At 44.2% G+C, this 115,343-nt stretch carries 82 protein-coding genes; 66 read left to right on the top strand and 16 right to left on the bottom strand.

What is annotated here, in order from left to right; translation table 11 throughout:
- The first annotated feature begins 35 nt into the window (after positions 1-35).
- Genes CXK86_RS21220 through CXK86_RS32245 form a run of 3 tightly spaced genes read left to right on the top strand, consistent with a single transcriptional unit; the run spans position 36 to position 1,910 of the window.
- Positions 36-980 (top strand): GNAT family N-acetyltransferase, encoded by a 945-nt coding sequence (locus CXK86_RS21220; protein ID WP_076252883.1) that lies wholly within the window; start codon positions 36-38, stop codon positions 978-980.
- Positions 977-1,726 carry a metallophosphoesterase family protein gene (locus CXK86_RS21215; protein WP_076252882.1) on the top strand — a complete coding sequence of 250 codons (750 nt, stop codon included), beginning with the start codon at positions 977-979 and terminating at the stop codon, positions 1,724-1,726. The genes CXK86_RS21220 and CXK86_RS21215 overlap by 4 nt, the downstream gene beginning before the upstream one ends.
- 34 nt (positions 1,727-1,760) lie before the next feature.
- Entirely contained in the window at positions 1,761-1,910 is a 150-nt protein-coding gene (locus CXK86_RS32245; protein ID WP_167544423.1) for a hypothetical protein, read from the top strand.
- A gap of 110 nt (positions 1,911-2,020) precedes the next feature.
- Here CXK86_RS32245 and CXK86_RS21210 read toward each other — a convergent pair whose 3' ends face one another.
- Positions 2,021-2,923, bottom strand: a complete 903-nt coding sequence (locus CXK86_RS21210) for an ArsR/SmtB family transcription factor (protein ID WP_076252881.1) — start codon at positions 2,921-2,923, stop codon at positions 2,021-2,023.
- A gap of 180 nt (positions 2,924-3,103) precedes the next feature.
- Between CXK86_RS21210 and CXK86_RS21205 the strand changes: the two genes are divergently transcribed.
- From CXK86_RS21205 to CXK86_RS21140, 14 genes are all read left to right on the top strand, one after another.
- Positions 3,104-4,594, top strand: a complete 1,491-nt coding sequence (locus CXK86_RS21205; protein WP_101314537.1) for a glycoside hydrolase family 43 protein — start codon at positions 3,104-3,106, stop codon at positions 4,592-4,594.
- A 98-nt stretch (positions 4,595-4,692) separates the two neighbouring features.
- Complete coding sequence (locus CXK86_RS21200; RefSeq protein WP_180361843.1) at positions 4,693-5,265, top strand: hypothetical protein; 573 nt, start codon at positions 4,693-4,695, stop codon at positions 5,263-5,265.
- Positions 5,266-5,365: 100 nt separating this feature from the next.
- On the top strand, positions 5,366-5,911 hold the full coding sequence (locus CXK86_RS21195; RefSeq protein WP_101314535.1) for a GrpB family protein: 546 nt from the start codon (positions 5,366-5,368) through the stop codon (positions 5,909-5,911).
- 47 nt (positions 5,912-5,958) lie between these two features.
- Positions 5,959-6,381, top strand: a complete 423-nt coding sequence (locus tag CXK86_RS21190) for a hypothetical protein (RefSeq protein ID WP_180361842.1) — start codon at positions 5,959-5,961, stop codon at positions 6,379-6,381.
- A gap of 25 nt (positions 6,382-6,406) precedes the next feature.
- The gene (locus CXK86_RS21185; protein ID WP_101314533.1) at positions 6,407-6,928 is read left to right on the top strand and encodes a cysteine hydrolase family protein; all 522 of its coding nucleotides are present in this window, start codon (positions 6,407-6,409) and stop codon (positions 6,926-6,928) included.
- Positions 6,929-7,065: 137 nt separating this feature from the next.
- A complete protein-coding gene (locus CXK86_RS21180; RefSeq protein ID WP_144029825.1) occupies positions 7,066-7,410 on the top strand; it encodes a hypothetical protein in 345 nt (114 codons plus the stop codon).
- A gap of 537 nt (positions 7,411-7,947) precedes the next feature.
- Positions 7,948-8,484: a GNAT family N-acetyltransferase gene (locus CXK86_RS21170; RefSeq protein WP_101314530.1), complete on the top strand. Its 537-nt coding sequence runs from the start codon at positions 7,948-7,950 to the stop codon at positions 8,482-8,484.
- A 30-nt stretch (positions 8,485-8,514) separates the two neighbouring features.
- Positions 8,515-8,994 carry a DinB family protein gene (locus tag CXK86_RS21165; protein WP_101314529.1) on the top strand — a complete coding sequence of 160 codons (480 nt, stop codon included), beginning with the start codon at positions 8,515-8,517 and terminating at the stop codon, positions 8,992-8,994.
- A gap of 42 nt (positions 8,995-9,036) precedes the next feature.
- On the top strand, positions 9,037-9,465 hold the full coding sequence (locus tag CXK86_RS21160; protein WP_180361841.1) for a GNAT family N-acetyltransferase: 429 nt from the start codon (positions 9,037-9,039) through the stop codon (positions 9,463-9,465).
- 33 nt (positions 9,466-9,498) lie between these two features.
- Complete coding sequence (locus CXK86_RS21155; protein ID WP_101314527.1) at positions 9,499-10,371, top strand: aminoglycoside phosphotransferase family protein; 873 nt, start codon at positions 9,499-9,501, stop codon at positions 10,369-10,371.
- A gap of 135 nt (positions 10,372-10,506) precedes the next feature.
- Positions 10,507-10,854 (top strand): hypothetical protein, encoded by a 348-nt coding sequence (locus CXK86_RS21150; protein ID WP_081746078.1) that lies wholly within the window; start codon positions 10,507-10,509, stop codon positions 10,852-10,854.
- Positions 10,855-11,093: 239 nt separating this feature from the next.
- Positions 11,094-12,095, top strand: coding sequence for an endo-1,4-beta-xylanase (locus tag CXK86_RS21145; RefSeq protein ID WP_101314526.1), 1,002 nt, complete (start codon positions 11,094-11,096; stop codon positions 12,093-12,095).
- 198 nt (positions 12,096-12,293) lie between these two features.
- Positions 12,294-12,464: a hypothetical protein gene (locus CXK86_RS32240; protein ID WP_180361840.1), complete on the top strand. Its 171-nt coding sequence runs from the start codon at positions 12,294-12,296 to the stop codon at positions 12,462-12,464.
- A gap of 165 nt (positions 12,465-12,629) precedes the next feature.
- Complete coding sequence (locus tag CXK86_RS21140; RefSeq protein ID WP_101314525.1) at positions 12,630-13,448, top strand: purine-nucleoside phosphorylase; 819 nt, start codon at positions 12,630-12,632, stop codon at positions 13,446-13,448.
- A gap of 117 nt (positions 13,449-13,565) precedes the next feature.
- Here the strand turns inward: CXK86_RS21140 and CXK86_RS21135 are convergent, their stop codons facing one another.
- Positions 13,566-14,642 carry a LacI family DNA-binding transcriptional regulator gene (locus CXK86_RS21135; RefSeq protein WP_101314524.1) on the bottom strand — a complete coding sequence of 359 codons (1,077 nt, stop codon included), beginning with the start codon at positions 14,640-14,642 and terminating at the stop codon, positions 13,566-13,568.
- Positions 14,643-15,182: 540 nt separating this feature from the next.
- Between CXK86_RS21135 and CXK86_RS21130 the strand changes: the two genes are divergently transcribed.
- From CXK86_RS21130 to CXK86_RS21000, 27 genes are all read left to right on the top strand, one after another.
- A complete protein-coding gene (locus tag CXK86_RS21130) occupies positions 15,183-16,043 on the top strand; it encodes an ABC transporter permease (RefSeq protein ID WP_223200008.1) in 861 nt (286 codons plus the stop codon).
- 16 nt (positions 16,044-16,059) lie between these two features.
- A complete protein-coding gene (locus tag CXK86_RS21125) occupies positions 16,060-16,941 on the top strand; it encodes a carbohydrate ABC transporter permease (protein ID WP_036617174.1) in 882 nt (293 codons plus the stop codon).
- Between the two features lie 55 nt (positions 16,942-16,996).
- Entirely contained in the window at positions 16,997-18,604 is a 1,608-nt protein-coding gene (locus CXK86_RS21120; RefSeq protein ID WP_101314522.1) for an ABC transporter substrate-binding protein, read from the top strand.
- A gap of 25 nt (positions 18,605-18,629) precedes the next feature.
- Positions 18,630-20,102 (top strand): glycoside hydrolase family 32 protein, encoded by a 1,473-nt coding sequence (locus CXK86_RS21115; RefSeq protein WP_101314521.1) that lies wholly within the window; start codon positions 18,630-18,632, stop codon positions 20,100-20,102.
- 28 nt (positions 20,103-20,130) lie between these two features.
- The gene (locus CXK86_RS21110) at positions 20,131-21,030 is read left to right on the top strand and encodes an ROK family protein (RefSeq protein ID WP_101314520.1); all 900 of its coding nucleotides are present in this window, start codon (positions 20,131-20,133) and stop codon (positions 21,028-21,030) included.
- Positions 21,031-21,274: 244 nt separating this feature from the next.
- Positions 21,275-21,712 (top strand): GNAT family N-acetyltransferase, encoded by a 438-nt coding sequence (locus CXK86_RS21105; RefSeq protein ID WP_101314519.1) that lies wholly within the window; start codon positions 21,275-21,277, stop codon positions 21,710-21,712.
- A gap of 274 nt (positions 21,713-21,986) precedes the next feature.
- On the top strand, positions 21,987-22,268 hold the full coding sequence (locus CXK86_RS21100; protein WP_076252870.1) for an acyl carrier protein: 282 nt from the start codon (positions 21,987-21,989) through the stop codon (positions 22,266-22,268).
- A gap of 92 nt (positions 22,269-22,360) precedes the next feature.
- Positions 22,361-23,557 (top strand): acyl-CoA dehydrogenase family protein, encoded by a 1,197-nt coding sequence (locus CXK86_RS21095; RefSeq protein ID WP_101314518.1) that lies wholly within the window; start codon positions 22,361-22,363, stop codon positions 23,555-23,557.
- 143 nt (positions 23,558-23,700) lie between these two features.
- Positions 23,701-24,507 (top strand): phosphotransferase family protein, encoded by an 807-nt coding sequence (locus CXK86_RS21090; RefSeq protein WP_047843976.1) that lies wholly within the window; start codon positions 23,701-23,703, stop codon positions 24,505-24,507.
- Between the two features lie 74 nt (positions 24,508-24,581).
- On the top strand, positions 24,582-25,388 hold the full coding sequence (locus CXK86_RS21085; protein ID WP_180361839.1) for a helix-turn-helix domain-containing protein: 807 nt from the start codon (positions 24,582-24,584) through the stop codon (positions 25,386-25,388).
- 76 nt (positions 25,389-25,464) lie between these two features.
- Positions 25,465-26,184 (top strand): thioesterase II family protein, encoded by a 720-nt coding sequence (locus CXK86_RS21080; RefSeq protein ID WP_101314516.1) that lies wholly within the window; start codon positions 25,465-25,467, stop codon positions 26,182-26,184.
- A gap of 23 nt (positions 26,185-26,207) precedes the next feature.
- Positions 26,208-28,772, top strand: coding sequence for a non-ribosomal peptide synthetase (locus CXK86_RS21075; protein ID WP_101314515.1), 2,565 nt, complete (start codon positions 26,208-26,210; stop codon positions 28,770-28,772).
- A gap of 20 nt (positions 28,773-28,792) precedes the next feature.
- A complete protein-coding gene (locus CXK86_RS21070) occupies positions 28,793-32,647 on the top strand; it encodes a type I polyketide synthase (RefSeq protein ID WP_180361837.1) in 3,855 nt (1,284 codons plus the stop codon).
- A gap of 13 nt (positions 32,648-32,660) precedes the next feature.
- The gene (locus CXK86_RS21065) at positions 32,661-44,603 is read left to right on the top strand and encodes a non-ribosomal peptide synthetase (RefSeq protein WP_101314513.1); all 11,943 of its coding nucleotides are present in this window, start codon (positions 32,661-32,663) and stop codon (positions 44,601-44,603) included.
- A gap of 28 nt (positions 44,604-44,631) precedes the next feature.
- Positions 44,632-52,377: an SDR family NAD(P)-dependent oxidoreductase gene (locus tag CXK86_RS21060; RefSeq protein ID WP_101314512.1), complete on the top strand. Its 7,746-nt coding sequence runs from the start codon at positions 44,632-44,634 to the stop codon at positions 52,375-52,377.
- Entirely contained in the window at positions 52,355-61,348 is an 8,994-nt protein-coding gene (locus CXK86_RS21055; protein ID WP_101314511.1) for an SDR family NAD(P)-dependent oxidoreductase, read from the top strand. The genes CXK86_RS21060 and CXK86_RS21055 overlap by 23 nt, the downstream gene beginning before the upstream one ends.
- A gap of 27 nt (positions 61,349-61,375) precedes the next feature.
- Positions 61,376-62,227: a 3-hydroxyacyl-CoA dehydrogenase family protein gene (locus tag CXK86_RS21050; RefSeq protein ID WP_047843972.1), complete on the top strand. Its 852-nt coding sequence runs from the start codon at positions 61,376-61,378 to the stop codon at positions 62,225-62,227.
- Positions 62,228-62,262: 35 nt separating this feature from the next.
- Positions 62,263-62,496, top strand: coding sequence for an acyl carrier protein (locus CXK86_RS21045; protein ID WP_017686948.1), 234 nt, complete (start codon positions 62,263-62,265; stop codon positions 62,494-62,496).
- Between the two features lie 58 nt (positions 62,497-62,554).
- On the top strand, positions 62,555-63,625 hold the full coding sequence (locus CXK86_RS21040; protein ID WP_047843971.1) for an HAD-IIIC family phosphatase: 1,071 nt from the start codon (positions 62,555-62,557) through the stop codon (positions 63,623-63,625).
- A gap of 30 nt (positions 63,626-63,655) precedes the next feature.
- Complete coding sequence (gene fabD, locus CXK86_RS21035) at positions 63,656-64,930, top strand: ACP S-malonyltransferase (protein WP_101314510.1); 1,275 nt, start codon at positions 63,656-63,658, stop codon at positions 64,928-64,930.
- A gap of 87 nt (positions 64,931-65,017) precedes the next feature.
- Positions 65,018-65,998, top strand: coding sequence for an ABC transporter ATP-binding protein (locus CXK86_RS21030; protein WP_017686951.1), 981 nt, complete (start codon positions 65,018-65,020; stop codon positions 65,996-65,998).
- Entirely contained in the window at positions 65,995-66,867 is an 873-nt protein-coding gene (locus CXK86_RS21025) for an ABC transporter permease (RefSeq protein ID WP_047843969.1), read from the top strand. Before CXK86_RS21030 ends, CXK86_RS21025 begins: the two co-directional genes overlap by 4 nt.
- Before the next feature lie 37 nt (positions 66,868-66,904).
- A complete protein-coding gene (locus CXK86_RS21020) occupies positions 66,905-70,588 on the top strand; it encodes a non-ribosomal peptide synthetase (protein WP_101314509.1) in 3,684 nt (1,227 codons plus the stop codon).
- Between the two features lie 274 nt (positions 70,589-70,862).
- On the top strand, positions 70,863-71,606 hold the full coding sequence (locus tag CXK86_RS21015) for a hypothetical protein (protein ID WP_180361836.1): 744 nt from the start codon (positions 70,863-70,865) through the stop codon (positions 71,604-71,606).
- A 154-nt stretch (positions 71,607-71,760) separates the two neighbouring features.
- Positions 71,761-72,957: an MFS transporter gene (locus CXK86_RS21010; protein WP_180361835.1), complete on the top strand. Its 1,197-nt coding sequence runs from the start codon at positions 71,761-71,763 to the stop codon at positions 72,955-72,957.
- Positions 72,939-74,261 carry an LLM class flavin-dependent oxidoreductase gene (locus CXK86_RS21005; RefSeq protein ID WP_101314506.1) on the top strand — a complete coding sequence of 441 codons (1,323 nt, stop codon included), beginning with the start codon at positions 72,939-72,941 and terminating at the stop codon, positions 74,259-74,261. The genes CXK86_RS21010 and CXK86_RS21005 overlap by 19 nt, the downstream gene beginning before the upstream one ends.
- Before the next feature lie 134 nt (positions 74,262-74,395).
- Positions 74,396-75,223: a sugar phosphate isomerase/epimerase family protein gene (locus CXK86_RS21000; RefSeq protein WP_101314505.1), complete on the top strand. Its 828-nt coding sequence runs from the start codon at positions 74,396-74,398 to the stop codon at positions 75,221-75,223.
- 70 nt (positions 75,224-75,293) lie between these two features.
- Here the strand turns inward: CXK86_RS21000 and CXK86_RS20995 are convergent, their stop codons facing one another.
- Entirely contained in the window at positions 75,294-76,172 is an 879-nt protein-coding gene (locus tag CXK86_RS20995) for an SDR family NAD(P)-dependent oxidoreductase (RefSeq protein WP_101314504.1), read from the bottom strand.
- Between the two features lie 135 nt (positions 76,173-76,307).
- On the opposite strand from CXK86_RS20995, the gene CXK86_RS20990 reads away from it, so the two are divergent.
- Positions 76,308-76,769: a MarR family winged helix-turn-helix transcriptional regulator gene (locus CXK86_RS20990; RefSeq protein ID WP_036617203.1), complete on the top strand. Its 462-nt coding sequence runs from the start codon at positions 76,308-76,310 to the stop codon at positions 76,767-76,769.
- A 131-nt stretch (positions 76,770-76,900) separates the two neighbouring features.
- Here the strand turns inward: CXK86_RS20990 and CXK86_RS20985 are convergent, their stop codons facing one another.
- Positions 76,901-77,245 carry a hypothetical protein gene (locus CXK86_RS20985; protein ID WP_076319925.1) on the bottom strand — a complete coding sequence of 115 codons (345 nt, stop codon included), beginning with the start codon at positions 77,243-77,245 and terminating at the stop codon, positions 76,901-76,903.
- Between the two features lie 12 nt (positions 77,246-77,257).
- Entirely contained in the window at positions 77,258-78,217 is a 960-nt protein-coding gene (locus CXK86_RS20980; protein ID WP_101314503.1) for an MORN repeat-containing protein, read from the bottom strand.
- A gap of 608 nt (positions 78,218-78,825) precedes the next feature.
- On the opposite strand from CXK86_RS20980, the gene CXK86_RS20975 reads away from it, so the two are divergent.
- The 4 genes from CXK86_RS20975 (at position 78,826) to CXK86_RS20960 (ending at position 84,632) form a co-directional block, all read left to right on the top strand.
- Positions 78,826-82,365 carry an S-layer homology domain-containing protein gene (locus CXK86_RS20975; RefSeq protein WP_180361834.1) on the top strand — a complete coding sequence of 1,180 codons (3,540 nt, stop codon included), beginning with the start codon at positions 78,826-78,828 and terminating at the stop codon, positions 82,363-82,365.
- A gap of 212 nt (positions 82,366-82,577) precedes the next feature.
- Complete coding sequence (locus tag CXK86_RS20970; RefSeq protein ID WP_101314501.1) at positions 82,578-83,525, top strand: helix-turn-helix transcriptional regulator; 948 nt, start codon at positions 82,578-82,580, stop codon at positions 83,523-83,525.
- A 67-nt stretch (positions 83,526-83,592) separates the two neighbouring features.
- Positions 83,593-84,129, top strand: a complete 537-nt coding sequence (locus tag CXK86_RS20965; protein ID WP_101314500.1) for a DinB family protein — start codon at positions 83,593-83,595, stop codon at positions 84,127-84,129.
- A gap of 26 nt (positions 84,130-84,155) precedes the next feature.
- Complete coding sequence (locus tag CXK86_RS20960; RefSeq protein ID WP_101314499.1) at positions 84,156-84,632, top strand: EVE domain-containing protein; 477 nt, start codon at positions 84,156-84,158, stop codon at positions 84,630-84,632.
- 42 nt (positions 84,633-84,674) lie between these two features.
- Here the strand turns inward: CXK86_RS20960 and yidD are convergent, their stop codons facing one another.
- Together yidD and CXK86_RS20950 are read right to left on the bottom strand one after the other, a co-directional pair.
- The gene (yidD, locus tag CXK86_RS32735; RefSeq protein WP_257467975.1) at positions 84,675-85,181 is read right to left on the bottom strand and encodes a membrane protein insertion efficiency factor YidD; all 507 of its coding nucleotides are present in this window, start codon (positions 85,179-85,181) and stop codon (positions 84,675-84,677) included.
- Positions 85,182-85,197: 16 nt separating this feature from the next.
- Positions 85,198-85,419: a hypothetical protein gene (locus tag CXK86_RS20950; RefSeq protein WP_036617217.1), complete on the bottom strand. Its 222-nt coding sequence runs from the start codon at positions 85,417-85,419 to the stop codon at positions 85,198-85,200.
- A gap of 266 nt (positions 85,420-85,685) precedes the next feature.
- Here CXK86_RS20950 and CXK86_RS20945 point away from each other — a divergent pair, with 266 nt between their 5' ends.
- From CXK86_RS20945 to CXK86_RS20905, 8 genes are all read left to right on the top strand, one after another.
- The gene (locus CXK86_RS20945; RefSeq protein ID WP_101314498.1) at positions 85,686-86,279 is read left to right on the top strand and encodes a YdeI/OmpD-associated family protein; all 594 of its coding nucleotides are present in this window, start codon (positions 85,686-85,688) and stop codon (positions 86,277-86,279) included.
- A gap of 121 nt (positions 86,280-86,400) precedes the next feature.
- On the top strand, positions 86,401-86,658 hold the full coding sequence (locus CXK86_RS20940; protein ID WP_101314497.1) for a type II toxin-antitoxin system HicB family antitoxin: 258 nt from the start codon (positions 86,401-86,403) through the stop codon (positions 86,656-86,658).
- 472 nt (positions 86,659-87,130) lie between these two features.
- Positions 87,131-89,371: an ATP-dependent nuclease gene (locus tag CXK86_RS20930; RefSeq protein ID WP_101314496.1), complete on the top strand. Its 2,241-nt coding sequence runs from the start codon at positions 87,131-87,133 to the stop codon at positions 89,369-89,371.
- Positions 89,353-91,236 (top strand): UvrD-helicase domain-containing protein, encoded by a 1,884-nt coding sequence (locus CXK86_RS20925; RefSeq protein WP_101314495.1) that lies wholly within the window; start codon positions 89,353-89,355, stop codon positions 91,234-91,236. Before CXK86_RS20930 ends, CXK86_RS20925 begins: the two co-directional genes overlap by 19 nt.
- Before the next feature lie 168 nt (positions 91,237-91,404).
- On the top strand, positions 91,405-91,674 hold the full coding sequence (locus CXK86_RS20920) for a hypothetical protein (RefSeq protein WP_101314494.1): 270 nt from the start codon (positions 91,405-91,407) through the stop codon (positions 91,672-91,674).
- A 200-nt stretch (positions 91,675-91,874) separates the two neighbouring features.
- The gene (locus tag CXK86_RS20915) at positions 91,875-92,912 is read left to right on the top strand and encodes an ROK family protein (RefSeq protein ID WP_101314493.1); all 1,038 of its coding nucleotides are present in this window, start codon (positions 91,875-91,877) and stop codon (positions 92,910-92,912) included.
- A gap of 307 nt (positions 92,913-93,219) precedes the next feature.
- Positions 93,220-94,419 (top strand): MFS transporter, encoded by a 1,200-nt coding sequence (locus CXK86_RS20910; RefSeq protein ID WP_074096998.1) that lies wholly within the window; start codon positions 93,220-93,222, stop codon positions 94,417-94,419.
- 113 nt (positions 94,420-94,532) lie between these two features.
- Positions 94,533-95,000 (top strand): hypothetical protein, encoded by a 468-nt coding sequence (locus CXK86_RS20905; protein ID WP_180361833.1) that lies wholly within the window; start codon positions 94,533-94,535, stop codon positions 94,998-95,000.
- A gap of 174 nt (positions 95,001-95,174) precedes the next feature.
- Here the strand turns inward: CXK86_RS20905 and CXK86_RS20900 are convergent, their stop codons facing one another.
- Positions 95,175-95,780: a DedA family protein gene (locus CXK86_RS20900; protein ID WP_101314491.1), complete on the bottom strand. Its 606-nt coding sequence runs from the start codon at positions 95,778-95,780 to the stop codon at positions 95,175-95,177.
- Positions 95,781-96,173: 393 nt separating this feature from the next.
- Between CXK86_RS20900 and CXK86_RS20895 the strand changes: the two genes are divergently transcribed.
- The 5 genes from CXK86_RS20895 to CXK86_RS20875 all read left to right on the top strand — a co-directional run bounded on the left by CXK86_RS20895 (position 96,174) and on the right by CXK86_RS20875 (position 102,576).
- Positions 96,174-96,476: an AbrB/MazE/SpoVT family DNA-binding domain-containing protein gene (locus CXK86_RS20895; protein WP_083677501.1), complete on the top strand. Its 303-nt coding sequence runs from the start codon at positions 96,174-96,176 to the stop codon at positions 96,474-96,476.
- Positions 96,473-96,808, top strand: coding sequence for a type II toxin-antitoxin system PemK/MazF family toxin (locus tag CXK86_RS20890; protein WP_076329088.1), 336 nt, complete (start codon positions 96,473-96,475; stop codon positions 96,806-96,808). The genes CXK86_RS20895 and CXK86_RS20890 overlap by 4 nt, the downstream gene beginning before the upstream one ends.
- Before the next feature lie 299 nt (positions 96,809-97,107).
- Positions 97,108-100,275, top strand: coding sequence for a GNAT family N-acetyltransferase (locus CXK86_RS20885; protein ID WP_101314490.1), 3,168 nt, complete (start codon positions 97,108-97,110; stop codon positions 100,273-100,275).
- Positions 100,262-101,140: an amidohydrolase family protein gene (locus CXK86_RS20880; protein ID WP_036617253.1), complete on the top strand. Its 879-nt coding sequence runs from the start codon at positions 100,262-100,264 to the stop codon at positions 101,138-101,140. The genes CXK86_RS20885 and CXK86_RS20880 overlap by 14 nt, the downstream gene beginning before the upstream one ends.
- Positions 101,141-101,412: 272 nt before the next feature.
- Positions 101,413-102,576, top strand: a complete 1,164-nt coding sequence (locus CXK86_RS20875) for an iron-containing alcohol dehydrogenase (RefSeq protein WP_101314489.1) — start codon at positions 101,413-101,415, stop codon at positions 102,574-102,576.
- A gap of 155 nt (positions 102,577-102,731) precedes the next feature.
- Here the strand turns inward: CXK86_RS20875 and CXK86_RS20870 are convergent, their stop codons facing one another.
- On the bottom strand, positions 102,732-103,157 hold the full coding sequence (locus tag CXK86_RS20870; protein WP_036674350.1) for a hypothetical protein: 426 nt from the start codon (positions 103,155-103,157) through the stop codon (positions 102,732-102,734).
- Between the two features lie 276 nt (positions 103,158-103,433).
- Here CXK86_RS20870 and CXK86_RS20865 point away from each other — a divergent pair, with 276 nt between their 5' ends.
- The gene (locus tag CXK86_RS20865) at positions 103,434-105,491 is read left to right on the top strand and encodes a methyl-accepting chemotaxis protein (RefSeq protein WP_180361832.1); all 2,058 of its coding nucleotides are present in this window, start codon (positions 103,434-103,436) and stop codon (positions 105,489-105,491) included.
- Between the two features lie 100 nt (positions 105,492-105,591).
- On the opposite strand, the gene CXK86_RS20860 is transcribed toward CXK86_RS20865, so the two are convergent.
- The 7 genes from CXK86_RS20860 to CXK86_RS20830 all read right to left on the bottom strand — a co-directional run bounded on the left by CXK86_RS20860 (position 105,592) and on the right by CXK86_RS20830 (position 112,198).
- Positions 105,592-105,978 carry a RidA family protein gene (locus CXK86_RS20860; RefSeq protein WP_047843941.1) on the bottom strand — a complete coding sequence of 129 codons (387 nt, stop codon included), beginning with the start codon at positions 105,976-105,978 and terminating at the stop codon, positions 105,592-105,594.
- Positions 105,979-105,997: 19 nt separating this feature from the next.
- A complete protein-coding gene (locus CXK86_RS20855; protein ID WP_101314487.1) occupies positions 105,998-107,374 on the bottom strand; it encodes an amidase in 1,377 nt (458 codons plus the stop codon).
- A complete protein-coding gene (locus tag CXK86_RS32235; RefSeq protein ID WP_036674348.1) occupies positions 107,371-107,556 on the bottom strand; it encodes a hypothetical protein in 186 nt (61 codons plus the stop codon). The genes CXK86_RS20855 and CXK86_RS32235 overlap by 4 nt, the downstream gene beginning before the upstream one ends.
- Positions 107,557-107,567: 11 nt before the next feature.
- Positions 107,568-108,599: an ABC transporter substrate-binding protein gene (locus CXK86_RS20845; RefSeq protein ID WP_101314486.1), complete on the bottom strand. Its 1,032-nt coding sequence runs from the start codon at positions 108,597-108,599 to the stop codon at positions 107,568-107,570.
- Positions 108,600-108,633: 34 nt separating this feature from the next.
- Positions 108,634-109,500, bottom strand: coding sequence for an ABC transporter permease (locus tag CXK86_RS20840; protein WP_101314485.1), 867 nt, complete (start codon positions 109,498-109,500; stop codon positions 108,634-108,636).
- Entirely contained in the window at positions 109,500-110,276 is a 777-nt protein-coding gene (locus CXK86_RS20835; RefSeq protein ID WP_036617567.1) for an ABC transporter ATP-binding protein, read from the bottom strand. Before CXK86_RS20835 ends, CXK86_RS20840 begins: the two co-directional genes overlap by 1 nt.
- 242 nt (positions 110,277-110,518) lie before the next feature.
- A complete protein-coding gene (locus CXK86_RS20830) occupies positions 110,519-112,198 on the bottom strand; it encodes a PucR family transcriptional regulator (protein ID WP_180361831.1) in 1,680 nt (559 codons plus the stop codon).
- A 201-nt stretch (positions 112,199-112,399) separates the two neighbouring features.
- Between CXK86_RS20830 and CXK86_RS20825 the strand changes: the two genes are divergently transcribed.
- The 3 genes from CXK86_RS20825 to CXK86_RS20815 form a co-directional block, all read left to right on the top strand.
- The gene (locus CXK86_RS20825) at positions 112,400-112,714 is read left to right on the top strand and encodes a hypothetical protein (RefSeq protein WP_036674344.1); all 315 of its coding nucleotides are present in this window, start codon (positions 112,400-112,402) and stop codon (positions 112,712-112,714) included.
- Between the two features lie 101 nt (positions 112,715-112,815).
- A complete protein-coding gene (locus CXK86_RS20820; protein ID WP_180361830.1) occupies positions 112,816-113,214 on the top strand; it encodes an Ig-like domain-containing protein in 399 nt (132 codons plus the stop codon).
- Between the two features lie 409 nt (positions 113,215-113,623).
- A partial coding sequence (locus CXK86_RS20815; protein ID WP_144029823.1) for an S-layer homology domain-containing protein occupies positions 113,624-115,343 on the top strand: 1,720 nt, incomplete at its 3' end.

Genomic DNA, 115,343 nt, shown 5'->3' with positions numbered 1-115,343 from the left:
CTTGGCATTTAATTAAAACTGAGGAGGAATTACGTATGGGTTTAACTGAGTGGTCTACAGATATTCTTCAATATGATCTGTCGGATGAATATTCGATTCGCAAAGCAGATTTTGCCGAATGGGGATTATATTGCACGGTTTATTATGATAGGCGTTATGTCGGATTTTTCAGGGAAGAAGAGTTCAGTTCTTCCAAGATCAGTGCGTACTGGATTTACAAAGGGGAAAGCAAAATAGGTGGCGTGAGAATGGAGCCTAACCGGATGTATCATTTGTTTTTTGTCCCGCCATTCCAGCAGTGCTTTGATGTTTTGAAGCTTCTGAAGCATAAATTATTACAGTGGTCGGATCGCACCAAACGCATTCTGACCTTTGAGATTCTTCCAGACCAAGTTGATCTATACGCACGAGCTGGATTCTGGCCAGTGGAGTTCAGATGTCGCTGGATGCAGCGGCCGACAGATCATTTTGAAATCGAATGGGACAGCAGGGTAACCGTGAAGAGTCCAGAGATTATTGAAAGTGAAACCGGCAATAGAAAATATGTGAATGAAGATGAAATTGCTCAATGTGACCTGGAGAGTTTTGCAGGAAGTCTTGAAGCTACACGAAGAAAACATACCACGCTTGCAGATTTTATTCCAAGTGATGACCCTAATTATACGAATGAAATTCTGACTCAAGCCTCCACGCTAGTATACGACAAGGAAACGGGACAGCTTATTGCAAATTGTCGCTTGTGCTTGCAAGATAATCAGGCTGCTGTGTATAGCATAGGTGTTCGTCCGGCATATAGAGGAAGAGGGCTTGCTACACTGATGTTACAGAGAGCATTAAATGAACTTAAAGGTAAGTATCCCGTTCTACGATTGTATGTGATGCAAGGAAATGATGCGGAGTCCGTGTATCTGAATCTGGGCTTTATTCCGGGTGTGCAGGAGATTCAGACAATGTATATTCCTGAGGAGGAATCACAATGAAGGTTGCCATCTTAACCGATATTCATGGGAATTTTCCTGCGCTGCAAGCGGTATTGGCTGATATCGATTCCAGAGAAGACATTGAGCATACATTTTGCTTGGGGGATATGATCGGTATTGGCCCTTACTCCAATGAAGTGATCGAGATGTTGTACAGCCGCAAAAATATGATAGCGATTTCAGGGAATCACGAAGAGGCCGTATTGAGTTTGCTTCAAAATAAGGGTCCATTAGAAGGGCACAAAGGCATGGCCGAGCATCACGAATGGATTGGTCGGCATTTGAGTGCAGAATCGATCAAGAAAATCCAAGCTCTACCGAAATTCGTTGAAAAAGAGGTAGAAGGACATCGCTTCCTTTTGACTCACTATCATATGAGCAACGACAAGTTGGATGTTATCGATAAAGAACCATCCGGAACCAAATTAGACGCGAAGTATCAGGGGACGGCCCATGATTTGGTTTGTTTTGGTCATTATCATATTCTTCATTATTATAAGACAGATCAAAGAGTATATATGAATCCGGGCGCTTTAGGCTGTAACGATCTTGCCATTGCCAGATACGGCATCGTGGATCTCCAAGAGGGCAAAGTGGACGTGAAATTCATTGGAGTACCATATGACAATAGGGAGTATCTGAAATCGTATGAACGGTTGAACGTTCCGGATCGGGCTTTTCTTTTGAAGGCATTCCATGGAAATCAGTTGGAGAGAGAGGATATAGACGGCAGTAAACGTTCATAGCAAGGTGCTGCTACTTTGGAAAGGAGAGATGTACATGGGAATGATCATTATGTTGGTGGTGTATCTGTTCCTCGGTATTTATGTTGTGAAAGTTGGAATAGATAACTCCAAAAATAGCCAGCACACCAAAGAAATATTATCAGAGTTAAGGGAGATTAAGGAACTGTTAAAAGAGCAAAGGTAAGGATTGATTAGGCTTGTGCTTTAAAATTTGCTAAGGAGCAGCATTTTCGGGTGCCTCCCTCTCCTGTAGGTCAGGAAAGGGAGGATTCTTGTGCAGCACAGCTAGCCACTTTAACCCAATACACAAATAACAATATCCTGATCATGATTACCAAAACCAGCACCATAGATCGTTAATCCCCCTACATTGGGGCTTTCCTCGTCAACTGTAAAGCGAAGCGTCCAGAACGGTTCGCTAAGCTTAATATCCGCGAGAGTAACGTCTGACATCCGCTCACCATCCATATAGGTACCGTAGGCATCAATACGAATAGTCTTCAACAATCCATACTGATTTACATTACGATGCCACCATTCTGGTGTGTATTTCCCGCGTGCTGCTCTGCCAAAGTCGGCAGGGCTTGTCCACGTTCCGAGAGAAACGCCATTGAAGGTGAAACGAATATCCGAAGGCCAATGATCTCGCAATCCCGGAGCTTCAGAGGCCAGTTCCATCGAAATTTCAATAGCATCGGTGGTCTGATCAGGTAGTACAAAGTTAGGTGTTTTATATTCGACATAGCCCTTCCCAAACCACAAGATAGCGGCGTGTACACGCTCAGGATCAAGGAAGTAACGGGGGTCGTCCCATACACCGATTTCTTTTTCAAGTGTTCCTAGCCCACAGGTAGGGTGAATATCAAAAGCAGTGTAGTGTCCAACGGCTATCGTCTGTTCTCTGGTTCGTGAACTTTGGCTTGGGGATGGCAGCTCGATCTCAATCTGATTTTGCTTGAGGTAACATAATTTGTGCGTCCCTCCGTTGATCCGAACTCGTCTGCTGCCAATTAGACCCGCATCCTCCAGTTTGCGAATATGCATCGTGACAATGGAGGGGCTAAGCTCTAATACTGCGGCAATATCCTTCACATTCATTTCGCGATCTGCAATCATATCCATGATTCTCCATCTGACTTCACTTGCCAGCGCCTCATATAAAGGAAGGAACTGGGGCTCCCCATTTGCTTTGATCATCTGTACAACTCCCTATCCTCAATCTTCTAAAATCACATATATATTAATTTAATAAAATTAACTCCAAGATGCAATTCAGATTCATTGCAAGTTTACACCCGATGGTGTTTAATTTTTGTAGTTGTTACGAAGTTGAATTCTTATATTTGTGAATTTTATAATAAGAGATGGAGTGGAGTAATGAAATACAATAACCCTGTTGTGAAAGGTTTTTATCCAGACCCTAGTGTGGTTAAGGTGCACGATACATACTATATGGTGTGTAGTTCTTTTCAATATTTTCCGTGCGTACCGCTCTTTGAAAGCAAGGATCTGATAAATTGGAAACAGATTGGTCACTGCCTGACTCGTAAAAGCCAGATTCGGCTAGAGACGGTGAATAGCTCCGGGGGTGTATTTGCCCCAACCATCAGGCACAATAACGGGCGTTTTTATATGGTCACAACCAACGATACGACGCATCAGAATTTCTATGTCTGGACGGATAATATCTACGGAGAATGGTCTGAGCCTATTTATGTGGATCAAGGCGGGATTGATCCCGATTTGTATTTTGAAGATGGAAAAACATTGTTTATGAGTAATGGCGTGGATGATGAAGGCGTTGGCGGAATTGTCCAGTGTGAGCTTGAGATTGAAACTGGCCGCAAACTTAGCCCAAGTCGTTCGATATGGAATGGGACAGGTGGACGATATCTCGAAAGCCCACATCTCTATAAAATGAATGGTTACTATTACCTGCTTGCAGCCGAAGGCGGCACCGAGTATGGTCATATGGTTACGTATGCCCGGGGAACTTCATCTTCAGGTCCGTTCGAGGCCTACGCGCACAATCCAGTTCTAACCAACCGTAATCTGGGCGGGTATGAGTTACAGGGTGTGGGGCATGGTGATCTGGTTCAGGATGATCTGGGGAACTGGTGGCTTTTCCACTTGGGATTCCGACAGATCGGCAGATGGGCTACGTACCATCATTTGGGCCGAGAAGTATTTCTGACTCCAATTACGTTTGGTGAAGACGGATGGTTTACAGCCGGGCATGAAGGCACAACACTGACGAGTTTTGAGACCAATCGTATCCCGGATACGGTGATCCAGCAGGATAAGAAGAATTATACGTTTGAAAATACAGACTGGAACCTCGACTGGTGTTATCTTCGTCATCCAAATGCAGAGCATTATCAGCTTGAATCAGACAAGCTTACGCTAATAGGAACCGATGTAACGCTGGACGTTCCAGCATCCCCGACGTTCATCGGGTTACGTCAAAAAGACTTTAATGCTACGATTTCTGTCGATGTCAGTCTGACGAATGGCGAGGCCGGTATTACGATCTACATGGATGAGAATCATCATTATGAAATGGCTATTCGTCAGGAACAGGACGGCTATAAGGTGATCGAGCGCCTGAATATCGGTGATATCAAATCGATTGAACAAGAAGTGGATCTAGGAAATAAACGGCATGCAACGCTGGTCATCCGGTCAAGTCAGGAACGCTACAGCTTCCTGCTTCAAGCACATGGTGAAGAGATTCTGCTTGGCTCGGCACAGACGAGATACCTTTCCTCTGAAGTGGCTGGAGGTTTTACAGGTGTACTCATTGGTCTATACACAACGGGTGAAGATGCTGTAGCTGAGTTTACAAACTTCAAGTGTGACTATCATTAAGAAGTTAAGGGGAGGGCCTGAAGGTCCTTCTCTTTTTTTGAATTTGTGTCAAAATATAAATATATTAATAAACGCTAACAGAAGAGAGGTATTTAAACTTGGGAGTACATTATAAAATGCCCGCATCCTTAGAAGGCATCGTTCGAATAGATAAGGAATTACGTAAACAACATGATGGAACCCTCCAAGATTATATGGGGTTTTATATTAGTTTTAACAATGATGATGATAGATACTATTGTACGCCAGATGATGCCATCGTATTTGGAAGAACAGGGGCAGATGGTGACCATTTTGCTTTTTTCACGTTTAACAGATCCATTAGTGATTTGGAAGAAGCTCCGGTTATCTTTATCCAACCTACGGCGTTTGGTAATCAAGTAACTTTAGTGGCCAGAAACTTTAAGGATTTTGTAGCATTATTTATTAATCTTAAGGAAGTATATGTTTTGGAGAGATTTCGATTTTATAAGAACAAATTAGATTTTATGAACGACTATAACGATAATTATATGGAAGATATAAAGATGCGAGAGAGTGATAATCAATTAATTATTGAACTGTTAAAAGAGAATATTAAAGGGATAACAGAAATTGATGATGTGTACGAATATATGATTGAATCCCAAAAACAAATAGAACTAGGGATAAACAATGATGATTTTGCATGATATCTATATGGCATCCCTTAAATAATCTACATGTAACAAAAGGTTAAAAGAACGTGTTATTTAATTATATAGTTTGATTGGATAACCAAGGAGGAGTTATATGGAGGATCAATGGAGAATCGCAAAGTATGACCCGGCATGGCGTGATTTGTTTCTCGAAACGGGTTCGAAATTAAGAGAAGCGTTAGGAGAAAAGGCCGTGCGGATTGACCATGTTGGGTCCACTTCAATTGTTGGAATAGACGCCAAACCTATCATAGATATACAAATATCTGTTGATAATTATGAAAATTTGTTGGACTACAAACGTGAGATCGAAACAGTAGGTTTTGTATTTAGAGCAGAAAATCCAGATAAGACTAAACGTTACTTTCGTGAAGAACCCGGAAGCAGAAGGATACATATACACGTTAGACAGGTAGGCAGTTTCTCCGAGCAGATGACCTTGCTGTTCAGAGACTATTTAAGGGAGCATCCAGAAGATTGTTTGAAATATGCGGAAGAAAAGCACAGACTCATGTCATTGTATAAAGATCAGCGTCCCAAATATGTTGAAGGAAAAGGACCAATGGTGTGGAGCATATTACAGAGAGCACATCGTTGGTCTCAAGAAATCGGATGGCAGCCGGCAAAATCTGACGCATGAGCACATCTAATGAATAGAGATAACTGTATTGGAGTGATGAGATGAACATGGGAAGAAAGCTGATAACAACCGTTCTAACCATCATTTGTTTTACTTTGGCTGCGAGTCTCATATCGATGAATGAATCCTACAGTTTTGATTTTTACATTCTTATTTATCTGATATACGCGACTCCCTTGATCCTGTTGATCGGGCTACCTTTATCGATATTGCTAGACTATCTGCTCAGCCGAATACAATTCCCTAATCATGTGTTGTATCTAAGTACGAGGATATTAGGCTATGCATGCGCTGGAGTTCTAGGTATGTATATTTATTATGTGGTCATGGGCGCAGGAGAAGCAATCTTGGATTTCAAAGAGACATTAGTTCTGACCTTATTTGGCGTTCTTGCCGCTATCCTATTTGTATTGATTGATATTGGGATTGGAAGTTTTGTTAAAGGTACGAAGAAAAAAGAGTTGAATTAAATTGATTTGTCAGGAGGAAAGCAAAATGACAACGCATTGTGCACTTCTAATCATTGACGTACAGGTAGCGATGTTTGATGAAGCAGATCCCGTATATCAGGGGGAACGATTGCTTCAGAAGATCCAGGTGTTAATTGCCAGGGCCCGTGAAGCAGGGCATTCCATCATATATATCCAACACTGCGAAGGGCCAGGCAGTCCACTGGAACGAGGAACACTGGGGTGGGACATCCATCCGTCCATTGCACCTAGTGCTGGTGACCTCGTTATCGAAAAAGAGACACCGGATTCGTTTCACAAAACCGATCTGCATCTGAAATTGCAAGAAGATGGCGTGACGGAGTTGATTCTCGCGGGTATGCAGACTGAGGTATGTGTGGACACGACTTGCCGCAGAGCGTTCAGTCTGGGTTACACGGTCAATCTGGTTCAAGATGCGCACAGCACATGGAATTCAAAGACACTTCAAGCGGAGCAGATTATTGAGCATCACAATACGGTACTGAGACTGTTTGCCAACGTGCTGGATACGGAGAATGCGCTGTAATGCTAGGAAAACGTAGGCGATTCTGGTTTTTCATAGGTGTGGCAATCATGTTTCTGTATCTTCTAATCACGAGTAACCCTGATCCAAATAAGCCGATTTCGAGAAATCAAGTGATAAGCACAGAGATGAGCATAGTCGTGTACACCAGGACAGGCGACGGTGGAGCACACGTTAGCATTGACAATGTTACGTTAAGTAAAGAAGACATTAGCCGTATAGTCGGCTGGCTGAATGCAGCCCCGGAAACAGCCAAAATACCAGTAGATGATGTCACAGGAAGTATTAGTGCGGGAATTGCTTTGAAATTAAAGCATAACGCTAAAGTTACGATTCAATACAATCGGAAACAGATTATTGTATCCACAAAAAGCAGATTTAATAGAGATTCGAAATATATACTTGATCAAAAGGACTTAAGAGACTTTTTGGATCAAAAGTTGGAAGGGACGTATTTTGGTGAAGATACCGTTAGTGTTGAATAAGGGGGAGATGTATTGACGATTAACAAAAGAATAATGAATCTATCAGCCTGGCTTGCTGTATTAGCCATCCTATGTATTCCTGGAACTTTACATACTGAAGATGGACCGCTCCGAACAGAGTATGGTTTCCCGCTCCGATTCTTTACGGATTATCATTATGCTAATTCTGAGGGAACTATCTGGTTTATATCTGGCATCTATTTAAATGTACTTCTATATTTTTTCAATGTCCTGTTTATTTATGCAGGTATTCATGTAATCTTGTATATAAAAAAGAAATTAACTAAATAAATTCAACAGAATAGTTACACGAAACGGAGAGGACAGAAAAAACCTGAAGAAGCGAAGTGTTCGCCTAAAAGCTTTCTGAAAGAAAGCTGCATCGGAAGCATAGGCTCATCTCCGGAGTTTCCCATTATAAAATGAATCAAAAAAATTTGGGGATAACAGCGATCGGAAGGTTGTTCTGTCATCGGAGTGGTAAGTGTAAATATTCAATAGTTTAATTTATATAGATATAAAGATGGAGTGATAACGATGAAACAACTTCCAGTAGAATGGAAGTCAGACCGACTTATTATCTCGAATGTGGAAGAATCCGATATTCCTGAACTTGAGTCCTTATATGAAACCAGTCGGTACTTGCATCAATGGGATGGACAAGAGCATGATCGGAACTATGTGAAAGAATGTTTTGAAGAAGGCCACCTTCCGCCGGGAGGCAGACTGGAGAATTATCGAATTCAATCCATTCGCACGAATGAGGATGACCGCTATATTGGTTTGTTAAGTGTGTACCATGGGTATCCCTCCGAGGATTCAATCTATCTCGAATTTTTATATATCCAGAGCGAGATCCAGAAGCAGGGATATGGACAAGAATTAATTCAGGCGTTGACGCGTCACTTTTCCGAACTTGGTTACAAGGAAATTCGAATCAACGTGGCGCTCAAAAATTGGACTGCATTACGCTTCTGGATCAAATCCGGATTCAATCAGATTAGTAGAATTTATGGTGATTTTGAACATTCGGAGGATACCTTTGCCCATACAGAATTGATCAAATTTCTCTGAAAAATAAAGCCGATAAAGGGGAATATACCGATGGAAACCTTCTTTCGTTATAACTGGATGGTACGTGAGCAATGGTATGTCTGGTGTGAAGATGTACCTCTTGAAGAATTGCTTCGGCCTCGCACGGGCGGAGTAGGCAACATATTACAAACATTATTTCATATCATTGATGTAGAGTGGAGCTGGCTTCAGTTGCTACAGGGCAAACCGGATGATGCAGAAGATTTTGCAAACTACCAGAATCTTGAGGCGGTAAGGCGACTCGATCGCAAGTTACGTCCTGATGTGGAGGCATTTGTTAGAGCCTGGGATTCGAGTATGGAAAAAAGAGCTTATATTGATCATCGCTCAGCTGGCAAGGCCAGTACAGATTCATGGGGAGAAGTTATGCGACATGTGATCGCCCATGAGATTCACCATATGGGTCAGCTGTCGGTATGGGCCAGAGAATTGGGCAAACAGCCAGTATCCGCCAATGTCATTGGCAAAGGCCTGATTATACCTGACTAACAGGGAGAGAGCGGCATGACATGAATGAACGGAGGAGAAGTGATGATTCATTGCAGGAAAGCTACGATTCAGGATGGCGAAGTGATGAGCCAATTATCCCATCAACTGGGTTATGTCAGCACAACTGAAGAAATCAAGGAGCGACTAACTCTTCTCTCTTCCTTACCAGACCATTATGTATGTGTAGCTGAGATTGATTCGAGGGTCGTAGGCTGGGGCCATGTACAGGGAAGACATTCCATTGAGAGTCCATCTTTTGCCGAGATTGGTGGACTAGTTGTGGATGGGATTCATCAAGGGATGGGGATTGGTAAGATAATCATGAGCGAATGCGAGGAATGGGCTCGGGTTAACGGCTTTGATAAGATTCGGGTACGTTGTAACGGAAAAAGGGAATCTGCACATCGGTTTTATATAGCTATCGGTTATGAAGAGAAGAAATGGCAGAAGGTATTTGATAAACGATTATAATCTAATCTTGTGTATCATGGAAGGAGGAGAACGATGACGATTCAACTTAGCCAGGTGAATTGGGTAGAACTGGATGAACGTATTCAGCAGGTGATTAAACAGGAGTATCAGATCATTCCCTTGCCACCTGGACTGGAAGCGAGTGTGATGAGAATCGAAATGGAAGATCAGTCGTACGTATTGAAAGTCTGGGACAAGGATTCCAAACCGGATATCGCCAAACAATATCGATTATTGTCCAAGCTTTATCAAAGTGGAATTCGTGTTTCCAAACCCTACGGTTGGGGATTAGACGAGCAAGAGAATCAAGTGCTCTTAACGAGCTATGATGGAAAGCCGGTTAACCAATTAACACCAACCAAACTGACACATTTGGCTGAGCGATTAATGGAGGTCCATCGTTATCCGGTGAATAAAGTGGGTACTGGAGAAGATGAAGAATACATATTCAGGTACGATTTTGTTCAATACTTTTTTCCTCAAATTGAGTTACATGACGATATAAATGATCTTCTGGCAAACTTGATCCAGCAGGTCCAGATCAGACAGGAACGCTTGATTCATGGCGATTATAATCTGGGAAACATTCTTGAGATGGACGACCATTACACCATCATCGATTGGACTAATGGGCAATATGGTGATCCAAGATACGATATGGCATGGTCTGTGTTTCTGATCACCGTCTATAATGGGGAAAGTTATGGCGAGATGTATCGCGCTCAATTTGCACATTCTGCAAGTTATACGTACACGCTGGAAGAGGAGCAGGTTTTTGAAGCTGTAGCTTGTCTGCGCTGGATTCTGTTAAAGCGCGTTGGGAATGTACCCATGGGGCCAAATGTAATTGAACGGGTTCACAGCATGACTGTCCATAATCCATATTTGAATGAACATCTGCTGTAATCGTAATACGGGGATACACAATGACGACAATATACGATTAAGTAATAGAAAGACCACTTTTTTCAAATAAAATAAACAGCCAGTCCTAAACTAGCGATCCTCGCATACCTATGATAGTAGAGGAGCGTGATCGATATGGAGCAGAAAGTGCAAACTTACTTTGAACTGAAACAGCAGCAAAAAGATATTGAGCAGCAGTTGTCTGTACTACGAGATGAGATTGTCGCGTATTGTGCAGAACAAGGGGTCTATGAGACGCAGGTTGGTGGTTACACCGTGAAAACAGTGCTTCAGAACCGGAAGGAATACGATGATCAGAAGTTGTATGCTTCTCTTCCAGACCCGGACATCTGGCGATTGTTGTCCAAGGTAGACAGCCATAAGCTGAAAAGCCTGATCAAGCTGAACATTCTGTCCGAGGAACAAATTAACCCGGCATGCACAGTGAAACAGGTGACTTTGTTACAGGTGGACAAGCTGTAAGGCTTCATATCCTCTTTGTATATGAGTTGAATTTAATTGAACAGCCCGATCACAAAACACCTTCCGAGAAATGTTCTGTTTAGATGAGCAGTCGGACATACGTGGAGGTGTTTTTGTTGTGCAAACAGGGCCGAGGATCATAAATAGTTAAATATGAGGGGGAAGAAGTATAATTTGTTCATTGTAAGCGTATTCAACAAACGATATGATGGATAAAAACTGGCAGGGAGGAATTGTAAATGCCAACTGAAATTCCATCATTACATGCTACGTACGCTAATACGTTCAAAATAGGTGCTGCTGTACATACCAGAATGTTGCAGTCCGAAGCGGATTTCATCGCCAAACACTTCAATAGTATCACGGCTGAAAATCAGATGAAATTCGAAGAAATTCACCCGGAAGAGGATCGTTATTCATTTGAGGCGGCGGATAAAATTGTTGATTTTGCTGTTGCCCAAGGGATTGGGGTTCGCGGACATACTTTGGTCTGGCATAATCAAACATCGAAATGGGTCTTTGAGGATACCTCAGGTGCTCCCGCTTCCAGAGAGCTTTTATTATCTCGCTTGAAGCAACATATTGATACGGTAGTAGGTCGGTATAAGGGGCAAATATATGCGTGGGATGTCGTCAATGAAGCTGTTGAAGATAAGACTGACCTGTTCATGCGGGACACGAAGTGGTTAGAGCTGGTGGGGGAAGATTATTTGCTGCAAGCGTTCAGTATGGCTCATGAAGCTGATCCAAATGCGCTTCTTTTCTATAATGACTACAATGAGACGGATCCGGTCAAACGGGAGAAGATCTACAATCTGGTTCGGTCTTTGCTGGACAAGGGAGCGCCTGTACACGGGATTGGGTTGCAGGGGCATTGGAATATTCATGGTCCTTCGATTGAGGAGATCCGAATGGCTATTGAGCGTTATGCTTCACTGGATGTGCAGTTGCATGTTACGGAGCTGGATATGTCCGTGTTTCGTCATGAGGATCGTCGAACGGACCTCACCGCGCCAACTTCAGAGATGGCTGAGCTACAGGAGCGTCGATATGAAGAAATCTTTAATTTGTTCCGTGAGTATAAATCATCCATTACCTCTGTGACGTTCTGGGGAGTAGCGGATAATTATACCTGGTTAGACCATTTCCCGGTACGCGGACGCAAAAATTGGCCCTTTGTTTTTGATCAGCAGTTGCAGCCTAAGGAATCATTTTGGCGTATCATTAACCCTATGTCCTGAACATCAGGGAAGTGGAGAGAATCGGTCACGATGTGGCCGATTTTTTGCTGTACTTAATATAGATTGTACAGTGCGGTTATCTCGTTCGTGATTGAGGCGTTGATTTGTGTGGATGATAAAAATATGGTACTAAATGGAATTTTGTGATAGGGTTGAAGAAATGGCGAACCAAATTCTTTCCTGAAAAGAGATGAGAAGATGGATTACATCCGAAACTATTTAATTACTTTTGCAGGAAATTTTGCATTTAGTTATTATATCTTTGAAGAAGGTACTTTTAACAAACCGCTGATGTTTGCTACATTCATGCTGTTGCTGATTATGACAATCGATTACATGAAAAATAGAAACAAATATACATTGGATTAGGGTATGTCCATGTTTTTAAACGATTCTGTAGCATAGGGTCGTTTTTTTATTGTATATAGAACAGCTTCCATTTACATCATGACCATTGTTCATTACACTTGATGAGTAACACCTCATTAACTCAGTTTTTGTTAACTCAATTCAGATCATCAGGAGGATATCATTATGCATCAATCCGCACATATTCAGGAAGCAAGAGATTACATATTAAACCGAATCCATACCAAACCTGCCGTAGGCATGATTCTGGGATCTGGACTGGGAGCGCTCGCGGACGAGATTGAAAATGCGACCGTTATTCCGTATACAGATATTCCGTATTTCGCTCAATCTGAGGCTATCGGCCATGCCAATGAATTGGTTATTGGTGAACTCATGGGCAAAACGGTTGTAGCGATGAAAGGCCGCCTTCATTATTATGAAGGTTTTACATTGAACGAAGTGACTTTCCCCGTTCGGATCATGAAGGCGCTGGGTGTCGAGCAATTGCTTATCACCAATGCGTGCGGAGCCATCAACACAAGTTTTGAGCCGGGTCAACTGATGCTCATTACAGATCATATTAACCTGGTAGGCAATAACCCGTTGATGGGACCGAATAATGCTGAACTGGGTGTTCGTTTTCCAGACGTATCACAGGTATACAATCGTGAACTGCGCAGTATTGCCCTTAAGGTTGCAGAAGAGCAGAATGTTGGCCTGCAGCAAGGTGTCTATGCATGGTGGAGTGGCCCGGCATATGAGACACCAGCGGAGATTCGCATGATTCGTACGATGGGTGCGGATGCAGTGGGTATGTCCACGGTACCTGAAGCCATTGTTGCCATTCATGGCGGTATGAAGGTACTAGGCATTTCCTGTCTGACCAACATGGCCTGTGGTATTCTGGATCAGCCATTAAGTCATGATGAAGTTATTGAAGTGGCTGCGCAAGTGAAAACAACCTTTATCGGACTTGTAAAAGGCATTTTGAAAGAGATCTAATCGCGAGATGATTTTTTATCTAGGCCACGATGGATAGGATAGAGTTTTCATCCAACCCAATCGAAACCACAAAAAACGTATGTTTCACGAGTTGTTACTCGTGAGACATACGTTTTTTTATTTTGCAGAACTATGAACCATCTGAGAATGATCGGCCATGATTGCTGGTGTGGACTCCCTGATGATGGGTTTGGTCACAATGTGAGAGACCTGATACGGCTGTGTCGGGCTATTAATCCGGGATAACAGCATCTCCGCAGTTTTAATGCCCATCTCATTGCTATAAATATGAACCGTCGTTAATGCTGGCTCAATAATTCGAGATTGGGGTGCATTATCGAATCCGCATATCGCAATATCCTGTGGCACAGCGACATTTCTGTCTTTTAACGCCCTGATCAGATCAACTGCTATAAAGTCATTAGCGCATACGTAAGCGGAAGGTAGGGAGGCCAGCTCTGCCACTCGCTGGTTCAACCATCCTGGCTTGGAGAAACACAGGCGATCATTATCTACGATGCAATGGGACAGGTCGACCTGCAACCCCGCCTCCAGCATAGCACGCTGATATCCAACCCATCGTTCATTAAAGCTCTTGCAGTGATTGTAATCTCCGACGAATCCAATACTTGTGTAGCCGCTCTCAATTAATTTTGTGGTTAACTGATAGATGCTATGTTCATTCTCCATGAGTAGCAGGTCTGCTTTGAATTCGGGATAACATATGTTGGAAGCGCAATCGATAAAGATGGTGGGAATGCCCAGATCGGTAATCAGCTGTGTATATTCCAGATCAAATAATTCAATGCAAATGATGCCGTCCACTTTGGCTATATCAAAATTGTTGGGAAGTGTAAGTGTATCTTGATCGTCTTCACGCACGATATGAATCGAGAGATTGTATCCCTCCGCACTGATTCTTTTCTCCAGACCACTGATTAACAACGAACCAAAGTGAGATGTATTAGGCAGGTTTTCAGTTAACAGGGCGATATTACCCGGAGCCTTGGTTAGAACATGCTCATTGTCCATATAGGCAAACTGTTTATATTTAAGTTCAATTGCTTTTTTAATTACACGATTTCGGGTCTCATCCGGGATGTTTCCGCTATCATTTAATGCTTTGGAAGCCGTATTCCTGGAGATCCCCAAAGCATCAGCAATGTCTTGTATCGTGACTTTTTCCTTTGCCATCTAATGCTTCACCTCTAATCATCAATAGTCATCCATATTCTTCTCTAAGTCAAATGTATAATAGAACGGGACAAATAGCAATCTCTGTTTTACAAATGCACAATTGCATTTACATTTAGATAGTCGAATTATATTTTCATAATTGTTCCAGAAGTTTTGTTAACTAGTGTAACAATGATAATCTATTACAGTAATAATATAGGAATATCTATACGAATATTAACGATTCGGTGCTGTATATATGCAAATTTAATCCTCTTTAGTTCCATTAATGCAAAGATAAAATGATCAAATGCACAAATATTTTTTTACAAAACGTATTGACTAAATCCGTTGAAACCTGATAAATTGTAAATTATCAAATAGGCAATTGTAAATATTGAAAGCCCTTACTGAAACAATTGTCAACTTCTAGAATGGAACGGGGGTATCGTGTTGGATAACATAGCCGACAGCAAAAAGGGCAAAGGAAGGGTACTGAAAGTGAGGACGACAAGCGGTCATAAGTTGCAGCAGCTCAAAAAAAATTACTTTTTATATATGTTGCTGGCACCAGCCTTAATTTTGACTCTTATCTTCAAGTACATTCCGATGTACGGAGCCATCATTGCGTTTAAGGATTTCAGTCCGATCAAAGGCATCATGGGTAGTGATTGGGTAGGACTGAAGCATTTTGAGAAATTTATAGCTTCACCCAATTTCGATATCATTTTAATGAATACGCTTAAACTCAGCTTTTTGGGATTAATATTCAGTTTCCCGGTGCCCATTTTACTGGCACTCATGCTGAATCAGGTACGCAAAGCTGGCATCAAGAAAAATATTCAATTATTTCTGTACGCACCCAATTTCATCTCGGTTGTTGTTGTTGTGGGTATGCTGTTCATCTTCCTCTCACCGACAGGGCCGATTAATCAATTAGCCACATGGATTACAGGTCAGCCGATCATGTTCATGTCTGAACCGGAATATTTTCGCTGGATCTACATTTTGTCCGATATCTGGACCGGAGCGGGCTGGGCTTCCATTATATACGTCGCGGCCTTGGCCAATGTGGATCCGGAGCTTCACAATGCGGCTAATCTGGATGGAGCCAATCTCCTTCAGCGTATTCGCCACATTGACCTTCCAACGATTCGTCCGATTATGGCCATCGTCTTTATCCTGGCAGCTGGCGGGATTATGTCCATTGGATTTGAGAAGGCCTATCTGATGCAGACGTCCATGAACCTGCCTTCCTCCGAGATTATTGCCACGTATGTCTACAAGGTGGGACTACAGTCTGGAGATTACGCTTATTCTGCGGCAGTTGGATTGTTCAACTCGGTTATCAATGTGATTTTGCTGGTGACGGTGAACCTGATTGTGAAGAAATTGAATGAAGGCGAAGGCCTCTATTAGGAAAGGAGTATTATCCATGGTTGTTAAACACACGGGAATGGATCGATTGATCCTCACACTCAATGCCATCTTTCTCACCTGTGCTGTACTGGTTGTGGTTGTTCCCCTGATTTATATTGTTATCGCCTCATTCATGGACCCCACGGTGTTACTGAATCGTGGACTGTCTTTTAATGTATCTGACTGGAGTCTGGACGGATATCAGATGATTTTGTCCAATCCAGCCATGATCCGGGGGTTTGCAAATGCGGTATTGTACTCGGTTTCCTTTGCACTGATCACCGTGACCGTATCCATATTTGCAGGTTATGCATTGTCGGATGATAGGCTCGCGGGACGTGGATTTTTCATGATTATCTTTATCATTACCATGTTCTTCGGCGGGGGATTAATCCCAACTTATCTACTCATACGTAATCTCGGCATGCTTGATACGGTGTGGGCGATCATTATCCCTGGAGCCGTTAACGTCTGGAACATCATTCTCTCCAGAACCTTTTTCAAAGGAGTCCCTCGAGAACTGAAAGAAGCTGCTAACGTGGATGGCGCCTCTGAGATGAAGATTTTCTTCCAGATCGTCATTCCGTTGTCGAAACCGATCATTTTTGTACTCGCACTTTATGCGTTCGTTGGGCAATGGAATTCCTATTTTGATGCAATGATCTATCTCGATAATCCGAACCTGCATCCGTTACAGCTGGTTCTGCGTTCCATTCTGATTCAGAATCAGGCTGCACCGGGCATGATCAGTGATCAGCTCGCGATGGCAGAACTGAAACGGCTCTCCGAGATGATTAAATACTCAGCGATTGTCATTTCGAGTCTGCCACTCATCATCATGTACCCGTTTTTCCAGAAGTATTTCGAAAAAGGTGTCATGGTCGGTTCCCTCAAATAGTGAACAGCCTGCGATACAGTAAGTTGATCCAATCCAACTCATGGAGGTCATTATTATGAAAAAAGTAAACAAGTCCAGAAAAGCCGTTACAACGGCGTCCATTTCCATGTTATCTGCAATGCTCTTTCTAACCGCCTGTGGCGGAGGTGGAGGCGGCGCGGCAAGTGAGGCGCAATCCCCTGATGGCAAGGTGACATTGAATTTTATAACACAGAGCTCTCCGCTGGCTCCCGCTGATCCAAACGACAAGCTGATTAACAAGCGACTCGAAGAGAAAACCAATGTGCATATCAACTGGAAGAACTATACGAGTGATGTATTTGCAGAAAAAAGAAACCTGGCGGTTGCCAGCGGTGATTTGCCGGATGCCATTTTTGATGCAGGTTACGGGGATTATGATCTCCTGAAACTGGCGAAGGACGGGGCGATTATTCCACTTGAGGACATGATTGAACAACACATGCCCAATCTGAAAAAGGTGCTGGAGGAAGCTCCCGAATACAAGAGCATGATCACGGCTCCAGACGGACATATTTACTCATTCCCATGGATTGAAGAACTCGGAAGTGGCAAACAACGGATTCAGGCAGTGGATAACTTGCCCTGGATTAATGTGGAATGGCTGAACAAGCTTGGACTGAAGATGCCAACGACAACCGAAGAACTGAAAGAAGTATTGATCGCGTTCAAAACTCAAGATCCAAACGGCAACGGTAAGGCCGACGAAATTCCGTTATCTTTCATTAACAAACCGGGCGGAGAAGATCTGACATTTCTCTTTGCGGCATTTGGACTCGGAGAGAACTGGGATCATACCGTGGTAACCAATGATGGGAAAGTGGTCTTCACGGCAGCTGATGAAGGCTACAAGGAAGCGGTTAAATACATTCATGAACTGGTTAAGGAAGGGCTGATCGATGTCGAATCGTACCAGCAGGATTGGAACACGTATCTTGCGAAAGGCAAGGATAATAAGTACGGCATGTACTTCACATGGGATAAGGCTAACATTACAGGCATGAATGATACGTATGATGTTCTGCCTCCGGTTGCCGGGCCTAACGGTGAGGTTAATGTCACAAGAACAAACGGAATAGGACTTGATCGTGGTCGCATGGTCATTACCAGTAGCAATAAAAACCTGGAATCTACAGCCAAGTGGGTAGACCAACTGTACGATCCGCTCCAATCTGTGCAGAACAACTGGGGTACCTATGGAGACGAGAGTCAGCAAAATATTTTTGAATTCGATGAAGCCAAAGGGATGCTGAAGCATCTTCCACTGGAAGGATCTGCACCTGTGGAACTTAGACAAAAAACCAGTATCGCAGGACCATTAGCCATTCTCGACAGTTATTATGACAAATACACAACCAAACCGGAAGATGCGGCTTGGCGGATGGAACTTCTCGACAAAGTTATGGTTCCGCATATGAAAGCAGAGAACGTATATCCAAGTGTGTTCTTCTCCATTGATGAACTGGATCGATTGTCCACGATTGAGACCGATCTCTTCGCCTACGTGTTACGTCTGCGTACAGAATGGTATCAGAACGGGAAAATAGATCAGGAATGGGATGCTTACTTGAAAGAGCTGGATCGTCTTGGATTGCAAGAATGGCTACAGATTAAACAAGCGGGATATGACCGTAATAACAAATAAAGAAAAGTACGGAGGAGAAACCATAATGTCGACAATTTTTAAACAAGATTACAGAAATGAATACCATTTTTCACCAAAAGAGAAGTGGATGAACGACCCAAACGGCATGGTGTTTTTCAATGGGGAGTATCACTTGTTCTATCAGCATCACCCACATGGAACTACATGGGGCCCCATGCATTGGGGCCATGCAGTGAGCAGGGACCTGATCTCGTGGGAGGAACTACCAATAGCTTTACTCCCCGATGAGAATGGCACTATATTTTCGGGAAGTGCCGTAGTGGATTGGAATAATACGACCGGATTCTTTGAGGGTGAGCCAGGATTAGTTGCTATTTTCACCCATCATCTTGAAGTTAAAAACCAAGATGCCATACAAACCCAGAGTCTGGCGTATAGCAAAGACAACGGCAGAACCTGGACTAAGTACGAGGGTAATCCGGTATTAAAGCATGAGTCCTTTGTTGATTTCCGTGATCCCAAAGTGTTCTGGCATGAGCAGACCAAGGAGTGGGTTATGATTATCGCTTGTGGTCAAACGGTATGTCTGTATCGTTCTCCCAATCTGAAGGATTGGACGTTAGGAAGTGAATTTGGCGCCGGGATTGGTTCACACGATGGCGTATGGGAATGCCCCGACCTGTTCCCGCTTGCAGTGGATGGAGATTCAGGGCAGGAGAAATGGGTGATGCTCGTTAGCATCGGTGCAGATCCTGCTTTTATTGAAGGCTCCAGAACACAATATTTTACCGGAGATTTTGATGGAACTACATTTGTCCCAGACGAGGCATCCCATACGGTTCGCTGGATTGATTATGGTCGGGATAACTACGCAGGAGTTAGTTGGTCTGACGTTCCTGAGGAAGATGGAAGACGCCTCATTATCGGCTGGATGAGCAACTGGATGTATGCCAACCAGACGCCAACCAATAATTACCGTGGAGCAATGACCATTGCACGTGAGCTGTCACTGGAGACAAGAGCCGGAGAAGTAATACTGATCCAACGTCCTGCGCGTGAACTTGAGCAAGCCCGTAAGCCAGTATTGTCCTTACAGGATGCTTCGATTCAGCAAGTGAGTGAGCAGTTGGACGCTTTGCAACTCGTGAACTATGAGATCCATGCAGAGTGGGCTCAGGATCAGTCGTTCCATTTTGCGCTAAGAAGCGGTGCAGATCACGAGACGGTCGTTGGTGTAGACTCGATCCGAAGTGAAGTGTACGTTGATCGTAGTCGATCGGGCATCGGCAATTTTCATGAACTTTTCCTGAGCCGTCATACAGCTGAGTTAAAAGAAGTGAACGGAAATCAAAGTTTGCGTATCTTTGTAGATCATTCATCTGTGGAGGTATTTGCAAATGATGGTCAGGCGGTTATTACGGATCTGATCTATCCGGATGCGGATTGCCAAGGCATCTCTGCTCATGCAGAAAATACAGATCTGGTTTTCTCTTCACTTCATATCTATGAGATATCATCAACCAAGGCTAAAGGTTAATTGTAATGAAGGAAAGGAGCCCAGAACGATGCGTATTGGAGCTATAGAAGCGGGCGGAACGAAGTTTGTATGTGGTGTAGGTAATGAGCATGGACAGATTGAAGATCGGATCAGCTTTCCAACAGAACATCCGGAGACTACCCTTGCCAAGGTGATCGACTATTTCAGGGATAAAGATGTGGAAGCCCTGGGGATCGGCTCCTTTGGTCCGATTGATCTGCAACCGGATAGTCCCACCTATGGTTATATTACGACCACACCTAAGCCTGGGTGGGAAAACTGTAATGTGGTTGGAACCTTGAAGCATGAATTTTCGGTTCCTTTTGGATGGGATACGGATGTGAATGCTGCCGCGCTCGGTGAAGTGACTTGGGGAGCGGCTCAAGGGCTGGATAACTGTGTATATTACACGATTGGCACAGGAGTTGGTGTCGGACTTGTGGCAGGGGGCCAACGAGTCCACGGATTGTTACATCCCGAGGGTGGACATATTCGCACAAGACGCCATCCAGACGATCACTTTGCCGGATTATGCCCGTATCATGGCGATTGTCTGGAGGGTATGGCTGCAGGACCAGCCATTGAAGCCCGTTGGCAGATCCCTGGCAGTGAACTGCCGGCAGATCATCCGGCGTGGGAGATCGAATCCTTTTACATTGCGGAGTCGATTACTACGGCCATCTTGCTTCATTCGCCGCAGAAGATCATCTTGGGTGGTGGTGTGATGCAGCAAGATCATCTGTTTCCTATGATCCGGGAGCAGGTAGTGCGGAATCTCAATGGTTATGTAAATGCTGCCCCAATCACGCAACATATCGACCAATATATTGTGCAGCCCGGATTGGGCCAGCATGCAGGCCTATGTGGTGCGTTAGCATTGGGTCTGGAAGCATTACAACATGCGGCACAAGCTTCACATGTTTCATAGTTTTCTATAATAATCTACATCCCAGAAGGGATGGCTGCAGGTTCGCTTATTGGTATAAGCAAGACTGCACCGTCCTTTTTGGGCTTTTTTATTTTTTTGAGGAGTTCAGTATGTTTGAAAAATATAGTGCGTTCTAAAATCCGATGTTGCTCAAGTGAGCTGCCAAAGGTATGATTTTTAGTGTTCTATAGTGCGATAAGACATTCAAAAATTAACGTGTCTCTAATGGAAAGGAATTCAACAAATGAACCCAATAACAATGCGTCAAGCTGTACAGGCAGACCAAGAGCAACTCGCTGATTTGCGAGCCTTGGTATTATACGATGATCTAACCAGACTGGGAAGGTACGATGATGTGAAGGTGCGTGAACGTTTCCGGAATACATTCAATCCTGCCCAGACACAGATTATTGAAGTGGAGGGTTCAATGGTAGGTTGTGTAGCGTTGAAGCCCAAGTCTGAGGAATATCTATTGGAACATTTCTATATACATCCCGATTATCAAGGCCAGAGAATAGGAACTCAGGTACTGAACATGCTGCTGGAACAGGATGAAGTTCAGGGGAAACGTGTTATTTTAAATGTTTTGCAGGGAAGCCCTGCTCGGCGATTGTATGAACGATTTGGATTTATATTGGACAGTGAAGATGAGGTCGATGTATTTATGTCAAAGCACCTTTGAGAGAATGAATCCTTGTCGCAAGATAGGGATATCATCTCGAAGGTGGAAACCTATTAAATATTTGTGAATACATGGCAATAGTGATTGCTTGACTCAGGAAAATTATGATAGTATCGAAGTCAGAGAATATATGGAATATTTACAAAATGTAGGACTTTTTTGTTCCGATTCCTATACTCTTAGGCAAACGTTCGAACAGATTCTGATCACAGAAATGGTGTCACAAAAATGGATTTTCAAAGATTACATGTCTCACATCGAGGAGGAATCTTTTTTGCAAGAATATCCTGTGGCTTATGATCAGTTTGATATTCACTTCTATCAGGTCGTGGAAATGTTTTCTGAACAAAAGCTGGATGTAAGTGCGTTGGATGAGGATTTAAGAGTTCTTGGATTAAACTCCATTTCATTTATCAAACTGATCATTGCCTTGGAGAACGAATTCAATATTGAGATGGACGATGAGTATCTTGAATTGGAGAACTTCACAACATTGCAACATCTGAAAGACAGTTTGCGTAAGTGCATCAATTATGAGATTCCCAATGAGTCATAAAGGGAAAATGACGACACAAGCTCATATCAGACAATCACAGCATCGAGTTCCGTTTATTGGACTTATAACCTCAAAATCAGGAGTGATATGTGATGAAAGTTGAACTGAATGCGGAGCAATTGATGTGGCAGGAACAATTCAAGGATTTTGTAGACAACGAGATTATTCCATATGCTAGTTTAAATGATAGCGAAGAACGAATTCATCCGGAACTCCTTGCGAAAATAACGGAGGCTGGTTATCTGGGCTCCATGTTGCCAAAAGAATATGGCGGGATGGAACTGGACAATATCACTATCGGGATTCTTAACGAAGAGGTTGGACGTGGGTGCTCCTCTGTCAGAAGTTTGTTAACCGTTCAGGGGATGGTGGGTTTAGCGATCTTGCGTTGGGGAACGGAGCAACAAAGACAGTACTGGTTGCCTGCATTAGCTACGGGAACAACTTTGGGTTCATTCGGATTGACAGAACCGAGTGTTGGAAGCGATGCCAAAAGCATTGAAACAACGGCCGTATTAGATGGAGATGAATACATACTTAACGGTCATAAAAAATGGATTACCATGGGGCAGCTTGCAGATGTATTTTTGATTCTTGCCCAATGTGAGAACAAGCCGACAGCGTTTATCGTGGAGAGAGATTCCATTGGGTTCAGCGTTGAACCTATGAGCGGGTTGCTTGGTGCGAGAGCATCGATGATTGCTGAACTGAAAATGGATTCTTGTCGTATTCCGAAGGAAAACCTCCTGGGTCAAGTCGGTACAGGGTTATCACATGTTGCTCTACCTTGTCTGGATTATGGAAGATACACGATCGCTTGTGGCTGTGTCGGTTTAGCTAAGGCATGTCTGGATGCATCGGTACATTATGCCAATTCCAGAATCCAATTCGGAAGAGCTATACGCGAGAATCAAATGATACAAAAAATGATCACTGAAATGTCAGTGAATATGAAAGCGGCACGGATGCTGTGTTACAGAGCAGGATATTTAAGAGATGTGGGTGATCCAGAGAGCATTATGGAAACTTGGACTGCCAAATACTTTGCTTCAACCATGGTGAATAAAGTTGCGAGTGATGCGGTGCAGATTCATGGTGCCAATGGTTGCCATCGAGACTATCCTGTAGAGAGATATTATCGGGATGCCCGGATCAATGAAATTATCGAAGGCACGACTCAAATGCATGAAATTTTAATCGCAACACAGGAGGTTGTAACACACCGCCGTGAAATGAGACGTTCAAATAAAGCAGAAAAAGTTAAGGATAGCGCGAATCGAAACGTTTAGATTTTGCATTGCAGGACCTAAGGAAGAGCCCTTTTTTTGCATTAGGCAGGATCATTCATTATGCTATGAAAAAAGGGCTTGATCATTAGGTTCTTTGATGTTTTACCATAATTGATTTAGGAAAGATACGGAGTTGATTAGGATTGAAACGGATTGGGCAGGGACAGACAGCGGAAATATTCAGACATGGTGAAACTTCAATTTTGAAACTTTTCAGAGAAGATTTCTCTGCGGAAGCGATTCAGCATGAGTTTGATAATACTCGAATCGTTTTGGAACTTGGAGTTAAATGCCCACAAACAATTGATATGGTGACGATCAATAATCGTAAAGGTATCATATTTGAGTTGGCCAGTGGAAGGACACTTTTGGAAGAGATGATTATTAAACCATGGTCCATTGAGCGCAGAGCAAGGCAGATGGCAGCACTTCATCATCAAATACACCAGCAATCGGGTGAACGGATTCAACAAAAGCATAAGACTGTATTAGAGAAGAATATATCAAACGCAAGTGATCTATCGGACATTGAGAAGCAACAGATTATGGACTATGTACATAGTTTGCCGGAAGGCAGATCTCTATGTCATGGGGATTTCCATCCCAATAATGTGATTACAGGCAAAGAATCCTGGATCATAGACTGGATGACAGGCGCATCGGGCTGTCCAGCAGCAGATGTTGCAAGGACGCTGGTGTTATTAAAATACGGAAATTTGCCCAAAGGCGCTCCATTGATGATGAAAGTTCTGCTGAAGATAATCAAAAGCAGGATGAGTAAAGCGTATATCGAGTATTACTTGTCTCTCTCGGGCATGGACATTCGCGAGATACATCGATGGGTTCTTCCCATTGCTGCAGCCAGACTAACGGAGTGGATCCCACCTGAGGAAAAAAAAGATTTATTGGATTACATTCGTAATCAGCTTAAAAAATTCAACACAACTTAGATCAAGATTAGGAATGAATGTATAGCACCGTACTTGTCAAAACCGTCCGAAAAACAATCAGGAGGTTAACGATAATGGATTTCCAACTACGTTCTGTTGTTTCTTATGATATGGTCGTCCGTGAAAAAAAACATCTATTTGACTTGTCTCTCAGAAGACAGATTGCCATATTTGAGGTTATGGATGCATTGGAAATCAGTGTGTTTAGCAAAACGGTGCAGGTTAAGGCAGGGGCTGTGCTGCTGGCAAATAAAATAAGACTGCAAAATTACGATAAACCTGTTCTGAAAATGAGAGGTATTATTTTTGGATCGGATCTGCTTGAGCGACTACCAAGCTGTCACATATTAAGTGAGAATGGTAGTAAACACTATGATCTTGCTGTAAGTCTGTTGAACCGAACGGTAGAGAGTAGAGAAGACATCGAAATAGCTGAAAAAGATTTTCTTGAAGTATACTCCAGTTACTATCAAACGAATCTGGCTAATTTGATGCGACCGGAAACGGATCGGGAGGACTCGGTCAAACGGAACTTGATCATGATATGCAAGTATATCCAAAACAATTATGAGCAGCCAATTACTCTGCAATTTCTGGCGGATATGGTTGGTTATAATCCAGTGTATCTGTGTAATCTGTTTTCTAAGGTTTTCAATGTTTCGCCACTGAAGTACCTACAGCAGATTCGGGTGGATAAGGCACAGGAGTACGTAACCAAGACGGATCTTCCAATCTCTGAAATTACGACGAAGCTAGGGTACAGTTCTAGTACACAATTTAGTGCAATGTACAAGAAAAAAGTAGGCAAAAGTCCGACCGAACATCGCAATCAATTCAGAAGCAACAAGGGAGATTTGCCCCTATCTATTCAATCTACATAATGTATTCAATAACACAGAAAATATTGTATTTTTTTACGTAAAATGATAAATTACGATAAAAATAAGAATACGAGGAATGATAGGGCTAATGAAGAAAATTCAACTTTTTTGTTTGCCTCATGCAGGTGGATCAGCCATAATTTTTCATCGCTGGAAATCATCTTTAAGCCCTTTTATTGACGTAATACCGATCGAATTAAAAGGAAGAGGCGCTCGAGTGGGGGAACCATTCTATGAAAGCTTTGAAGAAGCGATTGAAGATATCTACCCCACGGTTTCCTCACTAATTCATGGGCCTTATGCTATTTTCGGACATAGCATGGGAAGCTGGATGGCGCTCGAACTATATTACCGACTTGCACAGTCAACGAAACAATTGCCTGAACATATGATGCTTTCAGGCAATCGTGCACCACATATTTTCAAGGATGAGAATATTCACGCATTGCCAGACGAAGAGTTCAGAGAGGCGATTCAGAACATGGGTGGAACGTCGGATGAGGTCTTTACCAATAAAGAGCTCTTTTCGTTATTTGCACCTGTACTTAGAGCGGATTTCAGGATTGTCGAACTCTATCGTTTTCAGCCCAAGCCTTTCAAGGTTCAGAGTGATATTACCGTGTTAACTGGCAGAAGCGATACCCGAGTGAAATCTAGCGATCTGATCGGATGGAAAAAGTACGCTGGTTCACAATGTGACATTGTCAAATTGGATGGAGGACACTTCTATATCCAGGATAATATTCAGGAAACAACGAGAATTATAAATGAAAAGCTGCAACCTTATGTAATCTAGTTGACAAGGAGTGTGTTCCAGTTATGAGCATGGATAACTTGGCTCAATTATTTAGCTCCCTTGGTTCAGTCACAGACAGAGGTATTACTTTTCTGAATGGCAGCAAAGAAGAAAAGGTTGTATCGTACCAGTCCCTTCTGCAATCTGCCAAAATCCGATTAGGAGAACTTCAAGCATTCGGGATGCAGCCGGGTAATGAATTGATCTTCCAACTGAACTCGGAAGAAGAGTTTATTGTCACCTTTTGGGCTTGCACGCTTGGAAAAATCATACCGGTTCCGATAACCGTAGGCGGAAATCAGGAGCAAAGAATGAAGCTTTACAATGTGTGGAAAACGTTGAATCATCCGTTTATTGCTGCTGATCAGGATCTCACGGAAAGCTTGGACAAGTTTGCCCGGAAGAATGGACTGGAAGAGGTTGTCCAAGAAATGCATGCCCGAATCTTTATAGTACAGGGCAACTCGAACGTACGAGAAGAACCTATTGTTGAGGGAATTGAAGCTAGCATCCAGCCGGATGACATAGCGTTTATCCAATTTTCTTCAGGTTCTACAGGACAAACCAAGGGTGTAGTAATTACACACCGCAATGTCATGATAAATATACAAGCTATGAATATAGCAACCCAAATCTCCTCTAATGACCGTTCTTTGAGTTGGTTACCCCTGACCCATGATATGGGTCTGATTGCGTTTCACCTTACAAGTACCTTCCAAGGTCTGCAACAGTTTATTATGCCGACTTCCTTATTCATCCGTCACCCTACATTATGGTTAACCAAAACTTCTGAACACCGTGTCACCCAACTATATGCTCCAAATTTTGCTTATAAATATTTTCTGGATTCATATAATCCACTAACCTTTGCATCAACCGATTTGTCTTCGGTACGTTTTATTATGAACGGTGCTGAGCCGATATCTCCGGCACTTTGTTTCAATTTTTTGGAGGCGATGAGTCCTTATGGGCTGGCTTCCAATACAATGCTGACGGCGTATGGCTTGGCCGAAGCAACCGTTGGTGTTTCCTTTGGTAACGTCGGTGATTTGACTTGTTATGTATTGGACAGAAGATATTTGGAGACCGGGAAACCATTCATAGAAGTTGAACCGGGCTCAGAACATGCTGTTTCTTTTGTGGAAGTAGGCAAGCCGGTTCAATACTGTGATGTACGAATATGTGATGATTACGATAAGCCGGTCGAGGAATTGGTGCTGGGCAGTATTCAGATTAAAGGATTGAGTGTAACAAGCGGTTATTACAACAATGCAGCAGCTACGGAAAAAGCAAGTACAGCCGATGGATGGATTCGTACTGGAGATATTGGATTTATGAATGATGGCGCAATAGTCATTACGGGCAGAATCAAGGACATTATCTTTATCAATGGTCAAAACGTATATCCGCATGATATTGAACGTGTAACGGAGGAACTGGAGCAGTTTGATCTGGGGAAAGTCGCTGTATGTGGTGTCTCCAATCCACTTACAGGATCGGAAAGCGTTGTAATGTTTGTACTGTATAAAAAGGACTTGCCATCTTTTATTCCAAGAGTTGGAGAAGCCAAAGCACATATTCAGCAGCGGATGGGGATTGAACTCAAGTCCGTGCTGCCCATTAAGCAAATTCCTAAAACGACGAGTGGAAAATTTCAACGTTACAGGCTTCAGGAGCGGTACGAAACAGGAGAATTTAGTGAAATCGAACAATCTATTCAGAGCATGTTAAGCCATATCCAGGAGATCAAAGAAGTACAACCAGCTCGTGATCATATCGAACAAAAGCTGATTGAGATTGTTGAGTCCGTAGCGGGACTTAGGAATGTCGGAGTAACGGACAACCTGGCTGAAGCTGGATTCGATTCGCTAAAAGTAACGCAGATTCATCAGGCAATCGATGATGCATTTCCAGACAAAATGGCAATTTCCAGCTTGTATTCACATACCTCTATTGTCTCATGGGCGAATCTGATCAGACAAGACAGAGTGGAAATGGAGCCTGTACGGATGGATCGGGGCTTTTTCCATACGGATCGAGGTTACGAAGCCTTGTCGTATCAATTCACTCTCCCAGCTTCATTGGTACAGGATATGCGACTGATTGCACAATCCGAAGCGATCAGTATTCATGTGTTGGCATCAGCTATGTATGCTTACTTGTTACACACGTTGTCAGAACAACCCTCTATTGATATGCACGTATCCTATGGTACAGCGAGAATGATCACACCTGTACGATTGAATTTCGATCAGTACAAGACAATGAAAGAGCTCTTTCAAAATGTTCATCAACAGATCATAACCATGCCTTCGGATCGAGCGTTTCCCGTCGAGCAGATGAGCCAGATCAGAACAAGCAGCACGGAGTGGGCAATTATTCCTTTATATGGTGAACAGCATCTGTTCAAGGCATCGGACGATGTACTGAACTATTACGATCTGATTATCCTAGTGTCTGATGAAGGTGATATTCTGCAGTGCAACTGTCGTTTTAATGGACGTAAATTAAAACAGAGCCGTGTGAAACGTCTTATTGCCAATTATGTGAGAGGACTTCAACTATTGGTACAACCGGAATTGAAATGAAATTTCATAGGGGGACGGCCATGCTTGATCAATTGTTCGACAGAGAGCAATGGGAAGAAGAAGATGACCAGGACACTACTACTGAAATGGATATAACAACGGATAATAGACATGATATAGCTGTTATAGGTATCGGTGCGAAGTTGCCGACCGGAGAGTCGCTGGATGAATTTTGGAAGATGCTTGATTATGGAATTGATTGCATACGGGAATTGCCCAATCATCGAAAGGGCCAGTTGGATCAATACTTGCTTCACAAGCAAGGTTCATTGGAGCATGTACGTTATTTGAACGGAGCTTATCTGGACGAAATCGATGAATTTGATTATTCCTTCTTCCGTATGAGTGCACAGGAAGCCAAGCTGATGAGTCCGGTCCAACGATTGTTTTTGCAAACGGTATGGCGTGCGGTTGAGGATGCAGGTTATGGCGGTGACCGTTTGGCTGGAAGTTCAACTGGGGTGTACGTGGGTGTAATCGGAGATCAAGAAGGTTACAAGTACAAACAGATGGTCGAGGAATTAAGTCCAGACATGTTACCAATCGCCACCGTAGGTAATCTTTCGTCCATCATTCCTGCAAGAATTGCGTATCTACTTAATCTGACGGGGCCGGCTATGGTTGTAGACACAGCATGCTCCTCTTCGCTGGTTGCTCTGGATATGGCAGTACGTGCATTACGTGAAGGAAGTTGTGATATGGCTATCGCTGGAGGGATCAGGCTGAATATGATTCCACTGGATAAAGAGTATTACAAAATCGGTATTGAATCCAGTGATGGAACAACAAGAACCTTTGATGAAGATGCGGATGGATCAGGAATGGGTGAGGGTGTAGTAAGTGTTGTACTTAAACCTGTGGAACAGGCATTGCGGGAACATGATCATGTGTATGCAGTCATAAAAGGCACAGCTGTGAATCAGAATGGGTATTCGGCAGGGATCACAACGCCCAATGCGGTAGCTCATGAAAAAGTACTGACGCATGCTTGGCGTGATGCTGGAATTCATCCAGAGAGTCTTTCCTATTTGGAAGCACATGGAACAGGTACGCTCATTGGGGACCCGATTGAACTGGAAGGTATCCAATCGGCTTTTCGCAGATTTACGGACAAAAAACAATTCTGTGCGATAGGATCGGTTAAGTCCAATGTGGGCCATATGTACGACAGTGCAGGGTTAGCGGGTCTGCTGAAGGCGATTATGGCACTCAGATCCAAACGTATTCCCTCTACACTTCATTTTAATAAGCCAAACCCAAAATTCGAATTTGATAAATCACCAGTCTATGTCAATGTCATTTCAAGAGAGTGGGAAGGAGCGGCCATTCCTCGAAGATGTGGAGTCAGTTCATTTGGGTTAAGCGGCACCAATTGCCATGTCGTACTGGAAGAAGCTCCGAACATATCAGTGGAATTGGGGCGCGATGATCATTATCCCTTTTTGATCTCAAGTGTATCATCCAGAAATCTCTCCCGTCAGGTGCAATCATATGTGAAGTGGATCAATGAGAACCCGAAGGCCGATGTGAGAGATGTATGCTGCACAGCAGCTACTGGAAGACAGCATCATGCACACCGAGCGGTGTGGGTGGTCAGTTCGTTGGATCAATTGCTGCAGCATTTAAACGACTTTCTTGCAGAACCCAAGACCGGTAAATATGAACAAGATACATTTAGGAAAAGAAATCAGTTATTCACTACAGAAGAACTTATCTCGAACTGGCATATCGAAGGATGTGATAGAGCAACCGTGCTAGAGGAGTTGTGCACACATTATCAAGGCGGTGCTCAGATCAATTGGTCAAGAATCTATCCAGATGTGACCTATAACAAGTTGAGCTTGCCCACATATTCATTTGAGGAGAGTAAGTGCTGGATTGATACTAACCCCGATAATTCGGTACAGACTGAGGAAGAAGCGATGTATTATTCATTGTCATGGAAGCCTTGGAGCGAGATCGGCAAGATTAGCTCATCCAGCATCCATAATGTTGAACGTGTTTTATTAATACGAAATGATACACAGCTACATGCAACCCAGTTGGTGAACCAAATTCGTGAAGCTGGAGTAGCAGTTATCGAAGTGATATTGGGAACATCTTACCTTCAACAGGATGCACAGACATATGTAATTCGAAATAACGAAAGTGATTATATCAAACTTTTGCTGGAAGTGTCCTTTGGAGGTCCTTATCGGATCGTGCATTTAGCATCACTTGACCATGTAGAAAATAAGGAAAACAGGCTGGACAAAGGTCTTATGTCTGTATGGAGACTTACCAAGGCATGCTCACACGTCTTTGCAGAGCAGGTTGAGATGATTTTGGTGACAAGCTTTGCTAATGAAGTGACGGGTGACGAGAAAGTTCTGTATCCGGAGAATTCGGCGATGCTGGCTTTCGGACATACGGTACAGCGTGAGATTCAGAATCTCGAATGCTTCTGTATAGATGTTGACCAAGATTGGGATACCTCTCAGTATATGCGTTACATTTTGGGGCCGTTGGAGAAGAAGTCTTTGGCGATTAGAAATGGACAAGCATACCAAGCTGAATTCGCACCTGCTGATGTGGGTTCCATGCCTGATGTTGATATGAACTGGAAAGAAAACGGCGTATACATTATTACAGGTGGACTTGGTGGTCTGGGGATGGAGATTGCTGAACGCTTGCTATCATTTGGACGTATGAATCTGGCTTTGATTGCAAGAACGGCACTGCCCAAACGTCACAATTGGGACATCATTCTAAATGCGAAAAATACTTCACCAGATCTAAAAAGTAAGCTTCTTCGGTTACTTGATATGGAGAAACGGGCCGGACAGTTGATGTATCTCGGAGCTGATGTTGCCGATGCAGATCAGTTAAGTCAAGCCATTGAACAATTAAGAAGTCGTTTTGGATGTATACGTGGCATCATCCATGCAGCAGGCGTTGGGAGTACACAACATGCTGACCAGATGACCGAGGAAGAGTTTACAGCAATGCTGGCTCCGAAAGTGAAGGGGACTCATCTGCTGGATCAGCTAACAGCCGAAGATCAGCCGGATTTTCTAGTCATGTTCTCGTCCGTCGCTACGTTATTTGGTTCTACTGGACAGGCTGCTTATGCCGCCGCGAATGCATATCAGGATGCCTATGCCCCGATGCGGAACCGCAAAGGGATGCGTACGATATCGCTGAATTGGACTACCTGGAAAGAGGTAGGCATGGCTTCCAGAGCCGGGTTTGATTTTGACACCTTATTCAAAGCGATGCCTAAAGATTGGGCATTGGATCGATTGTTCGAAATAATGGGAAAACAGACCGACCGTCTGCTGGTGGGGGAATTGAACTGGAACTCACCCTATTTAAACATTTTGAATAACTACCACTTTCATCTTGATGCCAACATTGGACAAAGGTTACAAAAATTGATGAGAATGCCGGAGAGAGCAAAGCAAATATCAATGAAGAAGGAATCCGCTTCTTCTGTTCAGATCCCAACGGAAGAGTATGAACTTAAATTGGAATCTTCCGTGGAGATGGACCGTACTATTGCGAATATAGTTGGACCATATTTAGGCATTAAAGAGATGAATGTACATGACAGCTTTTTCGAACTCGGTGCAGACTCTATTATGATTAAGCAGATTTTCTTGAAATTGGACAAAACTTACCCTGGAAAACTCATACTGACCGATCTGTTTGAATATCCAAGTATCTCCAGACTAACTACTTATATGAGCACCACAGAAAAGCAGAAGCCTCACCAGTCTCCTCAAAAGGAAACTTTCGAAGAGGAACGGGATACAGATCTTGAGAATCTGTTCGATGAGATCGAACGTGGAGCAATGGATTTGGATGAAGCAATCATCAACCTTCAAAAGATGTAGGGGGACGTGAAGCGTGGAGAAAATTCTGAAGCTCCTGGTAGAGAGTGTCAAGGACCAGAAGATGAACAAAACAACGGCGGCTCAGATCGTGAAAATGCTAAAAGAAGGGGAAAAGAAACCCGTCAAGGATATCGCCATCATCGGTATTTCAGCCAAGTTGCCCAATATGGAAACACTGGATGACTACTGGGATAATATCCAGAGTGGCGTAGATTGCATACGTCCCATTCCCAAGACACGAAAATCGGATATGGACGCTATTCTCTCTTATATGGATATACCTGAGGGAGATATTCAATATTACGAAGCGGCGTACCTGGACAATATTGACCAATTCGACCATGAATTCTTTCGTTTGCCTCCCAAAGAAGCCAGTTTAACGGATGTTAATCAGCGTTTGTTTATGGAGACGGCATGGGATGCCATGGAGGATGCAGGATACGGTAACGACAAATTATCGGGCACCAATACAGGTGTCTATGTAGGCTTTTCCAACAATATCAAAGATATGTATATGCGATATATTACCGAAACGATGCAGACAAGTGCACTGTCCATCGTGGGAAATTTGGCTTCCATATTATCCAATCGAATCTCGTATCTTCTGAATCTGAAGGGACCCAGTATTGTTGTTGATACAGCGTGTTCCTCTTCACTCGTAGCTGTTGCCATGGCATGTCAGGCCATCCGGAACAAGGAATGTGATATGGCAATTGCGGGCGGTGTGAAACTTCATCTTATGACACGCGAGAATCAGAATGAGAAAATCGGGATGGAATCTCCAGACTACCGGACCAAAACATTTGATGATTCTGCAAATGGGGCGGGAATGGGCGAAGGAGTCACTGCTTTATTGCTGAAACCACTAGACGCTGCAATGCGTGATGGTGATCAGATCTATGCGGTAATTAAAGGTTTGGCCGTCAATCAGGATGGAAGTTCTGGCGGATTGACTGTACCAAACCCATCCACTCAGGCTGAGTTGATTGTAAAAGCGTGGGAGGACGGTAACATTGATCCCGAAACGATCTCGTACTTCGAACCGCATGGTACGGGGACAGAATTGGGAGATCCCATTGAGATTAAGGGAATTCAGAACGCGTTTAAGAAATATACTTCCAAGAAACAATTTTGTGCGATCGGTTCGGTTAAAACCAATATCGGTCATCTGTACGAAGCAGCTGGAACTGCTGGCTTAATTAAGGCAATTCTGGCGTTGAAAAATAAAAAACTCCCTCCAACCTTGAACTTTGAAAAGCCAAATAGAGCGATTGACTTCAGTGGATCACCCGTTTACGTAAATACTACACTACGAGAGTGGAACACGGATGGCACAACTCCAAGACGGTGTGGTATCAGCTCTTTTGGCATTGGGGGAACCAACTGTCATCTCGTACTTGAGGAAGCACCTGATCGGGCAACTGCAGCGCATCAAGCGAACACTTCTGTAACAGGTCCATCCATTCTGACGTTGTCCGCCAAGTCTGAGGAATCGCTACGTCAGATGATCAGTAAGTATATCTATTTTCTTGAAAAAAATGAACTGCCAACATTACAAGATATGTGTTATACCGCCAACACGGGAAGAGGAAAGTTTCCATATCGGGTAGCAATCATAATGAACAGCAACATCGATTTGCATCAGAAACTTACTCAGTTGGAGCGTTCAAAACAGCTATTTGGTACTTCACATGGTTCGCACATCTATACCGGTTTTCACAAGCTGGTTCAAGATGAGGAGGCAGCGGATCAGGAATTCAGAATGTCGCTCTCATCCAGGCATGAGATGAGCGTATCGCTGGGACAAGCTCTTGGAGAATTCATGAACAGTGGGCAGCAAGACATCAATGCGTTACATCAGGCTGCTTCATACTATGTCTCTGGGGGCGATGCTGACTGGGAAGCGCTTTATGCGAATCAGAATGTATTCAAGGTCAGTTTGCCATCTTACGCATTTCAGACGCACAGATGTTGGATCGACATTCCAAAACGTAACAGAAGATCGGAAAAGGTACAGGCAGAGGGCATGTTTTATCAAGCTGTATGGCAACGATACACGCCCGTATCTCGAGATTCTGTCGTCTCAAAAATGAAAGGCGCCGTACTTCTCTTCCGCGGAAACGATCAAGTCAGTGCTGCCTTGACGGTCCGATTGGAGCGTGAGCTCGAAGCACGAGTCATTCAGGTAGCCTGGGGGGATCGTTACGAGAAGTATGATGATTCGCACTATGTGATTCGTGGTGATGAAAGTGATTACATTCAGTTATTGGATGATATGAAGGGTCAGGGGCTAACCCGCATTATTCACGGGTTTACTCTGGCAGAGAATGATTCAGATGATTATTTACAAAGCGAGGAACAATTGAAGTTAAGCCAGGACCGTGGAATTCAGAGTGCATTCTACTTGACCCGTGCGATTCTACATCATCATATGACAGAGGGACTTCAGCTTCAATTCATATCCTCCCTAGCGAATGCAGTTACGGGGTATGAAAGTCAGGTACGACCGGAAAATGCAACGCTTAACGGATTCGCAAAAGTCATTGAACAGGAGTATCCGGAAATATCCTGCCGATTCATTGATGTGGATTCAGATACCGATGCGGATACGATCTATGCAGAATTGAATAGCTCCCATAACCGTTTTCAAGTGGCGTATCGCCATAATCAGTCATACGTTGAAGAATTGGATATTGCCAACATTCTGGAAGCCAGTCATGAGGAAGTGACTATTCGTGAGAACGGTTTATATCTTATTGCTGGTGGAACAGGCGGAATTGGCTTGCAATTCGCGAAGCATCTGGCTGATGAACGCTGCATTCGTCTGGCGCTAATCAGTCGTACGGCGATGCCTGATCGCACTGTGTGGGACAAGCTTATTCAAGAAGAAGATCCAAAGATAATATCCATGGAAATGATTGAACGAATGAAAACCATTATGGAGCTTGAAGCCGGAGGATCAAGTGTTGAATTAATCAGTGCAGACATCTCCGATCTGGAGCAGATGACTCAGGTTGTGCAGAGGTTGAGAACAAAATATGGGCAAATCTATGGGGTAATTAATAGCGCTGGTGTTGCCAATGATGGCTTGATTATCCGTAAGGAAGAGACTGCATTCCAAGAGGTTCTGAGACCGAAGGTTCAGGGAACCTGGGTTCTGAATCAAGTAACAGCGCAGGAACCACTGGATTTCTTCGTTATGTTTTCTTCTGGCATATCCATGTTAGGAGAACCGGGGCAGAGCGATTATGTTGCTGCAAACTGTTTTCTGGATAGCTTTGCGTCTTACCGTGAAAAAGGGTCGGGCCGAACGCTAACCATTAACTGGCCTGCCTGGAAGGAAACCGGGATGGCTGCCAGATTTGGTCTGAATGTGGATACAGCATTCAAGACGTTAGCGACTCATCAAGCGATCAGTGCTTTTGACATGGTATTGAGCCGTCGTATACGCCGAGTGTTGATCGGTGAGCCCAATTATGCGAGTGAACTCCTACCGTTGTTAGAGTCGTCAAGGGTTATCCAATTTTCGGAAGCCATGACAGCTCGAATTCAACAGGAACGTAATCATTTGAATTATCATAACAACCAGCTGACGAGAACTGAATATGAACAAAAGGTTGAACTGCACGGACGAGATAATGGTATATATACAACTAAGGAGAAGGGACTTGCCCAACTGGTTGGACATGTTCTCGGGTTTACCGGGTTAGATGTATATGACAACTTGTTTGAACTCGGCGTTGATTCAATATCAATGATGCGCATTATTACTGAAATACGGGTACGCTACCATGTTCACCTAAACTACCACACCTTCTTTGAAGGTATGAATCTGGCGAAGCTTGCAATTCATCTGATTGGTGCACTCAAGGAAACTGTAGCGATATCCGAGTATCCCCAGCAAGAGCCGGAACCGGCGACCCTGTATGAAGACTTCCCTTTGACAGAAGTACAGATGGCTTATCTGTTAGGTCGAGACGAGCGGTTTGAAATGGGGGGAACATCCACTCACTATTATCTGGAATTGGAAACCAAATTGAACATGACGCATTTCCAGACTGCATTGCAAAAAGTGATTCAGCGCCATCCAATGCTGCGAGCGGTCATATTGCCTGAGGGCATGCAACGAATATTGCCACAGGTACCAGACTATCAACTGGAAATTGTTGACGTGTGCCATCTGAATGAGCAGGAAAAGTGGAAACGCATTGAGGCGGAACGGGATCGAATGTCCCATCATGTGTTTGAGCCGAGCCAATGGCCGCTGTTTGAATTCAAAGCTTTTAAAATAGATGATACACGGCATTACCTGTTATTCGGTTATGATCTGCTGATCTGTGATAGTGCGAGTATCCAGATCCTTGGAGAGGACCTGGTGCATTATTGCCGTGAGCCGGAAAAGGAACTTCCTGCACTCAAGTTTTCGTTCAAGGATTATATGATGGCATACGGAGAACTGAAAAAGGGTGAGATGTACGCACGTGACAAGAAGTACTGGATGGATCAGTTGGACACATTCCCTTCCGCTCCAGCACTTCCGCTGAAGCAGGAGCCCAGACATATCAAGAAACCGCAATTTTCACGGCTAAGCTGGGTATTGGAACAAGATCCGTGGGAGCAATTAAAGCATAAGGCACAGCAAAAAAATGTAACACCTTCCGCGCTTCTGTGTACTGCCTTTGCTCGAGTTTTGGCCCGTTGGAGCAATCAGGATCGACTTGCCATCAATCTGGCGGCGTTCAACCGTTTTCCATTTCATGAAGAAACCAATCAAATTATCGGTGATTTTACATCCATCATGTTGCTCGAAATTAACGAACAAAAAAACAAGCCTTTTTGGGAACAAGCAAGAGACGTGCAGAGTGGCATGCTCAATATGTTGGAACATCGACATTATGACGGCGTGGAGTTCATTCGAGAACTGGCCCGTCATCGAGAAGCGGGTACTTCCGCCATTATGCCGATTGTATATACTAGCACATTATTTGTGGATGCCATTGGAAGCTGGCAGCATATCGGAGATCTGAAAATGGGTATCAGTCAGACCTCCCAAGTCTACCTTGATAATCAGGTGATGGAGACTGACGGGAGACTGACCATTAACTGGGACTATATTCAGGATCTTTTTCATTACGATACACTTTCCGCCATGTTCGATGATTATACAGCGATAATTACTCATCTGTGTGAGCAAGAGGATATCGAGTTTTTACCAGGTTTGCCTGAACAGGATAATGCCATCTGGAATGCATTTAATGCAACAGCACAATCATTTCCTATATCTACACTGCATGGGTCTTTCATGGAGCAGGCGACCAAGACTCCTTATCAGACAGCATTGATTTACGGTAATCAGCAATTGACTTATCAACAGCTGGATGAACGTTCCAATCAGCTCGCTCATTACTTGATGCAACAAGGAATAACACGGGGAGACCGGGTGGGGTTGTTGGCCAAACGTGGTATGGAGACAATTGTGAATACCATCGGTATTCTCAAAGCAGGAGCGGTATACGTGCCTGTTGATCCCGATTATCCTGAAGATCGTCAGCAATACATTTTACAAAATAGTAACTGCAAAATGCTGTTATTACCCGAACTTTATACGTTTGAGGGATTGGCTGAATTGCCGGTGGAGCCACTGGAAAATAACGCAGCACCTGACGATCTTGCCTACATTATTTATACGTCTGGCAGCACGGGAACTCCAAAAGGGGTAGCTACTGCCCATGGCCCGGCAATGAATACCATTCGGGATATCAATATGAAGTTTGAAGTGACGGATCAAGATCGGATGCTTGGTATCTCTTCAATGTGCTTTGATCTGTCAGTCTATGATATTTTCGGTGCACTTGCGACGGGTGCAGCACTTGTGATCATTGCTGATCAGCGTGATATTCATGACATGTACGACGCGATACAACAGCATAAAGTAACCATCTGGAATTCAGTTCCAGCCATTATGCAACTGATGGCAGATTACGTAACCGATCAAACCAATGAACAATTAAGACTCATCCTGCTCAGTGGGGACTGGATACCAAAGAAATTGCCAGAGCAAGTACATGGGCGTTTTCCTTCGGCACAGGTTATCAGCTTGGGAGGTGCGACAGAGGCATCCATTTGGTCTATCTATTATCCCATTGATACTGTCAAGTCTGATTGGAAGAGCATCCCGTATGGAAGACCACTTGCAAATCAGACATTCTATACGCTTGACTACAGGGGTTGCCTGAGTCCAGTCGATGTCATTGGTGAGCTCTGTATCGGTGGAGCAGGATTGGCTCAAGGATACTTTAATGATCCGGTGAGGACCGACAATGCATTTTTTAATCATCCGGAATTGGGACGTTTATACCGCACAGGTGATTTTGGAGTCTTGCGAAGAGAAGGGTACATTGAATTCCTTGGCAGACGGGATTCTCAAGTGAAAATCAGGGGTTATCGGGTTGAACTTGGAGAAATTGAAAGCCGATTATCTGCAGTTCCTAGCGTGAAGCAGGCTGTCGTTATAGATAAAGTGGACATGCAAGGAACAAAGGTACTGGTAGCCTATTACTCAGCGGAGCGCAGCTATGACGAATTGGAGATGAAGCGTCTTTTGGCAAAAGCACTTCCGGATTACATGGTTCCTCAGCATTTAATCCAGTTGCCTGAATTTCCACTTACACCCAATGGAAAGATTGATAGGAAAGCGTTACCGGAACCAACCTTTGGACAACAGTCCAGTGTACTTGCAGGAACAGAAAGCCCAACGGAGCAAAAGCTGATTGAACTCTGTGAATCGGTATTTGGTATGAATGGAGTAGGAACTCACGACAGCTTTTTCCAGATGGGGATCAATTCAATTCTAATGGTGCAGCTGGTGAATCGGATTGGGCAGGAATTCAATCAGCGTCTCAGCTTCAAGGAATTTATGGCCCTGAGAGATATTTATGAACTGGCGGCTCTGCTTGAGAGCTCTGTGGAAAATGAAGAGTCAGTGGGAACAATTCATTATCCGCAGCATGATCCATGCCCTGATCCTGAAGGCCGACCATTCCCGCTGACCGAGGTACAGATGGCTTATGTCGCAGGAAGAAGTCAGGCTTTTGAAATGGGAGGCACTTCGACACACGGGTACCTCGAATTCGAAACTCAACTGGAGATGACGCGCTTCAATGAAGCACTAATTAAGTTGATTGAACATCATCCTATGCTGCGGGCAATTATCCTGCCTACCGGAGAGCAACGAATCCTGCCACATGTACCGGCATACCGGATGGATATTGAAGATATCAGTGGTTTGAGTCCTGACGAGATGGAACGGGTGATCATAGCCGAAAGAGAACGTATGTCTCATCATATTTTTGAATTGGAGCAATGGCCATTATTTGAGATACGTGCGAAAAAAATATCTGAAAATACACATCTGCTGTTGTTTGGATATGATCTGCTCATTGCTGATGGGGCAAGCATACAGATCTTCAATAATGATCTACTGAAATTCTATCATCATCCCGAGATTGATCCGGAGCCTAATCCATATACATTCCGCGATTATATTCTTGCTTACAATGAATTCCGTAAATCGAATACGTACCTGGCTGACAAACAATACTGGCTTGCCCGAGTAGAGGAGTTCCCAGCAGCACCTGCACTCCCATTGAAAACAGATCCTGCACAGATCAGCGAACCAAAATTCAAGCGACTTAATGAAGTGTTTGAACCACAGCGTTGGGAGATATTGAAAAAGGTTGCTAATGGACACGGGCTAACACCTTCAGCGCTTCTCTGTGCAGCCTATGCCCAGATCTTATCGTACTGGAGCAATCAACAGAAGATTGCACTGAACCTGACAGTCTTCAATCGTTATCCATTCCACCCAAGCATACAGGATATTATTGGGGACTTTACTTCCATGATTTTAATTGATGTGGATATGGCTTCGGGGAATGATTTTATGGGTCATGTGCGTCATGTTCAGGACAGTATACTGGAGGCGCTGGAGCACAGGCATTATGAAGGCATCGAATTCATACGTGATCTCTCCAAGCATCATCAAATGGGGAACAAGACTGTAATGCCAATTGTCTTCACAAGTATGATCTTTAATGAACGTGAGACATCTGAAGCAACTCAGGGACTGATTGGAAAGGTTCGAACTGGGGTCAGCCAAACATCGCAGGTATATCTGGATCATCAGGCTTCGGATGCGGGAGGGCAGCTAACGCTAACCTGGGATTACGTGGATGACTTGTTTGACCAACAGGTGGTCGAAACGATGTTTGCGCAATATATTGCACTGCTGGATGGCCTAATTGTAGGAGAAACGATTACGGGGCCTGACATTCCTTCAGTCGATCGCAGCATTTTGGAAAGGTATAACCAATCAGAAGAAAATATCATGCCAACAACATTGCAACATTTGTTTGATCGTATGGCCAAACATTATCCAGATCAGGATGCATTGTTGTTTGAGGATGAGCGGATGACGTATTCGGAGCTGGACCGAAGATCTGGTCAACTGGCAGGATATTTACTTGAACAGGAGATCGGGCGAGGGGATCGAGTTGGCGTTGTAGCAAGGCGCCGTATGGAGACCATTGTAAATGTAATGGCTATACTTCGCACTGGTGCGGCATATGTACCACTTGATCCGGATTATCCTGAAGATCGGCAAGCTTACATGCTTAAGAATAGTGATTGCCAAATTGTATTGGACGTGGATGCCTATGATCAGGTCTCGGCTTCAGGTTATCCTCTACTCGAAGGTGAGCCATCTGGAACACCTGATGATATTGCATATGTAATCTATACCTCAGGAAGTACGGGTAGACCGAAGGGTGTTGCCATTACTCATGGGGCTGTAACGAATACGATTCAGGATATGAACAGAAAGTTCGGTGTTCATGAGAAGGATCGCATGCTTGGCGTATCTTCCATGTGTTTCGATTTATCCGTATATGACGTGTTCGGTGCACTTTCCTCGGGTGCAGCTCTCGTAATTATATCCGACCAAAGAGATATCCGAATGATGAAAGAGGCCGTTGATCGCCATCAGGTTACAATCTGGAATTCGGTTCCAGCGATTATGGATATGTTCATGGATCGACTGGAATCCGATGCTGGACGAAGTTACCGTTGGGCAAGTGATGAAGAGATTCAGACGTCAACCCAACTCGCTGTGGAGAAAGAGTCAGTAGAATCGGTGTACCACTGGTCATTCTCCACGCTGTGGCGAATGGATGGAAAGCATATCTACGTGGATGAGTTCAAATGCCCTGCATATGCAACTGGTATGTTCCCTGAACTGTATTTCTTGGCACAAAAGGGGATTCGGCAATCCGAGATTGCTTCTTTCTTCCCGAATGTACCTGTTAGTGAAGTGAATTCGCTCATGGAACTGCTCATTCGCAAACGTGCTTTGGTCAGCGGACTTATGGAGCCAGCGGAAATTTTCAAGAAGCAGACGCAGTTATTCCGCAATCCGTATGACGAAAAGGTGGCATACGATGCACAGGCATACGAGGAATTTAAAAAAATACAGTTGCATCGTAATTTCGGTGAGAACACCACACTTGAGGTCTCACTGGAGCGTGGTGTTGAATATCCTGATTTCATCTCCAAGCGACGTTCTCATCGTTCCTTTAAGGAGGATCAGCCTGTCACCATGAAACAGTTCTCCGATCTGATGGGAGTACTGGGTCAGTATGATCAAGGACAGGAAATTCGGTATTACTATCCTTCTGCGGGAGGGCTATATCCGATAGATGTGTTTGTGTATGTGAAGGAAGGAAGAGTTGCGGGAATGGAGGCGGGCTTGTACTACTTTAGTCCAGTGGATTACACGGTACGCCTTATTCATGGCAATCAGTCATTCACTGATGAAATGCACTATTACACAAACAGGTCCATTTATCAGTCTTCAGCGTTTACTGTTTTCTTCATTTACAACGCGGAAGCAACCATGCCGAAATATGGCGCGCAAGGTTATTTATACTCCCTTATTGATACCGGAATTATGGTATCCACACTAAACAGTGTTGGAGAGATGTTGGGCATTGGAATGTGTTCGATTGGAGATATGCCTTTTGAGAAAATAAAACCGTTATTCAATTTAAATGAAAATCAGATCTGGCTTCATACGGTGGAAGCAGGATTGAAGCCAGACGATGAAATGGCTTCTCCAGAAGAATGGAGCAGCAGAAATTATATCAGGCAAAGTCCAAGCGTATCGGTATCCTATGGCGAAAACTCAATGGCTGCTGACCCATCCCTATTATCGGAACGTTCCGTAGCAGTCCTGGGTGCACAGACCGCTCCGCTGGCTAAGTTAAATATCCAAAGTTCTGATATAGAAAGAGCAGTAAACATCACCAACGAGGGTAACCATCAAAGCAGTCTTCGTCTTATACTGCTCAGCGGTGACTGGATACCTCTATCGTTACCGGGCAAAGTCAGAAATCTGTGTCCTGATGCAAGCATTGTGAGTCTCGGTGGTGCAACAGAGGCTAGTATTTGGTCCATTTATTACCCTATTAATTCAATATCTGATGCGTGGAACAGTATCCCTTACGGGTATCCGTTGGCGAATCAAACATTCCATGTGCTCGATTATAAACTGCGTCCATGTCCGGTTGATGTTCCAGGTGAGATGTTTATCGGCGGAGTAGGTCTTGCAAATCAATATGTGAATGACTTGGATAAAACGGAGAAAGCATTCATTCAGCATCCGCTCCTTGGTCGATTGTATAGAACGGGAGACCATGGCGTCATGCGTAAAGAGGGATACATTGAATTTTTGGGCAGAAAGGACAACCAGATCAAAATCAGGGGGCATCGCGTGGAACTTGGTGAAATTGAAGCCATATTCATTCAGCACCACGCCTTGAAGCGTGTGTATGTAATGGACAGGCAGAACGAGCAAAAGAAAAAATATCTGTGTGCCTATTATGTCTCTGATCAAGAAGTTTCCATTGCTGAATTGCGAGAGTTTCTGATATCCAGATTGCCGGAGTACATGGTGCCTTCATTCTTTATCCGGTTGGAAGCCATCCCTCTAACAGCAAATGGAAAAATCAATCGTAACGCATTACCTGAACCAACAGCTCTACACACAGCTCAGGTCCAATACAAGGCTCCCGCCAATGATATTGAGAAACTATTGGTACAGATATGGAGCGAAGTACTTGGCAATGCTCACATTGGTGTGAATCAGCATTTCTTTGAGATCGGCGGCGATTCTGTTCTGATGATCAAAGCACATGCCAGACTTGATGACCAATATCCGGGAATTGTGAAGATAACCGACATGTTTAATTTGCCAACTATTTCGGATATTACCGCATTTATCGAGAATCAGTTGGACGAGATGGATGTAATCCATGTATCACGCTCCCGCATTCCCTTGTCCATGGATTATTTCGTGGAAGGAGATTCAACATCAAACGAAACAGAAGAGTTGCAGTTTGCCTTATCGGCAGAACTCTATGATCGTGTGGTGAATGCTGCCAGCAGGTGGGACGTGGAGGTGGATGATATTTTATTTGCCGGCTTTGCGTACCTTCTCGCACAGGCCTCCAACCGTGATCGGATAAGTGTGCATGCAGCCATTGGGCAGTCCGACTATATTCAAGTATTTGATCTGGACTTCGGCTCGTTGGAACAATTTAATGAATTATTCCAGCTTATCCATCAATCCAAGGGTCAAGATGGCAGAGAGACCTTCCACACCAAACATGTTAGTACACTTTTGCAGGAGCCCGGTACAGGAACATTACCTTTGTTCTATAACGCTGGTGCAGTTGCTTCGGGAGTGCCGGTGTCTGAACTGTACGACTTCACGTTACAAGTGGTTCATCAGGAGGACAGCCTGCACTTCGTATGTGGATTCCGTTCAATGAAATGGCGGAAGAGCAAGGTAGAGTCACTCTTGCAACTCTACTTTAAACTACTGAACCCGATACTCGAATGATCTCAAGCCGACTGTAAAGGAGAGCAAAATGAGAAAAGGATTAATGGGAAGTATTAAACTGGATGATCTCCTGGAATCCGGAGCAGAATCGGTCGATATCGAAAGTGTTTCGACTAAGGACATTGCCATTATTGGAATGTCCTGCAGATTCCCTGGTGCAGAGGAACTCGAGGCATATTGGAGCAATCTGGTTAACGGTGTGGACAGTATCAGCGATTTTCCCGCAGAACGACAATCTTTCACAGATTATTATATGAAGACACGGGGAGAGTCGGTCACGTATACCAAAGCAGGGTTTTTGAATCATATTGACCGATTCGATTATCGTTTCTTCAACCTGTCTCCCCGTGAAGCTTCTCTCATGGACCCCAATCAGCGGTTGTTTCTTGAAACGGCTTGGCATGCCATTGAGAATTCGGGATATGGGGGCGGGAAGCTTAAAGGAAGCAACACAGGTGTGTACGTTGGGTTTCGAAACGATGAAGTATATGACTACAAAAGATTAATCACTGACTTGGAACCTCAGGCAGATCCCAGTGCAGTTCCAGGTAATCTGGCCTCCATTCTGGCTAGCCGGATTTCTTACTTGCTGGATCTGAAGGGGCCGAGCCTTTGTCTTGATACAGCATGTTCATCTTCTCTCGTAGCCATCCATCTCGCGTCCCAGGCCATTCGAAACGGGGATTGTGATCTGGCTGTCGCTGGTGGCGTCAAGATACGTTTGTTTCCCCTCGATGAAGGGAACAAGCTTGGTGTGGAAGCGCCAGATGGCAAAGTAAAGGCATTTGATGCAGATTCGGATGGGACGGTCTGGGGTGAAGGCGCTGCCGCTATTATACTCAAACCTTTGAACAAAGCACTCAGGGATCGAGACCATATTTATGCAGTCATCAAAGGAAGTGCTGTGAATCAGGATGGAACTTCCGTAGGCATCACAGCGCCGAATACCGCTTCACAGACAGATTTGCTGGTGAAAGCATGGAAAAATGCGGGGATTAACCCGGAGACGCTTAATTATATTGAAACACATGGTACAGGAACAGATATGGGAGATCCCATTGAGTTTGAGGCCATTCGCAGAGCGTTCCAAAAGTTTACGAACAAGAAACAATTCTGTGCTATCGGTTCAGTGAAAACAAATGTGGGCCACTTGGATTGTGTAGCTGGCATGGCTTCGCTTTTCAAGGTCATTATGGGGATGCGTGAAGGCATGATGCCACCCACACTTCATTTTCAGCGTCAAAACTCAAAAATCAACTTTGAAGATTCTCCAGTCTATCTCAACACACGCCCTAGAATATGGCATGCCGAAGGAGCTCCACGCAGATGTGGTGTCAGCGCGTTTGGTCTAAGTGGAACCAATAGTCACATTGTAGTTGAAGAGCCGCCACGTTATCACAGGCCAGATACCGCAGTGACCCCGGATATGCAAATTTTAACGATCTCTGCCAAAAGTGCTGCCAGCTTAACAAAGCTGGTGCAAGCGTATCAGGCCTTGCTCGTTTCAGATCCTGAACTTTCGCTGGCAGATCTATCATTTTCGGCTAATACCGGAAGAGGGCACTACACTCAAAGGCTTGCGATCACTTACAGTGATCGCAAGGATTTGGAAAGAAAATTGAAGCTTGTATCAGACGTAAATGGTGGTCCTGATCTCGAGATAAACGGAGTACACACAGGCATACATCGGATAATAACAGCCGGTGCAGGGGAGTCCACGCGAAGTACAGGGGAAATCACGGAGCAGGAGGTCAGACTACTTGGACAGAAGGCCCAAGTATGGCTTTCTGAACCTCATGTTCATCCGAGGGAAGTGCTGTTGGAGGCCATTTGTGATTTGTATGTTCAGGGAGCCGATGTGAGTTGGGAAGATCTGTACAGAGAAAAGTCTGTGCGCAGGATTCCACTTCCGTCATACCAGTTTGAACCGAACATATGCTGGCTGGACTGGAAATCGGACATGGATCAACGCCAGACAGATGACATGTATCGGAGCATGTATAGAACGCGCTGGATCGCGGATTCTTTGGAACCATCCATACCCGATGAGGAGCAGCAGCCAATTGATGATGGGATAACCCTGATATTGCGAAAAGATAAGGACCTTGAAGGCGAAAGGCTTGAAACCACCTTGCGTAATCTGGGACGAAAGCTGGTATCCGTGACATTTGACGGAGATGTTGCCGTTATGGAAGGACTCTCAGGTCTAGTGCAACTTTCTTCAGAAGATGTTTATGATCATCTGCTTGGTGCATTGCCTTTCAATGATATAACCCGTGTTATTCATCTACTGAGTTCAACGCCCAGAATGCAGGTGCATAATCTGGCGGACCTTTCTCAGGCGGAAATAGAGGGTCCTCTGAGTCTGTTCAGACTGGTCAAATCTCTGGTGCAGAGGGCGGTGTCTGGCCCTGTAGACATATCAATTGCTACGACAACTGCTTATCAAGTGACGGGGGAAGAAGTGGAACTGTATCCTGAGCACGCTGCCTTGATCGGCTGGGCTAAGGTTATAGGAAAGGAATATCCGCATATCCGGTGTCAGTGCATCGACAGAGATGAACATAGTTCACTTGAATCTATTCCGGAGTTGGTTGGTGGCATAGGCATCTCCAACGAGAATTTTGCCTATCGGAATGGGATTCGTTATGTTGAACAGCTGGATGAATGGAACACAGAGACTCAGGAAAATAGCGACTGGCAACTGGTTGAAGATGGAGTATACATCATAACGGGTGGAGCAGGGGGGATAGGTTCAGAGATTGGGAGATGGATGGCTGGTCAGACAAAGGTACGAATTGTCCTACTGGGACGGACTGAATTACCCAACAGAGAGCAATGGCCGCTGCTTCGTAAGGATGGGAAAGACCAGACGGCTGTTCAGCAGATTATTCGTGAAATAGATTCCATGGAAAGTCTCGGAGCAATGGTAACTTATTTTAGCGTAGATGTATCTGATGAAATGCGTCTTACCCATACGTTGGATGTTATCAGACAAACGGCTGGTTCTATACGTGGAATTGTGCATTGTGCAGGAACGGGAAGTGATCTGTCTACCGATCAGAAGAGTGAAGATGACGTCAAGCGCACATTGGCTCCCAAGATCAGGGGGACATGGCTGCTTGATCAACTTACCCGACAAGATCAGCCTGATTTTATGCTGTTATGTTCTTCTATCGCTACAACATTCAGCACGTTGACTATGGGAGATTATGTTGCAGCCAATGCCTACCTGGATACGTTCGCTGCACAACGAACCAAGCAGGGACTTCACACACTCGCGATTAACTGGGTGACCTGGAGGGAGCGGGGAATGGCAGCACGTTCGGGTTTTACGGCGGATACTATATTTAAGGCTATTTTACCTGAACAGGCGATCCATACTCTCGCAGACGTTGTTACTCAAAAAGTAGACCGCGTTATTATCGGGGAATTAAACATAGATGGTGGGGGCATTCGTTTACTCGAACGTTCAGGGATTCGGGTTGCTCCACATTTGCTCGAACGATTGAAGAGAATGAAGTCTACGACCAGGACTATAGCAGATATGGCTTCTACCCGATCACTTTCACAACATGGCACGGGTCAGGTGATCCTCACGGGAAAAGAAAAAGAGGATTACACCGAAGCAGAACGACGTGTCGCTGATGTTTGCAGACAGGTATTGGGTTTCGAGGAAATTAACATCCATGAAAATTTCTTTGAACTGGGAGCCGATTCCCTCTTGTTAAAAACGATGCATGCCAGATTGGAACTGCTTGATCCAGGTTCACTTATGATTACGGATTTGTTTGAGCACGCAACAGTTTATAAGCTGGCCCGTTTTCTGGTAGATAAACGCCAGGGAAGCAACAACATGACACATCATACACCGATGAAAGGAACGGAACAGGACATAGCCATTATTGGTATTTCCGTCAAACTGCCTAACGCCAACAATACTGATGAATTCTGGGACAATATTCGTAACGGGTTGGATTGCAGGACCGCATTGTCTACAGAACGAAAGGATGCCATTGATCGCTATATTCGATATAAACAGTTTCCTGAAGGCAGCGTTGCTCTTGTGGAAGGGTCCTATATTGATGAGATTGATAAGTTCGATAGTACCTTTTTCCGTTTGTCTCCCAAGGAAGCAAGCCTGATGGACCCACATCAGCGTCTCTTCCTGCAGGCATGCTGGGAAGCAGTTGAAGATGCCGGTTGTGTAGAAAACATTAGTGGAAGTTATACCGGGGTGTTTGTTGGATACTCGCCGAATATTCGCGATATGTATTCACGCCTTATTTATGAAACCAATCCAACTCTGCTATCCAGCGCTATGGTGGGCAACACAGCAGCAGTTACCTCTGGAAGAGTATCTTATATGCTGGACTTGAAGGGGCCATCGATGGTCGTAGACACAGCCTGTTCATCTTCCCTCGTTGCTGTAGATGCAGCATGTCAATCGATCCGTAGCGGCAAGTGTGAAATGGCCATAGCGGGTGGGATTAAAATCCATACCATGCCGATTCATCACACGAATACACGCATGGGAATAGGCATGGAATCCATGGATGGAATCACGCGTGCATTTGATGAGGAATCGGAGGGAACGGGATTTGGCGAAGGCATTGGTGTAATCATGCTCAAACCACTCGAAAAAGCTAAACAGGATGGCGACCAAATCTATGCGGTCATTAAGGGATCAGCATCCAATCAGGATGGCAGTTCTGCCGGGATGACAGCGCCAAATCCGGCAGCTCAGGAAGACGTGATTCGCAGGGCATGGGATGATGCTGGCATTGATCCTGCGACCATTGGTTATGTGGAAGCCCACGGGACGGGTACACCTTTAGGGGACCCGATTGAAGTAAACAGTTTGACGAATGCATTCCGTATGTTCACCGACAAACGAAATTTCTGTGCGATTGGATCTGTCAAAGCCAATATGGGTCATCTGCTTGAGGCAGCGGGAATCGTCGGGTTGATCAAAGTAGCGTTGGCACTTAAAAACAAGGAATTGCCTGCAACGATTCACTTTAATCGACCCAATGAAAATATCCCGTTTTACGATTCTGCCATATACGTTAACACCGTTACTCGTAAGTGGGAGGTTGAAGGCCATCCGCGGCGAGCTGGCGTCAGTGCGTTTGGCATGAGCGGAACCAATGCCCATATTGTGCTGGAAGAGCCACCGGCGGACTATACCCATAAAGAACTCCCTGACCATGTTCCTCACGTTGGGCCACAGTTGTTCATGCTTTCAGCCAAATCACGTGAGAGCTTGCAGCAACTTGTTACGAGGTACGTAGCATATGGCCCGCAATTATTACCAATGGATCTGCAGGATATTTGTTACACGGTCCAGGCTGGGCGCAGTCATTATCCGCATCGATTAATTTTTGCAGTGAATACGACAATGGAGCTTGTTTCCCGTTTGAATGAATTGAACCGGCTCTACTTCTGGGAGTCTGATCTTGGCGACACCGGCAAGGTTTTCTATCGTTATGGAGAACACCGATTGGTATCAGGTACGGATGGGATTAGACGTCCGGATGATCTTACTCTGGTTCAGAAGGAAAGTTTGAACACCGAAATTCAAGAAGTGGCATTAGCGTGGAGGGACGGCTTGTACAGGGACGAATCCATGCAGGTCAAAATTAGTGAGTTGTATTCGGCGGGCGCAGATTTGCCACCATTGTTATGGAATGACGGACAGGCACCTCGTAAAGTGAGGCTCCCGGTGTATGCTTTCGAGCGTAAGACACACTGGCTGGACATACCTGACGTCGCCCCGGTAAAAGTGGACCGTATGGAACAACCATTTCATGTTATTCGTTGGGTTAACACGCCATCCAACGATGGGACATCATGGATGTCCTCCGAATCTGGAGATGTGTTATTGTTCACAGGAAAAACCGCTCTTTCGGCATCGATCTATGAGAGATTACTAGCTGCGGGTCGGAAGGTTGTAAGAGTAGAGATTGGACTTCAAAAGAATTCTACTTCAGGCGATGGATGGTATGGCGTTGATTCAAATAAACAGGCGTATGAGGATTTGTTAACAGATCTTCAATCTGAGTATCAATTCACACATATTATCCATATGTCAACGACTGAGCAAGCAGTATTTCCCGAGAGTATCGAACAGTTAGAGGTGACCCAGCAACGTGGGGCTCGCAGCCTGATGTATCTTACACAGGCGCTGGCACATGTGGGTTATGAACGCGGGCTGAGTCTTACGCTGGTATCTGATTATGTGAACGAAGTGACAGGTAATGAACGTGTCCTTCAGCCACAACAAGCTCCTTTTATGGGAATGGGACGAGTTGTAGGTCAGGAATTGATGGGCATATCCTGCAAATTTCTGGACGTTGATGATGTTGTCTCTGCTGAAGATGTGTTACAAGAGATCGGCCGGAAGTCTGATTTGTATCTTGTTGCTTACCGGGAAGGTACCCGTTATGAGGAGCAGTTCGAGACTTTGAACGATACGACGGTGATCGGCCATGCGCCAGCAATTCAAAATGACGGTGTATACGTGATTACTGGCGGCACGAAAGGCATTGGACTGGAAGTTGCCCAGTACTTGGCTGACAAGGGAGCAGGACATGTTGCTTTGCTTGCCCGTTCACCTTTTCCGCCGCGTGACCAGTGGACTGAATGGCTTGATCAGAACAGAGACAGGGAAGTGTGCGAGACGATAAACCGCGTCACGGATTTGGAGAAGAAGGGAACATCATGTTCCTTTTATCAAGTGGATATCGGGCATCTGGATAGGCTACGTGAGGTATTTGATGAACTTCGACATACCTGCGGTCCCATTCGTGGCGTAGTCCACAGTGCCGGTGTACCTGGTGAAGGCATGCTGATGCGCAAGACGGAGGAACAGTTCTCAGCGGTGATAGGTCCCAAAGTCCATGGAACATGGGCGCTTGATCAGGTCACGCTTGAGGATAATCTTGACTTCTTCCTGCTCTTCTCCACGATCTCTTCGGTGTTTGCTGCTCCGGGCCAGGGGGACTATGCTGCTGCCAATGCATACCTGGATGCGTTTGCTGCATATCGAAGCAAGCTCGGGAAACGAACCCTAACTATGAATTGGAACACATGGCGAGATACGGGGATGGGCGTTCGTTACGGCATCAATGTGGATGGCGCATTCTCTGCCATTCCTACGGAGCAGGGCATTGCATGGCTGGATCGTGCGATGGGAATGAACTTGAATCGGGTAATCGTCGGCGAGATCAATCGCGAAAGCAAATTGCTTGGCATGATGTCAAGTGTTGCTGTGAGACTATCTGATGACCTGAGATCCCTGGCTACTGATGAGAAAACTGTGTTTCCTGAAACTCAGAACCAGACCGGTTATGCAGAAGTTACTCTGGATGGCAGGACAGGAGAAGGAGCATATAGCGATGCTGAGGATCTGATTGCCAAAATCTTCGGTTCGGTACTAGGGTTCAGTGAAATCAATATTTATGACAGTTTCTTCGAATTAGGGGGAGATTCGATCATGTTGGGCCAGATGCATGAGTTATTGGATCGGCATTTCCCCAATAAGATCAAACTGGTAGATCTGTTCGAATATACAACCGTAGACAAACTCAGCAATTACATTGCAGGCAATGAGCAATATATCCTGCAAGCTGCACCGATAACATCCGCATCAGAAGAGCAGGACGGAGATTGGAATGACTCATTAAGCCATATGCTGGACAAGTTGCAGGACGGGGAAGTATCTGTCGAAGACATTCTTCATCGTTTGGATGAAATACGGCCAGGGGAGTGAGCTTGTGGAGAAAGTCTACAAACATGTTGTTGAAAACATAGCCTCCGGCAAAATTGACAAAGTGACGGGGATTCAGGTCATCAATCTGCTGAAGCAGGAAGAAGCAAATCATCAAGAGGATATAGCAGTCATAGGCATGAGCCTTAAATTTCCCCATGCGAATCGTCCGGAGGAATACTGGCACATTGTTGAGCAGGGGATTGATTGCATAGGTGATTATCCATCTGATCGAAAATCTGTAACGGATGAGTACCTCAGACTAAGCGGATATTCAGACGAATTCCTTCAATATCTGGATGGTGCTTTTCTGGATGAAGTGGATCAATTCGATTATAAGTTCTTCCGTCTCTCGCCAAAAGAGGCCAGTCTGATGGACCCTTGTCATCGTTTATTTTTGCAAACAGCATGGCATGCCATCGAAGATGCTGGTTACGGTGGGCAAAGGCTTGCAGGAAGCAATACCGGCGTCTTTACCGGATTTGCCAATAGTAACAACTATAAGGAAATGATCAAGGATACCAATCCGGAAGAGTTGTCTATTGCGATGACTGGAAATATCGCGTCAATGCTTCCTACCCGCATCTCGTATCTGCTTAATCTAAAAGGACCGACTATGGTAGTGGATACGGCTTGTTCGTCCTCGTTGGTATCCGTTTATCTTGCTTGTAAATCGCTGATGAACGGGGATTGCAACATGGCGATTGCCGGAGGAGTTAAGCTGGATATTTTGCCAGTGGATAATGATTTTCTGAAGATCGGGATTGAATCCACCGACTACCGGACTAGAGCTTTTGATAAAGAAGCAGATGGCTCCGGTATGGGTGAAGGTGTGGCTGCAGTAATTTTGAAGCCGCTTCGTCAAGCTCAGAAGGATGGAGACCACATCTATGGTGTAATCAAAGGCATCGCTTTGAATCAGGATGGAACGTCCATGGGCATCACGGCCCCCAATCCGGTTGCTCAATCCGAAGTAATCGAGGAAGCGTGGAAGCGAGCAGGCATCCACCCGGAATCCTTGGCCTATATTGAAACTCATGGAACAGGAACGAATCTGGGTGACCCTATCGAGATTCAGGGGCTGGAACGTGCTTTTCGAAAATATACGAATAAAAAGCAATTTTGTGCAATTGGTTCGGTCAAAACCAATGTCGGTCATCTGTATGAAACAGCAGGTATGGCCAGTCTGATCAAAGGACTTTTATCATTGTATCATCGGAAACTCCCGCCTTCCCTTCATTTTAATTATCCAAACCTGAATATTGATTTCGAGAATTCACCCGTCTATGTCAATACAAGGTTAAGAGAGTGGGAGCGAGGTGCTGATCCGCGTAGATGCGGGATAAGTACATTTGGTTTGAGCGGAACAAATTGTCATATGGTGCTGGAAGAAGCTCCTGTACAGGCCACTTTGAACGTTACGCATGATGGGCATACGGGTGTTCATCCATTCACGTTGTCTGCGGGATCAGATCATGGAATTCAAGTTCTGATGAAACAGTATCTGGACGGAGTATCTACCTTCTCCGACAGGTATTCATTACTGGATGTGTGTCGAACAGCCAATGCATGTCGCGGACATTATGCTCACCGAGTGATCATTTTGGCTGAACATTTGGAGGATTTGCGCATTAAGCTGACCCAGGTTATATCTGGAGACATTCATACGTTCACAGCACCTTGGTTTCATTATGGGGAACACCGACTGATCAGCGACAATAGGGAAGTTTCAGGGGTACATGATATTACTCAGAAAAACGTTCGTGCGTTAAGCGAAGAGGTCCGGCAAGAATTGAACCAGATGAATGAGGCTACATTTGACTGGGGGCGCCTGTGTACTCTTTACGTGCAAGGAGCATCCGTGGACTGGTGGCGTCTGTATGAGGGCAAGTCTACGAAGACCGTACCTCTGGCGGGTTATCCTTTTGATTCGCAGAAATGCTGGATTGACATGGGAAGCAGACCAGCAGAAGAGAGTGTCCACCATGACAACGGATTGTTTTCTCTCACGTGGCATGAGCTTGAGGGAGATTACGAGGATAACGAAGTTCATTCAAGCGAGAGAGTTGTACTCTTTACGGCTGATGACAAAGGTGGGGCTGACCTTGCATTGTTTTTGCAACAATCGGGTAAGGACGTCATTAAAGTTTGCCCGGGAGATTACTATGAACAGAGGAACGATACTGATTTTCGAATTGGTTCCAAAGAGGTCGATTTTGATTCTTTAGTCAATGCTTTGGATTCAAAATCATGGTCACAGGTCATCTACGCACCTACCTTTGCTTCGGACACTTCTGTTCAGAATCTGGTGGAGTTGAATGAATCACAGGAACGCGGCGTTTACAGCCTGCTGTATCTGGTTCGTTCATTGACCAGACATGGTATTGATTATGATATGGATATGGTGATTTTGACCCAATGTGTCCATCATGTCACAGGCAAAGAACAGATTCTTAGACCCGAGCTCGCACCGCTAGAAGGTCTTGCCAAGGTCATACGCAAGGAGCATCTGAACATCCAATGTCGAGTTATCGATCTGGAAGATATGCTATGGAGCAAGGGGAGTGCAGAGTCTGTTTTCAGAAAAACAGATCACTTCCTTACCGCCATTCGAGACGGAAAACGGTATATTCAGTCATTCGGTACACTCCAGCCTGTTGCAGAGTCGGACAGTAACAATGGACAATTTCCGGCTCTTCATTCAGAAGGGATATATCTTGTCTCTGGTGGAGCCGGAGGTATCGGGATTGAAGTATCCAAATATTTGGCTGGCAGGGACAAGGTACATCTGGCCTGGATTAATCGTACTGCCTTTCCACCCCGGAGAACATGGGAAGCAATTTTGGAAGCACAGCAGGATCAGTCGTTATGCCGAAAGATTCAGGGAGTTCTTGATATTGAAAATATGGGAGCTACCGTTGAAATATATAGCGCTGACATTTCCAAAAAAGAAGAGGTAGTTCCAATTGTAGAAGAGCTGCGTCAACGTCATGGGAAGATCCGGGGGGTTATCCATGGCGCGGGAATCGGAAGATCCGACCTGTTGATGAATCGTACGGATGACCAGTTTAAAAGCATTTTCAATCCGAAGGTGCTGGGTACACGTATTTTGGATGAAGTTACCCATTCGGATGATCTGGATTTCTTTATTCTGTTTTCTTCGGTAGCAACGATGTTTAGCGGAGCCGTTCAAGGAGATTATACCGCAGCCAATGCTTATCTGGATGCCTACGGGGAATATCGGAACAAGCTCGGCAGAAGGACACATGTGGTGAACTGGACGACCTGGAAAGAGACTGGTATGGCCCTTGAAGGTGGTTTCACAATCGATACCATTTTTAAGACGTTGCCAACGGGTAAGGCTCTTGAAGGGTTTGAGCAGGTGTTATCCCATAATGTACCGAGAGCACTTGTAGGTTATCTCAATTATGAGAACGGTGGAGTCTTCCTGCTCGAAAAATCAGGGGTGATGCTCTCTCCTGTGCTGACTGCGCAAATTGAACTATTCAAGGAGAAAAAGAAGAAGGAAAAAGCGAACAAAGCAAAGAGTGCAGCGACAAATCCAGCAGGAGAAGTAAGTCTGACAGGAAGTCTCAACGAAGAGTTTAGTGATACGGAAAAACGTGTGGCCGAATGTTGTAGAAAAATATTAGGTTTTGATCAAATTGATATTCACGACAACTTCTTTGAACTAGGCGCGGACTCTATTCTGCTAATGAAAATTCAGAGTGAGATTGAGCGAATTTTTCCAGGAGCCATTAATGTTACGGACCTGTTCGAATACTCGAATGTACATCATCTCGCAAAATTTATCGGTGGAAAAAACAAGAAGGAGGAACAGCGTCCTTCTCCTGCGATGCATCTCAAAAAGCGTACTGCGGCGGAACGAGATGGAGATATTGCGATTATCGGCATGGCTGTGAATGTGCCGCTTGCTTCCACACCTGAGGAGCTGTGGGCGCATCTCGTCAACGGCACGGATTTGGTTCGGTCGTTTCCCGAATCGAGAAAAGTAGATATTGACAAGCATTTTGCGTTCACAGGTCATGACCAGACACAGATGAAATACAATGAGAACGCGTATCTGGAAGACATAGACAAGTTTGATGCAGGTTTCTTTCGGTTATCGCCCAAGGAAGCAAGTCTTATGGATCCCAATCAGCGGTTATTTCTTGAAGCTGCGTGGACTGCAATTGAGGATGCAGGGTATGGCGGCACCAGATTGAGTGGTAGTAAAACGGGCGTATATCTTGGATATGCGGCAACCTTGCGAGATCTGTATGCACGTCTCTTATATGAAGTTGATCCTGGGAGCGGATCAAGCTCCATGGTGGGTAATCTGACAGCAATGATGTCTGCCCGGATCTCATATTTATTGGATCTAAAAGGCCCAAGCATGGTTATTGATACGGCCTGTTCATCTTCATTGGTGTCTGTAGACATGGCTTGCAAAGCTATTCGTAGCGGACAATGTGATTATGCACTGGCTGGCGGAATCAAGATTAATCTGTGTCCGGTGGATGATGAAAATATGAAACTTGGCATTGAGTCTACAGATCATCGCTCCAAAGCTTTTGATGATGAGGCAGATGGAGCAGGTATTGGAGAAGGGGTTGCAGTGGTACTGCTGAAATCACTTCAGCAGGCATTGGATGACCATGATTCGATCCATGCTGTAATCAAAGGCGGGGCTGTGAATCAGGATGGCAGTTCAATAGGCATCACGGCACCTAATCCGGCATCTCAAACAGAGGTTATTATATCTGCTTTGGAGGATGCAGGAGTCGAACCGGAGACAATCACCTACATTGAAACACATGGCACGGGCACGACATTGGGAGATCCGATTGAAATTAAGGGCATATCGGATGCACTGTCGAGCTACACAGATCGCAAGCAATTCTGTGCGGTGAGTTCCATCAAGACCAACTTGGGGCATTCTTCGGAGGCTGCTGGAGTGATTAGTTTGGTGAAGGCGGTCATGGCGCTGCGTGAGAAAAAGCTTCCTCCGACACTGTACTTTAATCGACCTAATCGCATTATTGAATTTTCCAATTCACCGGTCTTCGTGAATACCCGTCTTCGTACGTGGCATTCAGAGGAAGGACCGCGACGTTGTGGGATTAGCGCGTTTGGGATTAGTGGAACCAATTGTCACGTTATCCTGGAAGAGGCCCCAGTGCAGACATTTGTCCAAGCAGAGGAACGCAGACCTTATATTTTGCCTCTTTCCGCCAAAAGTAAAGACTCTCTATCCAGATTGATCGCAGCTTATCATGATTATCTCGATAGTTACGATGAACTGGATTTGTTAAGCCTGTGTGGAACAGCTGCTCAGGGAAGAGGACACTACAAGTTGCGTATCGCCATTCCTTTTAAAGACAAAGAAGAGCTGGTAGCCCGATTGGACAAGCTGCGTGGATGCCCGTTTAGCGAGATTAAACCGTCCCTTGCTTATGCATCTGAACATCGAATGGTTCCTGAGACGAAGGAGCCGGGTGTTGGCGAATTGACGGAACAAAAACTTCGTGAATTAAACGAGCAGTCAGACAGGGTACTGAAGCTCATTAACGAGCACGGATGGGAAGATCAGCACCTAGAGGAAATATCGATTCTTTATACACAGGGAGCCGATATTGACTGGTCCAGATTGTACGCAGAAGAGGAAACCTTCCGGCTCCATCTTCCAACGTATCCTTATGAGCGCAATCGTTGCTGGATTGATATTCCCGAGCGAGTTGCGGTTCAATCATCCGTTGTGCAGAAGGAAGAACCAACGATGCATTACACCATTGGCTGGGTGGAAGCGAGTAATCCTGAGCGGCTCATTCCGAATCCGCAAACCGTCTTGCTTTTGAAGGGGACAATTCCGTTATGTGACAGTCTCTCCCGGGAACTTACTGAACGTGGAGCACATGTAATTGAAGTTACGCTTGGTGCAACATATGCGAAGATCTCTCCGGTTCATTATCAGATCGATGGTTCGGAGGATCAGTATCTGCAATTATTGAAAGCTACGAAGAACCACAGAATAGATCAGATTATTCACACCTTTACCATAAATGGTCATACAGCACCCGAGAGTCCGAAGGAACTGGAGGATGCCTTATGCCGAGGTGTGCATAGCTTGTTTTACCTTACAAAAGCCATTGCAGGTGCAGGGTTGCGAAATCGAATGCGCATTGTTCTGTTATCCCAGTACGTTCATGAAGTTAGCGGCCACGAATCACATCTTGCTCCTGAATATGCAACGATGTTTGGCCTGGGCAAAGCGATTGGACAAGAGCATCCTCAGCTGGAATGCAAAGTCATGGATATAGATGATGACACCGCTATTCCTATTTTGCTCAATGCAATGAATTCAGATGATGTTTTCTACTCCACTGCTTATCGGAAGGGTCAACGATATGTGGAAGAGTTCAGGAAGACAGATCTGTTGGGAGCTGAGCTCTCTGATGTAACCATTAAGGAGCAAGGGGTCTATCTCATAACTGGTGGAATGGGCGGCATTGGCCGAGCATTCGCAGAACATTTTGCCAACAGACACAACGTTACCTTGATTCTTGCAGGCAGATCGGATTTCCCTGATCGGGAAACATGGCCAGCCATTTTGGAGGATAACAAGGATCTGGAGCAATGCAACAAAATTAAATGGATACATTCGATTGAGAACAAAGGTTCCACAGTAGGTCTTTACAGCGTGGATACAGGTGATCTTCAGCAAGTATCAAGACTCATGAAGAACATCAGAGAGCAGTACGGCAAAGTGGATGGCATTGTTCATGGAGCAGGGGTAGCAGGTGAAGGATTCCTTGCATCCAAGGATGCGGAGACCTTTAACCGTGTGTTGCTTCCGAAAGTCCAGGGAACCTGGAATATGGATCAGGCAACAGCCCACGACTCTCTGGATTTTCTTGTTCTGTTCTCAACCACTTCAACATTATTCAGCTCTCCGGGTCAAGGAGATTATTCAGCAGCGAATAGTTATCTGGATGCTTATGCAGCGTATCGAAATCGCAGGGGCGGACGAACGTTAACGATCAATTGGGTGGCTTGGAAAGAGACCGGGATGGCCAAAGATTTTGGTGTAAATGATGACATGGTATTCAAGTCTGTTTTAACAAAGTCTGCATTAAAGGCCTTTGACCAGGCTTTTCAGCGTAAAGTGCATCGATCTATCATCGGCGAACTGAATTATGACTCGGAATATATGGCCTACGTAGGTGATATGCCAATGATGATGTCGGAGGAAGTATACAACACGATTCAGGATCAAAGTGCCAGCGTGATTGCTGAAGTGGAGATGAGAAAGGCAACGCTGAACAAAGAAGTCTCATTACACGGCCGCAATGATGGTCAATATACAGCCATGGAACAGATGTTATCCCGGATTTGGTCACTTCATTTGGGACTGACAGAAATGGATCTGTATGATGATTTTTACGAATATGGTGGAGATTCCATTATTGGGCTCAAGATGGCATCGGATATATACAGGGAAACGGGGATACAGGTTAATCCTTCGGATGTGCTGCAATATCCGACGATCTGGGGACTGGGAGTTCACCTGCAATCTTTGGTCGATGTGGAGAGTGCAACAGTCGGACAACAGTCCATCCCTCATGCAGAAGTCAAAGAAAAATATCCACTTTCATCAGCTCAAAAAAGGATATTCTATCTTTGCACTCAGGACCCGGACAACATCAGCTATAACCTGAACAAAGCGTTGATTATGGAGGGCAATTTTGACCCATTCACGTTGAACGGTTATATGAACACTCTGATTCAGCGCCATGAATCGTTCCGTACATCATTTCACTGGGAACAAGGAGAGCCGATTCAGAGAATTCACGAGAACGTGGATTTTTCGATCGAAACGTTGCCAGATGTCATTTGTGGAACGGAAGCAGTGGAAGATGTAGTGAAACAGTTTGTCCGACCGTTTGATCTGGAAGCGGCACCGTTGATCCGCATGATTGTTGGTACGTTGGATGACGGTCGCCATCTGTTGATGTTCGATGTGCATCACTTGGTTACAGATGGTATGTCGATGGACAATATGATGCACGAAATCACGTCAATGTACAGTGGTTCACCTCTACCGGATATTCCTTATCAGTATAGAGATTACTCGGAGTGGAGCAACCAGTATCAGCAATCGGATTTGATTAAATCACAGGAAGCCTTCTGGCTGGAAACGCTGAAAGGGCCATTGCCCACACTGCAACTTCCAACAGACTTTTCACGGCCTGATCGAAAAACCTATGATGGAGCCAAAATGACTTTTTATGCCGACGAAGCACTCACTGCTCGTATAGGCAAGCTCGGAGCACGTACAGGAACCACGCTATACATGTTGCTCTTATCCGCCTTAAATGTCCTATTGCATAAATACACGAACCAGAGTGATATACTCATCGGTTCGCCTGTAACGGGTCGCCAACAGGGTAACTTTGATGCCACCATTGGCATGTTTGTAAATACAATTGTCCTAAGAAACGAACCTGTGCCTGATGACTCATTCAGGGAGTTACTTCTGGACGTGAAGCAGCGTACGTTATCGGCATTTGCACATCAGGACTGTCAATTCGACCGAATTGTACAGCTTGTGAATAGTACACGTGATCCGAGCAGAAATCCGCTGTTTGATGTGTATTTTGCACTGCAAAATGTAGGGATGTACACCGGAGAGATTGAGGCTTTCAAAGGCACATTAATCGATTATGACAGTGGAGTTTCAAGGTTCGATCTGGCACTGGATGCGATTGAGCGGGATGGTACGATCGAGTTTATTCTGGAATATAATACAAGCTTGTTCTTACCTGGCACAGCTGAATATATCGCCAGAGATTTTGTGAAAATTCTTGAGATAATTTCAGAGCAGCCGGATACATTGATCTATGATATTGAAGTGGATCGTGTCACGGATATCACGGATGAAGCTGTAGATGAAGAAGTGAATTTCAATTTCTAGCCAGATCACAGAGGGGCGTTGATAGGAATGAAGGTTGGTGTAATTGGAGCAGGCGTCATGGGAAAAGGGGTTGCGCAGAGCCTTGCCCAGTCTCGGCACAACGTGGTTTTGATCGACGTGAGTGATGAAGTTTTGGATCAGGCGAGAACAGCCTTGTTTACCAATATCCGATTTTCGGGATTCTACAACAAGGATACCGAGGCCGAAGACCCGGAAACGGTGCTCTCGCGTGTGGAGTTTACGACACATTACGATTCGCTCAGCGATGCTGATTTCATTATTGAGAACGTGCCTGAGCAATGGGATGTGAAAAAAGAAGTCTATGCACAGCTTGAAAACTATTGCCCCGATTCTTGTATTTATTTGGTCAATACATCATGCATTTCGATTACAAAAGTTGGTTCCATCACCAAACGGCCTGACAAGGTCATCGGTGTACATTTTATGAATCCGGTCCCGTTAAAGCCCGTAGTCGAAGCTATTCAGGGTTATCACACTTCGGATACAACGATTGAAGCGACCAGATCCCTGCTCCATACCATGGGCAAAGAAGCCATACTGGTACAAGATCTTCCCGGTTTTGTATCTAACCGAATATCCCATCTGCTCATGAATGAAGCTGCCTTTGTTGTTCAGGATCAGGTAGCTTCACCGGAAGAGGTGGATGACATATTCGTCAAATGTTTCGGTCATAAGATGGGCCCACTTCACACAGCAGATTTGATTGGTTTGGATACTGTGGTTCATTCATTGGATGTACTCTATGAGAGTTATCAGGACCCGAAATACAGAGTATGTCCCTTGCTTCGCAAGATGGTGGATGCCGGATTGTTAGGAGCAAAAAGCGGTCAAGGCTTCTTTGAGCACGTGATTCTGTAAGTGTATCGACTATAAATTATACGAGGTGACTGTACATGGAGTCCAAGGTCAAAGTAAAAACATTTCTGAGTCGTTTCTATCGCAAACGTGAAATTCAGGATGATGAGGATATTTTTGAATTGGGTTTTGCCAATTCCCTGTTTGCGATGCAGATGGTGATGTTTCTGGAGAAAGAATTCAACATTCGGATTGAGACCCAGGATATGGATCTTAGCAACTTCCGTACGTTGAACAAGATTAATGAACTGATTGAACGAAAGACAGCATAGACTGCCTGATGGTCTTGAAGCAATAGTTTGGAACAATATGCCAAGGAGGGGTTCAGGTATGGGTGATCCATCGGTAAGTTCGGTAATGGACAAGCAAAAGCAAGAGAAGGTGAAGCTGGTCGTCTGGGATCTAGATAATACAATCTGGGAAGGTGTCCTTCTGGAAGATGAGAATGTTGTCTTGAGAGAGGGAATTATTGATGTGATTCGGACACTGGACGAGCGTGGGGTTCTGCAATCCATCGCCAGTAAAAATGACCATCAGACAGCCATGGAGAAGCTTGAGGAATTCGGAATTCATGAATACTTCCTATATCCCCAGATTCACTGGAATTCCAAGTCGAGCTCGATTCAATCCATCATAACTTCCATTAATATCGGAGCGAATACGGTTGCTTTTGTGGATGATCAGATGTTTGAGCTGGAAGAGGTACAGTTTGAGCATGCTGAAGTTCGATGCATAGATGCTGCCCAGTACCTGGACATTCCCGACATGGAGATGATGAATCCCCGTTTTATTACGGAGGACTCCAAACTTCGCCGTTTAATGTACAAAAGCGATGAGATCCGTAATAAGGCGGAAGATGAATTCACAGGTCCCAAAGATGACTTTCTGGCTTCACTTGGCATGACATTCACGATATCTCCCCTCAAGGGAGATGATCTGCAGCGTGCTGAAGAGTTGACGGTGCGGACTCATCAGCTGAACACCACAGGGTATACCTATTCCTATGAAGATCTGGAACAACTCAGTCAATCTCCTAATCACAAACTTCTCATTACAGGACTGGAAGACAAGTATGGAGCATATGGAAAAATTGGACTCGCTTTGCTTGAGATGGAAGAGGAGTACTGGACCGTGAAGCTGCTGTTGATGTCTTGCCGTGTAATGTCACGAGGGGTAGGCACGATTCTCATGAATTATATCCTGGAACAGGCGAAAGAAGCCGGGGTCAAGATACGGGCTGAATTCAAAATGACCGATCGTAATCGGATGATGTATCTGACCTATAAATTTGGCGGATTCAAAGAAATCCATCAGGAAGAGGACCTTGTCATTTTTGAACACGACATGAGCTATATTCAGAAAATTCCTTCATATGTGGAACTGAACATTATTAATAATTAATACACCAACCCTATTAATGGAGGTTACGACATGGAAAAAATAGCACTGCTGTTTCCGGGACAAGGTTCTCAGTATGTAGGTATGGGAAAGAGTTTCTATGATCAATATAGCATTGCCAAGCAAACGTACGAGGAAGCGAGTGACGTTGCAGGTGTGGATCTGGCAAAACTATGTTTTGAAGGAAGTCTATCTGAACTGAATCAGAATGAAAACATGCAACCTGCTCTTCTGGCAACGAATGTAGCGGCTTTCAGAGTGTATATGGAAGAAGTGGGGATTCGACCACAATTCTGTGCAGGTCACAGTATGGGTGAATATTCGGCGTTGGTATGTTCAGGCGCCATGACATTTTCCGATGCTGTTCGAATCACCAAATTGCGTGGTGCAATGATGCAGATTCATATTGATCGGGGCACAGGATCAATGACCATTATGGACGGTATTGACGCATCCATCGTGGAGCAACTCTGTGAACAATACAGCGGCGAGCAGGGTGTAGCTGTAGTCTCCTGTTATAATTCGCCAACACAAGCTGCCGTATCCGGTCATCAATACGTACTGGAGGAGATCGAAGCAGCCGTTTTGGATGCCGATGGTCAGGTTACTCCCCTAATGTCCAGTGCACCCATTCATAGTTCGCTGATGGCAGAAGATGCAGAGCGGCTCGGCCAAGAACTGGCAAAGTATTCGTACAATATGTTCAAATGGCCGGTACTATCCAATGTTACAGGTCAACCTTATGGTGATGTGGAGCGAATTCCGGGATTACTGACAGATCAGATGGTCAAACCTGTCCAATGGACACGGATTCTTCAGTACCTTGAGCGTTTTGGTGTCACACTTGCCATCGAAATGGGACCCAAAAATGTACTGAACAAATTGACCAAAACGAACTGTCCTGATATCAATTCGCTCTGTTTTGGCGAAAAAGCGGAACGTCAAAAATTGATCAGCATGTTTCAATCGGATGGCAAGAAGAAAAAAGGAGTACCCACAGTCATAACTAAATGTTTAGCAATTGCAGTGGCAACGCCGAACCAGAATTGGGATGAAGCAGAGTATCAAAAAGGTGTTGTTCAGCGTTACAAACGAATCCAGGCAATTCAGGAGCAGGTTGAAAATGCAGGGGACAAACCCTCAAAAGAGCAAATGATAGAAGCGTTGGAACTGCTCAAGGGCATCTTTGAAACCAAAAAGTTACCTGTTAAAGAAAGAAATCAGTGGATGAATCATATCATTGATGATACTGGACATCACTACGAACTGGCGGAGTATCTGGTACACGAAGCTGTCGGCGTAAAGTGATTACATTAGGGGCGAAATTTGCTGTAATAGCGTATTCGCCCTCCCATGAATTCAGCAATACAGGCAATACATAAAGGGGGAGAACAAGTGAGAGTGCTATCCGCTGAGAACGTCACGAAGTCCTATGGTAAACACCTAGCGTTAGATAACATGTCCTTTGAGCTTCGAAAGGGTGAGATCCACACAATTCTGGGGACTAACGGTTCAGGTAAAACAACTTTTATTAAAGTCCTGGCGACTCTGTTGACCAAGGATTCCGGAATTGTCAATATCGGCGGCTACGATTTGGATACCGATGCGAACATCATCAGGAGACTAATCGGATACGTGGGTCAAGATACTGAACGCTCTGCTTATGCGAGATTAACTGTTCGAGAGAACTTGATATTCTTTGGAAGACTTACCGGACTTAGCAAACAGGAGATTTCAAACCAGATTGACAAATTAAGTACGTATCTGGATTTCTCGGAACATCTGAACAAACAATTTATGCAATTATCGGGAGGCCAAAAGCAAACCGTTGTCATTATGCGAGCCCTGCTGCATGATCCTGAAGTGATATATCTGGATGAACCGACCAAGGGCCTGGACCCCGTAATCTCCAGACGTGTACGTGAGTTCATTAAAAGTTATGTGAGGGATGAGGGGAAATCCATTATTCTGACCTCTCACATTCTGACTGAGGTAGAAGACATGACGGACCGTGTGTCCCTGATGCGCAAAGGAACGCTCCTTAAAACAGGTACAATTGCCGAACTAAAATCCAATCTGGGCGCAGTCGAATTCATCGACATTCCCAGAGCAGACTTGCCCCCTTCCATTCAGGAGCGAATCACTGCTCTGCCGGAGGTAACTTCCACTATTATTCGTGAGGAGGAAGACACGGTTTCCTTCGGAATCACGAACCTGTACGACGGGATGGGCGCGGTTATTAGTGAATTAAAAGAAGGCAATATCCATACGACCATTCAGCATAGACAACTAACACTTGAAGATTTGTTTGTTCAGCTCTATGTGAAGTCTGATGAGAATTTAGAGTACACATTGGCAGGAGGCAGAGAACAGTGAGTATCGAATACGCTAAAACCGGGACAGGTCAGGAAACGCTAAAGCTACAAGCCATAGGTAAACCTACCGGATTTTTCACCGTCGTGTGGGCAACAACCGTGAAGGAATTGCAGATTGCTGTAAGGTATCTGCCCAACTTCTTCGGTAACTTCCTACAGTTGGGTCTACGAGTACTCTTTTTCCTGCTGATGTCCACGTTTGTTGTATACGAGGGAGAGAATGTACTTCAAGGAGATAACCTGTTTATCTTTTATCTGGGTGCAATCCTTGTATGGCTGTTCTACGGAGTAGCGTTAAACGCTCCGCTCGGCGCCGTGACGAATGATCTCCATAACGGCACATTGGAGTATCTGTACTGCAATCCAATCTCTCGTTATGCGTATTATGTAGGGACGGTTGTAGCCAGTGCATTAATGAATGTCATTGTGTTCATACCGATGTATATCCTGCTTGTTCTGTACGCAGGTCTCAACTTTGCTGAATCCATGATGATTCTAGTCACCTGTCTTGTGGTCATCGTTGCGTTAATGGCGCTTGGCGTCATGATTGCACTACTGGGGATTCTGTACCGCCAGGTCTCATCCATTGTGGGTATTTTGTTTATCATGTTTGAATTTGTAGCAGGTGCTTATTTCCCAGTGGACCAGTTTCCTGCAGTCGTTCGTTGGATCGCATATCTCCTGCCTTATACCTGGGGGTATGATATGGTGCGTTATTACAGTTTCAAAACAGATTGGGTGCCCCTTGCACCGATCTGGATGGAATGGTGCATCCTCATCTTTTTTGCCATTTCGTATACAATCATCTCAATCGTTATGCTGCGCAAGGTAGAAAAGATGGCAAAGAAAAAAGGTCTCAACCTGATCTGATTATTCTTGATCCCAAAGAGAATGGGAGGCGTGCTAATTGTCAGCAGAGCCAGGTACATTCATGCAAAATTTGCTATTATCGAGCCGAAAGTTCGAAGAGGAGAAGCAATATTGGCTAAACCATCTCTCGGGGGAACTTCAATTCAGCATGTTCCCTGGTGAAAAAACGAGGGGAACATGGGGTGAGCAAGTGTTTGAGGAGATGCAATTTGCATTTCCTCAACCTGTTTCAGAACAAATCTTTCGTATCTCCGGGAACACCGAAGCTGGGGCATTTATTCTTCTTCTGGCAGGTGTCACATATGTGTTACACCGTTATCTAGACAATGACGATATAACTGTAGGTATTCCCGCTTCGTCTGGTGCAGCAAATTCAAGTCAACTACGTGCTATTCGCATCAATTTTGGTGAAGAGTGTTCTTTTAAGGAGCTTGTTCTTCAGCTCAGGACCCTTGTGGGTACAGCCAAAAAGTTTAACCATCTTTCGCTGGAGAAAATTCTTGAATTGCTTGGTCATGAGGGGACAGACTCGCCAATGGTGGCCACTGTGGTTCGAATGGACAATATGCAGGAGAATTTACAGGAAACAGGACCGCTGGCCGATATGGTGTTTTCACTTCAAATGTCTAAAGTGGGGCTGGCGCTACGCATGAATTACAATGCCGCATTATATTCTCCAGCAACCATTGAACAGATTGTAGACCATGTGATGCGTGTGCTCTCTATTTGTACAACCCATCCAGATGAGGGATTACATCATATAAAGATACTCTCGCTCAAGGAAGACCAGGTTATTCAACATCTGAATGATACGGAGATACGTTTTCCTGAAGCTCGTTCAATCATCCAGATGATCCAGTCTTGGTCTGCACAACAGCCGGATATTCCCGCAGTGATCTGCGGAGATAATATTCTTACCTATCAAAGCTTGGATTGCAAATCAGATCAACTTGCGAAATACCTGTTAGCTCAGGGAGTAAGGTCAGGTTCCGTTGTAGGAATTCTGTTAACGCGATCGGAAGACATGCTCTTGGCTATGCTGGGTGTACTTAAGGCGGGAGCTGCTTACATGCCAATGGACCCCGCATATGCAAATAATCGTTTGCAGTTCATGCTGGAGGATAGCCAGGCTGAGATTTTGCTAACGAAGCCCGATCTGATCGGCTCACTCATATACACAGGCCAAATAATCGATATTTCTCACTTGGAAGAATGGGATGACCAACATATCTCACTGCCAGTTGTTTCGTCGGAGCAGTTGGCTTATTTGATATATACTTCCGGATCTACAGGCAGGCCAAAAGGGGTCATGATTGAACATCTGGCACTAAGAAACTTTGTGGAAGGTGTATCCCGCAGCATTCCTTTTGAAGCTGGCCAACGAATTCTCGCCCTCACAACATTCTCCTTTGATATCTTTGTACTGGAAACGCTCGGGGCACTCGCTAACGGGTTAACACTGATAATGGCAGTAGAGGAGGATCAGTTAAGTCCAAGCCGTATTGCGCATCTAATTGTTACTCATAACATTGAATTAATACAAATAACTCCTTCTCGACTGCGGATGCTTCAGATTGGGCTTACAGTCGATTCACCGGTATGGAGCGTAATTCAAACATTGATGATCGGAGGGGAAGCTCTACCGTATGCCTTGTATGAGGAGATCGCGGGGATGACCTCTGCCCGCATCTACAATATGTATGGTCCCACAGAAACAACAATATGGTCGAGCATTAAGGAACTTTCGCCTACCACGACAATTTCGATTGGTCATCCGATTGCCAATACCCGTATTTATATTCTGGATAAGCGGTATCGGCATATGCCAATCGGAGCAACGGGAGAATTATGCATCGCAGGAGATGGAGTAGCCAGAGGTTATTGGAACAGACCTGAGCTTACGGCCGAGAGGTTTGTAAAAGATCCTTTTCATGAAGGCGCTTATATGTATAAAACAGGAGATCTCGCACGTCTCAATGCGAATGGAGATCTGGAGTATCTGGGTCGTTCCGATTTTCAAGTAAAAATACGTGGTTATCGGATCGAACTTGGGGAGATCGAGAACAGGTTGCTCCAGTACCCGGCTATCTCGGCTGCTGCGGTCACAGTTCGGTCAGATCAGGATGGGCAGTCCCTGTTATGTGCCTATTACACAGTAACGGAGAGCCAAAGTATCAATCAGGAGCAATTGCGATCTTTTTTGCTGACAGAATTGCCTGAATATATGCTGCCCTCCAGATACACCATGTTGGATCATATGCCATATACGGCCAATGGGAAGTTGGACCGAAAAGCTCTTCCAGATCCCTTGCTCTTACAGGGAGAAGGGACAGATATTACACTTCCACGAAATGCATTAGAGCAGGTGCTCGCCGAATTGTGGTCGGATCTGTTGCAATTGAAAGAGATTGACGTTCATGCCCGCTTCTTCGAAATTGGAGGGCATTCACTGAATGTCATCAAACTTGAGGCGAATATGGAGAGGCAGAGTATTCCGCTTACTGCTGATGAAGTGATGCGGCATGAGACTATTGCATCACTGGCTGAAGTGCTTCGAAACAAGGGGTATGAAGCGGATGAGCATAACTCTGAAAAAGAGATACTTCTTGAAGAGCAGGATATGCCAGAGACAGATGGTGCAATGGAGCAATTTACCGAAGAAGTCGGGGCGACGTCGGAAGCGGATCATCTTATCTTACATCATTCCCATAGGCCAATAATTATCATCGCAGGAATAGAGGCGTTTAATGATGTTTTCTACAAAAACTGCTTCTATAATTCACTTTTTCCCGTATTAAACCTCTATTCTATTGGTGTACTGCCTGTGATGATCAACGACCGAATGCACTATAGATTCGATGAACATCAGGGCATACTCCGATTAGAGTATCAAGCTGTATTATCAGATGCCCAGCTAATTGAGCGTATGGGGCTAACTTATGAAACGAAGACCTACAGCGAGGATGTACAAAAAGAGATTATAGAAGCGGTTAATTTGAACCGCCCAGTAATTATCCGAGTGGACTGTTATTACGAGTCCTTGCGCAAAGACATGTATTTACGTACCCACTGGCCTCATTCCTTATTAATCTATGGGTATGATCTCCAGCGGCAAGTGTTCCATGTAATAGAACATGATCACCGGGACAATCTCACGTATCAACCGATGGAGATGCCTATGAATGATATTGTACAAGCTTACGAAGGATTCGTACGGCTTTTCATGGAGGAAGAAGAAGTACCCACGTTCTACGCATTTTCAGCTTGTGAAACTGTCGAACATGAAAGAAACAATATAATGTTGGGAGAACTGCGTGACATGTTTATTGATCATGTACGCGTTACACCAGGGGAGATTAATCAGGAAATGAGTCATCTTCTGTCCTTCATACAGAAGACGTATCAGTTCAATGAAGAAGATTCACCTGATATGGCTTATGCTGAACTTGTTCTCCAATCCATTGTAGACATTGTGAATGCCAAAAAGGTCGAAACCTATCGTATGCAACGGTTATATGAACATCATACCGATCTTGTTTCTGCTGCTCAGGCAATACAGGATCAGTGGAGTGAGTTACGTAACGTGCTGGCGAAGGCGGTATATCGGGAGAATATGACACATAATCAGTGGAGAAAATTCACAAGCAAGCTGGAAGCCATTCATGAACTGGAGAAGCATAACTTAATAAATTGCTCAGGATTGGAGATCAGTCATGATTAAAAAATTGCAAATGAACGAGCCTTTAATGACTACCTACCCACATCATGCGAGTCTCTTTTCGATGCTAGATTTGGACAAGCGTTCACGTAGCTGGATTTATCATAATTTTCTATTGGTCATCCTGAGTCACAATGATGAAGGGGGCTATGGATTGGACGTCTGTTCACAATATTATCCTTGGCACAAATTCAAAATGTCGACATGCCCTATGTTGATTACAAGGGTGTACGATAGAGATATGATTTTAAAACAGTGGGAACTGCAAGATTTTATAGTGGAACTAATTCAAAAGAATAATTATATTTATTTCCTGAGAAATATTCCTGGCGGTGGTAAACATGAGGTATTCATCTCTGGATTTGATTCGGATCGTAAAGAGTTTTTGTGCCATGATTTTTGGGATGGATTCTACGGTGAGAAATGGCTTCCCTATGATGAGATCACTGTTATTCAAGATTCGAATTTCGATGCTGAATGGTCTACGGATTACCTGAACGGAATATGGGCCATTGAAAAGACAGATGAGTATAAGGAACCAAGTGAATATTATTATGAAACGGTTCTCCAGTTCTCCAAAGAGGATCTAATGAATATTTTGAAAGAATACGTAGGAGAGACTAATCAAGTTCGCAGTATTCTGAGAAAGGATCACCGTTATCTTGGAAGTGAAATATACGATAAGATGATTGATATGCTGGGGATGCAGAAGGAAGGGATGCAAAATCAGCCGTTTGCTATACATCCTTTTCACCTGCTTTACGAACATAAACAACTGCTTGCACAAGCCATACTTGACTTTCTCCCCGATCCTTCGTTAAAAATCCGATTGGAAGAACTGGTAAGCGAAGCTTTGAAACTCCGTAATCTGGTCATGTATATGAATGAATTCATCATGGAGCAGGGTGTATACAAAAAGTATGATGTCATGCTTGATAAAATCATTGAATTGAAAAATATGGAATTGGCTATTATGAAACATGTATTCGAATACGAGTATCAATCACAGTTAGGACAATAATTAAATACGATGTATCGCCGATAAGATAGACCCATTCATTTAATTCTTGAATGGGTCTATTGAACTTTTCTATTATACTTTCTGATGACGTTACCCTAATATGGATAATAACCTACTTTTTATATAGGAATTATATAGTATGGAGAATGCCAAGATGCCACAATGGAAGCGAAATCTGTATATTCTGTGGTTCAGCCTGTTTTTCAATCATATGGCGTACTCGCTGTCCGTTCCGTTCTTTCCTATATTTCTGCAAAATGATCTTGGTATACAGAGCGGTCTGGAGGCTTGGTCCGGTATTTCGATCTCCATCAGCTTTCTGATCAGCGGATTATGCGCACCCTTCTGGGGATCACTGGCTGATAAATATGGTAGCAAACTGATGCTAGTCCGTTCCGGAGTGGGGCTAGGCATTGCACATCTGGCTAACTTCTTTGTGTATGATCCGTATACGTTTATCGCGGTGAGGGTCTTTCAGGGACTCGTGGCTGGTTTTCATCCCGCCTCGATTACACTGATTGGCACCAATACTCCGGAGAAACAGGTGGGTTATGCACTTGGCGTGATCTCCACGGCCAGCGCTGCGGGTGGGATTCTTGGTCCTCTTGCCGGTGGTGTGTTGAGTCACTGGATCGGACTGCGGGGATGTTTCATTGCATCCGCTGTCATTACATTACTCGCGGCACTGATGGTCCTCGGTGTTAAGGAGTCACGACAAGCTCGAACGATAGTACCAACAAGGATCATAGGGGATTTGAAAAGAGCGGCTTCCACACCGGGTTTGATTCGAATCTACAGTTTGATTCTCCTAGTCTCGACCTCCGTGCTCATCATCGAACCGGTGCTGACGCTCTATGTGGTTCAGATTGGCGGAGATGTTGGCAGTGCAACACTTAGTGCAGGGATTGTCTTCTCGGCGATTGGTGTGGCAACGGTCATTATGGGGCCGCGATGGGGGAAGATTGGTGGAAGGATCGGATACGAGAAAACCCTGTTTATTGGTCTGATTGGCGGCGGAATTGGCAGTCTGCTGCAAATGACAGCAAATAATCTGATTTATTTTGGCAGCTTGCGATTTGTTTATGGTTTGTTCTTTGCCGCGGTTTATCCGGCGCTTAATGCGCTGATCATCAAGTATGCTGATCACGATTTTCGTGGGAGTGCTGTCAGTCTGAGTCAGACGGCGAGTCAGTTCGGTATTGTACTCGGACCGTTAATCGGTGGTTTGCTCGGTGGATGGATCGGTATTCCGTTTATTTTTCTCTTCACAGGGATTGTATTGTTTGGAGCGGCCTGGGCAGTGTCATTACCACAACATAGGGAGGAATATATATGTCGCAACGACAATTGAAGTTGGGAGCCAATCTGAATGGAGTGGGTAACAGCATTTCCTTTTGGCGTCACCCGGATATTCCCATTAACGCGAGCGTTAGCCTGGAATTCTACAAGAAGCAGGTGCGTATCGCGGAAAAAGGGAAGTTTGATCTGCTCTTTATTGCAGATGGCCTCTTCATCAACGAGAAGTCCAATCCTCATTTTCTCAATCGCTTCGAACCTTTGACGCTTCTGTCCGCACTCACCGGGGCAACTTCCCACATCGGGCTGGTTGCTACATTATCTACTTCCTATAGTGAACCCTTCACGGTTGCGCGGCAATTTGCCTCGTTGGATCAATTAAGCGGTGGGAGAGCCGGATGGAATGTGGTTACTTCACCTCTGGAAGGATCGGCCCTTAACTTTGGCAAAGGCGAACATCCCAACCATGCGCTGCGCTACGAGATTGCGGAAGAACATCTGAATGTGGTCAAAGGCCTTTGGGATTCCTGGGAGGACGATGCCTTTGTCGGAGACAAAGAGCAGGGCGTATTCTTCGATCCTGCCAAGTTACATACACTGAATCACAAGGGAGCGCACTTCTCGGTACAGGGTCCGCTTAATGTGGGGCGTTCGAAGCAGGGTCATCCGGTCATTTTCCAAGCGGGCTCATCTGAATCTGGTAAAGATCTGGCCGCCCGATCGGCGGATGCCGTCTACACAGGACATGAGACGCTGGAGGAAGCAAGGGAGTTCTACCGCGATGTGAAAGCAAGAGCGGTGGCTTATGGACGCAAGGCAGAGGATATCCTGATCTTCCCGGGCATCGGCCCGATTGTGGGTAGAACAGCGGAAGAGGCGGAGCAGAAATATCAGGAAATTGCCGAACTGGTGAATATTGATCAGGCGTTGAATTATCTGGGGCGGTACTTCGATCATTATGACTTCTCCCAATACGCACTGGACGAACCTTTCCCCGAGATTGGGGAGATTGGCAGCAACAGCTTCCGCAGTACAACAGATAAGATTAAGCAGCAGGCACGAGAACAAGGGCTGACCTTGCGTCAAGTGGCATTGCTGGCATCCACTCCACGTACATCGTTCATTGGTACACCGGATCAGATCGCAGATCAGATTCAGGAATGGTTTGAAGGCGAAGCGGCAGACGGATTCAATGTTCGTACCGTGGTGCCCAATGGATTGGAAGATTTCGTGGAGCTAGTTGTTCCGGTTCTGCAAGAACGAGGGCTGTTTCGTACGGAGTATGAACATGAGACGCTTCGGGAGAATCTGGGTCTTGAGATTCCACGTAATCGGTATACGTTGGAGAGTGTGAGATAGAGATGTTAGAGCGGTAATGACGTTAATATAACGTTGTTGCGGCTCTTTTTTGATGGTTTCTTTTTCGGAGAGTACTGCTATTATAAAATGATACACAAGCTGCAATTCCAGACGAGTCACAGGAGGAGATTGGGATGATTAGAGGGTTAACGAATGCGGGACTGGGCAATATCGAGTCTGATGAACAATATATCATAGATGCGGCCAAGCACGGATTCGGATCTGTAGATTTGAATCCGCTCTCATTGATTGAAACGTATGGCAAGGAACAGGCACAACATCTGCTAGAGAGTAATCAGGTGATCATCGGTTCATCGGGTCTGACGGTAGAGTGGCGGACGACAGATGAGCAATTCCGTGAGGGATTGCAATCGTTGGTCGCTATGGCAGAAGCTTCTGCTTCGTTGGACTGTTACAGCTGTTGCACGTATATTTTACCCTCAACGGATCAACCGGCAGCGCAATTTATGGCCGCGGCTACGAAACGCTTGAGACTCTGCGCAGATATCTTGGACGCTTACGGGATTAAGTTGGGTCTGGAGTTTGTGGGATGCCACCACTTGCGGACGCAATGGAAGAATCCGTTTATCTGGCGTGTGGAAGATACGCTGGACTGGATCGAGACGATCCATGCGCCTAACGTAGGTTTACTCGTAGATTCCTATCACTGGCATACAAATGGTTTACTGATGGAAGATCTGTTGAAGCTGAAGAAAGAGCAGATTGTTCATGTGCATATCAACGATGCTTATGATTTGCCGATCGAGGGACTACTGGATTATGAGCGTTTGTACCCCGGCGAAGGGGTCATTGATTTGGGTGGTTTTCTGAGAAACCTGCAGGCGATTGGTTACAATGGTGTGGTGGCTCAGGAAGTACTGGCACCGGCGCCGACCCTAAGTACGAGTGAAATATTGGCTAAGTCGAAAGCAGGTTTTGACGAGGTATTTGCGGCAATCTAAGTTACTGAAAAAAGGAAGGGGTGTTCCTAGCTATGTTTCTGGCTTATGGAACCCCCCTGTTTTTGTTCAATTAATCCAGCACGCCGTGATCTTTCATTAGTTGTTTCGTAACGATCCATAGTCTGTTTTGCATGGCCTCATCTCCGCCAGGATGTATAGGAACAATAGATGCTCCAGTTCCCACATTGAAATATCCTCCCGAAACCTCGCCATACTTCGATTCCACAGCCAAACGAGTAATGATATCCGCACCCCGGCGTGGGTCGCCAATATGCAAAAAGGTTAACATGCGTTCAAGCACACTTGCAAACCATAGCTCTCGTCCAAGACCCGTAACATTAAAGCCAGGGTTCAAGGCATTTACGCGAATTCCGGTTCCGCGCCATTGTCTGGCTAGTTCACCAGTAAACATAATATTGAGCAGTTTGGTTTTGCCATAGATTGGAGAGGAACCACGTGCAGTAAATGGAGTGATATCCGTTAAGTCATCTGGCAACACCAGAGTGCCGTGATTCCGCGAAGCTTCAGATGCAACATTGACGACACGGGCATGGCCCGACTGAATCAGGGAAGATTGCAATGTGTGCGTTAACAGCCAAGGTGCCAAATAGTTGACGGCAATCATCTCGGCATATCCTTCGGACGTGACTCTCTGTTCAAAAGCATGAAGTCCGGCATTATTCAAAAGTACGTCTATACGCGGATAAGCGGCTGCAATCTCAAGCCCAACACGTTTTACATCACTCAGTAAGGACAAGTCTCCATAGAAAAATTCGATTTTGGCAGAAGGCATGATTTCCTGGATTTTGTACCTGGTAGCCTCGGCACGTTCCTTGCTTCGGGCTGTGAGTATTAGATGTGCCCCGCGTTTGGCGAGTTCCATGGCTGAAAGCTGCCCTAAACCGCTTGTTGCTCCGGTAATTACAATAATGGGATGTTTAGTTCTCATAAGAAGAGCTCCTTTTGACACGAATAGATTCGGAATTATATAATGGACATAAATCAACTATAAATATTAATTGATATTTGTCAACTATATTTCAGGAGTCTACTTTCATATTTCAGGGAGAGGGAGTTAACAATAATGAGTGAAAATCCAGTCAAAACCAAAGATAGAGCAACCCTCGAGCTAGCGCTGGGTGAGCAGATTCATGCACTGATCAGTGCTTCGCATGCGCTTAACGTTCGATCTGCCGAGCGTTTTGATGCGAACCTGCAACCTGCCGCTTTTCAACTGGTACGGTGGCTCTACTCCTATGGCCCAACAAGTGCCGCGGCTTTGGCAGAAGCGAATGCAATGGACCGCAGCTCGGTCAGCCGATTAATCAAACAACTCGAAAAGTCGGGATATGTTAGCAAAGAGCAAGACCCCAAGGATCGGCGCGGGGTGTTACTATCTCTTACGGAACTTGGTCAACAATCGACGGTTGGTGCGCTCAAGGAGAAGGAGTCAGCTTTTTATAACCGTATATCCAGATGGGATGATAAGGAACTGGAGCGTTTCACCGCCATGCTCAGGCAGTTTAATGGATTGGAAGAAAAGTGAGAGGAACAATAGTGTGGATTGTATTTGATACCTGAACCATAGGACATGTCACCCTTCAGCGAGTGAGACTATAAAATTCATAGCAAAAGCGGACATCTGGTGATGTCCGCTCGTGAAGTTCCCGGATCATTTTATAGTTTCCAGGGAAGCTGTGGGATTTTATATCGGAAACCCTGATGGTTTTCTTTTCTCACATATATCCAAGGTGGGGGGACGGGGGTGCCTAGTGCTTTATACAAGACCGTTCCTTCATCGCTTACGGAATATTCTTCGATACTACTTTGGATATCCTCCCAATGAACCTTACCTTGGTAAGACAGTGTTTGCCCTTGAACGATAACATGAGGTGCACCTGAAATAACTCTCTGCGTTATGTTGAGAACTCCAACCTTTCCTGAGGACAATATCATCAATTCGCTCATAAAAAGTATGATAATCAAAATGACTATGCTCACAATCCATCGCTTTTTTCTCATTTTGTGACCCCCCTACCTAGGAATCATTCCCTCATAGTTAATGTCTTTTAATGACATAATCTCGTCAGAGATGGTATTGATTTTGACTGAATAGGGCTTAATAGCTTGCAGGAATTCATTAATGGTATTCTTCCGATCTTTATGAAAGGCTGTAGATGTTATGTGATGCTCCTTTAATACGTTATCGTTCATTATGACTTGTTTAGAATAACTAACTGAATCACTATAATCGATTAGATGCGTAACCCCCGTGAATTTGCCACTAGTTAATGTACCTTTGGAGAATTCGGATGGTTTAATCCCAATATATTTTTCAGAAGAACCGTGTTTCTTTTTATAATTGATAATCGTGTCAAAAAAGTCCTTATCTCCGGTTAACTTTTCGTTGAAATAATCATTTTTGAGAGTAATCGTAGTTGTATGATCAGTATATCCTAGTGAGACAGTATCTGAAGAGTGGATTGCGTAATATCCCTGAGACATCTTGCCCTGATTGAATGTTCCATCGTTAATGGTGTTGTTGTAACGGTCATTTACAGGGTAAACCTTGCCATCAGAAGTAAGATACTGTACTTCTAACCATTGCGTAATTTCTTTTCCTTTACCATGATATGTATCATTAATCCATGATCCGGTGTAGGTTTTTGTAGTGAATTCACCTGTTCCATGGCCCATATTAGATTCATTGTAATCCTCAAAGGGGACACCTCCACCTTCAACTAATGTATATGTATACTTGCCTTTTCCTTGCCGCTTACCACTCACCCAATCTCCAGAGTAAACTTCGGTTTCTCCCCATCTTGCGGTTCCTTTACCATGAGGTTTCCCGTTTAAAATTTCACCATAGTACGTCGCTCCATCTGACAATTTTAAGTTTACTTTCTTCGATGCTGCTTCTGTTGGAGTAGAGCTTGATAATAGTACAATGATAATGGTGATTGTTAATCCAAAACCTAGATAGAATCTTTTCAAAAGTGTGCAACTCCTTCAATGTATATGATCTTTGCGTTGTTAGCCATCTTCAACATTATCGGTTTATATATCGTATTTTTCCAGTTTAATTATAAAGTGGAGATAGGTCGGATTTCACAAATAACTCATTCCCAGTTCACAAAAGTAAAGATGTAAAGGCTGAATCAAAATCCTGCTCAATCCAAAGTACCTACGGCTTCAGGGCATATTATGCCTGTAGTTCGTGGGTGCTTTTTTTCTATACTCAGCGTATACGTCATTCTGATTTTTTTACAAAACCCACTAGTTTCTCATTATCATCATTTCTCCTACGCCAGTTCTCCTCCTAATGATCCACAGCAGTGGTGGAACTTTCCTGAATCGTGAACAATCTCTGAATTTTGTATCACCTCCTATTTGCAGCGTTATCCCTAGATTCACTCCCCCAATATGGAGCAGTATAGAGTATAACTTCGTTAGGATAAGTTAGAAAAACCTTTAACGGAATATGAAAGAATGCAGGTATATGTAAAATTTTAAATACATGCTTCCAGGCCGTTGACCCTGCCCCCAAAAGTCTCTTATATTTACTCCCGACACAACAACTCAGAACGGGTGGTGGGATGATTTTGTTTATTAATAAAGGCAAGAAAGTGCTCGCTATGCTTACACTTATACCCTTGGCTACAGGGATGGTCATGGGAGCTTTCCCTGCTGCGATAACGTATGCAGATGCGGGAGATAGCTCGCCAGTCAACAGCTCGGCAACAGGTTCTTGGCAAACGGGAGATTTGCATGTACATACGTTTGAGTCTGATGATGCGCAGGTTTCACTGGAGAACGTGCTCGATGCGGGTTTAACCAAATATGGGCTGGACTGGATCGCGCTTACGGATCATTTGCGGTTATCCAAGCGAGATCACAACGGGAACGACATTTCGGGTGGACCGATACCCATGTCCCAAGGAATGAATGAATATCAGGTACCACAGATCAAGGCACTTCAGGATGCAGGCAAATACGCAGGTAAAACAATCTTCTCCGGTTTCGAATGGGACATGCCTACACATGAACACGTTGGGGTAGGGATTCTCACGGATGAGCCGAACTCAACCGAAGCGCTGAACGCTGCCAAGGAATTCGAATACCGTTTCACGAATCGCGCTGCGAACCTGTTTAATGCGGCGGACGTAACAAAATGGGATCAGAACGGAGGGCGTGCGTACACGACTCATCAGGATGCCCTAACCGCCATCAATTGGCTCGCAACGAACTATCCAATGACAAGTTATGCGATGATCAACCACCCTTCACGCGGCAAAAACAAATATACCGTCGCGGACTTCCGTGAGTTCAACGATCTGGCTCCACAAGTGGTATTTGGTATCGAAGGCATGTTGGGTAACCAGATGGAACCGGATCGTGGAGGGTACAACACAAGCTACAATGTAGCTAATCCGACCGCAGATGATGGATACAAATACCGTACATACGGCGGTGTAGACTATATGGTCGCCAAGGTTGGCGGACTATGGGATGCATTGCTGGGAGAAGGACGTCACTTCTGGAACTATGGCAATTCGGACTACCACTTCAAGACAATTGGTACGAATTCCAGTGGTTATTTTCCTGGCGAATATGCTAAGACCTATTCGTGGGTTGAGGGTACAGGCATGCAGGCAGTACTGGATGGACTGCGTTCGGGAAAATCATTTTCCGTATTCGGTGACCTGATCAACGCACTGGACTTTACAGCTTCCGGAGCGGGTGCTCAGGTTGAGATGGGCGGAGACCTTCATGTGACTCAAGGCGATGAAGTAGAGCTGAAGATTCGCTTCAAGAGTCCAACGACGAGCAACAACTATGAAAATCCAATCAACAGCGGCACGTCCGCTGGACAAGTACCCGTGGTGGATCACGTTGATCTCATCGCTGGGGATGTGACAGCCAAGGCCCAGAAGGGTACAGCCGCATATAATAAAGACACCAACGACTCTACCAAAGTACTGGCTACCTTCACATCCAACGATTGGACGACAGATGCCGAAGGCTATAATGTCATCACAACCAAGATCAAAGCCACAGACCAGGACAAGTATTTCCGCCTGCGCGGTACGAATCTGGGGATGAACGTGACAGGTGAGACTGTAAATGGTGAACCACAACTTGATCCGAAAAATACGACAGCTGATGCAACGACCCGTTTTAATCAAATTAACGATAGCAACTATCGCGATCTGTGGTTCTACTCCAACCCAATCTTCATGAGTGCCACACCTTACAGTGATGCACAGGCGGTAACCGATACACTTCAAGCAATCGATCTGGGCGATCTGAACGCGGTCCATTCCGATCTTACCCTTCCTGTTGAAGGGAAGCATGGTGCAACGATTAGCTGGTCCAGCTCCAACCCGGAACTAATGAATAACGAGGGCAAGCTGCTAACGCAACCGGACAATAATGAGCGATTGGAACTGACGGCAACCGTGCAACGTGGCACGGAGTCACAACCCAAAACGTTCACTGTCATTGTGGAAGGCAAGAATAATCAGGCGCTGGTATTAAAAAGCAACATGACTACCGCTGACGGCCAGCCGTATCACACGGATACATGGACGAACCAGTCCGTAACGGTTAGTGTAACCAGCGCAGTATACGCGCCTGCTACTTCCGCAATTATCGAGTTGTCCCGTGATGGAGGGCAGACGTATGAACTTTATACAGAGAATACACCTTTGGAGGTAACGGAGCCGGGAGAGCACAACCTTTTATTCCGAGCAACAGACGATCTGGAACAAACGTATACTTTACCTCTGGTCATTAAAATAGACCGTGAGATTCCCGTCATCACCCTGCAAGGTAGCAGCCAGATGACGCTGAACGTAGGAGATACGTACAACGAGCCTGGAGCACAGGCTTCTGATAATGTCGGCATCCGTGGTTCCGTGCAGGTGGATGGCACGGTGAACACACAAGCAGCAGGGATCTACACCCTTCGGTATAACGTGAAGGATATTGCTGGTAATGAAGCACAGGAAGTTATCCGTACCGTGACTGTACAAGCCCGCTCAGGCAATGGTGGCGGGGGTTCAGGTGGAGGTACTGGAGGCAACTCTGGTGGGAATTCTGGAGGAAACACACCAAGTGTGCCAACAACGCCTACCGTTCCAACCACACCAACCAATCCGGAAACGGGGTCAGATTCATCCACTGAAGTGAAGGTAGAGGTGGAAGCGAATCAGCCGGTCCAAACGGGTCTGAAAGACATCGTGCAATTCAATGTTCCATCGGGAGCTATTGGTTCCAAGGATACACTGCAAGTGTCTGTGGTTGCCAAGGACAAGTTGCTGAATTCAGCTTCCCTGAATGTACTTGGACAAGCTGTACAGATCAGCCGCAGTGGCGGAAGAACATTGAATGATCAGGCGGCATTGAGCCTGAATGTGGATTCGGCAGATCTGCCTAACGGTACCCAACCTGCAATCTATTATTATAATGAAGCTCGTCAGAGCTGGGTATTTATCGGTGGCAAGATGAATGCAGCAGGAAGCATAACGGCCAATGTTAATCATCTGGGTACATTCGTTGTGTCCAGTTACACACCGGTGAATCTGTCTGACCTGAATGGACACTGGGCTTCCGACTACGCAGATCGTTTGTTGGGCATGAACGTGATTCAAGGTTACACAGATGGTACGTTCCAACCATCGAAGAAGATCACACGGGCAGAGTTTGTTACGTTGCTCAGTAAGGCGCTGGCATTGAAGTCCGTGGAGTCGGATCTGACATTTGCAGATCAAGGCAGTCTGCCAGACTGGGCAAAAGGTGATATTGCCGCAGCCGTGCAAGCCGGAATCGTGAAAGGCTACGGTGATAACACATTTAAGCCTGATCGGACCATTACCCGTGCCGAGATGGCTGTTATGATGGCGAATGCGCTGAAAGTAAGTTCAGATGCACAAGCCGGAATGTCTGGTAATACCTCCGTTAAACCAAGTTTCACCGATGCATCGCAGACGCCATCTTGGGCACAAGAAGCACTGGATGCAGCGGTGCAGGCCAAGATTGTGAGTGGATATACGGACCATACGGTTCGTGCAGGAAGTGAAACGACCCGAGCGGAAGCTGCGACGATGATCTATAACTTGTTGCTGGCCATGTACGTGTAAGAAATAACAAAGAGAATTAACCGTATATAGAGCAGATATAAAGTAAACAAAAAACTGATATCCTTTTGGGGTATCAGTTTTTTTGGGGATTAAGAATATCTCATCTTGGATGATATTTGAGACGTGCCATTGCTTTAATTCACGAAACGAAAAGACAAGTTACTGTGTTAGAATAAGTTAGGTTTGGATGATGAAACGGTGGGGGCTAGAAAATGAACAAAACGGAGCGGCAACTTGCGATTACGCTTGAATTGCAGCGAAGAAAGATGCTACGAGCAGAAGATTTAGCTGCTCAATTTGAGACAAGTGTACGTACGATATATCGAGATATACAGGCGTTAAGCGAAGCTGGTGTTCCGATTATGGGTGCTCCGGGTCATGGGTATTCCCTCATGGAAGGATATTTTCTGCCCCCGGTAAGCTTCACCGCAGAGGAAGCCGTATCCCTGCTCATGGGAGCTGATTTTATCGAACAGAGATTGGATACAGAATACGCGATGGAGGCTAAGTCGGCTCAACGAAAAATTGAAGCGATTTTACCAGAAGCCGTTCGAAACGAATCAACACGTGTTCGGGAAACGATGCGACTGCTTCATACGGTTGAACCTTTAACCCGAGCACGGGTGAAAACATACCTTAACCAGATTCGTAATGCCATTTTGGAGCAACGTAAAATCAGTTTTATGTACCTGAAAAAAATGCCAGGAACGGATGGCAATCGGTATAATATGCGTGAGGTTTCACCCTACGGACTCTCACTGGTTCAGGAGAATTGGATATTAATTGCACGTTGTGATATGCGACAAGACATCCGTCATTTTCGTTTGTCACGGATGACTGAACTTTCCGTGCTGGAGGATCAATTCCTTTTGCCACCGGATTTTGATCTAAACAGTTATCGACCTCCTGAGGACCGTAACGAACAAGTATTAATTCGGGCTAATCCTGAAATTGCTGACAAAATTATGGAGGCCCTTCATTTTTATATGGATGCATTTGAGGAGCAAGAGGAAGGTGTTGTTTTTCATTTTCGTGTCCGCTACCCGGAAGAAATATTGCATTATTTACTTGGATGGGGTGGAGATATCGAGGTCTTGGAGCCGGAGTCTTTGCGCTTCCGAATGCAGGAAGTAGCCAAAAACATCTTAAAACACTACTGACATACACCTGTCAGTAGTGTTTTTTTATACTTTGATATATCACAGATCAAGAGGAGTGGGTTGAAGGATGAGAAGTACAACGGAAGTATTGAAATCATTTGAAACGGCAGTAGAACGATATTTGGCAGAACTGAACAAATTGGATATGGGTAGCTTACTTAAAAAACAAAGTGAAGAGGAATGGTCCATTGGACAGATGTATGTACATTTGATTCAATCAGCGCTTTTCATGCATCTGCATAATATTGAGCAGTGTTTGAGCAGCGGGGATTCGACGTTAAAGTCGGGGGAGGAAAAAACAGAACTGGGTAGGCAAGTGTTTGAATTAGGACAATTCCCTCCCGTGCCTGTTAAAGTCCCTGCTTCCCCGCAGTACACCCCGCAACCACCCGAGAGTATGGGATCCTTGATCGATGGGCTTCACGAGGTAGTGGATCGGATGAGAAGCACGGCATCTGTTTTACACCAAGCGTCCGTAAACAACAAAATACGTCATCCAAGGCTTGGCGCTCTAAATGCTCAGGAGTGGTTTTTGTTGATAGAGATGCACTACAGACATCATTTTTTGCAATTGGATCGATTGAAATCGAATCTGGAAATGTAAACGAGAGAAGGGAATGAGATGTATCCATGAAACCAAATCAGGACAGCAGATATTGGATTGGTGTTGTATCTGCTTCTCATGTAAATGTAGCCGTAGAGGGAGGGTTTGCGCAGTTGTGCCATGGCAAGTCAGCACTGTTGCGACAGATGTCCCCGGGTGACTGGCTGATATACTACTCTCCACGTACAGACATATCAACAGGGCAGCCACTTCAGGCTTTTACCGCTATTGTTCAAATTACCGACGACAGGATATACCAATATCAGATGTCGGAATCCTTTGTACCCTTTCGCCGAGATCTTCGTTATCTTCCGTGTCGAGAAGTAAAGATCGCAACGTTGTTAGACCAACTCAGTTTTACACGCGGGAATCGCAATTGGGGGTTTCCATTTCGTAAAGGTCACTTTGAAATTGGGGTTGATGACTTCAGGATGATAGCTTCCTCCATGTTGGAAGAAGAGACACAGGCACTGCTCGGTATTAGCTTAAGCCAGAAATGTTAACCAAAGCAAAAGGCCCATAGATTGTCTATGGACCTTTTGGCTTTATGGATAATCATATCCTCCACCGTTGATATTACATTTGCGAAGACGATGGATGCCCAAGGAAAGACCTTTAATCGCCCCATATTTCTCAATAGCTTGAATCATATACACAGAACAGCTTGGTTCAAAACGACATTTGTTCCTCACCTCAATGGGGGCAAAACGTTGATAAATTCTAATACTCCATATCAGGATTGCTCTAACACGTCGTAGAACTATGAAGAACATACTTGCTATGAAAACAATCTGGGCGCTCAGCAAAGCATATACTGGAATGAATGGATTCAAGAGATAGAAACAGATCATAGAGATGATTAGCCCTGCGAATAATGCAAGTGTAACGTTAAGCAAAGACTTCAACCAATCGATTTCTGGAATAACATGAGTTCTTATATAGAAACTGCTTCGAGGGTCGTTTTCTTCATGATGTGTATGTAAGAGTCTAATAAGTTCTTCTTCGGATGGCATGTTATTAAATATCAGTTCCTCAGATTCTGAGTTTCTCATGATTGTTGTACTATTATTAAATCTCTCTGTAGAAAATAAGCATATAATGATGCGTTGTAACAGGTTGCTGGAGACAACCGGGCTTCTCAGTGACGGATAGCGACTCCATCGATTGATAGGTCCATCCAGATTGTGCTTTGTGATTGATGATATCCGCAAATAAATTAACAGCAGCCTGAGTATCACCTCGGTTTACTTGAACATTTTTTGGACCTGGAACGACCGTGTACTCTCTCATTTAGATCATCCTTTCATATGTTGGAATTATGGCAATAGGCATTCCATTATTTTACTATGGGTATGGTAAACTGTCGATTGAAACTTATTAGATGAGATTGGATTAAAATAAATTATAGGCCATCTAACAGGATGGTCTTTGTTTCTATGAAGGTTTAAATTCACTTGGAAAAGTCAATAAAAGCTCTGTAAGCAATGCTGTAAAATCCACTGAAAACCAGTACAATTGAACCTATAAAACCATGAGATAAAGAGAGGGATTTCTCCATGACCGATACAAGTGGGAATCGTAAAGTTGACGGCTATCTAAAAAAACTCAAAACGTGGAAGGAAGAGTCCACGAAGCTGAGAGAGATTATTCGGGATTTTGAACTGACAGAAGATATGAAATGGATGCATCCTTGTTACATGTTGGATGGGAAAAACATCGTTTTAATCCATGGATTCAAAGAATACGTAGCGATTTTGTTCTTCAAAGGTGCTCTGCTGAAGGATACACACGGCATTTTGGTCCAGCAAACGGAGAATGTACAGGCAGAACGCCAGCTTCGCTTCACCAGCCTGGAGCAGATTGTGGAACAGGAGGATATGATCGTAGCCTATATCCAGCAAGCGATTGAAGTGGAACAGGCCGGACTGCAAGTGGAAATGAAAAAAACTGCCGAATATAGCGTTCCTGAGGAACTTCAACAGCAATTCGATGAGAATCCTGCCTTCCAGGCCGCATTTGAAGCGCTGACACCCGGACGGCAGCGGGCATATCTCTATTATTTCTCACAACCAAAGCAATCCAAAACAAAAGTGTCACGAATCGAGAAGTACATGCAGCCGATCCTGGATGGTAAGGGATTGAATGATTAATCTTATAACAATATATTTGAGGGAAATTAAGAGTAAAAGCGAGTTGAGAGCCTTTCAGATATAATCCGAAAGGCTTTTTGCTGTTTTTGCTAAAAGTATAGATAACAGGAGAGTGTCCCATATGATTCGAACTTACCAATACTACGCAGTTTTTAATTTTGCTGAGGATGGAATTAATGTTACATTTCCTGATCTGCCCGGATGTATCACCTGTGGCGAATCAATTGATGAAGCATTAGTGATGGCGAAAGAAGCACTTGAATTATTTTTGGATGGAGAACCTATTGAAGATATTCCGCCACCTCAAAGCATAATGCCTGAATTATTGAACTCTAAAGATAAAGCGTATTTAATTGAAGCAAGTATTACGTATTATTGATGAATTCTATGTTTACATATCTGAACTCACCATACGGAGTTTAGAACATCGTCGACTTCTTTGATTCTTGTGACAGATGGTGTTTGAATTAGATTTCCTTTGACCATAACCATAGTCCTTTTTGGAGGGGGTTGTCAATATTTTAAATATATACTGAAAACACTATGAATTCATAGGTACGGTGATACTCATGGCTACTTAGAAAATAGCGATATTAGTTAATAATTTTGTAATAGAATGGCGAGTATATTGCATTAGAGTGAAATTCAACCAAAAGCAAGTGAGTAGTTTGGTCTAAATGTAATTTTAGTTATTAGGTCCTAGTTCTGAAAATTCTTCTAATTTTTGTAGAGGAAATAGTCTATAAATGTAGAATAAGATTTTATAGGTCAAATGTAACAGATCTAACAAGGCCTTAGAGGTAGAAATAATTGAAATTTAAGTTCTTATTATCAGAATTGGAGTGAACAGTATGCAAATTTCAAAAGTTAAGATTGAGAATTTTAGACTTCTCAAGTCCCTTGAACTTGATTTAGAAAAGGAATTGTCTCTGGTAATTGGTAAAAACAATTGTGGTAAAACTTCATTACTTTCAATATTAGACAAATTTATTGGTTCAAAAGCAAACGTAAATACATTTTCTCTCGATGACTTTAACATTGATTTTCTTAGAGATCTGATAAATAGAATAGAAGCTGAAGAAGATGAAGAAAAAGAAAGTGGTACATATTTAGGCATATCATTAATGTTATTTATAAAGTACGACGAAGGGGATGACTTATCCAATATAAGTAAATTAATGTTGGACTTAGATCCTAATCATAGAACAATTGTTTTGAAATTTGAATATAGGCTGATACAAGAAGATCTAAGAAAGATGAGAAATGATTACAAAGAATTTCAATATAAACAACTCATAAAAAAAAATGTAGAGATAGAGGATGGCAAAGTTGAAAACAGAGGGAATATTTTTTTGAGAGATAATCATAAGAAGTATTTTAAACTATCGAAAAAATCACTTGGTTACGATACGGAAACGTCAACTGAAATAGAAAGTGAATACATTGATTTATTGAAAGAGAAGATTGCAATCGAAAAAGTTATAAGCTTTAAAATGATCAGTGCTAAAAGAAATGTATCTAATATCGATTCGGATAAAACATTATCAATTCTATCATCAAATTATTACAAGAAAAAAGAAGAAAAGAATCAAGAATCAGAGAAAATACAGGAATTCAAAGATATTCTAAGCAGAACAGATAAGCACTTAAATGAAGTGTACAATAATTTGTTTGAGAAAATAATAGAAAAGGTTGGGATGTTTGGCGGTATTAGAAAAGGTGACTCTAATATAAAAATTGTATCTACTCTACAACATAAAGAATTATTAAAAGACAACACAACTGTAATGTATGATCATAATGGTGAACACTCCCTTCCTGAAAATTATAATGGTCTAGGATATCTCAATTTGATAAGTATGATATTTGAGATTGAGCTGATTCTAAGTGAATTTAGATTTGAAAATAAACTGAACGAAGAACCAGCAAATATAAACTTGCTTTTCATTGAAGAGCCAGAAGCACATACTCATCCACAAATGCAATACATATTTATAAAAAATATTAAAGATATTTTGAACAGTGCGAGTAAGGGTGACGATGGTAAAAAGTTCAATTTACAAACTATTATTACAACTCATTCTTGCCATATTACTGCTGAGAGTGACTTTAATGATATAAAATACTTTTATAAAACTAATCAAAATCAAGTTATTGCAAAAAATTTAAAAGATTTAGAGAAAGAATATGAAAAGGATAAAGAAATCAGTAATTTTAAATTTCTAAAACAATATTTGACGTTACATCGAGCAGAGCTGTTTTTTGCGGATAAAGCAATATTCATAGAGGGTGACACAGAAAGGTTATTATTACCTGCAATGATGAAAAAGATTGATCAAGAGACGGATGAAAATCCACTACTCTCACAAAATATTTCAATAGTAGAGGTAGGTGCATACTCTCATATTTTTGAGAAATTCATTGCTTTTATTGGAATAAAATCGTTAATAATCACTGATATAGATTCTGCTATGAAAAAAGTTAAGAAAAATGAAGATGGCAAAGAAAAAATTAAAATTATAAAATGTAGAGTTTCTGATGAGGGGGCCTTCACGACTACAAATGCTTCATTAAAATATTTTGTTAATTACAGCAATTATATTGTTTCCCAATATTTTGGAAAAGAAGTAGCTTCAACTTCAGAGATTCTAATAAGCGAGCCTAGTGAAGAAGTCGATATTTTAAATTTTTATAGCAATTTGAACTACAGTGAGAGAATACTTTTAAAAGATCCAGAAACGAAAAAATGGTTACCCTCTGATGGTGGTAATTTATTAATTATTTATCAAACATCTGAATTAAACTCTTTGAATATTGCCTATCATGCAAGAAGCTTTGAAGATTCATTTTTTCACATAAATAGGCAGTTTATTATAGATAATAAAGAAAGTTTCAAGAGTTTAGTGAATATAAAATATTTCGAAGATAAAGAAAAAGATTCCTATTTTTTAGCTGAGGAATGTGTAGATAAAAAGCCATCTTTTGCAATGGAAATCTTACTAAATAGTAAGGAGATAAACAATAAAAAATATTGTAATTGGGATATCCCGAGTTACATAAAGGAAGGGTTATTATGGTTGAAGAACAATTAGAAGTTGAAGTTGAACAAATATTTAAATTAATCAGTAATGGGCATAATTTTTTGTTAAGTGGAGGGGCAGGTAGTGGGAAAACTTATTCTCTAATAATGGTTATAAAGAAGGCGATCAGAGATAATCCAACCGCAAAAATTGCTTGTATCACTTATACAAATGCTGCTGTTAAAGAAATAAAAGACAGAATAGATCACAATAATTTGTATGTAATGACTATTCATGAATTTTTATGGAGCATGATTAAGCCTTTTCAAAGAAATCTAAAAAAAGAATTGATTTCTCTTATCAACGACGAAAATTCTAAATTTGCTAGCCCTGATGGTATTGTTGATAAGGGATATTTTGACTCGATAGAGTCAGGTATTCAGTATAAGGATTATGTTCGAATCAGAGAAGGTATAATTTCACATGATGAAGTTTTGGAGTTGTCAAATCTAATGTACAAGAAGTACCCCCTACTTTGCGATATTTTAAAGGATAATTACAGATTTATTTTTATTGATGAGTACCAGGATACTAGTCAATTAGTTATTGAAATATTTTTAGATCATCTTAAGCAAAGCAAAAAGAAGAATATAATAGGTTTTTTTGGGGATTCTATGCAATCAATTTATGATAAAGGTGTTGGTGATTTATATAAATATATTGAAAAACAGGATGTTAAGGAAATTTGGAAAAGACAGAATCGTAGAAACCCTAGTAAGGTAATTAATTTAGCAAATAATTTAAGGTCAGATGGCTTAATCCAAGAACCTTCCCTTGACAATAAAGCTCCTAACATGTTGAAAGGATTCATTAGAGAAGGTAATATAAAATTTTTATACTCATCAAACAATGATCTGAATGAAATTAGAAAGACAGAGTACTTTGCTGGTTGGAATTTTAATGACTCCAAACAAACAAAAGAATTATACCTTACACATAATTTAATAGCTCCTAAAGCAGGGTTTCCGGAATTAATGGAGATATATGATAAAGATCCGATAATTGATTTGAAAAATAAAATAAAGGAAAAAATAAAAAAAGATAATATAGAAATCAATGAGGACTATTCTTTTGATCAAGTTGTGGACTTAATCGCACTAAAAAATAGAAGTAAACTACGAAAAGATATTATCACAGAAAATCCTATTCATAGTGTCCTATACGATGAATTGAAAAACGAACTATTTTCAAAAGTTAGCAAAATATATCTGAATAAGGATTCCTTAATTGATGATAAGAAACAAGAAGAACAAGATATAAATAAAGAAGGCTCGAAAAGGGATGCTCTAATTAAACATCTATTCAAGATACAAACTATTATTCAACTTTATAAAGATAAATTATATAACGACTTTATCAGAAAAACTGAGTTAAAAATCACTTCAATAAATATGAAGAAAGAGATAAACGAAACTATCTCTATTGTAGATCAAATGTTCAATTCGACGATAGAGGAAGTTATTGATTTCGTAGATGAGAGGCGCCTTTGTCGTAAAGACGATAATTTTTATAATTTCATAAATGAAAATGAGTATATATTTAATAGAGTTAAAAAAGTGAAATATCAGGAGTTTCAAAATTTGTTTTATTATTTAGAAGGGCATACTCCGTTTTCTACGCAACATAAAATTAAAGGTTCAGAATTTGATAATGTTCTTGTAATACTAGACAATGGGAAATGGAACGATTATAACTTTGATTACTTATTTAGTAGAAGAACAGAAAAAGAAACAATTTTTTTAAGAACACAAAAAATTTTTTATGTATGCTGTACCCGAGCGAAAGAAAATTTAATAGTTTTTTATCATAATCCTAGCGAAATTGCAATCAATCAAGCAAAATTATGGTTTGGAGAAGAAAATGTAAAAAAGATATAGTGCTTAATTGTCTATTGAGATGTGATTAACTGGAATTTATTATATAAGTATTGATTTACTTAGATCCATGCAGTGCAATTAATCTATTATCAATCTAAAATGATACGTATTGACGTACCACACTTTTCTATTCTTTATGTTACCCTCTCTATACAAAGGAGTGGTGACATGACAAGTACCAACAGCGAAGACCTGACTTCGCAGTACGCACAACTCATCGAACAAGAAGACGATTACGTCGATCAACTAGTCACATGCAACAAACTCATCCTGGACGCCATGGACATCATCGCAAAGCAGGCAGGTGTGTTAGACATGGATACCGTGAAACAGGCCGCATATCACCTTCATGCGATGGAACAGGATTTGAAGCGCAAGTTATTTAAAGTCAGGCTGGAGAAGAGCATCTTGGCAAATCAAATGAGCCAGTCTACATAAAGTCACCTTAACTAAAGGACAGCGCAGGATCACAAAAGATGATCTTGCACTGTCTTTTTACCTTCCCGTCCAAACGTTTTTCGCTTCCAATTAAGCATTGACTTTCTTCCCAGATCCCCCTACACTTCAATTATTAAAACACTTTTAAAAACTTTCACTGAATGGTTCGAAATGAACGAAAGGAGGCATACATCTAAACCATGTTACCTACATCACACAACACCCAACAGGTGAAGCGAATCAACGTTGAATTGGTGAAGAACACGCTCCGATCCATGGGCGTAGGCACGAAAGCTTCCATTGCGAACCTGACCAAACTCAGCGTGGCGACATGCGGCACAATCCTGAATGAGTTGCTTCAGACGGGTGAGATTATAGATCTGGGTCCAGATGAGTCGAGTGGGGGAAGACCGGCGAGTCGGTATCAATTCAATGCGGACTACGCCAGCGTACTTTGCCTGATTATTCGAACAGAGGGCGGCATTCACTCAATCATGCATACATATGCCAATCTGAACGGAGAGATGGCGGACGAACAGACACTCATTTTGGAAGAGATTAATGTAACGGTGGTAGAGGATCTAATTGCGAACCTGATCGAACAACACCACAATGTGCAGGCAATTGGTATCGGCATACCTGGGGTGGCACACAACGGCGTTATTGGCATTTGCGATGTACCGGAGCTAATGTATCAGCCACTCGGGCCAAGGCTCAAGGAGCAATATGAAGACGTGGAAGTGGTTATTGGCAATGACATGAACCTGACGGTCTATGGACTGTATAACCAGCAACAGTTTGAGGAAGAGAAGAACTTCGCGGTGGTGACTTTTCCCGAGAATCATTTTCCGGGTGCAGGCTTTATCATTGATGGTCGTCCGCTGACCGGGAATACGCAATTTGGGGGCGAGGTGTCCTTCTTACCTTTTGGCGTGTCACGGGAAGAGCAGTTGCGAATGTTGAAAACGACGAAAGGGTTGCAGGAACTGGTCGTACAGACGCTTGTATCCATCATCGCGATCATTAACCCGGCTACAATTGTGGTTACAGGGGATACGATGGACCCGGCGATGCGGGATGACCTGACGCAAGGTTGTTTGGATCGAATGATTCCATTGGAGCATATGCCGGAGTTGATCATCCAAAGAGACACTCGGCGCGAATATGTGACTGGGCTGGTCGCGGTAACGCTGGAGAGCCTGACCTACCGCATTCAGGTGGTTGAGAAGCAGTGGTAAAGGAAAAAGGAGCTTTTTCTAGTATTCTATTTTTAGGAATAAAGCTTAACCATGTTTCCTATTTCAAATGTACAAATTATTGACACGATAACGGAGAGGGCAGAACCAATCTGAAGAACGCCTTTATCACTGTATTTTCACCTTTAGAAAAGATTCAAAAAAATACAGGGATAACAGCGGTCGGAAGATGGTACTGCAATCGTAGTTATAACGTGCAATCATTTTCCTGAACACACTGGAGGAACTTATTTTGAATCAGCAAGCAGGTACGCAAGGGAACAAACGAAAGTTCAACAAGCTGTACGCCATGCAACTGGCAACGATCTTTCTAGGATTTATCGTATTTGGTATATCGGAAAATATTAAAGGGCCGGCCATTCCGCGCATTCAATTCGACTTCAATCTGGATGAGAAACAGCTCGGGACGTTATTGTCCCTGAACGCACTGGGGTACCTGATCGCCTGCTCCTTCACGGCTATTCTGGTTCGCAAATGGGGCATTAAGGCGGTTAGCATCATATCGTTTACATCGATGATCCTCTCGGGTGTGTTCATTTATGTGTCTCATACCTATCCACTCTTTGCTTCATCGTACTTCTTCATGTACATCGGTAACGGTATGCTGGAGATTGCTTTGGCGATTCTGGGTGCGCGTATCTTTGTAAAAAACACAGGCACGATGATGAACCTGTCCCATTTCTTCTATGGGCTGAGTTCAACGGTAGCACCTTTGCTGGCGACAGGTGTCATGTCCTTGAAGGTGTTTGGACACGAACTGGACTGGCGCGGCATGTATCTGGTGATGTTGTCACTCTGTCTGCTGCCGATTATTGCGGCGCTGCGCAGCAAATTCCCGGGGGACGATCTTCCTCATGAAGATCGGACTTCACTGAAGACGTTAACACGTGATCCTGCCCTTTGGCTGATGGTGCTCATTCTTTCTTTTGGCGTGGTGTCGGAACTGGCGGTTGGGGGTTGGTTGGTTAATTTCCTGGAAAAAGCCTACACGTGGGACACGGTCAAAGCCTCCGGGTTATTATCTGCGTTCTTCCTCACGTTCTCGCTGGGACGCCTGCTGCTTGGACCATTGACGGACCGGATCGGATTTGTATTGTCACTGATTCTGTTCTCGGCTTTCTCGGGAGTATGTACGTTCGTGGCGCTTGCAGGGGGAGAGCGTCTTGCGATTTTCTTTGCGATATCTGGCGCGGGCATAGCGATGATCTATCCAACAGTAATGGCGTTTATTGCACGCAGATATCCAAACGGCAGTGACACCGCGATTACATTCACGGTTACCTTGATGGGGGTTGGTAGTGTCATTGGTAACTATGTGATTGGCTGGGTGATTGAGGGTGTGAAGAATCTGTACGGTTCAACAACTCAGTTGGGGCTGCTGCGTGGACTTCAGGCGGGATATGGATTCATTGGTCTATGTGCTGTGATCTGTGCGGCATCTGGCGTAGTGTTGTATATGTATTTGAAAAGACGACAGGAACTGATTTAAATACTTAAGGCATAAAAATATTGAAGAAACATGCGAAAAAAATAATTTAGGATCTTTAGATGAACTAATTACCTGCAGAGAAATAATTATGGATTGTTGTATAAACCAAAGCAATGAATAATTTTTATTGGCTCTTTTCTCACTTAAACATTAGAGTGGGAAAAGAGTTTTTTTATGAACAAGGAAGGAAATGCAAAATGAAAAGGATAGTATTATTGTTTTTAATTTGTTTATGTCTCCTTATCATTGTAGCTTGTAATCAAAAAAACAATGACGATGTTGTGGCAGAGATAGAATATCATAAGGAAGGAAATGTAATCAAAATCACTCAAAGAGACACTGTTAATCAAATTCTAAATATTTTAGAATCTGCTCAAAAGAACAAGAAGGTTATTGATGTAGGGAAAACAGACGAAAAAATAGTTGTTAATTACAGTAGCAATGATATCAAAATTTTTGATCTGTACATCGATTTTGATAAGAGTGTCGGTATGGTCGTAATGGAATCTGAAAGTAATTATGCTTATGAGCTATCAAGTCAGTCTATAAAAGACTTAAAAACAATTCTAAAAGGGACTTAAAATAGAAATTAATTTTTCTATCAGTATCTTATTAGTTAGATACTCATTAAACCGATAAAACCCCACTGATCCTTAGGATCGAGTGGGGTCTTACATATAATCAGATGAATTTTAGCATACGACTATTTCAAAAAATCATCAAACTGCGCATCTCATTTCCTTACTTAAACAAGCCTATGACTTGTTCAAAGCCGTTCTTCTTTTCCAACGTTTCAACAGCACGTACAATCCAAAACCACCTAAGAAAATCACCGCTGCCGGAACGATATAAGGTTTAACAATCTCATCCACATGCTCCCATTGAGAGCCTAGTTTGAAGCCTAAGTAGATGTACAATGAGGTGATCGGAAGCATGGCCAAGAAGGTAAAGATACTGAACTTAAACACATTCATTTTCGCCATTCCACATGGGATGGAGATCACGGTCCGAATACCGGGTACAAAACGTCCATAGAAAGCTACCCCGCTGCCATACTTCTCGAAGAACTTATCGGAAGCGTCCAGATGGTGGGGGCGAATCAAGAAATACTTGCCGAATTTTTCGACCATCGGCCTGCCGCCGTACCGTCCCAGGGCATACAACGTCAGAGGTCCAAACGTACCACCTACGGTACCAGCCAGTATAGCCAGCCACAGCTTCATATCCCCAAGATACACCCAATATCCAGCCATGGGCAGTACAAGTTCAGCAGGTACGAATTCAAACGACAAGGCAATAACCAGACCTGCGTATGACAAATCTTTAAAAAAGAGTATAAATTGCGTGATCCATTCTGTCATGCTTTCCCTCCATGAATCTATCTTTTTTATATATAAAAGAAACACTCCTGTACAAAGAGTAACAATAGCGAATAGAGCTTGTCAAAGTTCACATGAAAGGCCTTTTCAGGACACACTGCGGCAATATGTTTACCCGTACATAAGGCCTGGATTCATTGACACTTCATACAGAAGTGGATACCAGCTGTTTTTCATTGTTGGGGATGATCTGACTGGGAAACCTCGTTTCAACCAAATGAGGTTTTTTTATATGCTTATTTTGCTTTATACCAATGGTATATCTATTCATAATCATAGGCTGTACAATCATTATTTTATGGTTGAATACAATGTATCCTTTTATTGTTTCATGTATATCATATAGATATACAACTGTAGGGAGGTGAGGTATAATTGGAGCATCAATCAAACGAAAGGCGTGGGATTGCCATGACTACAGCCACACTTAGCAAATGGGGAAATAGCAGTGCAATTCGCATTCCTAACCAATTGCTTAAGCGTCTTAATCTGGAAGAAGGCTCGGAAATCGAGATTTTGGTGACAGAAGATAATGAATTGTTGTTGCGTCCAAAAACCAAGCCTGTAGAGTCCAATGAGGAACTACGTAGCCATCTAAAGACTTTGCTCTCTAAAGTGAAACAGGATACAAGACATGAAGAAATAGACTTTGGTACTGAAGGGAACGAGTTACTTTGATTATTCCCAAACGAGGCGATCTGATATGGCTTGACTTTGATCCTCAAGAGGGTCACGAGCAAACCGGGAGACGACCGGCTATTGTTCTATCGGAACTTGAATTCAATGAAATAACGGGTTTTGCCGTTGTATGTCCCATAACGAGCCAAGCCAAGGATTATCCTTTTGAAGTTACACTACCAGAAGAGCTGCCATTTTCAGGTGTTGTTTTGACGGATCAGTTGAAGAGTCTTGATGTGCGGCAACGACGTATCCAAATTGCGGGGCATGCCGAACCAACCTCTGAATTTATGAAATCAGTTCTACGCAATGTCCGTTCTATATTGGCATAATTGAAAATTAGTAGCTGATCATATTCCTAAATCCACGTCTAACTAAAAGACGTGGATTTTTTCTTTCATGCCTAAATAGATTCGTCCATCCTTGACGCTTCTAACAAGAGCTTCCGAAAGGCACATATAAGTTGGAAAGAAAGATTTTTAATTCTCTGAAAATGCTTCCATTTATAGTATGATAAGACTATCGCTAGCTTCTTCAAACATGGCCTGTATTATCTTTGCGGCTATCGGGCAAAGGCCATATCGAAAGTTCACAAAGACCATCCTATAGATAAAGATAAGGAGATCCAAATATGACAGTAACTTCGATTATTGATCAAATCCATATTATTGAATACGATCCCTCTTACGCTGCCGCACTCGCTGATATGTGGAACCGTAGTAATGAAAGCTGGGGAGGTGGCACCAACCTTAGAACAGAGGAAACAGTTCGCCGGGAGATGGAGAGTTCGTCCAATCTTTATGTGTTTCTAGCCGTTCATGAGAAAGAGGTTGTTGGCTTCTGCAGTTTTGCTCATTACCGCTATGACGAGAGAGCGCTATATGTACCGCTGCTTAACGTACGCCCCGACTATCACGGTTATAAGGTTGGACGTAACCTGATCCTGAATGCTGTGCGCAAGACCGTGGAGGCCGGATGGCCCCGCCTGGATCTGTTCACATGGGCAGGCAACACGAAGGCTGTACCGATGTACAAGAAATGTGGATTCTTCTGGGAGAAAAAAGATGATAATGTGCATCTGATGAATTTCATCCCTACCATTTTGCAGACCGAAGCACTTGCTCCATATTTCGAGGAGTTGGATTGGTATGCAGACAGCACGCGTGAACTCGTGGTCGAGCCGGATGGCCGACGGGAGCGTGGTTTTGATTTCTTTGACTACACGTGGAAAAAGGGAGATATCTCCCTGCGGGCTGAATTTGAAAAGTCGGGTCGCGGGCTGACTGCCCTCGAAACACCAGATTACGAAATCTCAACAGAGGTCGACGATCATGATCTGGTATTCGGTTCCAGCTATAAGGTTCGCTATCGCATTAAGAATACTTCTGCGTCCGAACTGGCGGTTGAGATCAAGGGTGAGGATAACAAAAACATTCGATTTGCGCTGGACATTGCACAAGCAGTCGCTCCGGGAGAAACCATCATCGTGGAAGGTGAGTTTCACGTTGATCCAATTACAGAGGAACAGAATAACAATAAGACTCATCCCGTGGTTGCCAGCACCTGGTTGATCGGCGGTAAGAAAGCGGAGTTCAGGTTAGGTATTGCCCCGAAATTCCCGGCCAAGATCAAGACCATCTTGCCTGTGAAGGAACTCTATCCAGGCATCCCGGCTGAGCTGGTTCTGAACGTGGAAAATAATGTGGATGCAGAAACGGAGTTCAGCTTGAACCTGCCTGAGGATGAATTCCTGGAATGGGCGGAGCGTTCGGTGCGCTTTACGGTGCCTGCCAAAGGCAAAATGTCTGTGCCAGTGCCTTTCACCTTGCGTTCGTATGGTCTCTATTCCCAAGAAGTAGAAGTGACGGCTGTCCCAGCGGGGAACCATGCGATCTCTTTTACAAGCAAAATTTCTGTACTGATGAAGGGAATCGAAGGGAAATATGGCGGGCAGATTGAGGATCAATGGGTGGCTGTGAATGGCGCATTCTCCCTTCATATGAGCAAACAAGATAATAACATGTGGATTGAATACCCGGGCTCCCGTCATTCATTCTGGTGGACTTATCCGAAGCTGGGTAAGCCGTTTGCCGAAGAGTTATCCAAGAAACAAGCAAAAGAAGTGAATATTTATCCCGAAGGTGAACGTCAGGTTCTTGAAGCACTGTATGACTCGGAGGATTTCCCTGGCTTGCAGATCAAGTCCGTGGTCAAGCTGTCTGCGAATGGAATCGCCGAATTCCACCACGAGGTTGAAAATACACGAGACACCGCCTGGGAAGAGGACCTGTATCTAATGAATAACTTTGGTTTCTACGGAAACCGGTTAATTCTACCTTACCAAGGCCGTTTTGTGGATATGGGGGATTCTTACGCTGGCGATCCGAGCCATTGGAACAGCGCCCAAATCACGGAGAACTGGCTGTTCTGTAAGGAGGAGTATGGTGCCAGCGGTATCTATTGGGACCCTTCTCTGAAGTTGCTTCGCCCGGAGTACACGCTGGGGTTTCAGCATGAGCTTGGCCGTATTCCCGCAGGAGCCGTTGTGCGGACAAAAGCAACTGTATATGCCCTGAACACGTTTGCCAAATGGTCGGATTTCCGTACGTTTGCACGGAAGCAGCGTAACCCGGTCATTCCGTTGCTGGACAGTCATCTGGATCTGACACTGAGTGAGGGAAATCCATTTGCCCCGGACGTGCTGCAAGCAACGCTGACTGAACACAAACTGGTTCCGCTTGCGGGCAAGCTGGAGCTGTATGTGCAGCAGGGTGGCAAACCGGAGGTTATGGCCAATGCTAAGGAATTCAATCCGGAGCAGAATCTAAACTCAGCCAAGCTGACATTCTCACCAGACGAAGCGGACCGAGACCAGCACGTGAGTGGTTGGAAAGTTCGTGGGCTATATCGGGGTGAAGATCGGATTCAGGAGCGAACTGCCCTTTGGTTCCCGCAGAGCGGAACAGAGGTGAAGCAGAAGATTGAAGAAGGTTCATCTGGACCGTTGTACACCGTAGATAATGGAGTGTTGTCGATCGCCGTTGCTCCTGAATTCGGGAGTGTAGTACACTCCCTGAAATATGCAGGAGAAGAATGGCTGGATAGCTCGTACCCTGAACCGGCTCCACGCTCGTGGTGGAATCCGTGGTACGGCGGACTGGGTGTGGGGGTTCCAGGCATGAATGGTTTCAGCCGCCAGTTGGAACAAAGAGTCGCTTCCTGGACAGAGCAGAAGGATCAATACGGCAACGTCTGGAAGGGTATAAAGCTGACCACCCGGATTGAAAAGCATGAAGCGAATCGTGGAATCACGATCCACCAGCATTATCTGATGCTCCCGGGTGTTCCTGTGCTATGCACGCTGCTTGCCGTGACCAACGAAAGCGGCCTGACGCTGACGGATTACTCGATTGCGGAGGAACGTTTCCTCCAGCCTTCATCTGTATTTGCGGAAGGTTGGATAGAGCAACCGGGTAAAGATCGATTCCCGCTGGGCAAGGTGGATGTGGGCCTGCCACTTGAAGATCTTTTGCGAGTAGGATCGGTTTCGCGTGAAAACATGCTGCATGCGGTCCATCGTTACCCGAATCAGAGTGCATGGGGGTTTGCCAATAATCAGGTGACAGGTCTGAACGTACATCATCATATGACACTCCAGCAGGGGGAGACGGTCTGGACGGAGCCGACATATCTGATTTTGGGACCAATCTCACTGAGTTCAGCGGATGTGCATGACCTTCTCAAACTGAATTTTGTAACTTCTACCGATGAAAAGGAGGCTTCACATGTCGATCATTGATATTCACATTCATCTGTCGGACATCGACAGCTTTCACCGAACAGCGATCGATCTGTCTAAAGTGGATTACTCTGCCGCTGGTCTTAAAGCGGAGTTTGATAAGAACGACGTCATTATGGGTATCGGAATGGGGGTTACGGAGCAGACGAAGGGAGCGTTCCCGGATTCCAGTTCCCCTAACCCGATGGGGTTAGATCTGGAAGAGAAGGTTCCGTCATTCCTCATGGAATGTGTGGGGATCAATCCCAATGCGTTAGACGGTAAAAACGCTCAGGACGAGCTTGACCGGATTGAAGCTAGACTGCAATCCCCGGAGGTAGCCGGAATCAAACTCTATGCCGGATACTATCATCATTATGTGTACGACAAAATCTATACCCCAGTCTATGAACTCGCAGCCAAGTACAACCTGCCTGTCGTGATTCATACGGGTGACACTTACTCCATGAATGGATTGCTCAAATATTCGCATCCGTTGACGGTGGATGAATTAGCCTTGCAGCAACGCGGTGTGAACTTCATGATCTGTCATCTGGGTGATCCCTGGGTGATGGATGCAGCTGAAGTGGTGGCGAAGAATCCTAACGTGTATGCGGATTTGTCTGGTCTTGTGGTGGGGGATCGGCCCCATTTTGAACGGTTCATGAACGAGCCTTTGTTCATGGATCATTTCCGCCGGGCCTTGGTCTATTCGGATCATTACGAGAAAATGCTGTTTGGCACCGACTGGCCGCTTGCGCCCATCGATCTGTATGCCGAATTTGTCCGCCGACTGGTACCGGAACAGCATCATGATAAAGTCTTCTATGAGAATGCCTTCGGGCTGTTTCCGCGTATTGGACAGCGGATTGCCGATCTGGGGTAGAACCTAAGTACCGAATTATTAATATCTGAGGGGACGTATAGCATGCCTGTCATGAAAGCATGAATCATGTGATGTTCATGCTTAATCCCTGTCACGTAAGCTCCTGCCACTTTGCTGGCAGGAGCTTTTTTTGTTCAGGAAAACAGTGTTTAGCCATGACAGACTCCATACTCATTTGTTATCTCCTTCTTGCCTGTATTTGTTTTTGCGAATAAAGAGAACTATAATGGTGGATGCACAAAATTTCAGATTTCTTTGGAGGAACATACGTTATGAGATCTTTTCAGTTTTATAATCCGACCCGGCTGATTTTTGGCAAAGGGCAACTTCAAGCACTACAAACCGAAGTTCCAAAATACGGAAATCGTATTTTGCTTGTATATGGTGGTGGAAGCATCAAACGTAGCGGGCTGTACGATCAGGTAATCAGCCAGTTGAATGAAATCGGAGCAGAGGTTACGGAACTGGCTGGTGTGGAACCGAACCCTCGTCTGTCTACGGTTCATAAGGGTGTAGATCTATGCAGAACACATAACATTGATCTGGTTCTTGCGGTTGGCGGCGGCAGTGTGCTTGACTGCGGGAAAGCCATCGCAGTAGGAGCCAAATACGATGGAGACATGTGGGATGTTGTTGTGCGCGAAGCAACCCCAGAAGGCGGCCTTCCACTGGGTACAATTCTAACGATGGCAGCGACAGGCTCCGAGATGAACAACGGTTCAGTAATAACCAATCAGGACACGCAGGAAAAATGGGCATGGTTCAGCGAGTATTCTTTCCCGGTGTTCTCCATTCTTGATCCGGAGTACACATACACCGTACCACTGGATCAGACTGTATACGGCATGGTAGACATGATGTCTCATGTGTTTGAACACTATTTCCATCTGGATACGAATACACCGGTCCAGCTTGGATTCTGTGAGACGATTCTTCGTACCGTTATTGATACGGCCCCTCGTCTGATTAAAGATCCAGAAAACTATGAACTGCGTGAAACCATTCTCTACTGCGGAACAATGGCGCTTAACGATGTCCTGAATATGGGTCTTGCCGGAGATTGGGCTTCTCACAATATAGAACATGCTGTATCGGCTGTGTATGACATTCCTCATGGGGGAGGTCTTGCAATCCTCTTCCCACACTGGATGAAGCATAATCTGGATGTGGATGTAGATCGATTCAAACGTATGGCCATTAATGTATTTGATATTAATCCTACTGGAAAGTCGGACGAACAAGTTGCTGAAGAAGGCATTGAAGCGCTGCGTACATTCTGGACTTCGATTGGTGCCCCTAGCCGTCTGGCGGACTATGACATCGACGACAGTCAGATTGACGTAATGGCTGATAAAGCGATGCGATTTGGTCCGTTCGGATTCTTCAAAAACTTGCAGCGTGAAGATGTAGTACAAATTTATCAAGCTGCACTGTAATTGTAAATCTAACAATCACTTTGTATAATGAGTCACATTAAACAAGGACCTTCCTGTAATACATAGGAACGTCCTTGTTTTTTTATTATGACATCATATCTTGTGTGCTCTCCCTTTTTTTCTAGGCTTCAATGTCATGTGATCCCCTTTTGGAATTAATTCTTCGGTTCAACTACGGCTTCATTGACAGGGGTATCCTTTCGTTTCAGATACAACTTGCTTGGGCGATGCAAGAGCACGATAAGCAGGGCAAAGAGATGAATCAGGGTGAACAGGTTACTCTCATTTGGAATGGAAACGAATAGCGCCAGACTCAGAAACGTCACGGTGAGCTTGAACTTTCTTTTGGTGATGAATATAACAGCGAGCAGGCTGGGACCGATGATAAACAACATTCTGGCTAAGATTACGCCAGAGGCGTAAGCCAGATCATCTCCTTTACGTAAGAAACCCAGATAGGCCTCCATGTTCTGGTTGAAGTCAATGAGGAACACGATAAAGGACACAATCACGTAGATCAGTTTCACACTCAATAAAATACGCACGACATTTAATAGCGTAGGTAATGCTGTTTTTGCCATATCACTTCTCCTATTCGACTTTTAATAAAGTAGGCATTTTCGGATTCAATGCGTCGTCCCTCTTCCTGCACGATATGTATTTTATATATTATACGATGTTGATGTTATATTTTGTATTAACCCAAAGTCTTCATTTTCCAATCGTTTGCAGTGGCCTTTGACCTAGTATAACTGGCGAAACAGCTTACAGATTATTTGATATCGACCGATATAAAGTAGATACATAGAATTTGGACTTCATAATGATGAAAATGAAAATGGATGGTGAATGTAATCATGGTATTTAGCAAGGCAAGAGAACGCATGCGCAACATGTCGTTCAGAGTCAAACTGCCACTTATGATCAGTCTGCTGGTGTGTATCGTACTGGCGGTAACTGCAGTAGTATCCTACACTGTAGCGGCTGTCATCACACTCGACAAAAGCAAAGATGAGATTAAAGCAACCTCGGACCGGGTGGGGGCAGGTTTGTATGCTTCACTAAGTTTGGAAGAACAATCCACCTTTTTGATCACAACACATCGGACCTTCCAGGATCTGCTGGAGATTCGAAATGCGGATGGACAGGAAGGGGAGAATTTTTTCTCGGAAAACAATGAACTGCTGGATAAGGCAAGTGGTATTCTTGCGGACAGTCTGGCAGGTATGGAAGGTAACAACAGTCTGATTTTGTTGGATCGAAATGGCATTATTATTGCAGCGAATGATCCGGCAGTTATCAAGGCGGAACGCGGAGATCGGGCATATTTCCAAGAAGCGATTCAGGGTAAAAATGTGATTAGTGAAGGGATTGTAGCCAAGTCCTCAGGACAACTAGGTACGGCTTTTGCCATGCCAATCTACAATGAGAATCAAGAAGTACAGGGAGTGCTCGTATCTGCAGTATCCACCTCGTTCTTCGTTAATCAGCTACAAAATATCAATATTAATGATGAGGGAAAAGTGATCATTCTGGACCGTGTAGGTACGGTCATCTACGATTCAGCGGATGAGAAGTTGGCAGGCCAGAAGATGGACTCCGGCGAATACCAATCATTGATAGATCTTGCTCCTGGCGCTGAACTACAGCAAGGGGATATTAGCACAGATGAGAAAGTGGCGTATTACTCCAAAATACCAAGATCAGACTGGACCGTCGTTGTTGAAGATAAACTGAGTGATGTGCAGAAGCCTTTGCGTGCGATGGCAAAACAAATGTATATTGTTCTGTTTAGTGCTATTGCGGTCTCCGTCGTAGCGGGTATTCTGATCTCTTTGCTGGTAACCAGACCAATTACAAGACTAACTGTGTTGTTCAGACAGCTTGCTGACGGCGATCTGACGGTGCAGGCTCAAGGTAAATATAGCGGAGAATTCAAACAATTGGTGGATAGCTTCAATACCATGGCAGCAGGCAATAAACAGCTGATCTCCAGCATGAACCATTCCATCGGCATCCTGAAAACTAGTACATCCGAGCTGGAACAGTCCACTCAGCAAACTTCGACCACGATTGCCGAAACAACGACAACAGCATTTGAGATTTCACGAGCGATGGAGTCCCAGGCGAACGATACGGAAGCCATTGTGGACAAATTCATGAATGTTGGTAACAAGATTGCCAACGTGAATGGAATGTCACAGGCAGTGAAGTTCAAGGCAGATGAAATTACGGATGCATTCAAAAATAATCATGAAGTTATTGATGCACTCATTGCGGTGAACGGGCAGAACGAGATTGAAGTTGGCAACATCTCCAAAATTACAGTGCAACTCGCCGAAAGCTCCTCGGGCATTCACCAGATTACAGGTACGATTGCCGAAATCGCAAATCAGACGAAATTACTTGCGTTGAATGCTTCGATCGAGGCGGCGAGAGCTGGTGATCAGGGACGTGGCTTCGCAGTCGTTGCTTCTGAGATCCGCAAGCTGGCAGAGCAGACGACAGCTCAATCGGAGGATATCAACCGAATTGTAATGCAGACCATTGATCACGTGGAGCAGAATAACCGAAGTGTTCAGGCTATTGAAGCGATTGCGGAACAGCATAAGAGCAGTGTTAGCCAGACCAAGGAGACATTCAATTTTGTCACCGAGAATATGAATGAGATGATGAGCCAGGTTCAGGCTATTGCCACGGAGATCGAATCCATTGAACGTGATAAGGATGACGTCATTGGGGCTGCACAGAATTTGTCTGCTTCCGGTGAAGAGGTGTCGGCTTCTGTTGAGGAAGTCACAGCAACAATGCAGGAACAGTCCGGCATGACGGAACATTTGACAGATATGGTGCAGAGAATCGATGGACTGACCAAACAACTTGCCGAAGAAGCATCTCGCTTCAAAACAAAATAGGAATACGAAAAGAAACCCGTTTTTCAAAAGAGAACCGGGTTTCTAGAACAAAAAGAGCACCTGTACCCATCTATGGCTACAGGTGCTCTTTGGTGATGTGTTATTCTCCTCGAATGGAAGGCGCATACGCCAGCACTTCCATTTCAATTAAATAAGGGCCTAAACCGCTGAATACGGTAATACGGGCGGGATAGGGTTGTTTAATCATTCGCGCATACACTTCGTTGTATTCGGGTTGATCCTCGACTCGGGCCAGATGAGTGGTTACCTTCACAATATGATCGAGTGTAAGTCCGGCTTCTTGCAGGATCACCTCAATATTACGAATGCACTGCTCCGTCTGCTCCTTAATGCCGCCAATGGGCTCAAGCGTCTGTGGATCGACACCTACCTGACCTGCGACGTAGAGGAAATCTCCTGCGCGGACAGCATGGGAGAAAGGAAGCGGGAACTTGGGTGCTGCACTTGCATGTATGATGGTAGACATCGTAGCGGTCATTCCTTTCCTAATGAATGTGTATGATTGGTGTTAACTGATGCCAGTTCGTAGCCTGCTGATAATGATGAGCGATGGACAACAGGCGGTCTTCTCGCATGAGTGGACCAGCAAGCTGCATGCCGATAGGTAATTGCTTCCCTGAGGTGGTATCAAACCCGATGGGTACGGTGATGGACGGTAGACCCGTATTGGTGAACGGTCCGTTAAAAATCGGGCTCCCCGTCTTGTAGCCGTATGGGGCCACATAGGGTGTTGATGGAGTCAATAACACATCCACTTCATCGAAAAGCATCATCATCTCGCTCCGGAATATCGTTCGGATGCGTTGTGCCTGCAAATAATCAACGGCACTCGTCTGGTAACCGAGTTCAAGCTGCTCCCGCATCGTGTGGCCGTAACGATCAGAGGCTTCCGCGAAGCGTTCCTGATGGAAGGCGGCAGCTTCTGCCCGCATAACCGTACGATGAGCAGCAATGGTCTCTTCCATATAAGAGGGCAGGTCAACTTTCTTCCATTGCATGCCCAGCTTCTCAAGCACAGCGATTGCCGACTCTACCGCTAACAAGATCGCTGGTTCATCGGTTTGGAAGAAGTTGCTCGGGAGACCGATCACCATTTCTGAAATAGGATGCTCAAGAGCATTTTTTAAGTCTGGCTTGCCATAAGGAAGCGTGAAGGAGTCCAGCTCATCTTGCCCGGCCATTGCTTCCAGAACGATTGCGTTATCTTGTGCGGACCGAGTGAATGCGCCAATATGATCCAGGCTCCAACTGGCTGTGATGACACCATTACGGCTAACTCTGCCGTAAGTGGGTTTCATACAGGTTAATCCGTTGTAAGCTGCGGGTCTAAGCAGAGATCCAAAGGTCTGTGTCCCGAGTGTGAAGGAAGCCATGCCAGCCGCTACTGCAGCGGCAGAGCCGGAGCTGGAACCGCCCGGGGTATGTTCTATATTCCATGGGTTGCGGGTTGGTGGTTCTCCTCCCTGAAAGGCGTATTCCGTCGTTGTTGTCTTGCCGAGCAGGATAGCTCCTGCAGCTTGCAACTTATCAATCACTGTTGCATTCGTTCCGGGTACGAAGTCTGGAAAGGTACTTGATCCAGCGGAGGTGCGTATGCCAGCGGTATGGATAATGTCTTTGGCTCCATAGGGAATACCATGCAGAGGACCGAGATATTCGCCATTCATCAGTTTTTGTTCAGACTCTCTTGCGGCCTGCAAAGCCTGTTCGGCGGTGACCGTAACAAAGGCTTGCACAGAAGGCTCTACTTTCTCAATGCGATTCAAATAGGATTTTGTAAGCTCGACAGGAGATATCAACTTATTTTTAATCAGTGTGGCGGCTTCAGCAATCGTCAGCTCGTTAAGTGGTTTCGTAATCATCGCAGAGGCACGCTCCTATGCGGGGGATTGGGCCCTACTTCTTCTGGCAACTTGAAGTTTCGAATCAGCTCCAAGTCTGCTGTAAATAGGGCAAGCTCCTCGCTTGTAATAACTCCGTCCGCATATTTGGCGCTTTCTGTACGGCGGTGTGTGAGATAGTCGTCCTGGTTCAGAGTAATCACCCTTTCTCTCTCTATTTGGTGGTGAAGCTTGAATCGATAATCTCCTCGTAAGCGAGGTCTTCCTTCAGATTGCCGATGAAGCGTTGCATGTCGATTGCGGTCTCGAAGGCTGATTCATTGATGAGCCCCTCCGCAGGATATACCTTGCTGTCGATCATGCGTTGTACCGCTTGCTCCACGACGTTTTTGTCCAGATTCGGAAATTCCTTCACGGCAACTGCTTTTGCGCCTTCAGGATTCGATTGAATGTAGTCCAGGGCTTGCTCAATAGAGGTGACAAAGCGTTGGGTGAGATCAGGATTCTTTTCAATGAAACTTGCGGTTGTATTCATCGTTGCAAAGGCAAAGTCAGGATAATCCTTCGTGAAATCATGGACAATATGCAGTCCTTCAGCAATGCCTTGATCCAGCTGAGGTTCGTAAACGATAGCAATATCGGCTTTGCCGGCTAATACAGCACCAAGCTCGGAGCCATTCTGAACCTCAGTAATCGTCACATCCTTGTCAATATCAATGTTGTTGTCAGCGAATAGTTTCCGCAGTAAGCTGTTCGAGCTTGTAGGTGCCAAGCCCACAACGATGGTTTTACCTTTGAAATCCGCTGTCGAGTTCACGGTTACTCCTTCTCGCGCAACTGCCCATACTGGAGCACTGCCGGATAGAAGGACCAGTGAGCGAGCATCTCCGCCCTTTGCATTAGCAAATGCGACATGCTCAGGACCGTGGAAGGAGAACGCCGACTCGCCTGAGATCACCGAAGACAATGCTGTTGGACCGCTTCCGGCAGCACGGATGGAAGATAGCTCAATGCGATTCTCCTTTAGAAAACCTTGGTTGTTCGCTACATACAAGGGGAGGTAGAGCAGGTTGTGATACACCTCGGAGACCATAATTTTGTCCACCTGCGTATTTGCTTGCCCCCCGCTATTAGATGCACCTGCACCACTCGCGGGTGTTGTGGAATTGCTTCCGCATGCACTGAGCAGTGTAGTCAAAATAACCGTCATCGCTGTTAGAAAAGCTATCTTTTTGAATGTACGCATTAGTCATCAGTCCCCTTTAATCGTTGTAGGTCAGCTATACAGATGTGGATTTGCTGCTGGTCTTGTTGTCATTCCATGGAAGGAGACGGGATTCAATATAACCGACACAGGTGTAGAGGAGCATGGCGACCAGCATAAGCATGAACACGCCGACCCATACGGCCGGAAGGTTGAACAGGTTACCTTCGACGAATACCATGTGTCCAAGTCCTTTATCTGAAGAGATGAATTCTCCACCTACAACAGACACCAATGCCAAACCGATATTGATACGGAAGGCTGAGATGATCCATGGCAGAGAGGAAGGAACGATAATTTTGCGGAAAATTTGTGATTTCTTTGCACCGAAGGATTTCATCAGATTAATCTGGGATTCGTCGATTTGATGAGTCGCTTGGTAGGCGGATAATAGCGCTACGATAAATGTTGCTACGGAGGCCAGAGCAATCTTGGAGAAGATGCCTGAACCAAACCAGATGATAATCATGGGAGCAAGTGCGATCTTCGGAATACCGTTCATCGCTACAATGAATGGATCGAGCACACGGGCAACGGACTTGGAATACCACATGAGTAGTCCTGCCAATGAGCCAATTAAGCTTCCGGCTACAAAGCCGATAACGGTGGCATTTACCGTTGCAAACGCGTCTGTAAGCAGTTGTCCTGAGCTAGCCATGGTGATGGCGGCATCAAGAATGGCGCTTGGTGATCCCATGAGGAATCCCTTAACGAGTTTCAAGCGAACAGCGGATTCCCAGATCACCAGGATGACCGCTACAATAATGAACCGCCACAGCATCGTCATCAGCCATTCTTTGGAGAAGGTGGGCTGTCTGCGTTTGCTTTTCGCAACTCCAGCAGGCTTTCCGGCAAGGGTAATTTCAGGTGATGTGCTCTTCATTAGCTGATCCTCCCCATTTGGATATCAAGCTCTGACCAGATCGATTCAAAATACTGTTTGAACTTCTGGTCGGAGCGGGCTTTCAGTGCTGAGCCATATTGCGAGGCGAGACCAATGTCATACACCTGCTTCACAGTTGTTGGTCGTTTACTCATAACGGCAATGCGGTCGGAGATGGCGATGGCTTCCTCAATGTCATGCGTGATCAGGACGCCTGTCTTGCCCTCGGATTTCAGGATAGACAAGATCTCATCTTCCAGAATGAGTCTGGTCTGATAATCAAGTGCGGAGAAGGGTTCATCCAGTAATATAATATCGGGCTGGGTAACGAGGGTACGAATGAGGGCTACACGTTGGCGCATACCACCTGATAGTGTGGAGGGATAGGCTTCTGCGAATGAGGCCAGGCCATAGCGATCCAGATAATCCATGGCAATATCGCCGCGATCCTTTTTGGACATGCCCTTCACTTCCAAGCCTAGCGTGACATTGTCCAGGATGCTTCTCCAAGGAAGTAACAGGTCCTTCTGCATCATATAACCGACATGTCCGGTGGTCTGATCGATCTCTTCGCCACAGACGATAACCTTGCCATTTGTTGGCTTAAGCAGACCTGCGATAATATTGAAGATCGTACTCTTGCCACAACCGCTCGGTCCCACGATACTGAAGAATTCCTGTTTCTTGATTTGCATCGAAACCTCAGCCAGGACCTGAATATCTTCTCCGGTTGCACTGACAAATGATTTGGATACGCCTTGTATCTGTATAGCCATGATAGGTAGCCCCTTTCCTACAGCCTGATGTTTTTTCGTTTCTTGATGTAATTTGATGTTAATTAACATGACATTAATGAATATATTCCTAATCATATAGACTGTTTGCATCATTGTCATTAGTTACTCTGAACATAAAAATAGAATTAAATCAGTTAAAATGCACAAATGAAGATTGAACATGAATTGAATATGAAAAGAAAAATTAAAGAATGTGTCATTAAACATGACACGTTCTCGATTTAAGACGTATGATTAGCTTCACTAGGGGCTGGATTAACATTCAAAAGGGACTCAAGTGCGAAGGCAAGTCGAAAGCGCAGGCTCTCCATCGGGTCTTTAATGTTCCTGCCGGTCAGTTTCTCGCATTTCTCCAATCTGTAGATCACTGTATTGCGATGTACGAAGAGCTCTTTCGCCGTATCAACGATCTGGCAATGATTCTCATAGAAGGAGGACAAGGTTTTCATCAGCTCGTTACGCTCGTTTGGATCTCGGTCGTTGAAGGGCTTAAAGGTTTCTTGATGGAACTGCAGCATCTCATCGTGGGGGATCATGCGCAGCAGACGGCTTATATCCATGGTTTGATAGGAATGAGCGAAGCGTGTCTTTCGCATCTGATAACCGGATTGGAGCGCCTTGACTGCTTCTTTATAGGAGAGTCCAATATCCAATACATTGGTGTAGGAATTACCTATGCCGAAGGATAGGCTGAGCTGCGACTCTGTATACAGATTGCTCGCCATCCGCTCAAGCTGCTGAACAACGGTATGTTCGTCCCAAGACGATTCAGCCAAAAAAACGAGTATGCCGAACTGGTCGTTCTTAGTGAACATGACAAAGGAGAGATCCAATCTGGCGAATTCCTGTTTAATCAGCTCATAATTAGCGTCTCGTTCCGAGATTAATCGCTCTTCCCCGGAGGAAGTAGAGTTCTGTTTAGGTATGCCCGCTAAGGATTCATCCTTTTTGGCAATGATCAGAACGGAACTTCCTTTGGCTTGCAGCCCATATTTCTTGCCGCGATGCAGCGCTTCTTGTTCCGAACGAATGAAACCCTGAATGAGATCGGAGAAATATTCATTTTTGTAACGGCGGGAACGCTCTTTGACGGCTTGCTTCTTGGTTAACTCCAGGCCGATCACATTGACGGCTTGCTCCAGTGCCAGAGTGGAGAGCTTAGAGCTTGCGGAACTGTCATATAGTGCGATTAAATAGCCCTCGTGCCGATCCGTGAAGATGGGATGAAGCTCGGCGTGTCGATATTTATCAGCAGTAAGCAGACAGATCGAGATTGCGGTGTGGAAGGAAGGGTGCTCATCAATAAATGTCAGTATGGGCGCGGCGAGAGACTGGTGATCCATCTGTTGTGCATAATGGGAGCCTGCCGTAATCTGCTTCTTCGAACCAAGCAGAAGTACAGGTGAGGATAGCAAGTGAGACAATGTATCTACGATTGATGGTATGCCTTTTCCCTGCATCACCATCGTGGAAAATTGCTTGTGAATAGATAAGGCGTAGTGTAGCTCATGGGTTTTGTTCTGAAGGATGGCACTGATCGAATGTTGAAATATTTCACCGAGTGTATTGTCTATCTCAGACAGTTCGATGATCGGGAAGCCCAGTCTGTCGGCTGTCTCAAGCAGTTGCGGAGATAATTCAAGAGAGAAACGCTGTGTCTTGACAGCAAGCGCTGCACAACCAATTGCATGCATGTCTGTAATGAATGCAAGATGAGCATCCGGGCGGTCTTTCAGGATATAACCGTTGGTCAGCAGCATATCTCCCGACTTCAGGAATTGTACAATATCTGGTGCGTCCATAATATTAATCGATTGCACCAAGCGATCAAGGCCACGATGTCCGGCAATAACCTTTGCTTTCGAGAGAATGGGGATAGCCAATAACTGTTGCAGATCCATCTTCAACCCACTCGCTTTCATAATGATATGTTATAAAATCTAACATTAAGTGAGGTGGGCGTAAAGAAGTGTTTGGATAAAGAGGCTAAAAGATAGATGTAAACATATTTCTCATAAATATAAAAACTTTCCAAATAAGATGGTTTTACATCAGTAATCTTTTCAAATATTTTTTATAACCCTATGCGCTGGGTGAGTATGATGATAGGACAGGAATACACATTAAATCAATACAGTATGTACATAGAGTTTTTACCTAAAATCAAGGAAGCATTTTTGACTTTCATTATATTTGATACTGTAGGCCAAATATACAGGGAGAAGTGGGAGAAGAAAAGATTAAAAAAACTCACAGAGATTTATTATTCATTAGGTGTTGTTTTAAATTTGATGAGAGATTGGAGAACTGCAAACAGTAACAATCCCTTTATAAAGATAACCAAGGTGAACGTTGATTTACATTACCTAACAAATGATATTGCCAGTGAGAGAGCTTACAATAATGTTTTTACGTAGAATTGAATCTAATTCACTATCAGTAGACGATGTCATCATAGTTTTATAAAGATTAAAAATGGAGTTAAATGGATCTGAGGATTTCAAAAATAAAATTGATCTTGTTACAATTTCATCAAGCATTAGCAGCAAATACCCGACCTGGTCCTTATACAATTACAGTAACGTCAACGTTTGACAGGACTAAGTCCGATAGTGCAACGATTACAGTGACTTCAGCACCTGTATTGAACAGTGTGACAGTCAGTCCATCCAGTGAGAGTGTGGTGCAGGGCAATACGGAACAGTTAACAGCTAACGTGAATGTCAGCGGTGAAGCAGTCCAAACCGTTACGTGGACCAGTAGTAACACGAACAACAATGTTACTGTAGATGCGAATGGGTTGGTGAGTGTAGCAGCAAATACTCCACCTGGTCCTTATACGATCACCGCGATCTCAACGGCCAACGGCAGTAAGTCGGGCAACGCTACAATTAACGTAGTTACTAAAATAGAATAATACACTGTAACGATAAACAATTTGGTAGGTGGCATGATTATTGCTACCCCAACAATCTCCCCAACCGGTAACTTAATTATGAGCAAGCTTCAGCCAAGAAATTAATCATCACGAATGCCGGGGCGGTTGATACCACCCTATAGATAGCTCATTATAAGAACGCAAATTTGAGTACAAGGCTCGCTTAATTCAGAAAAAAATAGTGCTGAGTAAAAGAACCTAAGTAATAAGTATAACTCGTGAACTAGTGTAAACCGATATAATAAGATAGCATTAAGAAAAAGGCGGATGGTTGAAGCTTATACCTTAATTCAAATTCGCTTTAAGGAAGAGTAACTGGAGGGGAGGCACAGACTAATCTATTCTATTGAGTAAATAAATAGCTTTATATTTGAACTGGAGGAAGTATATGTTTTATAGAAAAGTGATTCAAAAAGTAAGCACATTCATATTAGCAACCAGTTTGGTATCCGTCTTGAGTGGGGTAGCATATGGTCAGAAAACCAATTTAGATATTGAAGGACATTGGGCCGAGTATACCCTTAGCAAATGGCTCTCAGAAGGGTTGATTAAAGGATATTCCGACCAAACACTTAAACCCAACGATGTAATTACACGTGGAGAATTTATGGCATTGGTTAATCGTCAGTTTGATTTTAATGAGGTAGAAGAACTACATTTCACTGACTTGTCGTCTTCAAATTGGAGCTATCTAGAAGTGCAAAAAGCGGTAAAAGCAGGTTACATACAAGGTTATAAAGATCAAACTATACGTACTTCTAAACCGATAAGCCGTCAAGAAGCTGCAGTTATTGTAGCAGACTTACTGAAATTACCTAGTAATGAAAAAGCAGCTTTAGCATTTAAGGATTCTTCAGAGTTTACATATTGGAGTAAGGGTGCCATAGGTGCTACATTCTCAAAATATATCATTACTGGTTATACAAATGGTTCATTCAAACCGGCATCTCCAATTACGCGAGCTGAGGCAGTTGTGATGTTGGATAAAGCGATAAGCTTGATTCAAGAACAAGAACAAGAGACAGAAAGTGAAGATAAAGATAATATACCTTCACCATCTATACCTACTGCGAGTTTAAATTCAGATTCAAACACTACATCTAATGGATCCGGTTCACCTTCGATTACTACTGGAGTGAAGACCTCCACATTAATCGCCACTGAAGGAGTCAAAGCCGTTCAAGGTATATCTCAAGTTGCCACTCTGACAATAACAAGTGGTGCAGATACGGCAGGTTCATTGCGTGCCACATTTACGGATGGAGTCAATCCAGTGACCGTTTACGTAGAGCTTGATGGAACTGAATTGGATACTGAGGTAGCTGCTAAAATCGTACAAGCGTTTGATAATGCATTAACAGGATGGAATGTGGATGCTGAGCGTGCAAACATTTATTTTACAGCATTAAATCCAGCTGTTAACAACGATCACGTTAAAGCCACCGTTGAAAGCATTATGACAGGGGTGGTTTCGAGTGGAAGTGTCATAACTGTCCCAGGTAGTATTTATAACAACGTAGGTACGGCTCAGGTAGCAACACTAGTGATAGAGAACGGTGCAACGGCTCCGGGTTCATATAATGTTTATTTTACAGATGGAGGAGTGCCAGTTCAAAAAAATATCTACATGTTGGGAACAGAAACAGCGGCTGAAGTAGCATCAAAAATAGCAGTCGCTTTTGGAACATCCGTAGCGGGTTGGGTTGCAGATGCTGATGGGACTCGAGTACATTTCACATCGCAAACGGCAGGTACTAATAACGAAAATGTTCGAATATACGCTTTGGAAGCCTCAGGAGTAGGGGCACCTTCAAGTACACTTGAAGTTCCAGGAAATCCTGCGACAAACACATCCCAAGTAATTAAGCTGCGTCTGCCCAATTCAGAGAGTGACCATGGGCCGATAGGCGTCAAATTCACGGATGGAGTCTCCTCGTGGACAGCCTATGTGTCTATGATGGGAAGTCCTGAAACAGGAAGCGATCTTGCTGACAAGATAGTAGCAGCATTCGGGAGCACGATTCCGAATTGGATCGTTTCTTCACGGGGCTCAGATGTAATTTTTACAGCCGAGTTTCCGGCAGAGAATAACATAAAAGCTATGGCGA

Origin of the sequence: Paenibacillus sp. BGI2013 (assembly GCF_002843485.1) — a bacterium.
GTDB lineage: Bacteria > Bacillota > Bacilli > Paenibacillales > Paenibacillaceae > Paenibacillus > Paenibacillus amylolyticus.
Note: the sequence above shows the minus strand (reverse complement) of the source record. Positions and strands in the feature narration are given on the sequence as shown.

Excerpts from the sequence above, each read along its gene's own strand:
- CXK86_RS21220 (WP_076252883.1), top strand. The coding sequence starts at position 36 with ATGGGTTTAACTGAGTGGTCTACAGATATTCTTCAATATGATCTGTCG.
- CXK86_RS21215 (WP_076252882.1), top strand. The coding sequence starts at position 977 with ATGAAGGTTGCCATCTTAACCGATATTCATGGGAATTTTCCTGCGCTG.
- CXK86_RS32245 (WP_167544423.1), top strand. The coding sequence starts at position 1,761 with ATGGGAATGATCATTATGTTGGTGGTGTATCTGTTCCTCGGTATTTAT.
- CXK86_RS21210 (WP_076252881.1), bottom strand. The coding sequence starts at position 2,923 with ATGATCAAAGCAAATGGGGAGCCCCAGTTCCTTCCTTTATATGAGGCG.
- CXK86_RS21205 (WP_101314537.1), top strand. The coding sequence starts at position 3,104 with ATGAAATACAATAACCCTGTTGTGAAAGGTTTTTATCCAGACCCTAGT.
- CXK86_RS21195 (WP_101314535.1), top strand. The coding sequence starts at position 5,366 with ATGGAGGATCAATGGAGAATCGCAAAGTATGACCCGGCATGGCGTGAT.
- CXK86_RS21190 (WP_180361842.1), top strand. The coding sequence starts at position 5,959 with ATGGGAAGAAAGCTGATAACAACCGTTCTAACCATCATTTGTTTTACT.
- CXK86_RS21185 (WP_101314533.1), top strand. The coding sequence starts at position 6,407 with ATGACAACGCATTGTGCACTTCTAATCATTGACGTACAGGTAGCGATG.
- CXK86_RS21170 (WP_101314530.1), top strand. The coding sequence starts at position 7,948 with ATGAAACAACTTCCAGTAGAATGGAAGTCAGACCGACTTATTATCTCG.
- CXK86_RS21165 (WP_101314529.1), top strand. The coding sequence starts at position 8,515 with ATGGAAACCTTCTTTCGTTATAACTGGATGGTACGTGAGCAATGGTAT.
- CXK86_RS21160 (WP_180361841.1), top strand. The coding sequence starts at position 9,037 with ATGATTCATTGCAGGAAAGCTACGATTCAGGATGGCGAAGTGATGAGC.
- CXK86_RS21155 (WP_101314527.1), top strand. The coding sequence starts at position 9,499 with ATGACGATTCAACTTAGCCAGGTGAATTGGGTAGAACTGGATGAACGT.
- CXK86_RS21150 (WP_081746078.1), top strand. The coding sequence starts at position 10,507 with ATGGAGCAGAAAGTGCAAACTTACTTTGAACTGAAACAGCAGCAAAAA.
- CXK86_RS21145 (WP_101314526.1), top strand. The coding sequence starts at position 11,094 with ATGCCAACTGAAATTCCATCATTACATGCTACGTACGCTAATACGTTC.
- CXK86_RS32240 (WP_180361840.1), top strand. The coding sequence starts at position 12,294 with ATGGATTACATCCGAAACTATTTAATTACTTTTGCAGGAAATTTTGCA.
- CXK86_RS21140 (WP_101314525.1), top strand. The coding sequence starts at position 12,630 with ATGCATCAATCCGCACATATTCAGGAAGCAAGAGATTACATATTAAAC.
- CXK86_RS21135 (WP_101314524.1), bottom strand. The coding sequence starts at position 14,642 with ATGGCAAAGGAAAAAGTCACGATACAAGACATTGCTGATGCTTTGGGG.
- CXK86_RS21130 (WP_223200008.1), top strand. The coding sequence starts at position 15,183 with ATGTTGCTGGCACCAGCCTTAATTTTGACTCTTATCTTCAAGTACATT.
- CXK86_RS21125 (WP_036617174.1), top strand. The coding sequence starts at position 16,060 with ATGGTTGTTAAACACACGGGAATGGATCGATTGATCCTCACACTCAAT.
- CXK86_RS21120 (WP_101314522.1), top strand. The coding sequence starts at position 16,997 with ATGAAAAAAGTAAACAAGTCCAGAAAAGCCGTTACAACGGCGTCCATT.
- CXK86_RS21115 (WP_101314521.1), top strand. The coding sequence starts at position 18,630 with ATGTCGACAATTTTTAAACAAGATTACAGAAATGAATACCATTTTTCA.
- CXK86_RS21110 (WP_101314520.1), top strand. The coding sequence starts at position 20,131 with ATGCGTATTGGAGCTATAGAAGCGGGCGGAACGAAGTTTGTATGTGGT.
- CXK86_RS21105 (WP_101314519.1), top strand. The coding sequence starts at position 21,275 with ATGAACCCAATAACAATGCGTCAAGCTGTACAGGCAGACCAAGAGCAA.
- CXK86_RS21095 (WP_101314518.1), top strand. The coding sequence starts at position 22,361 with ATGAAAGTTGAACTGAATGCGGAGCAATTGATGTGGCAGGAACAATTC.
- CXK86_RS21085 (WP_180361839.1), top strand. The coding sequence starts at position 24,582 with ATGGATTTCCAACTACGTTCTGTTGTTTCTTATGATATGGTCGTCCGT.
- CXK86_RS21080 (WP_101314516.1), top strand. The coding sequence starts at position 25,465 with ATGATAGGGCTAATGAAGAAAATTCAACTTTTTTGTTTGCCTCATGCA.
- CXK86_RS21075 (WP_101314515.1), top strand. The coding sequence starts at position 26,208 with ATGAGCATGGATAACTTGGCTCAATTATTTAGCTCCCTTGGTTCAGTC.
- CXK86_RS21070 (WP_180361837.1), top strand. The coding sequence starts at position 28,793 with ATGCTTGATCAATTGTTCGACAGAGAGCAATGGGAAGAAGAAGATGAC.
- CXK86_RS21060 (WP_101314512.1), top strand. The coding sequence starts at position 44,632 with ATGAGAAAAGGATTAATGGGAAGTATTAAACTGGATGATCTCCTGGAA.
- CXK86_RS21055 (WP_101314511.1), top strand. The coding sequence starts at position 52,355 with ATGAAATACGGCCAGGGGAGTGAGCTTGTGGAGAAAGTCTACAAACAT.
- CXK86_RS21050 (WP_047843972.1), top strand. The coding sequence starts at position 61,376 with ATGAAGGTTGGTGTAATTGGAGCAGGCGTCATGGGAAAAGGGGTTGCG.
- CXK86_RS21045 (WP_017686948.1), top strand. The coding sequence starts at position 62,263 with ATGGAGTCCAAGGTCAAAGTAAAAACATTTCTGAGTCGTTTCTATCGC.
- CXK86_RS21040 (WP_047843971.1), top strand. The coding sequence starts at position 62,555 with ATGGGTGATCCATCGGTAAGTTCGGTAATGGACAAGCAAAAGCAAGAG.
- fabD (WP_101314510.1), top strand. The coding sequence starts at position 63,656 with ATGGAAAAAATAGCACTGCTGTTTCCGGGACAAGGTTCTCAGTATGTA.
- CXK86_RS21010 (WP_180361835.1), top strand. The coding sequence starts at position 71,761 with ATGCCACAATGGAAGCGAAATCTGTATATTCTGTGGTTCAGCCTGTTT.
- CXK86_RS21005 (WP_101314506.1), top strand. The coding sequence starts at position 72,939 with ATGTCGCAACGACAATTGAAGTTGGGAGCCAATCTGAATGGAGTGGGT.
- CXK86_RS21000 (WP_101314505.1), top strand. The coding sequence starts at position 74,396 with ATGATTAGAGGGTTAACGAATGCGGGACTGGGCAATATCGAGTCTGAT.
- CXK86_RS20995 (WP_101314504.1), bottom strand. The coding sequence starts at position 76,172 with ATGAGAACTAAACATCCCATTATTGTAATTACCGGAGCAACAAGCGGT.
- CXK86_RS20990 (WP_036617203.1), top strand. The coding sequence starts at position 76,308 with ATGAGTGAAAATCCAGTCAAAACCAAAGATAGAGCAACCCTCGAGCTA.
- CXK86_RS20985 (WP_076319925.1), bottom strand. The coding sequence starts at position 77,245 with ATGAGAAAAAAGCGATGGATTGTGAGCATAGTCATTTTGATTATCATA.
- CXK86_RS20970 (WP_101314501.1), top strand. The coding sequence starts at position 82,578 with ATGAACAAAACGGAGCGGCAACTTGCGATTACGCTTGAATTGCAGCGA.
- CXK86_RS20965 (WP_101314500.1), top strand. The coding sequence starts at position 83,593 with ATGAGAAGTACAACGGAAGTATTGAAATCATTTGAAACGGCAGTAGAA.
- CXK86_RS20960 (WP_101314499.1), top strand. The coding sequence starts at position 84,156 with ATGAAACCAAATCAGGACAGCAGATATTGGATTGGTGTTGTATCTGCT.
- yidD (WP_257467975.1), bottom strand. The coding sequence starts at position 85,181 with ATGAGAAACTCAGAATCTGAGGAACTGATATTTAATAACATGCCATCC.
- CXK86_RS20950 (WP_036617217.1), bottom strand. The coding sequence starts at position 85,419 with ATGAGAGAGTACACGGTCGTTCCAGGTCCAAAAAATGTTCAAGTAAAC.
- CXK86_RS20945 (WP_101314498.1), top strand. The coding sequence starts at position 85,686 with ATGACCGATACAAGTGGGAATCGTAAAGTTGACGGCTATCTAAAAAAA.
- CXK86_RS20940 (WP_101314497.1), top strand. The coding sequence starts at position 86,401 with ATGATTCGAACTTACCAATACTACGCAGTTTTTAATTTTGCTGAGGAT.
- CXK86_RS20930 (WP_101314496.1), top strand. The coding sequence starts at position 87,131 with ATGCAAATTTCAAAAGTTAAGATTGAGAATTTTAGACTTCTCAAGTCC.
- CXK86_RS20925 (WP_101314495.1), top strand. The coding sequence starts at position 89,353 with ATGGTTGAAGAACAATTAGAAGTTGAAGTTGAACAAATATTTAAATTA.
- CXK86_RS20920 (WP_101314494.1), top strand. The coding sequence starts at position 91,405 with ATGACAAGTACCAACAGCGAAGACCTGACTTCGCAGTACGCACAACTC.
- CXK86_RS20915 (WP_101314493.1), top strand. The coding sequence starts at position 91,875 with ATGTTACCTACATCACACAACACCCAACAGGTGAAGCGAATCAACGTT.
- CXK86_RS20910 (WP_074096998.1), top strand. The coding sequence starts at position 93,220 with ATGCAACTGGCAACGATCTTTCTAGGATTTATCGTATTTGGTATATCG.
- CXK86_RS20905 (WP_180361833.1), top strand. The coding sequence starts at position 94,533 with ATGAATAATTTTTATTGGCTCTTTTCTCACTTAAACATTAGAGTGGGA.
- CXK86_RS20900 (WP_101314491.1), bottom strand. The coding sequence starts at position 95,780 with ATGACAGAATGGATCACGCAATTTATACTCTTTTTTAAAGATTTGTCA.
- CXK86_RS20885 (WP_101314490.1), top strand. The coding sequence starts at position 97,108 with ATGACAGTAACTTCGATTATTGATCAAATCCATATTATTGAATACGAT.
- CXK86_RS20880 (WP_036617253.1), top strand. The coding sequence starts at position 100,262 with ATGTCGATCATTGATATTCACATTCATCTGTCGGACATCGACAGCTTT.
- CXK86_RS20875 (WP_101314489.1), top strand. The coding sequence starts at position 101,413 with ATGAGATCTTTTCAGTTTTATAATCCGACCCGGCTGATTTTTGGCAAA.
- CXK86_RS20870 (WP_036674350.1), bottom strand. The coding sequence starts at position 103,157 with ATGGCAAAAACAGCATTACCTACGCTATTAAATGTCGTGCGTATTTTA.
- CXK86_RS20865 (WP_180361832.1), top strand. The coding sequence starts at position 103,434 with ATGGTATTTAGCAAGGCAAGAGAACGCATGCGCAACATGTCGTTCAGA.
- CXK86_RS20860 (WP_047843941.1), bottom strand. The coding sequence starts at position 105,978 with ATGTCTACCATCATACATGCAAGTGCAGCACCCAAGTTCCCGCTTCCT.
- CXK86_RS20855 (WP_101314487.1), bottom strand. The coding sequence starts at position 107,374 with ATGATTACGAAACCACTTAACGAGCTGACGATTGCTGAAGCCGCCACA.
- CXK86_RS20845 (WP_101314486.1), bottom strand. The coding sequence starts at position 108,599 with ATGCGTACATTCAAAAAGATAGCTTTTCTAACAGCGATGACGGTTATT.
- CXK86_RS20840 (WP_101314485.1), bottom strand. The coding sequence starts at position 109,500 with ATGAAGAGCACATCACCTGAAATTACCCTTGCCGGAAAGCCTGCTGGA.
- CXK86_RS20835 (WP_036617567.1), bottom strand. The coding sequence starts at position 110,276 with ATGGCTATACAGATACAAGGCGTATCCAAATCATTTGTCAGTGCAACC.
- CXK86_RS20830 (WP_180361831.1), bottom strand. The coding sequence starts at position 112,198 with ATGGATCTGCAACAGTTATTGGCTATCCCCATTCTCTCGAAAGCAAAG.
- CXK86_RS20825 (WP_036674344.1), top strand. The coding sequence starts at position 112,400 with ATGATAGGACAGGAATACACATTAAATCAATACAGTATGTACATAGAG.